We start from the raw sequence: 112,489 nt of genomic DNA on the forward strand, positions 1-112,489 counted from the left end.
GCGGTGCCGCTCCGGCGTCCGACGACCGTGACCGGCTCTTCGGTCTCGTCGACGCCGCTTTCTCACAACGCAGGAAGACGCTCCGCGCCGCGCTCGCGGGCTGGGCGGGGTCGGCCGAACGGGCCGGTGAGCTGCTGACGGCCGCCGGCGTCGACCCGAAGAGCCGCGGCGAGCAGCTTGACGTGCACGACTTCGCCCGGATCGCCGCCGCGCGTTAGCTCCACTGTGGAAGCGGTGAAAATACGCCTTCCGCGCGCCGCTTCCCGCGATCCGGACACCTCCAGTCGTGTGATCTGGGCCAACGGGCTTGCTTTCGCTCCTCGGGATCGGTTTTACTCAGTACGTCCATCCCGAGCGACTGAGAGACCTGGCTCGCCGAAGTCGCAGCAACCACCCTCCGCAGGGCAGGTGCTACCGCCAGGACCGATGGAGGCCGTTTCCGATGAAGAGGGTAGCTCGCCCCCTGCTCCTGACCAGGCGTCGCGTCGTCGACGAAGGCCGCCGCTCCGTGACCGCATGTCGGCGCTCCCGCTGAGCTTTCCCGAGCCGGTCCACCTCTTCTTCCTGCACCGTCCATAACGGACGGAATTCGCTTGCGGCCGGGTGCCGCGCGCTGCGCGCACCCCGTTTTCTGGAGCCTTCGTGATCACCGTCGAAAACCTGTCCAAATCCTTTGCTGCCAACGGAAATTCGGTCATCGCCCTGCGCGACGTGAGCGTCGACGTCCAGGCGGGCTCGCTGTTCGGCGTGGTCGGCCCCGCCGGGTCGGGCAAGTCCGTCCTCGCCCGGTGCATCGCGCTGCAGGAGCGCCCCGACCGCGGCGTCGTCCGCCTCGACGGTCTCAACACCGGCACCCTCGACGGCCGGCGGCTCCGCGAGATCCGCCGCCAGCTCGGCGTCGTCTCGACCAAGCCCGAGCTTCTCGCCGAGCGCACCATCGCCGGCAACATCGCCTCCCCACTGGAGCAGCTCGGCGTCGACGGCCCGCAGCGCCGCAGCCGGGTCGGCTCCCTGCTCGACCTCGTGGGCCTGACGCAGCGTGCGGCGCAGCGTCCCGGTGAACTGACCGCCGGCCAGCTCCGCCGCGTCGCGGTCGCGAAGGCGCTCGCCGCGGCTCCCGCCGTGCTGCTCGCCGACGACCCGACCGCCGGGGTCGACCCGGAGGAGGCCGGCGCGGTGCTCACCGTGCTCGACCGCGCCCGCTCCGAGCTGGGCACCACCGTCGTGATCACGACGCCGGACGCCGGCGTGGTCCGGCGGGTCTGCGACGACGTCGCGGTGCTCGAAGACGGCACGGTCGTCGAGCGCGGCACGGTCCTCGACCTCATCTCGAACCCGGCCAGCCGCACCGCGCAGGCGCTGCTGCCCGCGATCGAGACGACGCGTTCGCAGGCGGCGCGCTACGACCGCTCGGTCGACGTCGTGCTGGTCGGCTTCGCGTCGGTCGGCGCGCTGCTGCCGGAGGCCGCGGGCCGGTTCGACGTCGAGTTCGCCACCATCGGCGGCGGCCTGACCCGGATCGGCGACACCCCGGTCGGCCGGTTCCGCCTGGGCGTCCGCGGCGAGCGGGCCGACGCGGCGCTGGCATGGGTCGCCGAGCGCGGCGGCCACGTGACGCACACCGCGCGCGGCCCCCAGGGCGTCGCGGCCTGACCCGGACATCCGTGAATGCCACATTCAGGGACACGGCGTTCCTGAATGTGGCATTCACGGCAGCGGACGCGAGCCGGAACCCGAACAGTCCGATCAGGATCGCGGACAGCTGCGGACGCAAGGCAGCTCCTGCGCGAAATCGCCGAGCGCGAAGGTCGCTTCGGGCCGGTGATCGGCCTGGCCCGGCGCAACGCGACGGCGCTGAAGGCCATCGCGCCGGGCGCCGACCGGATGCTCGGGCTGCACGCGCGGCTGTGCGGTGGCTCGGACGACCCCGAGGCGAGCCTGCGGGCCCGGTCGCCCGGGTCGCCGTCCAGCTCAACGGCCTCGAAAGCACGCCGCGCACGCCGCCGGAGGTGGCGCTGGACGTCGGGCTCGGCATCCTTTCTCCTGGTCGGAACGCGGGCACGTAGGCTGGTCGGGTGCTCGCCGTAGTTCCGCCCCCAGTCACCGTGAGGGTCCCGGCCAAGGTCAACCTGCACCTTTCGGTCGGTGACCTGCGCGAAGACGGTTACCACGAGCTGGTCACCGTGTTCCAGGCCCTGTCGCTGACCGACGAGGTCACCGTCGCCGTCACCGAAGAGCCGGGGCTGGAGATCTACGGCGAGGGCGAGGGCTCGGTGCCCGCCGACGGCACCAACCTGGCCTGGCGCGCGGCCGAAGCGCTCGCCGCGCACGTCGGCCGCGGCGAGCCGAAGGTCCGGATCGTGCTGCGCAAGGGCATCCCGGCCGCGGGCGGCATGGCGGGCGGCAGCGCCGACGCCGCGGCGACCTTGGTCGGGCTGGCGAGCCTGTGGAACCTCGACATCACGCGCGACGAGCTGGCCGAGATCGCCGCCGGACTGGGCAGCGACGTCCCGTTCGCGCTCTACGGCGGCACGGCGCTGGGCACCGGGCGGGGCGAGCAGCTGGTCCCGGTGCTGTCGCGGCACACCTTCCACTGGGTGCTGGCCTTCGACGCCGAAGGACTGTCGACGCCCAAGGTCTTCAAGGAACTGGACCGGCTGCGGGTGGACGGCAACCCGCCGCGGATCGGCTCGCACACGCCCGTCGTGGAGGCGCTGGCCTCGGGTGACCCACGGCAGCTGGCGCTGCTGCTGGGCAACGACCTGCAGGCGGCGGCGGTTTCGCTGCGGCCGGGCCTGCGCCGGACGCTGCGGGCCGGCGTCAACGCGGGCGCGCTCGCGGGCACGGTCTCCGGCTCGGGCCCGACGTGCGCGTTCCTCTGCGAAGACGCGCAGACGGCGGTCGAGGTCGCCGCGGAGCTGTCGGGCGCCGGGGTGTGCCGCACGGTCCGCGTCGCGCACGGCCCGGTCCCCGGCGCGCGCGTGGTCGGCGGCGACGACGCACCGCGCCCGATGCCGCCGCGGGTGCACGCCTGAGGCATCCACCATGGATTCCCCCAATCTCGGAAAGGAACGGCTGAGCGGATGGCCAACCTGGTCAACCTGGAGGCGGTGAGCAAGTCCTACGGGGTGAAGCCGCTGCTGGACGGCGTCTCCCTCGGCGTCGCGGCCGGGCAGCGCATCGGCGTCGTCGGCCTCAACGGCGGCGGCAAGACCACCCTGCTGGAAGTCCTTTCCGGACTGACCGAGCCGGATTCCGGGCGGGTGAGCCACGTTCGCGACCTGCGGATGGCCGTCGTCACCCAGCGGACCGAGCTGCCCGGCGGCAGCACGGTCGGCGACGTCGTGCTCGAACGCTACGGCGCCGAGCACGAATGGGCCGCCGACGCGCGCGTCCGGTCCATTGTGGACGGCCTGGGCATCACCGCGATCGGGCTGGACACGCCGACCGCCAACCTCTCCGGCGGCGAGCGGCGCCGCGTGTCGCTGGCCGCCGCGCTGACCGGCGAGCTCGACCTCGTCGTGCTCGACGAGCCGACCAACCACCTGGACGTCGAAGGTGTCCGCTGGCTGGCCGACCACCTGCTCGCACGCCGGATCGCGGTCGTGGTCGTCACGCACGACCGGTGGTTCCTCGACACCGTCGCGAGCCTGACGTGGGAGGTCGCGAACGGCCGCGTCGAACAGTACGAAGGCGGGTACGCCGACTGGATCTTCGCGCGCGCCGAGCGGGCCCGGCTGGCCGCGTCGGTGGAGGAGAAGCGGCAGAACCTGGCCCGCAAGGAGCTGGCGTGGCTGCGCCGCGGCCCGCAGGCGCGCTCGTCGAAGCCGCGCTACCGCGTGGAGGCGGCCGAAGCGCTGATCGCCGACGTCCCGCCGTTGCGTGACTCCGTCGAGCTGATGGCGTTCGCGAAGCGGCGGCTGGGCAAGACCGTGCTGGAGCTGGAGGACGCGAGCTACGCGGTGGGCGAGCGGACGCTGCTCGACCACGTCACCTGGCGGATCGGGCCGGGCGACCGGATCGGCCTGGTCGGCGTCAACGGCTCGGGCAAGACGTCGCTGCTGAAGCTGCTGGGCGGAGACGTCGAGCCGTCGACCGGGCGCCGGATCGAAGGCAAGACCGTCGCGCTCGCGCACCTGCGCCAGGAGCTCGACGACCTGCCCGGCGAAATGCGCGTGCTGCAGGCGATCGAGCAGGTCGCCGGCCGCGTCGTGTTCGGCAAGCAGGAGATGACGGCGTCGCAGCTCGGCGAGAAGCTCGGCTTCCCGGCGGCCCGCCAGTGGACGCCGGTGGCGGACCTCTCCGGCGGCGAGCGGCGCCGGCTGCAGCTGTGCCGGCTGCTGATGGCCGAGCCGAACGTGCTGCTGCTCGACGAGCCGACGAACGACCTGGACATCGACACGCTGCAGCAGCTCGAGGACCTCCTCGACGGCTGGCCGGGCACGATGGTCGTCGTCTCGCACGACCGCTACCTAGTGGAACGGGTCTGCGACACGGTGGTCGCGCTCTTCGGCGACGGCCGCATCACGCACCTGCCGGGCGGCATCGAGGAGTACCTGAACCGCCGCGCGGCGGTCCGCCCGGTCGCGGGCCCGGCGCCGTCGGCGGAGAAGGTGGAGGCCAAGAAGTCGGCGGCGGACCTGCGCGCGGCCCAGAAGGAACTGGCGCGCCTGGAGCGCAAGCTCGACCAGCTGCACGCCAAGGAGCAGAAGCTGCACGCGGCCCTGCTGGAGGTGGCCACCGACCCGGCGCAGCTGATGGAGCTCAACGCCGAGCTGAAGGGCGTCCAGGGCGAGATCTCCGACGTCGAGGCCCGCTGGCTGGAGACGTCCGAGCTGCTGGAGTGACTCAGGAGCACGCGGGCGGCTGCCGGACCGGCCGTTCGTAGTCGTAGAGCTTGAGGTAGATGCTCGGCACGTACCCGAGGTCCTGGCCGTGCACGGCGATCTTCAGCCACGTTTTCGTGGTCTGCGGCCGGTTGTCGCCGATGAGGCCGTCGTCGGTGAACTCCTCGCCGGTGTCCAGCCGGCAGGTGACCTCCACCCACGTCTTCGTCTCGACCGTCGACGTCACCTTCGCGTCCGCGCGCGGCTGCTCGAACACCGACATGAGCCGGGCCGCCAACCCGACGTCGACCTCGGCCGTCTTGGGCCCCGGCGGCACCGGCGTGCCGACGGTGACGGTGGTGGTGGGCCCCGGCTCGGACAGCGACTCCGGAAGGTTCGTCGCGGACCAGAGGCCGAGCCCGCCGACGAGCAGCCCGGCCAGAGCCAGCACGCCGACGGCGGCGACGGCCAGCTGCCAGCGCCGCAGCTGGGCGCGCAGCGGGACCAGGGCCGTCTCGACGTAGACCTCGGGCCGGGCCAGCGCGCCCAGCCGCGCCTTTTCGGCGGCCCTGGCGAACCTCGTCGTCCAGTTGCCGACCTCCGCGTCGGTCATCTCCATGGCCTGGAGCACGTCCTGGAGCAGGGACATGTCCGGCACGCGCTGCCCGCGCAGCACCGTGGACAGCGTGCTCTTGCTCCACCCGGACGTCTTCGCCAGCTTGTCCAGCGGCAGGCCGCGGCGCTGCCGCTCGGCGTTGAGCGCGGTCGCGGTCATGCGCAGCAGTTCGCGTTCGTCCTCCTCGACGGGTGCCGTCTGCGCGGTCCGGCGCTCTTCGTCGGCCGCGGCCCAGAGCCGGCGGACGTGGTCCGGGTCGCCGCCTGCCGTCCGGGCGAGCGCCGTGACGACCGTCAGCGACGGGAACGCCTTGCCGCTCGCCGCCCGCGAAAGCGTCGACGGGGAGACCTTGAGGTCGTTGCCGAGTGTCCGCAACGACCGGCCGCTCCCCTCGATCAGCCGCTTCAGCTCCCGGGTCAGCGCTTCCTCGGCCTCGCCCGGCGAGCCGCTCTCGGCGGCCGTGGTTTCGTCGGTCGTCACGGCTGGACAACGTCCGGCGCGGGCCCGGTGTTACGGCGCCGGCCGGCGAGGGCCGCGGTGAGCTGGACGAGCGAACCCAGGACCGTGACGACGGCGTCCGGGGTGTGGCCGGCCAGCAGCAGCACCGCGGCGAAGGCGAACACCAGCAGGACGATCGGGTCCGCCGGGACGGCACACAGCCCCGACAAGCGGCGGCGGACGGACGGGAACACGGACATGAGGACCTCCCCGGATCTCGCGCCGGCTCCCCGGCCGGCGTCGTCCTGCGATCGTGCGGGCCGGGGAAGGCGCCGGGAAGGCGAAGGCCGTTGCGACTTCGTGCGTGCCGGCCGTTGCGGCCCGGCGAACGTGCGCGCAACGGCCGGGCAACGCGCAACGGCGGCGCAGGCCACCGCCGTGAACAGGGGCGATCGGCCGCGCAACACCGGGGGACACCGCTGTGTTCGCCAGTTGGCACGCGGACGTTGACACTCAGACAGTAATGTTCCCGCCATGAGCAGGTTCGTGGACACGCTCGTCGCCACCGCGACGGAGCGGGGTCAGCAGCGTGGCATGGTCACCGGGGAGCCGAAGGAGCCGGTCCGGCGGACCTGGGGCGAGGTGCACGCCGAAGCCCGGCGGATCGCCGGCGGGCTCGTCGCGGGCGGGTTCGAGCGCGGCGGGGCCGTCGCGGTGCTGGCGGCGGCGCCGGTCCTCATCGCGCCGACCGTGCAGGCCGTGTGGCTGGCCGGCGGCAGCGTCACCATGCTGCACCAGCCGACCCCGCGCACCGATCTCGCCGAGTGGGCCGAGGACACCGTGCGGGTGCTGGGAATGATCGGCTCGGACCTGGTGCTGCTGGGCGAGCCGTTCGACCAGCTGGCCCCGGTGCTGGAGCAGAAGGGCATCGGGTTCAAGCTGATCACCGAGCTGGCCGGGGCCGAGCCGCTCGCGGACGTCGTCACCACCGAAGAGGGCGACACCGCGCTGCTGCAGCTGACGAGCGGCTCGACCGCCGACCCCAAGGCCGTCCGGATCACGTACGGGAACCTCTACTCCAACGTCAAGGCCATGGTCGAGCGCGCCGAGTTCGACTTCGACACCGACGTCATGGTGTCGTGGCTGCCGACGTTCCACGACATGGGCATGGTCGGGTTCCTGACCGTGCCGATGACCTTCGGCGTCGAGCTCATCAAGATCACGCCCGTCGAGTTCCTGGCGGGGCCGTTGATCTGGCCCGAGCTGATCACCAAGTACGGCGGCACCACGACGGCGGCGCCGAACTTCGCCTACGCGATCGTCGGGCGCCGGATGGCCCGCGTCGACGACGACGACGCCTACGACCTGTCGAAGCTGCGCATCGCGCTGAACGGCGCCGAGCCCATCGACGAGACCGCGGTCCAGACCTTTGTGGACGCCGGCGCGCGGTTCAAGATGCCCGCGGAATGCGTTTTCCCGGCCTACGGCATGGCGGAGGCGACTCTTGCGGTGTCGTTCGCGCCGTTGTTCACCGGGCTCACGCTGGACGTCGTCGAGGCCGACGCGCTGGAGGCGGAGAACCGCGCGGTGCCGGTGCCCGAGGGCGACCCTCGGCGCGGCACCGACAGCGTCCGGTCGTTCGCGCTGCTGGGCCGTCCGCTGGACGGCTTGGAGGCGGAGATCGTCGACGATTCCGGCCGGCGGCTCGGCGAGCGCGAGGTCGGCGAGATCCGGCTGCGCGGCGAGGCTGTGACGCCCGGCTACCTGACGATGGAGGGCCCGGTCGCGACGCAGGACGCCGACGGCTGGCTGAACACGGGCGACCTCGGCTACCTGGTCGACGGCCAGATCGTCATCTGCGGCCGCCGCAAGGACGTCATCATCATGGGCGGCCGCAACCTGTACCCGACGGACATCGAGCGCGCGGCGACGTCGGTCGAGGGGGTGCGTGCGGGCAACGCGGTGGCGGTCCGGCTGGACGCGGGCAGCCGCCGCGAGCGGTTCGCGGTGGTCGTGGAGTCGAAGCTGGCGGGCGACGCCGAGGCGGAGAAGAACCTGATGAAGCAGGTCTCGGCCCGGGTCCGCGACGCGGTGGACATGCGCCCGTACGCGGTGGTGGTGCTCCCGGCGGGCAGCCTCCCGAAGACGCCGTCGGGCAAGGTCAAGCGAGCGGCGACGGCCGTCCAGTTCGCGGACCGGATCCACAAGAACGCGGACGCCTGACCAAAGCGCCCCAATGTGGCCTTGGGTGCGTGTGGCGCACCGAAGGCCGCCTTGGGTGCGTGTGGCGCACCGAAGGCCGCCTTGGGTGCGTGTGGCGCACCGAAGGCCGCCTTGGGTGCGTGTGACGCACCGAAGGCCGCCTTGGGGCGCTTCGGGTCAGCGTTGCTGGAGGCGTTCCGCTCGGAGGGTGGGCGGGGTGGCGCGCTCCGTTGTCGCTTCCGCTGCCGTGCGGGCGCCCGGGAGGTCCGGGGCCTGGCCCGTGCGGGCGGCGAGCTGCTCCTCCACCGCGTCGAGGAACTCGTCGACTTCGCGCTCGTCGTAGCCGCGCTTGCCGATCAGCGGCTTCGAGAACATCACGTGGTGCACTTCGGCGGCGGTCAGGTCGTCCTCCTCGGCGAGCGTCTTGGCGATGCGCCGGACGAACTCGTCGACCTCGTGCTTCGCGTAGCCACGGCGGCCGATCGGGGCGTTACCGAAGGTGACCTCGGCGAGGTCTTCGGCGGTGAACGACATGGAACTCTCCGTCTCCGGGGTCTGGCGGTGCGAACTCCCGTACACCGTCCTAACCCTTGAACGGGTTCCCCCGGAAGGGTCGGACCCGAAGCTCACCCCGACGGGCGGCGCTGAGCCGCGATCGAGTGAGCCGGGACTACCCAGCGCTGTGTGGCCGGTTTCACACCGTCGTTAGCCGCGGCCGAACCACTTCCGCGGGCCCTGCGGCCGCGGCTGCTCGGCCGGCGGGCGCGGGTTCCGCAGCTCCACCAGCGCCGCCTCGGCCTCGTCCAGGAACAGGTCGACCTGGGCCTGGTCGTAGCTGCGCATGCCGACCGGCATGATCGTGAACTCGACGTAGTGGATGTCGTCGGGGGTGAGGATGTTGCGGCCGGAAAGGGCCTCGGCGATCAGGTCGAGGAACGCGTCGACCTCGTCCTCGTTGTAGCCGCGCCGGCCGAACCGGGGTCTGCCGAACGCGATCGCCCGGACGTCGTCGGGGGTCATGGCCTCACCTTGCCACCGATCTCAGCCCGCATGGAAGGCGTTCTGCGCGGCCGCGAGACCGGTGCCGATCAGCGCCTCGGTCGCGTCCGCGCACCGATCCACCTCGAACGGGAGCTCCTTGCGCTCGACCGTCGAAAAGTCCTTCAGCACGAAGTCGGCCGGGTCCTGCCTGCCGGGCGGGCGGCCGATGCCGAACCGGACCCGGTAATAGTCGCGGGTGCCCAGCGACTTCGTGATCGACCGGAGTCCGTTGTGGCCGTTGTCGCCGCCGCCGAACTTCAGCTTCAGCGCCCCGAAGTCGACGTCCAGCTCGTCGTGCACCACGACCACGCCGGACGGCGGCACCTTGTAGAACTTCGCCGCGCCGGCCACCGGGCCGCCGGAGAGGTTCATGTACGACCGCGGCTTCACCAGCACGACGCGGCAGCCGGCCAGCCGGCCTTCGAGGACCTCGCCGCCGGTCTTGTGCGCCTTGAACTTGCCGCCCATCCGCGCGGCCAGCTCGTCCAAGACCATGAAACCGACGTTGTGCCGGTTTCCGGCGTACTGGGGTCCGGGATTGCCGAGGCCGGCGAGCAATACCAGCTCGCCGGCCCCGGGCACGTCTTCGGTCATGCGGAAAAGGTAACAGCGGAGCGAAACTCCTCCGCCGAGGGAGGAAGGCGGATTATTCGGCCGCTTCGGCGGACTCTTCGCTCTCGCCGGCCTCGGCCTCGTCGCCGCCCTCTTCACGCTGCGGCTCGTTGACCGCCACGACCAGCGACTCGGGGTCGGTGACCAGGGTGGCGCCCTTCGGCAGCTCGATCTGGCCGGCGAGGATCTGGGTGCCGACCTCGGCGCCCTCGATCGAGACCTCGACCTGCTCGGGGATGTGCAGCGCCTCGACCTCGATCTGCAGCGTGTCGACGTCCTGGTTGACCAGGCCGCCGGGGCCGGGGGTGCCGGACACGACGACGGGGATGTCGACGGTGACCTTCTCGCCGCGCTTGACGACCAGCAGGTCGACGTGCTCGATGTAGTTCTTCAGCGGGTGCACCACGATGGTCTTGGTCAGCGCCAGCTCGCTGGTGCCCTCCAGGTCCAGGGTGATGACGGCGTTGGAGCCGTTCTCGCGGACGACGCGGGCGAACTCGATGGCCGGCAGCGCGAAGTGCCGCGGGTCCGAGCCGTGGCCGTAGAGCACGGCGGGGATCTTGCCGGCGCGACGCGTGCGGCGCGCGGCGCCCTTGCCGAACTCGGTGCGCGGCTCGACGGACAGACGTACCTCGGACACGGTGTGGCACTCCTTCAGATCAAGAACAGCATGCAGCGGCGGGGGAGCCGGTCGCTTTGTGGCAACGGTGTACGGGCGGTTTCGGCGGCGAGTTTCCGGGCGTGCACGACGACGGGGGCTACTCGAGCCGCCGCGTCGATCACGCCGGGCACCCCAGAAGGGCCCCGCCTCGCCGAGACAACCTCAAAAGTGTAAACCAACCTCATCACGGTGGGTTGCGGCGGGTGCCCGGCCCAGGCTAGAACCCTCCTGAACCCCGGTGCGTGACGACACAAATCCGGTGGCGGGACTCCACCGGCCGAGGTGTGCTCGGACGCAGCGGAAGAGCAGGGGCGACAGATGCGGGCTCGACGGGGCATCGCGGCGGCGGTGCTGCTGCTGGGCGGGCTGCTGGCCGGGTGCCAGGTGGCGGTCCCCGGCACGGCCGGGGTCTCGGTCGCCGGCCGGCAGACGGCCGACCGGCGGGCCCAGCAGCGCGACGCGGTCGACGCGGCCCTCACCGCGCTGGGCCAGGCGCCCGCGCTCGCCCTGAAAGCGACGACCAACGGCGCCGAGCAGCAGTTCCGGGTCACCCGCGGCGGCACCGCCGTCGGGGCGCTGCCGCTGGACGGCCGCGTCATCCAGGTGACGGCGGCCGCCGGCCAGTTCTACCTGCAGGCCGACGCGGACTACTGGAAGGCGCACGCCATCGACGAGGGCACGCAGTTCGGCACGAGCTGGGTGCGCTCGCTCGGCACCGAGCTGCCCTTCGACCCGGCCGCCCGGTTCGCCCCGCAGGCCCTCGCCGACGGGCTGCGCAAGGCACTGGCCGGTCTCGACCGGCTGAGTGACCCGGTCACGGTGAAGCTGCCGGACGGTACCGAAGCCTACGAGCTCGGTACCGCGCCGAGCGTCCTGCGCGTCACCACGGCCAAGCCGAACCGGGTCGTCAGCTTCGCCCCGGCGCTGCTCGACCCGCAGGCCGGGCCCAAGTTCGGTGCCGAGTTCCAGGTCGCCCCGCTGACCGGCGACGCGCTGAAGGCGTTCCACGCCGATCTCGACACCGCCGTCGGCGGGCTGGGCCAGCCGTTCGAGGCGCTGGTGCAGGCCAGCGCCGTCGTCACGAACGACAACCTCGACTGCAAGGACTTCGTCGGCTCCTGTATGACGACGGTCGACGTCTCCAACAGCGTGGTCGGCTCGCCGGCCTCGGGCGGCAAGAGCGTCGTCCACATCACGCTGTCGGTCGAGGTGAGCGCGGAGTCGCTCGGCGCGCAGACGTGCACGGCGGCCGGTGACGCCGAGCCGTACGCGACGATCAAGCTCTCCTGCGCGGTCAAGTTCAAGCTGCCCAACCGCACGGCCAGCTACCAGGTGCTGTCCAAGCCGAACGCGACCGCGGAGGTCCGCGCGGCGCTCGACGCGAACGCCGTGAAGGAGAAGGTCGCGGCCGAGTTCGCGGGCCTGGGCGGCTGAGCTGGACACCTACCCCGGGGTGCGTTGCTTCCGTTGAAGTAGGTGATCTTCCGTTCCTAGCATCGGCTGCACACAGCCGACTCGAACGGGAGCAGGACATGGCCAAGCTGGTGATTTTCGGAGCCACCGGGTACGCCGGGGGCAAGATCGGCGCCGAGGCGCTGCGGCGCGGGCACGAGGTGGTCGGCGTCGCACGCAACGCCGGCGCGGTGCCTGAGGGCGTCGACGAGCGGCAGGGCTCGCTGCACGACGAAGCGTTCGTGGCGGACCTGGCGAAGGACGCCGACGTGTTCGTGGTCGCGACGCCGGCCCGCGCGATCGACGGCAAGAAGCTGGTCGACGCCGTGCCGTCGCTGGTGCGGATCGCGCGTGAGCACGGGGTCCGGCTGTCGTTCGTCGGCGGCGCGTCGAGCCTGCTCGTCGCCGAAGGCGGCCCGCGGCTGTTCGACACGCCGGAGTTCCCGGCGGAGTACAAGGAGGAGGCCGGCAGCCACGCCGAGGTCCTCGACCTGCTGCGCGAGCAGCCCGAGGACCTCGACTGGTTCTACGTCAGCCCGGCCGCCGAGTTCGGTGCCTGGGTGCCCGGCGAGCGCACCGGCCAGTTCCGCCTCGGCGGCGACATCCTGCTGACCGACGAGAACGGCAGGTCGTTCATCGGCGGCGACGACTACGCGATCGCCTACGTCGACGAGATCGAGCAGCCGAAGCACCGCCGCGCGCGCTTCACCGTGGCTTACTAAGCTTTTTCGGCGTCCGGGTGGCGGAGCCCCCGGCCCGAGGCGGGGCCTCGCTTACCGAAGCTCGCGGATCACCGGCGCGAACGTTTCGAGGACCGGCTCGAACACCGTGATGTAGCTGAAGCCGTACCGCTCGCGCCGCGCCACCAGCTGCCCGGCGATCTCCTCGACCGTGCCCAGCAACAGCTGCGGCGCGTCGAGGAGTTCCCGGGCGTCCGCGACCGCGCTGCGCTCGGTCAGCTCGTGCCAGTGCGCGGCGGCCTTCTCGCGGTCGTCGGTGATCTCGACGTGCTGGACCAGCATGTTGTACTCGGCTTCGCGGTCGCCCAGGTGCGCCCGGACGTACGCGACGCGCTGGTCCATCGCCTCGGCGTTGTCGAGCTTGAAGGTGCCCGGCGGCTTGCCGGGCTGCTGCCGGAGCCCGCCGAACCCGACGACGTCCGCGTGCTCGGCGGCCAGTTCCAGGACCCCGTCGCTGTTGCCCGCGATGAGCAGCCGCGGGTGGCCGATGCCTTCGTCCTCGAAGTGTTTCCGCAGGTAGCCGAGGCTTTCTTTGAGGTAGCCGATCCGGTCGGCCGCCTTCTGCCACGGCAGCCCGGCGTTGTCGAACTCGCTCTTCATGTGTCCCGCGCCGAGGCCCAGGTCCAGGCGGCCGTCGAGCAGCGCGGCGGTCGAGGACGCTTCCCGCGCGAAGAGCGCGAGGTTGTAGAAGGGCACGTTGGACACGAGCGTCCCGAGCCGCGGCCGTTCGGTGACGGCGGCGGCCATGGCCAGCACCGGGAACGGCGCGAAGCGGCCGGTGCCGAGGTGGTCGGGCACGGTGATGACGTCGTAGCCGAGTTCTTCGGCCCGGCGGCACTTGGCGATCCACGCCTCGCGGCTGCCGATTTCGCGGAGGCTGACGCCGAACTTGAAGTTCCCCATGATCGGACGTTAGCCCCGGACACCCCCGCCGGGCGCGGGGTTTCGCGCCCGGCGGAAGGGAATCTCAGGCGTTGCCGTCGAAGAGGGACGTGACCGAGCCGTCCTCGAAGACCTGCTGGATGGCTTCGGCCAGCATCGGCGCGATCGACAGCACCGTCAGGCCCGGGAAGCGCTTCTCCTCCGGGATCGGCAGCGAGTTCGTCACGATGACCTCGCGCGCCTTGCAGGCCGAGAGCCGCTGCGTGGCCGGGTCGGACAGGATGCCGTGGGTCGTCGCGATGACGACGTCGGCCGCTCCTTCGTCGATCAGGGCCTCGGTGGCCTTCACGATCGTGCCGCCGGTGTCGATCATGTCGTCGATCAGGACGCAGAGCTTGCCCTCGACCTTGCCGACCACGCGGTTGGCGACGGCCTGGTTGGGCTTGTCCGGGTCCCGCGTCTTGTGGATGAACGCGATCGGCCGGTCGCCCAGCTGCTGCGCCCACTTCTCGGCCAGCCGCACGCGGCCCGAGTCCGGGGAGACGACGGTGATGTCCGCGTCGCCGTAGGTGGCCTTGATGTGGTCGGCCAGCACGGTCTGGGCCATCAGGTGGTCGACCGGGCCGTCGAAGAAGCCCTGGATCTGCGCGGTGTGCAGGTCGACGGTCATGATCCGGTCGGCGCCCGCGGTCTTGAACAGGTCCGCGATCAGCCGCGCCGAGATCGGCTCGCGGCCCTTGTGCTTCTTGTCCTGGCGCGCGTACGGGTAGAACGGCATCACCACGGTGATCCGTTTGGCGCTCGCCCGCTTGAGGGCGTCCACCATGATCAGCTGCTCCATCACGTACTCGTTGATGGGCGTGGTGTGCGCCTGGATGACGAAGGCGTCGGTGCCGCGGACGGACTCCTCGAACCGGACGAACAGCTCGCCGTTGGCGAACGTGTGCGCCGTCTGCGGGGTGATCGTCACGTTGAGGTGCTCGGCGACCTCTTCGGCGAGCTCCCGGTGGGCCCGTCCGGAGAAGAGCATCAAGTTCTTCTTCGGCGTACCTGACTTCGGACTCATGCTGGCGACTCCCCGTCGGTTCCTGCTGCTGACTCGGCGTCGAGCGCGGCCTGGGCCGCCTCCGCCGCGGGCGTACCCGGCCGGCGCCGGATCGCCCAGCCTTCGATGTTGCGCTGCGGCGGCGCCGACACCGCGAGTGTGCCCGGCGGGACGTCCTCGCGGATCACGGCACCTGCCCCACTGTAAGCGCCGTCACCGATGTGCACCGGGGCGACGAAGGTGTTGTCGGCACCCAACCGGACATGGGAGCCGATAACGGTCCGGTGCTTGTTCACCCCGTCATAGTTCACGAAGACGCTGGAGCAGCCGATGTTGCTGTGCTCACCGATGGTGGCGTCGCCGACGTAGGTCAGGTGCGGCACCTTCGTGCCCGCGCCGATGTCGGCCGACTTCGTCTCGACGAACGCGCCCAGCTTGCCCTTTTCGCCCAGCTTGGTACCGGGCCGCAGGTAGGTGAACGGGCCGACGTTGACGCCGTCGCCCAGCTCGGAGTCCGAACCGTGCACGCGGACGACCGACGCGCCCGCGCCGATCTGCACGTTCGTCAGGGTGCTGTCCGGCCCGACCGTGCTGCCTTCGCCGACCGACGTCGTGCCCTTGAGCTGCACGCCGGGCTCGATGACGACGTCACGGGCCAGCGTCACGCCGGCGTCGATCCAGGTCGTGGCCGGGTCGACGACGGTGACGCCCGCGCGCTGCCAGCGCTGCACGATCCGGCGGTTCAGCTCGGCGCCGAGGGCTGACAGCTGGACGCGGTCGTTGACCCCTTCGGTCAGCCACGGGTCGTCGACGACCAGCGCGCCGACGTGCAGCCCGTCGGCGTTCGCGATGCCCAGGACGTCGGTGAGGTAGAGCTCGCCCTGCGCATTGTCCGTCGAAAGGCGCGAAAGGCCGTCGCGCAGCACTGCGGCGTCGAAGGCGTAGACGCCCGAGTTGATCTCGGTGATCTCCGCCTGCTCGGGGGTGGCGTCCTTGTGCTCGACGATGCCGGTGACCTTGCCCGCCGGGTCGCGCACGATGCGGCCGTAGCCGGTCGGGTCGGCGACCACGGAGGTGAGCACGGTGACGGCGTTCTTCGCGTCGGTGTGCTCCTCGAGCAGGGCGCGCAGCGTCGTCGTGTCGAGCAGCGGGACGTCGCCGTAGCTGACGATCACGGTGCCGGTGAGGTCCGGCGGCAGGGTGGCCAGCGCGCACGACACGGCGTGGCCGGTGCCCTTCTGCTCGGCCTGCACGGCGGTGCCGACCGGGCGGCCGAGGGCGTCCCCGATCCGCGCGAGGCGCTCGCCGACCAGCTCGCGGCCGTGGCCGATCACCACGACGAGGTGTTCCGGGCCCAGGCCGGCGGCGGCCCGGACGGCGTGCTCCACCAGGGGCCGCCCGGCGATGGGGTGCAGCACCTTGGGGGTGGAGGAACGCATGCGGGTGCCTTCACCCGCGGCGAGGATCAACGTGCTCAGCGGGCCGGTCAACGACGCTCCCAACGGTTGCCAAGGGTGGCTTCTGTCGGGCACCGATCCTAACCGGGCTCTTCGGTCTCCCACGCCGGGTCGGTCGGAGGGGACTCGCCCGCCCACGCGGCCGCCGGATCGGCGGCCATCGAGTTGGCCGACGCGACCTGGTTGCCGCCGCCGCGTTTCGCCTGGTACATGGCCGCGTCCGCGCGGGCGAGGACCTGCTCGCCACGCTCCTGCGGCCGCAGCGACACGAGCCCGATCGACAGCGTGACGCCGTGCGAGAGGTGGTGCGGCAGGTTCGCGACCGACTTGACGGCGCGGCCGAGCGCCATCTTCGCCGCCGACGCCGGAGTGCCCGGGAGCAGGACGATGAACTCGTCGCCGCCGTAGCGGGCCACGAGGTCGTCTCCGCGCAGGGCGTCGCGAAGCGTGCTCGCGACGACGCGCAGCACGTTGTCGCCCTCGGCGTGCGACTGCTTGTCGTTGACGCCCTTGAAGCCGTCGAGGTCCACCAGGGCGACCGCGAGAGGCTGCGCGTCGGCCGACGAAGCCAGCTGGCGCAGCTTCTCGTCGAGCGCGCGCCGGTTCGGCAGGCCGGTGAGCGGGTCCTGCAGCGCCTGCTGGGTGATCGCGCCGTGCTCGGCGGACAGCCGTTCGTGCTCGCGGCGGGCGTTCAGGGTGGCGATCTGCGACTCGCGCAGGCTCCACATCTCGATCTCGAGCCGCCGCGCGTAGTCGATCAGCGACTCGCTGGCGCCGGACGCGTAGTCCGGGCTCGTGTCGAGCCGGGCCAGCTCGCGCGCGATGTTCAGCCGCATGGACGGCTGCGAGGTGTCGTCGGTCAGCGACTCGCGGGCGCCGCGCAGCACGTCGAGCGCCTCACCGCGACGGCCGGCCTTGTCCAGGCAGCGGGCCAGCGCGATGGCGACGATCTCGCGTTCGCCGGGGTAGCCGGTGCCTTCGTGCAGCTGCCGGAGCCGGTCGATCTGGTCGGCGCTGGGGCTGTGCAGCGCCTGCGCCGCGGCCAGCACGCCGACCTGGTCGACGGCCGGGACGTTCGCCTTCCGCGGGAACAGCGACTCGGTGAACGGCCCTTCGGCGGCGACGGCCATGGACGCGGCCGTCCGGAACTTCTCGGCGCTCTCGTCGTACTCGTCGATGCGTTCCAGCCGCAGGCCCCAGCCGAGCAGCATCTTGACCCGGTTCATCAGCTGCAGCGTGATCTCGTGCGGGCTGGCGCTCTCCCGGATCGCGGCGGCGGCCCGGCCGATGACCTCCTCGGCGGCCTCGTACACGCCCAGCTGGTTCAGCACGATCCAGCAGTCGTTCAGCGTCGACCACAGCATCCGGTTCCAGGCGCGGATGCCGACCTGGCGGTTCGGGATGGCGGAGTCGTCGAGGATGGCCAGCGCGCGGGCGATCTCGGTGAGCGCCGGGTCCTCCTGCGCGGCGATCACCAGCCGGCGGCCGCGCAGCGCGTGCGCGTCGGCCCGCAGCAGCGCGAGGCCGTGGCGGCGGGTGTGCGCGAGCATCTCGTCGAGCCGCGGCTCGGCCTCCGCGGCCAGGCCGCGGGTGATCAGCCGGGCGATCGCGGACGCGCGCAGCAGCTGCGCGATCATCGTCGGCTCGCCGCGGCGCTGGGTCTCGTCGAGCAGCTCGTCCATCTGCCCGACGATCTGCAGCTGCTGGGTGTACTCCGCCCGCTGGACCAGGGCGATCAGCTCCCGCGCGCGCCCGACGAGCCAGGCGTCGGACATCTCGGCCAGCGCGGGCCGCCTGGCCGCCCCCGGGTCGGTCGCCTCGTCGGTCAGCGCCAACCTCCCGGTGTCGTGGGTTCGGGGTCCTTCTGCTGCTCCGCCGCCAGGATTCGAACCTGAACTGTCAGAACCAAAATCTGAAGTGCTGCCGATTACACTACGGCGGATCGAACCTGGTCAGGATAGCGACGATCGGGTGTCGTCCGCGCGGGGGATGCATTAGGGGCCGGTGCGCCGGGTACCCCAGGTGTGGAATCGGGCACTCCCCAGCCGCCCGAACCTCCTGTACCGTAACTTACGGCATCGTAGGTTAGGTCACCCTTCGTCAAGGGCGCCCGTGTAGGAAGAAGTGAAGCGTATGACGGCCACGCTCGACCGTTCGCAGCCAACCGGGGAGCCGCCGGCCCCCAAGGGGCCCAAACCTGTCATCGACGGCACGCGCGGCATCGGCGTGCAGCTGTCGGTCTACTTCGGCGTGATCGCGCCGCTGGTCGCCCTGCTGGTGGCCGTGCCGTTCGCCTGGGGCTGGGGACTGAGCTGGGTCGACGTCGGCATCTTCGTCGTGTTCTACGCGGTCAGCGGGCTCGGCATCACCGTGTCGTACCACCGCTACTTCACGCACGGCTCGTTCAAGGCCAAGCAGTGGCTGCGCGTGTTCATGGCCATCGCGGGCAGCATCGCCCTGCAGGGCCCGGTGATCACCTGGGTCGCCGATCACCGCCGCCACCACGCGTTCTCCGACCGCGACGGCGACCCGCACTCGCCGTGGGCGTTCGGCACCTCGCCGTGGGCCATCGCCAAGGGTTTCTGGCACGCGCACATGGGCTGGCTGTTCGAGCGTGACCAGACCAACGCCGAGCGCTTCGCGCCCGACCTGGTCAAGGACCCGGCGATCAAGAAGGTCGACGAGCTGTTCTGGCTGTGGGCGCTGGTCAGCCTGCTGCTGCCGGCCGTGCTCGGCGGCCTGATCTCGTGGTCGCTGTGGGGCGCGGTGACGGCGTTCTTCTGGGCCGGGCTGGTGCGCATCTGCGTGCTGCACCACGTGACCTGGTCGGTCAACTCGATCTGCCACATGATCGGCGAGCGCCCGTTCGCCGCGCGCGACAAGTCGGCGAACTTCTGGCCGCTGGCGATCTTCTCCTTCGGCGAGTCGTGGCACAACCTGCACCACGCCGACCCGACGTCGGCCCGCCACGGCGTCAAGCGCGGCCAGATCGACATCTCGGCGCGGCTGATCTGGATCTTCGAGAAGTTCGGCTGGGTGCACGACGTCCGCTGGCCGACCCCCCAGCGGCTGGCCCGTATCGCCACCGAAAAGGCGTAGTCAACTACGCTGCTCGAATGTCGGGGAGACGACGTTCGAAGCGTGAGCAGGTCACCGGGGCGCGTCCGGCCGCCCCGGTGACGCGGGTCCGGATGACCGGCACCGAGCGGCGCCGGCAGCTGCTCAACGTGGCGCGGGCGTTGTTCGCCGAAAAGGGCTTCGACGGCACGTCGATCGAGGAGATCGCGCACCGGGCGAATGTGTCGAAACCCGTGGTGTACGAGCACTTCGGCGGCAAAGAGGGCATCTACGCGGTGGTCGTGGACCGCGAAACGCAGCTGCTGCTGGACCGCATGGTCTCGACGCTGCACGGCGGCCACCCGCGCGCGATGCTCGAACAGGCGGCGACGGCGTTGCTGTCGTACGTCGAGGATTCCCACGACGGCTTCCGGATCCTGGTCCGCGACTCCCCGGTGGCCAGCTCCACGGGCACGTTTTCGACGGTGCTCAACGACATCGCCAGCCAGGTGGAGCACATCCTCGCGCAGCAGTTCGCGGCCCGCGGCTACGACGAGAAGCTGGCGGCGCTGTACGCGCAGGCGCTGGTGGGCATGGTCGCGCTGACCGGCCAGTGGTGGCTGGACGCCCGCAAGCCGAAGCGCGACGAGGTCGCGGCGCACCTGGTCAACCTGGCCTGGAACGGGTTGTCCCACTTGGAGCACAAGCCGAAGCTGCGTCTCGCCTAGGGGAGCCGGCCGGCGTCGTGCAGGTGGTCGAAGATCAGCTGTGCCACCAGCGAGACCCGCGGCCGGTCCGCGTACCCGAGCCACGCGATCTCTTCGATCTCGCTGCTCGCCTCGAGCGTCCCCCGGTACTCCGCCGAATAGGCGGCCGTGCGGACGAGCGTGCCTTCGGCCTTCCCGTGTGCCTGGCCTTCGAACGTGCCCGCCGGCCGGATCGTCGACGGCGTGATCTCCACGGCGAGCTCCTCGCGGATCTCCCGGACGAGCGTCTCGGCGTCCGTCTCGCCCGGCTCGCGCTTGCCGCCCGGGAGGTAGAACTTGTCCTTGCCGCGGGACCGGGCGACCAGGACGCGGCCGTCGACGACGTGGATCCAGGCGACCTTGTCGATCACGCCAGTGCCGCCAGGACTTCTTCCGTGGTCACGACGGTGCCGAGCCGCGGGAAGATCTTCGTGATCGCGTTCTCGTGCGAGAGGTCGGAGAGTGCTGTCATCGCGTCCGACACCGCGACCGTGTCGTAGCCGTGGTCGGCGGCCGCGCGGAGCGTCGACTCGACGCCGAATTCGGTCGCGATGCCGCCGAAGTACACCGTGCGGACGCCCTGGCCGCGCAGGTACTCGTCCAGGCCGGTGCCGGCGAACCCGCCGATCGTGTACTTGGTGACGACCTTGTCGTCCTCCGGGTCGAACGCCAGCTCGCTGCCCGGCGGGTTGTCCGGCCGCGACACCTGCACGACCACCACGGGCGCGCCGGCCGCGCGGAACGCCTTCCGCAGCCGCAGCGCGTTCGCGAGGACTTCTTCGCCGCGGTACGGCGTGGTCGGCAGGGCCAAGATCCGCTGCTGCAGGTCGATCAGCACGAGCGCGGACGTGGCGGGGTCGATCTCGGTCATGTCCCCGATCTTAGGCATGGCGGCGGCCGCCGGGCAGGTGGCCGCCCGAGCGGTCCACTGTGGCCGGTCGGTGGAGGCCGGTCGGTGGAGGCCGGTCCCCGGCCGCCAGGTCGGCGATGGCGGCCGGGGACCGGCGCGGTGCTGCCGCGGGAAGACGCTCTTCGGACCGCGTTCAACACGCGTCGGTGTCTTGCCGTCCACCATGGTCCGCGATCGGGCGCCCCGGCGGGAAGTGCCCACGGCACGCCGCGGCCGTGCTTTTCCCATGATCAGCCGGGGGTGACCTTCAGCAGCTTGTCGTCGGTCCCGTCGGACGTCGTCACGTACAGCGCGCCGTCCGGTCCGCTGCGGACGGCCCGCAGCCGGCCGAACTTGTCGTCGAACTCCGGCGGCAGCGAGACGTCGAGGACCTTGCCCGCCGGGTCCAGGTGGTAGAGCAGCAGCTTCTGGCCCTTCAGCGCGACCACGACGAGCGCGCCGTCGTCCTTGCCCCACTGCGACCCGGTCAGGAAGGCGTCGCCGCTGATCGCCTCGGTGATCTTCCCGGACGTCCACAGTGGACTGACCGCGTCCGGGAACCGCTTGAGGTCCGTCATCGGCACGCTCTCGTCGTAGCTGGAGTCCGTGCCGCCCTTCGACGGGTCCCAGCCGTAGTTGCCGCCGGGCTTGAGGAGGTTGACCTCGTCGTCGAAGGCGGGCCCGTGCTCGGTGGTGATCACCTGGCCGCTGCCCGGCCGGATCGCCACGCCCTGGACGTTGCGGTGCCCGTACGTGTAGACCAGCCGCTCGTGCGGGTCCGAGGACGTGATGAACGGGTTGTCCGGCAACGGTTCGCCGGTCTTCGCGTCCAGCCGCAGCACCTTGCCGCCGAGGGAGTGCCGGTCCTGCGCGACGCTCGCGCGAGCGGTGTCGCCGGTGCCGACCAGCAGCGCGCCGTCCGGCGCGAACGTCGGGCGGCAGCCGGAGTGGCGGCCGCTCGGGTTCACCGGCAGGCCGGTGAGCAGGTTCTTGACCTTGGTGGCGCTGGTGCCGTCCGCGGCCAGCTTCCACGTCACCAGCCGGATGTCGACGGCCTTGCCGTCCTCCTGGTGGTCCTGGCAGGTGATGAACTCGCGGCTGGTCGTGAAGTCGGGGCTGACGACCATGCCGAGCAGCCCGCCTTCGCCTTGCACGAGGACGTCGGAGAAGTCGGCGCGCACGTCGGTCGCCTTGCCACCGCGGACCAGCGCGAGCTTGCCGGGCCGCTGCGGCACGAGGATGCCGCCGTCGGGCAGGAAGCCGACGTCCCAGCCGTGCTGCAGGCCGGCGGTCACCGTCTCGACCTTGAACTTCCCGCTCGGCGCGGCCGGGGTCGCCGCGGCCGGGACGCTCTGGACCGGCGCGCTCGACGCGCCCGTGCAGGCCGCGACCAGCAGGGACAGCGCACCGATGAGACCCAGCACACACCGCATACGGCTCATCTTCCCATCAAGTGGTGAAATCGCCGTTCGCCGTCACCTCCGTCAGGAACGCCAGTTCGGGTGAAGCCGTGAAGTAGTGGCCGGTGCCGGGAAGCACGTCGACCCGGGCGCCGGCGGCTTCGAGACGCCGTTTCGTCGGCGCGGAGCCGACCATGGCGTCTTCGGCCCCGGCGACGGCGTACACCGGCATGGTCAGCCGGGCCAGCGCGGCGTCGCCGAAGACCGGGGGCCCGCCGCGGTACCGGTAGTGCGCGGCCACGACGAGCTGGTGCGCCACGACCGGCGACGACAGCGGCTCGCCCAGCGCGCCGGCCATGGCCCGCCGTCGTCCCCGCTCGCCGAGCAGCGTGAGCAGGACGGCCTTGACGGCGAAGCCTTTCTTCATCGGGCCGAGACCGGCGGGGCACCGCAGGGCCAGCGCGGCGACGCGCCCGGGCCGCCGGGTCGCGTAGTCCAGCGCGAGCCAGCCGCCGAGCGACGAGCCCAGGAAGGCGGCCCGCGTCACGCCGACGTGGTCGAGCACGGCGTCGAGCCACAGGGCGTACCGATCGCTCTTGAGTGGTGGACGCGTCTCGGCGCTGAGTCCCGGTTCCCCGATGACGTCGACGGCGTACACCCGGAATCGCTCCGCCAGCGACGCGATGCGCGGCGCCCACTCGGCCGAGTTGCTGCCGGAGCCGTGCAGCAGCACCAGCGGTGGCGCGCTTTCCGGCCCGGAGGCCAGGGCGAACGTCTCGCCTTCGGCTGTTGGTATCCGCAGCCGTTCGTGGGCGACGGGCCAGGCGGCCAGTGCTTCGAGGTACCGCTCACGTAGGAGGCGTGCGCCGGCTTCGGACTTGTATATATTCATGTAAACGACTCTATAGTCACCTCGCAAATGGATAAATAGGGAGTTATCACGAACCTGGACGCACCAGCCCGGACTCGTAGGCGAACACGACCGCGTGCACCCGGTCGCGCAGCCGCAGCTTCCCGAGGATGCGTCCGACGTGCGTCTTCACCGTCGTCTCGCCGATGTACAGCTTCGCGGCGATCTCGCTGTTCGAGAGGCCGCGGGCGACGAGCCCCAGCACGTCCTTCTCCCGCTCGGTGAGGACGCCGAGCTTCGCGACGTCGACGGGGTCGCGGTCGTCGGCGAGGTAGCGGTCGAGCAGCCGCCGCGTGACCGAGGGCGAGACCATGGAGTCGCCGCGAAGCACCCCGCGGATCGCGACGAGCATCTCGTCCGACGGCGCATCCTTGACCAGGAACCCACTGGCACCGGCGCGCAGCGCGGCATAGGCGTACTCGTCGAGGTCGAAGGTGGTGATGATCAGGACGCGCACGTCGGGCAGCTGGGCGCAGATCCGCCCGGTGGCGGCGACGCCGTCGAGCACCGGCATCCGGACGTCCATCAGCACGAGGTCCGGCCGGAGTTCCCGGGCCTTGGCGACGGCTTCCTCGCCGTTGACGGCTTCGGCCGCGACGACGAGGTCGTCCTGGCTTTCGACGATCATCCGGAGCCCGACGCGGACCAGTTCCTGGTCGTCGCAGAGGAGGACGCGGGTGGTCATGGACGGACCACCAAGCTCGCGCTCGGTCGGTAGCCGCCCGGGGGCGGGGTCGCCAGTACCCAGGTGGTCATGAGCGCACCGCCACGTTCGCGGCCGCTTGGTTCCGCCGTCCGGCGGGGGCCCGGCTACCGGTGCTCGGGTGGTCGTGGCCACACCGCCGGGCTCGTGCCGCGCGGTGCCCGCTGGCCGAGGACGGGGCGGCCGCTGGCACTCGGGCAGTCATGGCTGCACCGCCAGGCTCGCGCTCGCTTGGTAGCCGCCCTTCGGCGGGGACCCGGCCGCCGGTACTCGGGTGGTCGTGGCTACGCCGCCGGGCTCGTGTTGCGCGGTAGCCGCCGTTCGGGGGCGGACCCGGCGCCGGTGTGCGGGTGGTCGCCGATGTATCGCCAGGCTGGTGGCTGCTTGGTTTCCGTTGTTCGGCAGGGGCTCGGCTGCTGGTGCTCGGGTGGTTGTGGTTGCATCGCGGGGCGCGTGCCGCGCGGTAGCCGTAGTCCGGGGGCGGGGCGGCCTTCGGTTCGTGGCCGCTTGGTAGCCGCCGTCCGGCAGGAGCCCCGCCGCCGGTGCTCGGGCGGTCGTGGCCACGCCGCCGGGCTCGTGCCGCGCGGTACCCGCCGTGCGGCAGCAGGGCCGCCAGTGCCCAGGTGGTCATGGCCGCACCACCAGGCTCGCGCCCACGCGATAGCCGCCGTCCGGCAGAGGGCCCGTCGCCAGCTGGCCGTGGTACATCTCCACTCGCTGGCGCATTCCCGGCAGCCCGCGTCCCGATGACGGCAGTGCCGCCGCGGGGGATGCTCGGCCGCCCGTGTTCGTCACCTCTATGCGGATCTTCTCCGGTGCGAAGGCGACTTCGACTCGGCCCGTCGCGTCGGCCGGGGCGTGCTTGATCATGTTGGTCAGTGCCTCCTGGACGATCCGGTACGCCTGCAGCGCCGCGCTCGCGGGCAGGCCCGTGGGGTCGCCGGTCACTTCGAGCGTGACAGGACGGCCGCACTGCTCGACCAGCCCGCGCAGTTCGGCCACCGTCGGCTGGGGACTGCGCGCCCCCTGGCCGGCGTGCAGTACTTCGAGGAGCCGCCGCAGCTCCGCCAGCGCGTCGCGGCCCGTGCGGCCGATCGTGTCCAGCGTGCGGTCCACCGCCTCCGGGTCGCGGTGCCGGGCCAGCTTCGCGCCCTCGGCGTTCAGCACGATCACGCTGATGCTGTGCGCCAGGACGTCGTGCAGTTCGCGGGCGATCCGGGCGCGCTCCTCCGCCACCGCCGCGCGGGCCTGTGCCTCGGTGCGCCTGTCCTCCTCCGCGGTCAGCTGCGCCTTGGCGCGGAAGAACTCGCCGAGCGTCCACGCCGCGAGGTGGATCGGCATGATGCCGACGACCGTGAGGGTCGGGTTGTCGGTGAACGGGCCCCAGCTGACCCCCCACATCAGGTCCAGCCCGAGGATCGCCGCCGCGGTCAGCGCGCCGAACCGGCGGTCGCCGCGCTGCACGAGGTTGAACAGGACGACCGCCATGCCCAGCTCCGCGCGGCCGCGGTCGTAGGCCCAGATTTCGTTGGTGTACGTGACGAGCGCGCCGGCGAGGATCAGCACCGCCACCGTGCGCGGGAACCGGCGGCGCACGAGCAACGGCAGCAGGAACAGCATCGGGATCGCCCGCACCGCCCACGAACCCTGCCCGGCCCAGTTCGGCGCGAGGAACACGAACACGGCGTACAGCGGCAGGTCCACCGTCCACCGGTGCCTGCGTACCCACACGACGAGTCGCTCCATGCCACCGAACGTAACGCCGGGACCCGGCCCCGGTCGTCATCCCTTCGGCCCGATCGGGTCCTCCCTTGGGAGGACGAGACCGGTCGATCCGACGGATTCGCGGTGACTCCCGCTGTTCCTAGCGTCGGCAGCATGTCGATCACCAGGGAGTTCTTCCGCCACCCCGTGCTGACGGGCGCGATCGCGCCGAGCTCGCCGCGGCTGGCCGAAACGATGACCGCGGGCCTCGGCCTGGAACGCGCGGCCCGCGTCGCCGAGCTGGGGCCGGGCACCGGCGTGTTCACCGAAGCGGTCCTCACGCTGCTTCGCCCCGAAGCGCGCCTGACCGCCGTCGAGATCAACCCGCGTTTCGCCGCCGCGCTGAGTGAGCGCTTTCCGCAGGTCGACGTCGTCACCGGCTCGGCGGAACACCTCGCGCTGAACGGCGTCGACGTCGTCGTCTCGGGTCTGCCGTGGACCGCCATGGCCGCGGACCGGCAGCGGCGCATCCTCGACGCGGTCACGGCGGCACTGGCCCCGAACGGCCGCTTCACGACGTTCGCGTACGCCCACGCGGCCTGGACCCCGCCCGCGCGTCGCTTCGCCGCTTCGCTGCGAAGCCGTTTCGCCGTCGTGGAGCGCACTCCGATCGTCTGGCGGAACCTGCCACCCGCGTTCGTCTACCGCGCGGCGCTGCCGGTGGCGGTGGGGAGGACGAGGCATGGACAGCCTGCTGCGGCCACTGCTTGACGCGCCCCCGCCGGCCGTCTACCTGTTCTGTGCCGCCGTCATCATGGCGGAGACGGCGTTGCTGCCGGGAATCGTGCTGCCGACGTTGTCCACGTTGCTGCTCATGGGTTTCCTCGCCGAGCGGGGAACGCTCCACCTGGGACTCGCGCTGGCGGTGGCGGTCCTGTCAGCGGTAGCCGGCGACCAGCTGGCGTACTGGGAAGGGCGCTGGTGGGGTCCGCGCCTGGCGCGCCGCGTCGGCCGGGATCGCTGGCAGCGCGCGGAGTCGGCGATCGCGCGGTACGGCGTCCCGGCGGTGGTCGCGGGCCGGTGCCTGGTCGGCTTGCGGACGCTGGTGCCGCGCGTGGCGGGCTCGGCGGCGATGCCGTACCCGCGCTTCGCTGTGGGCAGCGTGTGCGCCGCGGTGCTGTGGGCGAGCGCGGAGCTGCTGGCGGGTCACCTGGCCGCGGTGGTGCTCTGAAGGCGTTCCGCGGTTTCGGCGTCCGCGGGCAGGAACGTCTCCAGCTTCAGCTCCGACACCGTGACGTCGGCGGCGGTCGCGAACGTCGTGATCGCCGTGATCAGCCGCAGCTCACCGACCGAAGTGGACAGCCGGACCGGGACGGCGAACCCGAGGTGGCTCTCGTCCGGCGGCCGTTGCGGTGGCAGGTAGCCCTCCAGCTCGGCCAGCTGCGCGGCCAGCCGGTCGTCCGGTGTGCGGGCCAGGTCGTTGCGGAGGCGTTCGAGGATGTGCCGGGCCCAGTCGTCGAGGTTGCGCACGCGCGGCGCCATCCCGCGCGGGTGCAGCGCGAGCCGCAGCGTGTCGACGGGCTCCGGGAGCAGCTCGGGCGCGACCCCCTCGGTCAGCAGGCCGAAGGCGGCGTTCTTCGCGACGAGCATGCCGTAGCGGTCGACGACGATCGCGGGGTAGGGACGATGGCCGTCGAGCAGCCGCCGCAGGCCGTCGAGCACCGGGCGGATCGCCGGGTCGTCCAGCCGGGTTTCGGGGTACGTCGGTGCGTAGCCGGCGGCGTGGAGCAGGCCGTTGCGCTCGCGCAGGGGCAGTTCGAGCGACTCGGCGACGCGCAGCACCATGCCGCGGCCGGGCAGCGAGCGGCCGCTTTCCATGAAGCTGACGTGCCGCTGCGTCGTCCCCGCGCGCAGGGCGAGGTCGAGCTGGCTGAGCCGCCGCCGGGTGCGCCAGTCCTTGAGCGCCGTTCCGAAGTCCACGGCTCCATCTTGCTCCGCCGGGCCATTCCCTCCGGGGAATTGAGGGCATACCGCGCTCCGGTGAGGCTTCCGGCATGACGAACTACGGCCTGGTCGTACCGACCTACCAGCCCATCCTCGACGCCGGGCGGACCGCGCCCGAGCTGGTCGACGCCGCCGTCGAGGCCGAACGCCTCGGTCTCGACTCGGTGTGGGTGGGCGACACGCTGGCCCGCGCTCCGCTCGACGCGTTCACCGTTCTGGGCGCTTTCGCGGCGCGGACCTCACGGGTGACCTTGGGGACGTCCGCGCTGCTCCCGGCCCTGCGGAACCCGCTGCTGTCGGCGAACCAGCTGCTGTCGCTCGACCTGCTGAGCGCCGGACGGCTGACGGTGGCGGTCGGCGCCGGGTTCGCCGGCCGCAGTGAGCCGGAGTTCGCGTTCGCGGGCGTCCCGTGGGAGCGGCGGCGGGCGCGCCTGGACGACATCGTGGCGCTGTGGCGGGCGGCGTGGAGCGGCGCGTCGTCGTTCCACGGGTCGGTGCTGCACTACGACTCGCTGCCGTCCTTCCCGGCGCCGCACCGCCCGGGTGGCCCGCCGGTGTGGCTGGCGGCGTACACGCCCGGAGCGCTGGAGCGCGTCGGGAGGCTGTACGACGGCTGGCTGCCCTACCCGCCCGACCCCGCCGACTACGTGTCGGGCCTGGCCACGATCCGCGGCCTCGCGTCCCGGCCGGTCACGCCGGCCCTGTTCGCGACGGTTCTGGTCGAGGACGACGCCGAGCGCGGGCGCGTGCTGCTGGAGGAGTACTGCGTGACCAACTACGGCCGCCCGGCGAGCTTCGTGCAGGGCATCCAGATGCAGGTCACGGGCTCGGCGGCGGAGGTCGCGGCCCAGCTGCGTCGTTACGAAGGCGCCGAGCACGTCCTGCTGCGGATCGCGAGCACGGACCCGAAGGTCTTCGACGAGCAGCTGCCGCGGCTGGCGGAGGTGGCGGCCCTCCTGCGCGGCCGGCCGTGACCGGCCGTGACCGGAAACTTGTCGGGGGTGGCACGTAGGCTGGGACCGTGACCGACGCTCCACTGTCCGGACTCCTCACCGCCATCCTTCCCGACCCGGCCCTGCGCGGCGTGGTCGAGCGCGCCGGCGCGCCGCTGCTCGAGCTGCAGGGCCCGATCGCCGCCCGGCAGCTCGTCGCCGCCGCCCTCGCGTCGGACGACGGCGCCGGCAAGCCCGTGCTCGCCGTCACCGCCACCGGCCGCGAGGCCGACGAGCTGACCGCCGCGCTCACCGCGCTGCTCGGCGACGGCAAGGTCGCCGACTTCCCGTCCTGGGAGACCCTCCCGCACGAGCGGCTCTCCCCGCGCGCCGACACCGTCGGACGGCGGCTGGAGGTGCTGCACCGGCTGAAGACGGGCGACGACGACCTGCGCGTGGTCGTCGCGACCGTCCGCAGCCTGATCCAGCCCATGGCACCCGGCCTCGGCTCGCTGCGGCCGGTGGAGCTGGCCGTCGGCGTGGAGGAGCCGTTCGACGAGCTGCTCGAGCGGCTCGTCGAGCTGGCCTACACCCGCGTCGACATGGTCGAGAAACGCGGCGAGTTCGCCGTCCGTGGCGGCATCCTCGACCTGTTCGGCCCGACCGCGCAGCACCCGGTCCGGATCGAGTTCTGGGGCGACGAGGTCAGCGAGATCCGCGCGTTCGCCGTCTCCGACCAGCGGTCGCTGCCCGGCGAGATCCGGCGCGTCACCGCGCCGCCGTGCCGCGAGCTGCTGCTCACCCCGCCGGTCAAGGAGAAGGCCGCGCAGCTGGCGAAGACGTACGAAGCCGACGCCCACCTGGCCGAGATGCTCACCAAGCTCGCCGACGGCATCCCGGTCGAGGGCATGGAGGCCCTCATCCCGGTGCTCTGCGAAGGCGAGCTGGAGCTGCTGACCGACGCGATGCCGGTCGGCGCCCACGTCCTGCTCACCGACCCGGAGAAGATCCGCGCGCGGGCCGCCGACCTCGTGCGCACCGGCCAGGAGTTCCTCGAAGCCTCCTGGACGACGGCCGCGGCGGGCGGCCAGGCGCCGATCGACCTCGGCGCGTCCGCCTACCGCGCGCTCGACGAGATCGCTTCGCACGCGCAGGACACCAAGCGCCCGTGGTGGACGCTCACCCAGCTGACCAGCGAAGACCCCGACGTCTACCGCGTCTCGGTCGAGGCCGCGCCGTCGTACCGCGGCGAGCTGGACCGCGCGATGACGGACCTGCGCGCCCACACCGCGGCGGGCGGCACGGCGGTGCTCGTCGTCGCCGGTCAGGGCACCGCGTCGCGCGCGGTCGAGCAGCTGACGGGCGCCGACGTCCCGGCGACCCAGGCGGGTGACGGCCTCACCGGCATCCCGGCGCCCGGCATGGTCACGGTCACCTGCGGTGGCCTCACCGACGGCTTCGTCTCGCCGGAACGCGCACTGGTCGTGCTCAGCGAAGCCGACCTGACCGGCCGCGGCGCGGGCGCCGGAACGTCCACAAAGGACCTCAACACCAAGATGCCGTCCCGGCGGCGCAACGCCGTCGACCCGCTGGCGCTCAAGGCCGGCGACTACGTCGTGCACGACCAGCACGGCATCGGCCGGTTCGTCGAGATGGTCCAGCGGACGGTCGCCGGCGCGACGCGCGAGTACCTCGTGCTCGAGTACGCGTCGTCGAAGCGCGGCCACCCGGGTGACCGGCTGTTCGTCCCCACCGACCAGCTCGACGAGGTCTCCCGCTACGTCGGCGGCGAGCTGCCCACGCTCAACAAGCTCGGCGGCTCCGACTGGAAGAACACCAAGGCCAAGGCCAAGAAGGCGGTCAAGGAGATCGCCGCCCAGCTCGTGCAGCTCTACGCCGCGCGCCAGGCCGCGCCCGGGCACGCGTTCGGCCCGGACACGCCGTGGCAGCACGAGCTGGAAGACGCCTTCCCGTTCACCGAGACCAACGACCAGCTCGCCGCCATCGACGAGGTCAAGGCCGACATGGAACGCGGCGTCCCGATGGACCGCGTCATCTGCGGTGACGTCGGCTACGGCAAGACGGAGATCGCCGTGCGCGCCGCGTTCAAGGCGGTGCAGGACGGCAAGCAGGTCGCCGTCCTCGTCCCGACGACGCTGCTGGCCCAGCAGCACCTGAACACGTTCACCGAGCGCATGCGGTCGTTCCCGGTGACGATCAAGGGCCTGTCCCGGTTCACGAACAAGACGGAGTCGGACGTCATCCTGGAGCAGCTCGCCGGCGGCGAGGTCGACATCGTGATCGGCACGCACCGGCTGCTGCAGACCGGCATCCGCTACAAGGACCTGGGCCTGGTGATCGTCGACGAGGAGCAGCGGTTCGGCGTCGAGCACAAGGAGCACATCAAGGCGCTGCGCACGCACGTCGACGTGCTGACCATGTCGGCGACGCCGATCCCGCGCACGCTGGAGATGTCGCTGGCCGGCATCCGCGAGATGTCGACGATCCTGACCCCGCCCGAGGACCGGCACCCGATCCTGACCTACGTCGGCGCGTACGACGACAAGCAGGTCGCCGCGGCCATCCGCCGTGAGCTGCTGCGTGACGGCCAGGTCTTCTACGTCCACAACCGCGTCTCGTCGATCGAGAAGGCGGCGCGGCGGATCCGGGAGCTGGTGCCGGAGGCGCGGGTCGTCACCGCGCACGGGCAGATGAACGAGGAGAAGCTCGAAAAGATCATCCAGGGCTTCTGGGAGAACGAGTACGACGTGCTCGTGTGCACCACGATCGTCGAAACCGGCCTGGACATCTCGAACGCGAACACGTTGCTGGTCGAGCGCGGTGACCTGCTCGGCCTGGCGCAGCTGCACCAGCTGCGTGGCCGCGTCGGGCGTGGGCGCGAGCGCGGGTACGCGTACTTCCTGTACCCGCCGGAGGTGCCGCTGACGGAGACGGCCCACGACCGGCTCGCGACGATCGCCCAGAACACCGAGCTGGGCGCGGGCATGGCGGTCGCGATGAAGGACCTGGAGATCCGCGGGGCGGGGAACATCCTCGGCGCCGAGCAGTCCGGGCACATCGCGGGCGTCGGGTTCGACCTGTACGTGCGGCTGGTCGGCGAGGCGGTCGACGCGTTCAGGCGGCACGCGGGCGCGGAGCCGACGGAGGAAGAGGAGCTGGCGGAGGTCCGCGTCGACCTCCCGATCGACGCCCACATCCCGCACGACTACGTGCCGGGCGAGCGGCTGCGGCTGGAGGCGTACCGCAAGATCGCGGCGGCCCCGGACACGGACGGCCTGGACGCGGTCCGCGAGGAGCTGATCGACCGCTACGGCCAGCCGCCGGCGCCGGTCAACCGCCTGCTGGCGGTGGCGCGGTTCCGGCACACGTGCCGCGAGGCGGGCGTGACGGAGGTGGCGGTCCAGGGCAACACGATCCGCTTCGCGCCGCTGCCGTTGCAGGACTCGCAGCTGGTCCGGTTGAAGCGGCTGTACCCGAAGGCGACGTTCAAGGCGGTGACGAACACGGTCTCGGTACCGAAGCCCACGGAAGGCCCGGCGGGCGGCCGGATCGGCGCCCCGACGCTGCGGGACGAGGCGCTGCTCGACTGGTGCACGAAGCTGTTGGTCCAGCTCACGAAGAAGCCGGCGACGGTGTGACGGGAGCGGCCTGCGCCGAGGCCGCTCCCGGCCGCCCGGCGGCAACCTGGCGGGAACTCCTCAGCCGACTTCGCTGAACATCGGCGGCAACGCCTCCGCCAGCCCCATCCGCACCGACTCGGCCGGCACCGGGACCGCTCCGGCGCCCGCCATCGGCAGCGGCCGTGGCGTGCGCGGCATGCGGCAACCCGCGCCGCCGCCCCGGCCCGGGTACACGAGCAGGCCCCGCACCGGGTCCGGTACCGCGTCGAGCGCCGCCGTCACGACCGGGAGCCGCCGGAACGCGTCGCGCCGGTCCTCCGACCCGAACTCGATCTCCAGCACCACGCCCCAGCGGTGTTCGTGCCAAACCCACTGCTCGGCGCCGTTCGTCAGCGCCGCTTCGGTCAGTGCGTCACCGCGGGCGAGGCGCCACTGCGACGCGGAATGCTCGCCGTCGAACACCTCTATCGTCAGCCAGTGGTCCATAAGTCGACATTAGCGCCGCCGGCACCCGATGGGTGTTGCGTTTCGGGTGCGATGGTGTGAGAGGGTATGCGCTGTGATGCGGATCATGGGGCGCCCTCGCGCGCTGGTCGCGGTCGTTGCCGGTGCACTTCTGCTCGCCGGGTGCGGTTCGGGTCCGAGCCAGGTCGGCAGCGCGGTCATCGTCGGTGACCGGTCGGTGAGCCTCGACCAGGTCCAGTCGATGATCGACCAGGCCGTCCGCGAGCAGCCGTACGCGCAGAAGCTCGCCCGTGAGCACAAGCTCGACCTGCTGGGCCGCGAGATCGTCCGGCAGACGGTGCTGCACGAGCTGACGCTGCGCGCCGCGCAGCAGGAAGGCCTCGTCGCCGACCAGGCGAAGATCGCCGGTCTCGCCGCGCGCGAAGACACCACCCCGGTCACCGACGCCGGGCAGGGCGACCAGGTCGCCGTCACGCAGATCGTCTCGAAGCTGCGCGACCGGAACGAGACGGCGAGCGACGTCGTCCTCGAAATGCAGCTCGCGCGGAAGTACCTGCCGAAGCTGTCCGTCGGCGCGGACTACGTCGGCATCAGCGCCACCAGCGCGACCGACCCCGCGGCCCGCGCCCGCGCGTTCGACCTCGCGAAGCAGTTCGCGGCCGACCCGGCCAAGATCCAGGCCACGATCCAGCAGGCGGGCCAGGAGGCGCAGCAGGCACAGCAAACCGGCATGCCCGGCCCCGGCGGGTTCTCCGACGCGGGCATGACCGAGCTGTTCGGCGCCGCGCAGTACCTCTCCCTGGCGCAGACCCCGCTCTTCGGGTCGGCGGCGAACAGCGTCGTCGCGTTCCAGGCGCGGATGCCGGCGAAGCCGGACTGGTACGTCTTCGTCGTCCACAGCCGCGGGACCGACAAGGCCGTCCCGGCCGACCAGGAGGCGCAGCAGCCGACCGACCAGCAGCTGACCTCGATCGGCACCCGCCTCCTGCAGCCCTACCTGGCCGGTGCCGGGCTGCGCGTCAACCCCCGGTACGGCGTGTGGGATGTTGTGGGCATGAACCTCGCGCCGAACCAGGACGCCACGAAGGGCACCGTGCTGCCCTTGCGCGGTGCCGCACCCGCGCAGCAGTGAGCACGGGTGTCGTCGTAATCGTCCGAGGGGCGACGCTGCCCGCCGCGGCGCTGAAGATCCTCCGTGACTCGCCGGCGGTCTACGCGGCGACGGACATCGACGCGAGTGTGTTCGGGGTCCCCGCGGTGACGGAGGCGCCTTCGCTCAAGGACATCGTGCTGCTCGCCGGGTCGCGGGACGAGCCGGCGGCGTCGCTGCTCATCGCGACCGGTTCGGAGATCGTCGAGACGCCGGCGCCGCCGCTGGTGGAGGCCGCCGAGGTGATGGACCGCCTGCGCTCGCCGGGCGGCTGCCCGTGGGACGCGGCCCAGACCCACGACTCCCTGCGGCAGTACCTGGTCGAGGAGACCTACGAGCTGCTGGACGCGATCGAGTCGGGCGACCGCGAGGCGCTGCGCGAAGAGCTCGGCGACGTCCTGCTCCAGGTGCTGTTCCACGCGCGCGTCGCGGCCGAGGACCCCGGCGACCCGTTCGACATCGACGACGTCGCGGCCGCGCTGGTCGCGAAGCTGGTCGGACGGCACCCGCACGTGTTCGCCGACGGCGACCGGGTGCACACCGTCGAGCACCAGAACGTCAGGTGGGAAGAGCTGAAGCAGCAGGAAAAGCGTCGCCAGTCCATTGTGGACGGCGTAGCGCTGGGTCAGCCCGCGGTGGCGCTGGCGGGCAAGCTGGGCCAGCGCTCCGGCCGCGCGGGCATCCCGCTGGACCTGTTCCCGGCGGAATCCGGCGCGGCAGCCCAGTTGTTCCGCATAGCGGCGACGGCACGGCGCGCGGGGATAGACCCGGAAGGCGAGCTGCGGGCCGTGGCGAAGCAGTTCGCGGAGGACGTGCGGGCGGCCGAGCAGGCGGCACGGGAGGCGGGACTGGAGCCGACGACTCTGGAAGCCGACGGCTGGCGGAAGTTCTGGCCTGCCCGCTGAGCGTGCCGCGGCCCGTCAGACGTCGCGGATGTTCTTCTCCAGCTCCAGGGGTTCGCGGTCCCAGTCCTCGACTCCGAAAGCCAGGATCCGCTTCGGGTGGATCCGGATCACGGCGTCGTCGAAGTGGTTGTCCGGGAGGTTCACGCCGGTCAGGGCTTCGGCTTGGCCGCGGATCTCCAGGCAGCGGACGCGCCACGGGTCGGTCGACGGGAGGTCGTCCACGACGAACGCCACCCGGCCGTTCGCCTCGACGTTGCGGAACTTCTTGCTCCGGCTCAGGTTGTGGCCGGTGACGTCGATCGTCTTCTCCGCCGGGTTGTACCGGAAGCCGACCGGGTTGACCTGCAGGGTTCCGTTCGGCTGCTGCGTCGCCAGCCGGCCGAGGGGCTGGCCGGCGAGGTACTCGAGCTCTGCTTCGGTGAACATGCCCGAAGCTTGCAACTTCAAGGGAACTTGAAGTCAAGCGAACGGGCCGCCGAACGCCAGCTCCGTGAACCGCGAAGCGATGCGGCGGTGGCTCGCGGCGTCCGGGTGCAGTTCGTCCGGCAGGGGCAGCTCCGCGTAGTCGGCCGGACCGTACAGCGCCCGGCCGTCCAGGTAGTGCAGCCCGGAGTCCGCCCGCTCCGCCACGAGCCGGGCCAGCGACTCCCGGATCACCTCCAGCGTCAGCTTGCCCGCCGCGACCTCGGCCGGGTCGCCGGTGGCCCGGAACCGGACCTCGCCGCGGGCCGGTGCCTCGTGGTCGAAGTCGCCCGGCCCGGGCGTCCGCTCGTGGATCGGGCAGTACAGCGGCGAGACGACCAGCAGCGGCGCCGCCGGATGACCCTCGCGGATCGTGTCCAGGAACCCGTGCACGGCCGGGCCGAACGCGCGCAGCCGCATCAGGTCGGCATTGACGATGTTGATCCCGAGCTCGACGCTGATCAGGTCCGCCGGGGTGTCGCGCATCGCGCGCGCGGTGAACGGGTCGAGCAGCGCGTTGCCGCTGAAGCCCAGGTTGACCAGCTCGGCTCCGGCGGAAGCGGCCGTCAGCGCGGGCCACGTCGTCGCCGGGCTGAGTGCGTTCGAGCCCTGGCTGATCGAGCTGCCGTGGTGCAGCCACACCCGGCCCCGGTCGGGGATCGGTAACACCGGCGCGTCCGTCCGCAGCGCCACCAGCGTCGTCAGCTCGTTGTGCGGCAACCAGATCTCGACGTCCTTGCGGTGGCCGGGCAGGTGTGTGAACCGCACGCCGGCGGGTGCGGTCGCCTGCGCGGTGAGCTTGCCGTCCACCACCAGGTCGTAGACGCCGTCCGGGCGTGGCGGCGCGCCCGGGTACTCGACCTTCGACGCCAGTGTCTCCAGTTCGATGACGCTCGCCGTCGTGCGGAACCGCAGGCGGACGCCCGCGGGCTGCGCTTCGGCCACCGCGAGCCGGGGGTCGGTGTTCTGCGCCCGCGCGCGGGCGGGCAGCCGGTGCGGGACCAGCCCGCGTCCGGTCGGTTCGAGTTCCGATGCGCCGCGAACCAGGTCGGCGGTCAACGGGGTGGTGATCACGTTCGGGGCCAATCTCGGAGCAGGGAGTCGAGGACGTCGAGGAGGCGGGTCCAGCTTTCGCCCGGCGCGGGGGTGCTGTGGTCGAAGCCGCCGTCGGATTCGAGGGCGACGAACCCGCGGAAGAAGCTGCCGAGCAGCCGCACGGCGTGCGTCTGGTCCGGCCCGGTCACGTCGTAGCCCCGCAGGATCGCGCGCGACAGCTGGGCGAGCCGCACGCCGGCGCTCGCCGCCGCGGTTTCGGGATCGAGCCGCAGCTGGGCCGCGGCGTAGCGGCCGGGATGCTCGCGGGCGTAGTCGCGATGGACGTCCGCGAAGGCGACCAGCGCGGCCCGCCCCGCCCGCCCGGCCAGCGCGGCCGCGGCCCGGTCGGCGAGTTCGTCCAGTGCCAGCAGCGCGATCCTCGTCCGCAGGTCGTGCGCGTTCTTGACGTGGGAATACAGGCTGGCGACCTTGACGTCGAACCGCCGCGCCAGCTCCGACGGGGTCACGCTCGCGAAGCCGATCTCGTCGGCCAGCTCGGCGCCCGCGCGGACCAGCCGCTCGGTCGTCAGCCCGGCTCGTGCCATGACCACCCTCCTTCCTAAAGACATTATAGAGGTTCCTAAACCTATTAGGTAAGGAGGGTGGTATCGACGGGTCCTGGCCCGCCCGCCGCGCGAAGATCATCCTGGGGATGTGGAACGGAACGACCTCGCAGAATTCCTCCGGCGCCGACGTGCGCTGCTGCAACCGGAGAACGTCGGTGTCCCGGCCGGCGAACGGCGCCGGACACCGGGACTCCGCCGCTTCGAGGTCGCCGAGCTGGCCGGCATGTCGCCGGACTACTACGCGCGGCTCGAGCAGGGACGCGGCCCCCGCCCGTCGGTCACGATGCTCACCGCGGTGGCCCGCGCGCTGCGGCTGACGAGCGACGAACGCGACCACCTCTTCCGCCTCGCCGGTCACCACGCCCCGCCGCGCCTCGGTGGCGACGCGCACGTCAGCCGCGGCCTCCTCCGGCTGCTGGGCGGGTTGGCGGGCCTGCCCGCCCTGATCGCCTCCGGCCTGAACGTCGTGCTCGCCCAGAACCCGGTGGCGGATGCGCTGCTGGGGCCGCAGACGCGGTTCCGCGGTCTGGCCCGCAGCTGCACTTACCGGTGGTTCACCGACCCCGGGATGCGCGCGCGTTATCCCGCCGAAGACCACGAGCACGAAAGCCGCGCGCAGGTGGACGACCTGCGGGCGGCCCTCGCGATCCGCCCGGCTGATCCGGTGGCGGGCGAGCTGGTCGGGGCGTTGCGCGCGGAAAGCGCGGAGTTCGCCGGCTTGTGGGACCGGCACGACGTCGCGGTCCGCCGCAGCGACCGCAAGCGCATCCGGCACCCCGCGGTCGGGCTCATCGAGCTGGACTTCGACATCGTGGCGACCGACCGCGCCGACCAGCGCCTCATCGTGTACTCACCTGCGCCGGGCAGCGCGGCAGTCTCGCAGCTGGAGCTGCTGGCCGTGCTCGGCGAGGAACGGTTCACCTCGTCCGCGCGGACGGACCGGCACCTCCCCGGCTAGCCCGGCACCGGGCAACCGACAGCCCCGCGCGGGCCCCTGCCCGGAAACTCGCTCCCGAACCGCCGAAAGGAAGATCATGTCCCGTCACCGACCCTCCAGGCCGCGACGGCGCGCCGCCACGCTCGGGCTGGTTTTGGCGCTCGCCCTCCCGGCACCGACCGTGGCCCTGGCCGAGACTCCGGCGCCCCCGGGCCACCGGGCCGGCACCCTGGGACCCGCGCTCCCGGCGTCCACCGCTGCCGCCAGCAGCCTCGCTGACGTGCGCGTCCTCGCCCGCTTCGACCGAGCCGCCGGTCAAGCCGCCGAGAGCATCGCGCCGGAGCCCGGCGGCGGCGCGGTCGTCGGCATGATCCCCGCTCGGCAGGTGGTGCGGGTCGCGCCCGCCGGGGATGTCCACGTCCTCGTCACCATGCCGCTGCCGCCGGGTGGCGGCGGCACCACTCCGGTCGTCGGGATCCCCGTCGTCACCGGAGTCGCCCGAACGGACAGCGGCGCGCTGTACTTCCTCTACTCCTCCGGGCGGGGCGGGCTGACCGGGATCTGGCAGATCCGCCACTCCGGCGGGCCACGGCTCGTCGTGCCGCTGCCCGCCAGCACCATGCCGAACGCGCTGGTCGTCGACGGCGAACGGGACCGCTTCCTGGTCAGCGACTCCGCCGGCGGGCGCATCTGGCAGGCCCCGCTGCGCGGCGGTGCCGCGTCCGTGTGGTCGGCGGACCCGGCGCTGGCGCCGAGCACCTTCTTCGGCGCCAACGGCCTCAAGCTCCACGGCGGCGCCGTGTGGGCGAGCAACTCCGACCGCGGCACCATCGTCCGCATCCCCCTGACCGAAGGCGGCGGCTCGGGCCGCGCCGAAGTCCGGGCCACCGGGCTGGCGGGCATCGACGACTTCGACTTCACCGGCCGGGGCGCCGAGATCCTCGCCGCGATCAACCAGGCCGGCAAGCTCGTGCGGGTCGACGCGGACGGCGGCCACGAGACCCTGCTCGACGGTCTGCAAGGAACCACGGCCGTCGCCGTCCGGGGCAGCCGGGTCTACGTCACCAACGGCGCCAACCTCACCGGGAACGACTCGAACCTCCTGCTCGCGCACCTGCGGCGGCGTTGACGTGCCCGCGCAGCCGGGAACAATGGCGGCATGCGCCGGCAAGCCGTCAGCTCCTCGACGATCGCGTCGGTCGGCTACGACCATGCCGAGCACGTGCTGGAGATCGAGTTCCGGAACGGCCGCGTCTACCGGTACCGGCTGGTGCCCGAGTCCGTGCACCGCGAGCTGCTCGCGTCACCCAGCCACGGCCGGTTCTTCAACACCCGGATCCGCGACCGGTACCCCGCCGAACAGGTCGGCTAGGCGAAGAGGCCCTCGCCCCAGTAGCCGGTCCGCGAGACGCCCGGCGGGATCGCGAAGTGCGCCGAGCCCGTGTGCTGGACGTACTCCATCATCGCGTCCTTCGACGACAGCACCTGCTGCATCGGGACGTACTGCTTGCGCGTGTCCCGGTTGAACGCCAGGAAGAACAGCCCGGCCTCCAGGTGGCCGACGCCGTCGGAGCCGTCGACGAAGTTGTAGCCGCGACGCAGGATCCGGACGCCGTTCAGCGCCTGGTGCGAGGCGAGCCGGACGTGCGCGTCCGCCGGGATCACCTTCTCGCCGCCCGCGCCGCCGACGTCGAGGTCCAGCTCGTCGAACTCCGCGGTCTGGCCCAGCGGGGCGCCGGTGCCCTTCGTGCGGCCGATGATCTTCTCCTGGCCGTCGAGGGTTTCGCGGTCCCACGTCTCGATGTGCATCCGGATCCGGCGCGCCACCAGGTACGAGCCGCCCGCCATCCAGGCCTGGCCGTCGCCGGCCTCGGCCCACACCTGGTCGCGCAGGATGTCGGTGTCCTCGGACTTGATGTTGTTCGTGCCGTCCTTGAAGCCGAACAGGTTCCGCGGCGTCTGCTGCGCCCGCGACGTCGACGAGCTGCGGCCGAAACCGAGCTGCGACCAGCGGACCTCGGTGACGCCGAAGCCGAGCCGCACCAGGTTGCGGACCGCGTGCACCGCCACCTGCGGGTCGTCCGCGCAGGCCTGGATGCACAGGTCGCCGCCGCTGCGGGCCGGGTCGAGCTTGTCCTTCGGGAACAGCGGCAGGTCGATCAGCTGCGGCGGCCGCTTGGCCGCAAAGCCGAACCGGCCGTCGAACAGCGACGGCCCGAAGCCGATGGTGAGCGTCAGGTTCGACGGCGGCAGGTCGAGCGCCTCGCCGGTGTCGGGCGGCGGGGCGTACTGGCCGCTGCCGACGGCGCCGTTCGCCACGACCTCCTGGCCCGTCGTCATCCGGCGGGCCGCGTCGGTCCACGTCTTCAGCAGCTGCCGCAGCTTCTCGCGGTCCTTCGTCGTGACGTCGAGGGCCGCGAAGTGCAGGTTCGCCTGCGTCGGCGTGACGATCCCGGCCTGGTGCTCGCCGTGGAAGTCGACGGTGTTCGTCGATGCCTCGGCGCTGCCGCTCGTGGCCTTGTCGATCCCGATGCCGGCGGCGGCCCCGGCCCCGGCCAGCGCGACGCCCGCGCCGGCCAGGCCGAAGAGCTTCCGCCGCGAGACGCGCGTGCCCTCTGTCGACGTCACTTCGAGACGACCTCCGCAACCTTGCTCAGCGGTTCGCCCAGCGCGTCCACGGCCGAGGCGAACTCCTTGACCTGGTCCTGGGAAAGATCGGTGTAGAGCTTGAACCCGTCCCCGGCGCGCTGCTTGTCGAGCAGGCTCTGCACGTTCGCGAACTGCGTGTCCAGAGTGGACACCAGTGCCGGGTCCTTCGCCTGCAGGATCGGCCGCAGCGCGGTGATCGCACCCTTCGAGCCGTCCACATTGGCCTGGAAGTCCCACAGGTCGGTGTGCGAGAAGGTCTCCTCCTCGCCGGTGATCTTGCCGGTCGCGACCTCGTCGAGCAGGCCCTTCGCGCCGTTGGCGAGGTCGAGCGCGGTCAGCTGCAGCGTCTTCGTCTTCGCGACCAGCTCCTTGACGTCGCTCAGCAGCTTGTCGGCGATCTGCGGGCTGTCGGCCTGCAGGCCGGTCTTGAACAGGTCCTTCTCCAGCCGGTGGAAGCCGGTGAACTGCTGCCCCGGCTCGAGGTCGGCCTCGCGGACGTCGATGGCCGGGTCCAGCTCGCCGAACTTCTCGGCGACCGGCTCGATCCGTTCGTAGTACGTGCGGGTGCGCGCGTACGCGGCCTTCGCGTCGTCGACCTTGCCCGCCTTCACGAGGTCGACGAACTTGCCCGTCTCCTCCTCCAGCGCGGTCGTGTTGTTCGCGATGTAGTCGGCGTAGCTCTTGGTCGCCTGCGCCTTCTGCGCGTTCGCGTCACCCTGCTTCGGCGCGCCGCCGGTGACGGTGAAGTCGCCGCGGATGCCGTTGCCGGACATGCCGGGCTTGCACGCGGTCTGGTACTTGCCGGCGTCGGCGACCTCGACGATGAGCCGCCGGTTCAGCCCGGGCGCGATGTTCTCGACCTCGCCCATGATCCGGTCGCCCTCGGCGTAGAGGTAGAACTCGGTGACCTTGGTGCCCTTGTTGGTGATCTCGAAGGTGAGGTTGCCGGCGTTGGCCGTGGTGGCGGAGACCGTGCACGCGGTGTCGGACGCCTCGACCTTGATCGGGCCGCCGTCCGCCGCGGCGCCCGCGGGGTCGCTCTTGCTGTCGCACGCGGCCAGCGTCACCAGCATGGCGGCGCCGGCCAGCACGGCCAGCGAGGGGGTCTTGCGCACGGTCACTCCTTCGAGGCGGCCGCGGCGGCGGGCGCCGGCGCGGTCTTCTTGCTGGGCTTGAGGAACAGGGGCAGCACGATGACGACGTAGGCGACCCACGCGACGGCCTGCAGCACGGTCGTCTGCTGCGAGTAGTTGAAGATGCCCTTGAGCAGGGCGCCGTACCAGGACGTCTCGGGCAGCGTCGCCGAGGCGTCGAACGCCAGCGTGCCGATGCCGGGCAGGAAGGCGGCCTCCTGCAGGTCGTGCAGGCCGTAGCCGAGCACGCCGGCGGCGACGAACACGAGCAGCACGCCGGTGATCGTGAAGAACTTCCCCAGGTTGAACCGGACTGCGCCCTTGTACAGCAGCCAGGCGAGCACGACGGCGGCGGCGATGCCGATGGCGAAGCCGATCAGCGGCTGCACGGTGTCCGACTGCGCGGCCTGGACGGTGGAGTAGAAGAACACCGCGGTCTCCAGGCCCTCGCGCCCGACGGCCAGGAACGACAGCAGCAGCACGGCCAGCGGGCCGACGTCCAGCGCGTCGTCCATCTTCCCGCGCAGCTCGGCGGCGATGCTCTTCGACGCCTTGCGCATCCAGAAGATCATCGCGGTGACGAAGACGACGGCGACGATCGACAGGCTCCCGCCGAGCAGCTCCTGGTGCTCGAACGACAGCTGCGCGGTCGTGTAGGTCAGGATCGCGCCCACGGCGATCGAGAGCAGGACCGCGGCGCCCACGCCGGGCCACACCCAGCGCAGCGCGTGCCGCCGCTCGGTCTTGACGAGGAACGCGACCAGGATGCTGACGACCAGCGCGGCTTCCAGGCCTTCGCGCAGCCCGATCAGCGCGCTCGAGAACAACACCGGTCCGCCTCCTAGGTTCAGCTGCTTCCGTGATGGTTTTAGGTAAGGCTCACCTGTAAGTCCAGTGGGAGTACGTCCGGGAGTTACGCCGGAACCGGGCAAATCCGGCATGGCCGTGAAGTTAGGTTAGGGTAACCGCAGGTCAGGGGCCCGCGCGTCGACTCGATAACGAAATCTGTGACTTCGCTGGCAGTCGGCCTGGATTTACCGTCCGCTTGCCTGATCGGGGTCCCTCTTGAGTGCGGCCGTAACCTGATCGGGTGGCCGATACCGCTGAGCCGACCGTCACGCCGCCGCGCTCGCCCTCGGGTCCGCCGAGGCGGTACCTCGGCCGGGTGGCCCTCGCCCTGGGGCTAGTGCTCACGGCGGTGATCCTCGTCGTCACGATCGGTATCCGGAACCCGGAGACGCCCACCGCGTCGCCGCCGGTCCAGCCGGCGCTGGCCATCCCGCAGCAGCGGCCGCAGCCGGGCGCCGAAGCGCCCCGCGCGGGGCTCGCCGCGCCGGTCGACCGGCCGGCCGTCTCGGACCGGGCGGAGCTGGACGCGTGGGCGGCTCGCGTCGCGGGCAAGACGCACATCCCGCCGCGCGCGCTGGCCGCGTACGGCCGGGCGGAGATGTGGATGCAGCGCCAGAAGCCGACGTGCCACCTGTCGTGGGCGACGCTCGCGGGCATCGGCCGCGTCGAGACCGAACGCGGCGAGTTCGACCTGTCGGCGATCGGCGCGAACGGCCGCCTGGCGAAGCCGGTGGTCGGCCCGCCGCTGGACGGCTCGCCGGGAGTACCGGCGGTGCACGACACCGACGGCGGCAAGCTCGACGGCGACAAGTCGTGGGACCACGCGATCGGCCCGATGCAGTTCCTGCCGTCGACGTGGAAGAAGTACCAGGAGCGCGCGAACGGCGACGGCGGCGCCCCGGACCCGCAGAACATCGACGACGCGGCCTTCACGGCAGCGCGCTACCTGTGCTCGGGCGGCGACGACCTGGGCACCCCGGCGGGATGGTGGCGCGCGATGCTGTTCTACAACGCGGCAGTGACGTACGGGCAGGACGTGTTCAGCGCGGCGGACGCCTACGCGGAGGCCAGCGTCGCGCCGTGAGTCAGAGTTCCCGGTCGGCGAACAGCGGTGTGACGGCCATCAGCACCAGCAGCAGCAACCCGGCGTACGCGCCCAGCGTGGCGAAGATCGACATTTCCGGTTCCTCCCTGATTTCGGTCCGGAACCAGCTTCGCTCGCGACCCGGGGCCGGCGGATCGGCCGAGGGGCCTGCTTTCCTCGGCCGAAAGACCGAGACGGGCAGGGCCGTCCGGCCCGGCGGGTCAGGGTTCGCGGAGCGCGATGTGGGCCTTGACCTCGCTGATCGCCTCGAGGTACTCCGGCACCGGGTTCATCGCCGACGCCATCCGCATCTGGGCCAGCGCCTCGACGAACCGCCCCAGCCGCTGCAGCGTCCGGCCCAGGATGAACCGTGCGTAGTGGTCGGTCGGGTCCAGTTCCAGCACCCGGGTGAAGGCCGCCTCCGCGCGGCGCAACTGTGCGGAGTGGAAATACGCGCGGCCCGCCAGCAGGTGCACCGATGGCTTGTCCGTTTCGGACTCCAGCAACGGCTGCAACGCCTTCAGCGCGTCCAGCGGGCGGCGGCGGCCGACCAGATCCTCGGCCTGACGGAAGGCATGGAACCGCGACTCCTCGGGAGGCTGCGAAGCAGCTGCGGCATCCGTCATGGTCACTCCCACGTTACCCCGGGGGAGGGGCTTGCACACGCCGCCGAACGGGACGTGATGGACTGTGCCGCCATGAGCAGCCCGTACCGGGGCCTGGCGCCCTACCTGTACTACTCCGACGCCACGGCCGCGCTCGCCTGGCTGACCAGGGTCTTCGGCTTCACCGAGGAGGTCCGGTTCTGCGACGGCGCCGGCGAGGTCTTCCAGGCGACGCTGCGCGCGGGCGACGCGCGGATCCAGATCGCCGGTGTCGGGGCGGACTACTGGCAGGCGAAGGGCGTCGACGGGCCGGTCGGCCAGCTCAACATCCTCTACGTCGACGACGTCGACGAGGTCTACGCGCGGATCGAAGCCGCCCTCGGCGACGAGTGCGAGCTGGAGCCGCCGCAGGACCAGCCCTACGGTGCCCGCGTCTTCACCGTCGCCGACCTCGGTGGCAACAGCTGGACGTTCTGGCAGCAGACGTCCGAGACCGTCGAGCTGCCGCCGGGCTGGCAGGCCGTCCGCGCGGGCGGTGAGTCCTCCAACGGGTGAACTGCCGCGACGGCTAGGCTGGGCGCGTCACCGCAGGCACGACGCACTGAGGAGCATGGCGTGGCTCTCATCGAGCAGGTAGGCGCGCGCGAGATTCTGGACTCGCGTGGCAACCCGACGGTCGAGGTGGAGGTGGCTCTCGACGACGGCACCCTGGCGCGGGCCGCGGTCCCGTCGGGCGCGTCGACCGGTGAGCACGAGGCGGTCGAGCTGCGGGACGGCGACACCGGCCGCTACAACGGCAAGGGCGTCGAGCGCGCGGTCGCCGCGGTGCTCGACGAGATCGGCCCGGAGATGGTCGGCATCGAGGCCGTCGACCAGCGGATCGTCGACCAGAAGCTGGTCGACCTCGACGGCACGCCGGCGAAGTCCCGCCTCGGCGCGAACGCCATCCTCGGCGTCTCGCTGGCCGTCGCGAAGGCCGCCGCCGAGTCGGCCGAGCTGGAGCTGTTCCGCTACCTGGGCGGCCCGAACGCGCACGTCCTGCCGGTGCCCATGCTGAACATCCTCAACGGCGGCGCGCACGCGGACACCGACGTCGACATCCAGGAGTTCATGATCGCGCCGATCGGCGCGGAGACCTTCCGCGAGGCCCTGCGCTGGGGCACCGAGGTCTACCACTCGCTGAAGTCGGTGCTGAAGGGCCGCGGCCTGGCCACCGGCCTCGGCGACGAGGGCGGCTTCGCGCCCAGCCTCGGCAACAACCGCGAGGCCCTCGACCTGATCGTCCAGGCCATCGAGAAGGCCGGGTACACGCCGGGCCGCGACGTCGCGCTGGCCCTCGACGTCGCCGCGACCGAGTTCTTCGGCGACGGCGCGTACACCTTCGAAGGCACCAAGCGCAGCGCCGAGCAGATGTCCGGCTACTACGGCGAGCTGCTGGCGAACTACCCGCTCGTGTCCATCGAGGACCCGCTGAGCGAGGACGACTGGGACGGCTGGGTCACCCTGACCGCCGAGATCGGCGACAAGGTCCAGATCGTCGGCGACGACCTGTTCGTCACCAACCCGGACCGGCTCGAGGAGGGCATCACCCGCCGCGCCGCCAACGCGCTGCTGGTGAAGGTCAACCAGATCGGCACGCTGTCGGAGACGCTCGACGCGATCTCGCTGGCCACGTCGTTCGGCTACAAGTCGATGATGAGCCACCGCTCCGGCGAGACCGAGGACACGTTCATCGCGGACCTGGCGGTCGCCACCGGCGTCGGCCAGATCAAGACCGGCGCCCCGGCCCGCGGCGAGCGGATCGCCAAGTACAACCAGCTGCTGCGCATCGAGGAGACCCTCGGCGACGCGGCCCGGTACGCCGGCGAGCTGGCCTTCCCGCGGTTCAGCGCCGAGGGCTGAGACCCGTGGCGGACCGGGGGAGGACGCGCAACCGCCGAGGCGGCGGCGGGGCTTCGCGGGCCAACCGGCCCGCGCCGGCCCGCCGCCCCGAGGCGGCGCGGCGCCGCACCGGCGACGTGGAGACGACCAGGGCCCGGCTGCGCCGGAGCCTGGCGGCGAAGCGCGCGTCCGGCGCGGCGAAGGTGCTGGGCATGTCCACCACCCGCCGCGCGGCGGTGGTGGCGATCGTGGTGTGCGCGCTGGCGTTCACCATCGCCGTGCCCCTGCGCACCTACCTCGCCCAGCGCACCGAGATCCGCGAACAGCAGGCGCAGCAGGCCCAGCTGCAGCAGACGGTCGCCCAGCTTCAGGGCCGCAAGGCGGAGCTGAGCGACCCGGCGCAGATCGAGGCGGAGGCCCGGCGCCGGCTGCGCTACGTCAAGCCGGGCGAGACGCCGTACATCGTCCAGCTGCCCGAGGACAAGGCCCCGGACGCGGTCCCGCAGCAGGGACAGCAGCCGGCCCAGCCGGGCTCCTGGTACGAGAACCTCTGGAACCAGGTCTCCGGCGGCTGAGCCCGAGCGCCCCAAGGGGCCCTTCGGTGCGTGACACGCACCGAAGGGCCCCTTGGTTGCGTCTCACGCACCGAAGGCCACATTGGGGCGCTTGGGGCGCGGGCCGTGTCGTGAGCCGCACGCATTAGCCTTGACCGCGTGAACAGCACGCAGCAGCACCGGTTCGAGCCCGTCACCGACGCCGACCGCGCGATCATCGCGGAGCAGCTCGGGCGGCCGCCGCGGGCGCTGCGGGCCGTCGCCGCGCGGTGCCCGAGCGGGCACCCCTCCGTGGTGCAGACCAGCCCGCGGCTGGAGAACGGCACGCCGTTCCCCACCCTCTACTACCTCACCTGCCCGAAGCTCGCTTCCATGGTCGGCACGCTCGAAGCGTCCGGGATCATGAAGGAGATGACCGACCGGCTGAGCACCGATCCGGAGCTGGCCGCGCAGTACCAGCGCTGCCACGAGACCTACCTCGCCGAGCGCGACGCCATCGAGCCGCTCGGGCACCAGGTCACCGCCGGCGGCATGCCCGGGCGGGTCAAGTGCCTGCACGTCCACCTCGCGCACACCCTGGCCGTCGGTCCCGGCGTGAACCCGTTCGGTGACGAGACCCTGGCACTCATTAAGGCCAACGGGTGGCCCACGGGAGACTGTGCCGCGTAACGCTCGCAGCGCGTCAAGAGATAACTGGTCTGGGTGAGCGAAAACCCCGTTCGAGCGCCTCGACGGGGTGAAACCTCGGCTCGGGTACGGCAGGCTAGGCACCCGAGAGCGGACGACCGATCCGGCCAGGAGGGCTTCGAGCGATGCGTGTGCGGCGGCTGCCTGACGCAGTCGGGAGCCACACCCGGAGGTTCCGGATCCGCCACCGCACGGCGTTCCCCCTGCTCACCGGCATCTTCGCGGTGATCCCGGCGCTGCTCGCGGGCGGCGCGACCCTCGGCTGGCTCGGCGGCGGCGACCACACCCGGGACGCCGCGCTCGGCCAGGGCTACGACCCGCGCCACGCCGCCATCCAGCAGGTCGCCGTCGACGGCACCCTCCCCGGCACGCCCACGCCACTGCCGCTGCCGGCCTACGAGCTCCCCGACGGCCCGCTCGGCATCCCGGCCACCGCGCTGGCCGCGTACAAGAACGCCGCGGACATCCTCGGCCGCGAGCAGCCCGCGTGCCACATCGACTGGGCGCTGATCGCCAGCATCGGGCGGATCGAGTCGAACCACGCGCGCGGCGGGTACGTCGACGCGAACGGGACCACCCGCGAGCCGATCCTCGGCCCGCAGCTCAACGGCCAGGGCGGGTTCGCCGCCATCCCGGACACCGACCACGGCGAGCTCGACACGGACCCGGTCTGGGACCGCGCGGTCGGCCCGACCCAGTTCATCCCGGCGACCTGGCGCGCGTACGCCTCCGACGGCAACGGCGACGGCAGATCCGACCCCAACAACATCTTCGACGCGGCGCTGGCCACCGGCCGGTACCTCTGCTCCGGCGGCTTCGACCTGGCGAACCCGGACCAGCTGCGCGGCGCGATCTACCGCTACAACAACTCCGACACGTACGTGAACACCGTGATCCTGTGGGCGGAGGCCTACCGCGACGGGATCATGCAGGTGCCGGACAGCACGGTCCCGATCGGCGCCCCGAACGCGGCCGCGGCCCCGCCGGCACCGGCGATCCCGCCGCCGCCGGTGCCGTCGACCACGCTGTCCGCGCCGCCGCCGACCACACCGGAGACCTCGGCCCCGCCGACGCCGACGTCGACCGCCTCGACGTGCGCGTCGCCGACCACGAAGGTCATCCAGACGACGGAGATCAGCACGGTGACCACTCCGACGACGACGACCTCGCCGACCACCACGACCACGCCGCCGAAGCCGGCCCCGCCCGAGCCGACCTGCGGGGAGACGGTCACCTCGGTGTCGGCGACCACCACGACCACGACCGTCGGGGCGGCCACACCGGCCAGCTAGGGTGATCGCATGCCTCGTGTTGCCGCGATCGACTGTGGGACCAACTCCATCCGCCTGCTCGTCGCCGAGCTGACGCCGCGCCACGACGGCACGGTCGACCTGCGCGACCTGCACCGCGAGATGCGGATCGTCCGGCTCGGCCAGGGCGTCGACGCGACCGGCAGGCTGGCGCCCGAGGCGATCGAACGCACCCGCGCCGCGCTCGCCGACTACACGGTCGCCGCGCGGCGCAAGGGCGTCGAGAAGGTGCGGATGGTCGCCACCTCCGCCACGCGCGACGCGAAGAACCGCGACGAGTTCTTCCGCATGACACGCGAGACGCTCGGCGTCGAGGCCGAGGTGATCAGCGGCGACGAGGAAGCCCGCCTGTCCTTCACCGGCGCGGTCGGGGAGCAGGACCCGGACGACGGCCCGTTCGTGGTGGCCGACGTCGGCGGCGGCTCGACCGAGCTGGTCCTCGGCACCTGGGACGGGCGGCAGGCCGAGGTGCTGGCCGCGAAGTCCGTCGACATCGGCTGCGTCCGGATCACCGAACGCGCGCTGAAGAGCGACCCGCCGGCCGCCGAGGAGATCGCCGCCGCCCGCGACCTGGCCGGCAAGGTGCTCACCGAGGCGTTCGACGTGGTCGACGTGGCCCGCGCACGCACGTGGGTGGGCGTCGCCGGAACGGTGACGACGCTGTCGGCGATCGCGCTGGGGCTGCCGGAGTACGACAGCGACCGGGTGCACCTGTCGAAGCTGAGCCCGGCGGACATCGACCGGCTGGCGACGGAGCTCCTGCAGAGCGACCACGCGACCCGCGCGGCGAACCCGGTGATCCACCCGGGCCGGGTGGACGTGATCGGCGGCGGCGCGGTGGTGGTCCAGACCCTCGCCGAGCAGCTGGCCGCCCGCGGCGGCCCGACGGAGCTGGTCGTGTCCGAGCACGACATCCTCGACGGCATCGCCCTGTCACTGGCCTGACCGACCGTTCGGCCACCCCAAAAAGCTTGTGCGGCAAGGGAAACCCACGGTGAGCACGTGATGACCAACGGTCGGCGCTAGGCCGTCCGGAGTATCCGGATTCCTACGTTGGTTGTGCTCCAACCAGGTGGTCCCGACGGTCGTCACACATTTGCAACGCGCAGTCCTGTGATCAGCTTCACCGCCCCCGATAGCGTGCGTCTCACCTTTCGGACACACCGGATTTGGAGGGGATCATGCGTCGTTCGCGCAGGCTCTGGGGACCCACGGTGGTGATGACCTCGCTGGCGCTCGTGCTCGCCGCGTGCGGTGGCGGGTCGGGCAGCTCCCCGGGCGCCGGCGAGACGGACCCGGACGGCACGGTCAGCGTCTACGGCACCGAACCGCAGAACGCGCTGGTCCCGACCAACATCAACGACCTCGGCGGCACCAAGGCGATCCAGCCGATGTTCGCCACGCTCGTCGGGTTCAAGGGCGCGGACGCCAAGCCGTTCAACCTGATGGCCGAGTCGATCACCACCACCGACTCCAAGGTCTACGACATCAAGATCAAGCAGGGCTGGAAGTTCCACGACGGCACCGAGGTGAAGGCGCACAACTTCATCGACGCCTGGAACTACGGCGCCTACGCGCCGAACGGCCAGCTCAACACCGACTTCTTCTCCAACATCCAGGGCTACGCCGACGTCCACCCCGAAGACAAGAACGCGAAGCCGGCGACCGACAAGATGTCCGGTCTCGTCCAGAAGAACGACTACGAGTTCCAGGTGACGCTGAACGCGCCGTTCTCGGTGTTCGACATCAAGGTCGGCTACCAGGCCTTCGCGCCGCTGCCCGACTCCTTCTTCAAGGACCCCAAGGGCTTCGAGCAGCACCCGATCGGCAACGGCCCGCTGAAGTTCGTCTCGCGGACGCCGAACCAGGACATCAAGCTCACCCGCTTCGACGACTACAAGGGCGACGACAAGGTCCACTTCAAGAACCTCGACATCAAGATCTACGCCAGCCAGGAAACCGCCTACCAGGACCTGCTGAGCGGGCGGCTCGACTTCATGGAGGCGCTGCCGCCGTCGGCGGTCGCGGGCGGCAAGTACAAGAACGACCTCGGCGACCGGCTCGTCACCGGGCACCTGCTCGAGATCAGCACCATCGCCGTGCCGTACTACGTGCCCGGCTACGGCAACAACCTCGAGCTGCGCAAGGCGATCTCGATGGCGATCGACCGGGCGCAGATCACCAAGACCGTCATGAACGACACCTACGTGCCCGCGGACGGCTACATCGCGCCCGGCATCCCGGGCGCGCGTCCCGGCGTCTGCCAGTTCTGCAAGTTCGACCCGGCGGCGGCCAAGGAAGCCTTCGCCAAGTCCGGTTTCACGGGCAAGCTGACCATCGCGTCCAATGCGGACGGTGGCCGCAAGGAACCGCTGGTCGCGGCGTGCAACAGCATCAAGAACACCCTCGGCGTCGAGTGCGACTTCGTGCCGGCGACCGACTTCGGCCAGTGGCGCAGCATCGTCACCGGCAAGAAGCTGACCGGCATGGGCCGCTCGGACTGGTCCGCCGACTACCCGTCCATCGAGGACTTCCTCAACCCGATCTACAAGACGGGCGGGTCGTCGAACGACTCCAGCTACTCGAACCCGCAGGTCGACGCGATCCTCGCGCGGGCGGACGCCACCGCCGACAAGGACGCGGCGGTCAAGCTGTACCAGCAGGCCGAGGACCTGGTCGCCAAGGACCTGCCCTCGATCCCGGTGTGGAGCGAGAAGGGCGTCGCGGCGAAGTCGAAGAACCTCAAGTCCGCGGCGCTGGACTTCCGGCGCATGCCGGACTACCCGGCCATCGAGGTCCTGAAGAAGTAACGCTGCCGTCCCGACCACCACGCCGTCGTGAGTGAGAAACACTGTTCTCACTCACGACGGCCGGCGCGCACTAGGAACTCGCGATGACCCGGTATGTCCTGCGACGGCTGCTCCAGCTGATCCCCGTCTTCTTCGGCACCACGTTCCTCATCTACGTCCTGGTCTGGGCCGTGCCCGGCGACCCCTTTTCCGGCAAGTGCGGGCAGACCGCCTGCCCGCCGGCCTACATCGCCCAGATGACCGAGAAGTTCCACCTGAACGACAACATCTTCGTGCAGTACGTCAAGTACCTCGGGAGCCTGTTCACCGGCGACTGGGGCGAGACCTTCAACGGCACGTCCGTCGGCGAGCTGATCGCGACGTCGTACCCGATCACCCTGCGCCTGGCCGTGATCGCGGTGGTCATCGAGGCCCTCATCGGGCTCACCGCCGGCGTGCTGACCGGCCTGCGCGGCAGGGGTTTCCTCGACAACCTCGTGCTGGTGTCGACCACGTTCCTGATCTCGCTGCCGGTGTTCGTCACCGCGATCGTGCTGCAGCTCGCGCTGGGCGGCAACGGCCTCGGCCTGATCGAGGCGAGCGTGTCGGACAACCCGAGCGTCGGCGAGCTGATCGTGCCCGGCATCGCGCTCGGCAGCCTGTCCATGGCCTACGTGGCCCGGCTGGCACGGACGAGCATCGCCGAAAACCGCCGCGCCGACTACGTCCGGACGGCGATCGCGAAGGGCCAGCCGCAGAGCCGGGTGGTGCTGGTGCACCTGCTGCGCAATTCGGTGATCCCGGTGCTCACGTTCCTGGGCACCGACCTCGGCGCGCTGATGGGCGGCGCGATCGTCACCGAAGGCGTGTTCAACATCAACGGCCTGGGCGGCCTCATCTTCCGCGGCATCCAGAACCGGGAGAGCGCGACCGTCGTCGGCGTGGTCGTCCTGCTGGTGCTGGTGTACCTGCTGATGAGCCTGATCGTCGACCTGCTCTACGCCGTTCTCGACCCGAGGATCCGCTATGACTGACCCGAACCTGGTGGGCGGCGGCGGAGCCGACGCGGCCGAGCTGAGCCGCGTCGACGACTCCGCCACCGGCCCGCACAAGCCCCGAAGCCTGTGGAACGACGCCTGGCGCCAGCTGCGGCGCAAGCCGGCGTTCGTCGCCTCCGCCGTGATCATCCTGCTGATCGTGCTGATCGCGATCGCACCCGGGCTGTTCAGCTCGCGCGACGCGGGGTTCAGCGACCTCGCGCACGCCAACGAAGGCCCGTCCGCGGACGCCTGGTTCGGCTACGACAACCAGGGCCAGGACGTCTACGCCCGCACCATCTACGGCACCCGCGCGTCGGTGCTGGTCGGCGTGTTCTCGACGGTGCTGACCGTGCTGATCGGGTCGGTGGTCGGCATCCTCGCCGGCTACTACGGCCGGTTCGTCGACAGCGTGCTGTCGCGCTTCGGTGACATCTTCGCCGGGCTGCCGTTCGTGCTCGGCGCGATCGTCATCCTGACGACGTTCAACGCGCCCGGCTCGAACCCCGGCGCGGTCACCATCATCGTCCAGGTCGTGTGCTCGATCGCGGTGCTGAGCTGGCCGGTCGCCATGCGCATCATGCGGTCGGCGACGCTGGTGGCCAAGCAGCTCGACTACGTCAAGGCCGCGCGTGGCCTCGGCGCGAGCACGCCGCGGATCATCTTCCGCCACCTGCTGCCGAACACGATCGCGCCGGTGCTCGTGTACGCCACCATCGCGCTCGGCGCGTTCATCGGCGCCGAAGCGACGCTGGCCTACCTGGGCATCGGCGTGCGGCCGCCGGTGATCTCGTGGGGCGTGATGATCAGCGACTCGCGGGACTACTTCCGCAACGACCCGCACATGCTGCTGTTCCCCGGCGCCTTCGTCACCCTGACCGTGCTGGCCTTCGTGATGCTGGGCGACGGCATCCGCGACGCGCTCGATCCGAAGTCGAGGTAGATCCTCTTGTCCGACAACGAACTCCTGCTCGAAGTAGCGGACCTGCACGTCGAGTTCCGGACGTCCGACGGCGTGGCCAACGTGCTCAACGGTGTCGGCTACTCGGTGCACGCGGGCGAAACCCTGGCCGTGCTCGGCGAGTCCGGTTCCGGGAAGAGCGTCACCGCGCAGACGGTGATGGGCATCCTCGACACGCCACCGGGCGTGATCACCGCCGGCGCTGTCCGCTGGCGTGGCGAGGACCTGCTGACCGCGTCCGACGAACGCCGTCGCGAAGTCCGCGGCAGCGAGATCGCGATGATCTTCCAGGACGCGCTGTCCGCGCTGAATCCGGTGTTCACCGTGGGCTTCCAGATCGAGGAACAGCTGCGGGTGCGGCTCGGCATGTCCAAAAAGGACGCGCGCAGGCGGGCGATCGAGCTGCTCGACATCGTGCGCATCCCGGCGGCCGAGCGGCGGATCAAGGACTACCCGCACCAGTTCTCCGGCGGGATGCGCCAGCGCGCGATGATCGCGATGTCGCTGGCGCTCGACCCGGACCTGCTCATCGCCGACGAGCCGACCACCGCGCTCGACGTCACCGTCCAGGCGCAGATCATGGACCTCCTGGCCGAGATCCAGGCCGAACGCAAGATGGGGCTCGTGCTCATCACGCACGACCTGGGCGTCGTCGCCGAAGTCGCCGACCGGATCGCGGTGATGTACGCGGGCCGGATCGTCGAACAGGCCGACGTCGTCGAGCTGTTCCGCGCGCCCGCCCACCCCTACACCGCCGCGCTGATGGACTCGCTGCCGCGGCTGGACCTCAAAGGACAGACACTGGAGACGATCAAGGGCCTGCCACCGAGCCTGCTGGACATCCCGCCGGGCTGTCCGTTCCACCCGCGGTGCAAGCGGGCCGAAGCGCGCTGTTCCGAAGAGGTTCCGCCGCAGCACGCGATCGGCTTCGGCCGGACCAGCGCGTGCCACTTCGCCGAAGAGGTGGTGAGCTCGCGTGCCTGATCCCATTCTCTCGGTCACCGGCCTCAAGAAGTACTTCCCGGTCCGCACCGGCATTCTCTTCAAGCGCACCATCGGCCAGGTCAAGGCGGTCGACGGCGTCTCGTTCGACCTGCTGCCGGGCGAGACGCTCGGCATCGTCGGCGAGTCCGGCTGCGGCAAGTCCACTTTGGCCCAGGTCCTGATGCGCCTCGAAGAGCCGACGAGCGGGACGGCGAAGTTCGAAGGCCGCGACATCTTCTCTTTGCGCGGCAACGAGCTGCGGAAGCTGCGGCGCGAAATCCAGATCGTGCTGCAGGACCCGTACACCTCGCTCAACCCGCGGATGACCGTCGGCGACATCGTCGGCGAGCCGTTCGAAATCCACCCGGACGTGGCGCCGAAGGGCTCGCGGGCGGCGAAGGTGCGCGAGCTGCTCGACGTCGTCGGGCTCAACCCCGAGCACATCAACCGCTACCCGCACCAGTTCTCCGGCGGGCAGCGCCAGCGCATCGGCATCGCCCGCGCCCTCGCGCTGCGGCCCAAGGTGATCATCTGCGACGAGCCGGTGTCCGCGTTGGACGTCTCGATCCAGGCGCAGGTGATGAACCTGCTCGGCGAGCTCCAGGCCGAGTTCGGGCTGTCGTACGTGTTCATCGCGCACGACCTGTCCGTGGTGCGGCACCTGTCGAACCGCGTCGCGGTGATGTACCTGGGCAAGATCGTCGAGATCGGGACGGACGAGGAGATCTACGAACGGCCGTCGCACCCGTACACCCAGGCGCTGCTGTCCGCGGTGCCGGTGGCGGACCCGTCGGTGCGCGGGCAGCGCCAGGTGATCCGGCTGACCGGCGACGTCCCGAGCCCGCTGGACCCGCCGTCCGGGTGCCGGTTCCGCACGCGGTGCTGGAAGGCACAGGACAAGTGCGCGGCGGAGGTCCCGGAGCTGGTGCCGAGGACGGACGGCCATCCGTCAGCTTGTCACTTCGCCGAGCAGAAGTCGGTTGTTCCATAACGTACTTTTAGCCGTTGTACGCGCATTGTCCGGTCTATACGGTGCAGGAACCGCTTTCCCGAGGAGGAGAATCGTGAAGAGACCCAGGCTTCTGGCCGCGGCCATGGCCGTCCCGCTGTTCGGGGCGCTCTCGGCCGTCGCGGTCCCGGTCGCGTCGGCGCAGCCCGCGCTGTCCGGTCCGGCGACCGAGTTCACCGTGCTCGCCAAGGACACCCAGAGCATCGCCGCCGCCCAGCAGGCCGTCAAGGCCGCGGGCGGCACGGTGCTGGAGACCAACACCGCCGTCGGCCTGATCAAGGCCAGCGCCCCGGCCGGCGGGTTCACCGAGCGCGTCACGGCGGACCGGGCCGTGTTCGGCGCGGCCAAGGCCCAGGTCATCGGCTCGCTGCCGAAGAACGGCAAGAAGGCCAAGGGCGACGCGGGCGTCGAGAAGGAAGGCCGTGGCGCCGCGTCTCCGGCGCAGAAGGCCGCCGCCGGGATGGACCCGCTGGACGACCAGCTCTGGGGCCTGAAGTCCGTGCGCTCGGACCTCTCGCGCACCAAGCAGGCGGGCAGCAAGCAGGTCAAGGTCGGCGTCATCGACACCGGCATCGACGGCACCCACCCGGACATCGCGCCGAACTTCGACGAGGCCGACTCGCGCAACTTCGTCAAGGACATCCCGTACGACGTCAACGGCGTCGAGGTCGACGGGCCGTGCGAGTTCCGCGGCTGCGTCGACCCGGTCAACCACGACGACGGCGGCCACGGCACGCACGTCGCCGGCACCATCGCGGCGGCGGCCAACGGCTTCGGCGTCTCCGGTGTCGCGCCGAACGTGACGCTGGTGAACATCCGCGCCGGCCAGGATTCGGGCTACTTCTTCCTGCAGCCGACGGTCGACGCGCTGACCTACGCCGGCGACGCGGGCATCGACGTGGTCAACATGAGCTTCTACACGGACCCGTGGTTGTACAACTGCACGGCCAACCCGGCGGACTCGCCCGCCGAGCAGGCCGAGCAGCGCACGATCATCGAGGCGACGCAGCGGGCGCTGAACTACGCGCACCGCAAGGGCGTCACGATGGTGGTCGCGCTGGGCAACCAGCACACCGACCTGGGCGCGCCGCAGCCGGACACGACGAGCCCGGACTACCCGGCCAACACGACGCACCCGCGCACGATCGACAACACGTCGTGCCTCAACCTGCCGGTCGAGGGCAACCACACGATCGGCGTCAGCTCGTTCGGGCCGTCGCAGAAGAAGGCGGACTACTCGAACTACGGCACGGAACAGATCTCGGTCTCGGCGCCGGGCGGCTTCTTCCGCGACGGCTTCGGCACGCCGTGGTACCGCACGGTGCAGAACGAGATCCTGTCGACGTACCCGAAGAACGTGGGCATCGCGGACGGCAACATCGACGAGGCGGGCAACCTGACACCGGCGGGCATCGCGGCGGGTGTCCAGAAGGCCACGGCTCCGGACGGCCGAGTCGGCTACTACCAGTGGCTGCAGGGAACGTCGATGGCCACCCCGCACGCGACGGGCGTGGTGGCGCTGATCATCTCCCAGTACGGCAAGAAGTCCCACGGCGAGTTCGGCATGGACCCGGACAAGGTCCAGCGAGTCCTCGAGGGCACGGCGGCGAAGATCGCCTGCCCGGTACCGCGAACGGTGGACTACCTGAAGGAGGGCCGCGACGCGACGTTCACGGCGACTTGTGAAGGTGACCCGTCGTTCAACGGCTTCTACGGCCACGGCGCGGTCGACGCGTTTGCGGCGGTGACCCGCGGGGCGCAGTACCTGAAGTAGGTTTCGCCGGAACGGCCCACCTCCGACGTCGGAGGTGGGCCATTTTTCGCTGTCAAGCCGGCCGCTCGCGGCGAGGACGCGGAAGCAGACCTTCCCGTTGTGCGCGGGCCGACGTGCTCCGACGTCGTGATCTGGATGAGACCGATGGTGTCCTGTCCCGCCGGGCAGGTCGCGTAGACGATGTGCCCGTCGCCGCTGATGAGCTGGACGTCGTCGGTGGCGCTCGCTCCGCGCGGCGGCGAGACCGAGCGACGGCTGATCACCGGCGGCTTGCGTTGCTCCGTGCGCGACCACGACACCGGTCACGACGCCGATCACGGCGAGGCCAGTGGCGCCCGCAATGAGCAATGATCTGCCCGATAAGCGTGGCTTGAGGTCGCTGGCCTGGCCGGGACGCTCGTCTCCGGCGTCGACCTCACCCCTAATGGCGGACGGACCTACAACCTCACCGTCGACCGGGTGCACACGTACTTCGTGTTCGCGGGCGAGACCCCGGTGCTCGTTCACAACGACCGCTGCAGCGCCAAGTCGGGACGGTGCCGCTGACGCGGAAGCCGATCTTCGGCGACTACCCCGGCATCGGCCAGACGTCGCTCTACATCATCGTCGGCTGCCGAGGGCAGGATCTTGACGGTCGGTATCACCGGGAACCCGGTGGGGCGGTACAAGACCAGCGAGTTCGCGGACTGGCATCGGAACTACGACGGCCCGTACGAGCTGCACATCCTCCGGAACTTCGACACGTCAGACGATGCGAGGGCCGTCGAGTACTACATGGCGCAGCGCGTGGGCGGCCCGGAGAACAGGGAGAGGTGGGCCGCGACGGTGCCGACCTCGCGAACCTGGGACCAGGTGTACCAGGACGCCATCCAGGCGTGGCACGCTGGGACGATCGGCCCGATCCCCGAGTAGCGGCCTCGAAGTCAGGAACCGGACATGAGCCCCGGTGACGTGCGGGAAGCGGTGCTGCGCGCCCTGCACAGCATCCACCAGCCCACCGCGATCGACGACCTCGTCATGGTCCTGGCGTTGCAGACGGGCCTGGTGCAGACCGAAGAGGCGGTGGCCGGGCTCGCGGCCGGGGACCGGGCGGACTTCGCCGCCGGTGTCGAGCGGCCGAGCTGGATCTGCCCCTCGCTCGAGTACGAGAACGGCGAAGCCGCCGATGAGTTCCTCACCCGGTCCGACTGGCCGGTGGGGGCCAGGGTCGTGCGCGACGTGCTGTCGGAGACCCAGGAGCTCTGGCTCCTGAGGCAGCTTTCCGCACTGGCCGTGTCCCTCGCCGAACGCCGGGAGGTGCACCCGCCCGCGCAGATGCTCCGGCTGCGGGAACGGATCGGCGACCTGGCGATCCACCTGCCGCCGGACCGGCTCGCGGAGAAGCCGGCGGACCGGTCCGACGTCATGTGGGTGTACTACGAGCTCGCCGAGGACTGCTACGGCGAGCTCGAGCGCCAGGAGCGCGTTGCGCAGGAACACGTCATCGCCGGGCTCGAGCAGCTCAAGCTCCCCGGACGGTTCTTCGGCGTGGGCTGACCGCCCTGCGCGAAGTCCTCAGCGGTTCGACGCCTTCTTGACGAACTTCGCCAGGTCCTTCGACTGCTGCACCCGCGTCGGCTCGTGGACGTACATCATGTGGCCCGCCGGGTAGTACGCCGTGTCGATGTTGTCGCGCAGTTCCTCCGGGATCTGCAGGTGGGCCAGCACGTGCTCGGCCGCGAAGTACGCCGTCGCGCCGTCGTAGTGGCCGAATGCCACGTGGACCTTCAGGTGGGGGTTCGCGCGCATCGCCGCGCTCAGCGAGTCCACCACCGACACCGAACGGCCCTCGAATTCCGCGTACGACCACGCCTTGAACGTGTCCTCGTTGATGATCTCGTACGGCAGGTCGTTCTCGTACCCCAGCTCCGCCCGCACGTAGTGGTTGAACGCCGCCGCGTACGCGCCCACCACGCGGGAGATCGACGGGTCGTCGCTCATGTGCTCGCGGCCGCCGTCCGGCTCCCACGTCGTGAAGCGGCCGTCCATCCGGCCCACCACCAGGCCGCGGTCGCGCAGCAGCTCCGTGAAGAACCGGACGTGCTCGATCCGCAGATTGACCCGGTCCACATAGGACTCGGTGAGCCCGGTGAGCGACGCGAGCGTGGCCACCGCCTCGGCCCGGTCCTGAGTGGACAGCCGCGCGCCGCGCGAAAGCACGTACGGCAGCTCCTTCGCCGCGAAGTCCTCCGCGTCGGCGAGGACGTCGTCGAGCGGACGGTCGCCGTGCAGGCCGTGGTAGTGCGCGATCGCCGCGTACGTCGGTACGAACAGCGAGTACGGCAGGTCGTTGCCCTCGGTGAACCGCAGCGTGCCGAGGTCGAGCACCGACGAGATCAGCAGCAGGCCGTTGAAGTACAGCCCGTGCCGCTCCTGCAGGTGCGCGGCCAGCCCGGCGGCGCGCAGCGTGCCGTACGACTCGCCGGCCAGGAACTTCGGCGACAGCCAGCGCTGGTGCCGCGACACCCACAGCCGGATGATCTCGCCGACCGACTCGATGTCGCCCTTGAAGCCGTGGAAGTCCTTGGTCTCCTCGCCGCCCGCGACCCGCGAGTAGCCGGTCGACACCGGGTCGATGAACACCAGGTCGCTGTGCGCGAGCAGCGTCTCGGGGTTGTCGGCCAGCCCGTACGGCGGCGGCACCGGGTCGTCGACGTCGCCCGACAGCGCCCGGCGCGGCCCCAGCAGGCCCATGTGCAGCCAGATGCTCGACGAGCCGGGGCCGCCGTTGAAGGCGAACGTCACCGGCCGCTCGCCGGGGTCGGCGTCGTCGAGGGTGTAGGAGGTGATGAACACCTCCGCCTTCGCCTTGAGGCCCTCCGACTTGCCGTCCTTGAAGACCTCCTTGCGGAGCACGATCCGGCCCGCCTTCGCCGTGTAGGCGAGCTTCTTCCGCTTCACGGTGAGCGTGTGCTGGGTCGTGACGATGTCGTCGGTCGGCTCGGCCGGGATCTCCGTCGTGTCCGCGGCCTGCTGCTCGGGGGCCTCTTCGGGGGTCGTGTCCGCCATGGCCCCAACTTAGTTGTGGCAGGGTGACCCGGTGCACACCGGGGACTGGCCGGCGACGGCCGAGGACGCGCGCGCCGGGCAGGAGCGGCTGCGCGGCCGCGTCGACCTGTCCGGCGACGTCCCGGAGCTGCCGCCGGCGGTGACCCGCCTCGACGCCGAGCACGAGGATGACGTGCGGGCCCTCGCACCGGAGACGCGGAGCCGGGTGGGGTGCGCGCGAGCCGGGTTCACGAACGCGGCGGGCCGCTCGGGAGCGCCGTCGGTCGATCCGGCCGGGCACGTCGAGGCAGGCAGCAGGCCAGGACACCGGGCGACGGCCCACGCCGGCTGCCGGGCTCAGCGCCACCACCTTCCCGAGACCACCCGCCTGTCCGCGGCGGCGCTGCGATGAGGTCCCTCGCCGAGCTGGACGCCGCCGTGGCCGGGTGCCGTGCCTGTCCCCGGCTGGTGGCCTGGCGGGAAGGCGTCGCGGGCACCAAGGCCGCCTTCCGCGGTGAGGAGTACTGGGCGCGGCCGGTGCCCGGCTTCGGTCCGCCCGACGCGTCGCTCGCCGTGGTCGGGCTGGCGCCCTCCGCGCACGGCGCGAACCGCACCGGCCGGATGTTCACCGGCGACCCGTCGGGTGACTTCCTCTTCCGCGTGCTGCACGAGGTCGGCCTCGCGTCGCAGCCGACGTCGACCGCCATCGGCGACGGCCTCGAGCTGTACGGCACGCGGCTCGTCTCGCCGGTCCGCTGCGCCCCGCCGGAGAACAAGCCGACGCCGGCCGAGCGCGACACCTGCCGTCCGTGGCTCGCGGAGGAGCTCTCGCTGTTACGTCCGACACTGCGCGCCATCGTCGTGCTCGGCGCGTTCGGCTGGCAGGCGTTACTGCCCGTGCTCGACGCGGCGGGCTGGCCGGTGCCGCAGCCGCGTCCGGCCTTCGCCCACGGAGCCGTCGTCGAGCTGGGCGACCTGCGGCTTTTCGGCTGTTATCACGTCTCGCCGCGCAATGTCCAGACGCACCGCGTGACCCACGCCATGGTGGCGGCCGTCTTCCGTGCCGCGACCTCGGTGACCAAGCCGGACTGAATCGTTACGGAAACCGCCGCGACGCTGGTCACAGCCGGATGGGGCCCCCGAGCGGGGTCACGCGGAAGGTGCGACCATGAGGACATGGCTGCTGCGAAGTCGAAGTCGGAACCGACTCGGATCCTCGTCCTCGGTGGTGGGTACGTCGGGCTGTACACCGCGTACGGCCTCCAGAAGATGCTCCGGGCCAACGAGGCCTCCGTGACCGTCGTTGACCCGCAGCCCCACATGACCTACGCGCCGTTCCTCCCGGAGGCCGCGGCCGGCGCGATCGAGCCGCGGCACGTGGTCGTGCCGCTGCGGCGGGTGCTCAAGCGCTGCCACGTGCTGACCGCGCGCGTCACCAAGATCGAGAACGAGAAGAAGTCCGTCACGGTCGAGGCGGCCGACGGGCACATCGAGCAGCTGGGCTACGACATCCTGGTCGTCGCGCTCGGCGCCGTCGCGCGCATCCTGCCGATCCCCGGCCTGGTCGAGGAGGGCATCGCCTTCAAGACCATCGGCGAGGCGATCTACCTGCGCAACCACATCATGACCAAGCTCGACGAGGCAGCCAGCACCCTCGACCCGGAGCTGCGCAAGCGCCTGCTGACGTTCACCGTCGTCGGCGGCGGGTTCGCCGGCATCGAGGCGCTCGCCGAGCTCGAGGACATGACCCGGTTCGCGGTGGAGAACTACTACCCGAACATCAAGGTCTCCGACATCCGCTGGGTGCTCGTCGAGGCCGCCGGCCGGATCCTGCCCGAGGTCCGCGAGACGCTGGGCGTGTACACCGTCGAGCAGCTGGAGAAGCGCGGCATCGAGGTGTACCTCTCGACGGCGGCGAAGTCGTTCGAAAACGGGCACGTGGTGCTCTCGGACGGCACCGAGTTCGACACCGACACGATCATCTGGACGGCCGGCGTCAAGGCCAACCCGGTGCTGGCCAACTCGGACCTGCCGCTCGACAAGCGCGGCCGGCTGGAGGCGACGGCCGCGATGCAGGTCGTGGGTCACCCGGACGTGTGGACCGCGGGCGACAACGCGGCGATCCCGGACCTCTCGCGCACGGAAGAGGACCCGACGGCGACCTGCCCGCCGAACGCGCAGCACGCGGTCCGCCAGGCGCGGCTGCTGGCGAAGAACATCATCAAGGTCATGCGCGGCGGCAAGCCGAAGGACTACTACCACAAGAACCTCGGCGCGGTCGCCAGCCTCGGCCTGCACAAGGGCGTCGCCGACGCGCTGAACCTGAAGATCAAGGGCTTCCCGGCCTGGCTGTTCCACCGCGCGTACCACCTCAAGGCGATGCCGACGTGGAACCGCCGCATCCGGATCCTGTTCGACTGGATCCTCGGCGGCCTGTTCCGGCGCGAGGTGATCTCGCTGGGGCAGATCAACAACCCCAAGGACGAGTTCACGCGCGTCTCGAAGTCCTGACGCTTTCGCTCCGACGCCCCCGGCCCTCGCGGCCGGGGGCGTTCGTCGTTTTCGGGGCTATTGCGCGGAAATGCCCGGCTGTGTGCCGGTGAGCGGCATGGTCTGGACAACTGGGCGGGCGAGCGGGTAAACCCTTTCTTCACAACGCGGAATAAGTCCGCTCCCGCTCCTCCCACGGTCCCTGGAGCTCCCATGCGCTTTTCCCGAACCAAAGCCGCGCTCGTCGCGGCGTTGCCCGCCGCGGTCTTCCTCGCCACGCCGTCCGCCGCCGACGCCGCCGGCCCCGCCTTCCCCGCCCACTACGCGGCGCCCTACCTGCAGGTCACCGACGCCGACGCCGGGCAGATGGCCGCCGACATGAACGCCACCGGCACGAAGTTCTTCACGCTCGCGTTCCTGACCCCGCAGTCCGGCTGCACGCCGGTGTGGGAGGCGAACGGCACCGGCGTCGGCTCGTTCAACTCGCAGATCAGCGCCCTGCAGGCGGCGGGCGGCAACGTCATCCCGTCGTTCGGCGGCGCGGCGGGCGGTGAGCTGGCTCAGACCTGCACGAACACGTCGAGCCTCACCGCGGCGTACGCGAACGTCGTGAACACCTACGGCACGACCCGCCTGGACTTCGACATCGAAGGCGGCGTCCTCGACGACACGACGTCGAACCAGCGCCGCAATTCGGCGCTGGCCGCGCTGCAGCAGCAGAACCCGGCGGTCCAGGTCGACTACACGCTGGCGGTCGACCCGACGGGCCTGCCGTCGAAGGAGCTGGACCTCCTGCGCGACGCGAAGAGCAAGGGCGTCAAGGTCAGCGTGGTCAACCTGATGGTGATGGACTTCTACGACGGCCAGCCGGTCCTGACGGACGCCCTCGCTGCGGCGCGGGCCTCGGCGTCGCAACTGGCGAGCCTGTACGGAATCTCGACGTCGGCGGCGTACGCGATGATGGGTCTGACGCCGATCGCGGGCCGCAACGACGACGGCGCCCAGTTCAGCCAGTCCGACGCCCAGCAGCTGGAGAGCTTCGCGGCCTCGAACGGCGTCGCGGAGCTGTCGTTCTGGGAACTCCAGGACTACGACCGCGCGACGGGCTACGCGTACTCGCGGATTTTCAACGCGATCACGGGCGGCACGACGCCCCCGCCGGCAACCGGCGGCACGATCACGGGCTACGGCGGCAAGTGCGTCGACGTGGCGGGCGCGTCGACCGCGAACGGCACGACGGTGGATCTGTACACCTGCAACGGAACCGCGGCCCAGCAGTGGACGTCGGTGTCGGGAACGTTCCGCGCACTGGGCAAGTGCCTGGACGTGGCGGCCGCGGGCACGGCGAACGGCACGAAGGTGCAGCTCTACGACTGCAACGGAACGGGCGCCCAGCAGTGGAGCCGGTCGGGCAGCCAGCTGATCAACCCGGCATCGGGCAAGTGCCTGGACGCGACGGGCCCGAGTTCGGCGGACGGCACGCCGTTGCAGATCTGGACCTGCACGGGAGCGGCCAACCAGTCGTGGACGGTGCACTGACGTCCATGGTTCATCGCTAGAGTGTGCGGTGCCCCCGTAGCCCAATCGGCAGAGGCAGTCGACTTAAAATCGATTCAGTGCGGGTTCGAGTCCCGTCGGGGGCACCAAACGCAGTGCGGGTTCGAGTCCCGTCAGGCGCGCCTCCCTCCGTTGCCATCTGGACACTGGCAAGTCACTGCTATAGATTTTAGTCGTGACTGAAACAACTAGCGACAACTCGGCTCCGCAGGGGTGGTCGCACCCGGAACCCGTGACGTTCACCAGCCTGGGCACCCGCTGCGCGGGCGACCTCTACATGCCGGACAACGTGTCCGCGGCCTCGCCGGCACCCGCGCTGGTACTCGGACACAGCGGCGTGATGGTGAAGGAGGCGCTGGCCTACTTCGCGCCGTACTTCGTGGCGGCGGGCTTCGTCGTTCTGGCGATCGACTACCGCACCGTCGGATCGAGCGAAGGCGAGCCGCGGGGGCTGGACTACCCCGAGCGGCAGGTCGAGGACTTCCGCAGCGCCATCTCGTACCTCCAGACGCGACCGGAGGTCCAACCGGAGCGCATCGGTCTCTGGGGCGTCAGCGTCGGTGGCTCAGTCGCCGTCCAGGCCGCCGTGCTTGATCGGCGCGCCAAGTGCGTTGTCGTGCAGAGCCCGAGCGTCTGGAACGGGTGGCGCTACCTGGAACGGCTGCTCGGCCGGAACGGGCTGCACGCCCTGCGCGAGCGGCTGGCCGAGGACTGGCGACGTCGCTACGAGACCGGCGAGAGCGCACGGGTGCCCCATCTGAACCTCGACCACGAGAACGCCAAGGGCGCCCAAGACCTGTCGCTCGAGCTGTATCCCACCTACTGCAACGAAAAGACCCTCGACTCCGCCGAGCACCTCCTCACCTTCGCCCCGGAGAACCTCATCCACCGGCTCGCGCCGACTCCGCTGCTGATGATCGCCAACGGCGGTTACGACCCCTACCACATGCTCGACGAAGCGCAGTCCGCGTTCGCCAAGGCCGGTGAGCCCAAGCGGCTGGAAGTCCTGCCCTACGACGTCCTCGGCCTCTACACCGGCCCCGGGCTGGAGGAGGCCATGGACCTGGCCGTCGAGTGGTTCGACCGCTACCTGCGCCGGACGCGGACCGCGACCACCACCCCGGCGCCCACCCGCGAGTCCGTCGCCGCTATGAAACGGTGACCAGCGGACACGGGAGCGAGGCGCCATGGGTGACGGACAGCAGGACCAGGTCATGCGGTGGGTGGAACGAGTGGCCACCTTCTGCGTCGAGGAATGGGGGCTGCCGCCGATCACCGGGCGCGTCCTCGGCTGGCTCATGATCTGCGACCCGCCCGAGCAGTCCGCAGGCGAAATCGCCGACACGATCCAGGCCAGCCGGGCGTCCCTGACGTCCAACATGCGCCTGCTCACCACCATCGGGCTGGTGCGCAAGGTCCGCCGGCCCGGCGATCGCACCGCCTACTACCGCATCGAGGACGACGCCTGGCACAAGGTCGTCCAACGGAAGCTCGACAGCCTCGGCGCGTTCGGCGACATCGCCGAGGAAGGCTTCGCCATCACCGGCCACGAAGGACCCCGCACCGAACGCATCAAGGCCGCCCAGGAATCCCTGACCTGGCTGCGGGACATCGCCGCCCGCAACCCCAAACGCTAGGAACGTCATGCCATGCCATCCCAGCTCCGCCTCGGCCCGGTCCAGGAGACACTGCTGCTCACCCTGTACGCCCGAGCACTGGACAGCAAGGCACCGACGCCGATCCTCGGTGACACCATGGCCGCGACGGTCGCCGACCGCATCGCCGAGGACACCGGTTACGACTTCGCCAAGCTGAAACTCAAGCCGAGCCTCATCGCCGGCACCGCGCTGCGTGCCCGGAAGCTCGACGACGTCATCCGCCAGTTCCTTGCCACGCACCCCGGCGCGGTCGTCGTCGACCTCGGCTGCGGCCTCGACACCCGATCGGCCCGCTGCGCTCCACCCGACCACGTCGACTGGTACGACGTCGACTTTCCCGAGGTCACGGACCTGCGCCGGCGGTACCTCCCGGACCGGTCACACCTGGTGCCCGCGGACGTCACCGACCCCGGCTGGGTACAGGCCCTGCCCGCCGCCCGGCCCGCCATGATCGTGGCCGACGGTCTGCTGCCCTTCCTGCCCGGCGACTCGTTCCAGGCCATGATCCGCCGGCTGACCACGCCCCGGAAGCGGCCGCGTTCCCGCAACCCCTGCGCGCGCTCACCAGGCTCATGGCCCGCAGCACCGCGCTGTCCCGCCAAGGCACGCGCATCCTGCACTACCGATTCTGAGCCGGGCCGGCCCGGGCATCGAGCTGGGCGCCTGCGCATCGTGCCTGGCCCAGCTGGTCAACGCGATCGGGGCGATCCGCACCGAACCGGGCGGCTCGGCCTGGCGGCAGACGATCTTCCACCGGTTCGCGCTGATGCGCCGTCACGGCCGCGGCGTCGTGCTGCGGCCGGTGATCACGGCGCCGAGCTACGAGAGCCGCGTTCGGCGCGGGTCTCCGTCCTGGACGCCGTGGCGGTGCGCGACGACGACGGGGTCGCGATCTTCGCGGTCAACCGCGACCAGCAGGAGCCGAACACCGGGGCGAACCCGGCCCGGGTGGTGCCACGCACGGGCGAAAGCCGGCCGGTCGGCGGCGGTGAACTGGTGATCACGCTGCCGCGGCTGTCGGGGAGCCTGAGCCGGGGACCTCACGTCGTGCAGGTCAGCCCGGTCAGCGGCTGGGCGTCGCCGGTCACGACGGCGCCCCACGTGGTCGTCGCGCCCGGGGCCAGCGTTCCGTTGTAGCTCTGGTTGGCCGCCCGCACCTGCTGGCCGCTCTGGGTCACCACGGCGTTCCACGAGCTGGACACCCGCTGGCTGCCCGCGAAGGAGAACGACGTCGCCCAGCCCGTCAGCGGCACCGAACCGGTGTTGCGCACCGTGACGTCCAGCTGGTGACCGCCGTTCCACGAGCCGGTGACCGCCGTGGTGGCGGCGCACGACGCGCCGGCGGGTGGCGCCGAGGTCGTCGTGGTGGCGGGCGGAGTGGTGGTGGCCGTGCCGCCGTCGGTGGTGTACGTGACCGGGGTGTAGGCCGCCGCGCAGCCCGAAAGGCATTGGTCCGGCAGGGAGAACCGGTACACGCGCCCGTTGTTGACCAGCGTGTCGGCGGCGTCCCGGACGCGGACCGCGTACGACGTTCCCGCCGTCGTGGTCGGGCCGATCAGGAACGACTGTCCCATGTCGCTGTTCGGCTGGGCCTGCTGCCAGGTCCCGCTCGCGTCGAGGTATTCGACCCCGTGGACGCCGTTGGGCAGGTGCGAGACGGCGATCGCGGTCCAGTACCGCTGGGCGCCCTGCAGGAACCCGAACTTCAGGTCGCCGGTGTAGGCCGGGGCGGCGACGAACGACCAGGAGATGCGCCGGTTGTTCCAGTGCGCCGGGTTCATGTCCCCGACCGGGACACCGTTCTTGACGAACCGGTTGAGCGAGTCGGTCGCGAGGTCGAGGTGGCCGGGATCGTCGCGGCACCAGGCGTTCGCGTCGCCGCAGCTGTCGGCCACGACCATGGTCAGCTCCGCGCCGTCGTAGCCGTCCGCGACCCAGGAGCCGTTGCGGCAGAACGGTTGCCCTGGTGCGCCGTCGTTCGTCCCGGTGCAGTAGTCGCCGATCGTGACCCGCACGAACCGGCCGCAGTTGCGGCCGTTGTCCCACAGGCCGATCTTGCCGGCCTGCGACGGCGGCAGCGGCCGCGGGTAGAAGCTGTAGTCGCCCGGGGTGTTGTAGACGTTGAGGGCCACGAAGTCCGGCGAGTCGAGCACGGCCTGCGGCAGGCCGCAGCCGCCGTAGGGTGCGCCGAGCGCGTCGAAGTGGGTGGCGTTGCCGGTCATGGTCTCCGCGGGGGTGGCCGCCGACGGCCAGGCCCAGCCGACGCACAGGCCCAGCACCAGCGTGGCCACGGCGGCGAGAACGGCGGGGCGCGCGGCAGCCCGGCGGGAGGCGGAGCCCATGGGGCCCTCCTTCGCGACGACGACGTCTGGAAGCGCTCCCAGAGTGGCGTGCACCCAGCGGGTTGTCAACGGCCGTCACGTCCGGCGGTCCCCGGCTTCGCGGGCCGGCAACGGGTGCGCGCTCGGCGTCCAGGTGCAGGCCCGGTCGCGCAGACCCGCTCCGGTGAGCGCGCCGAAGTTCTCCGCGAACCCGGACTTCTCGCGCGCCGCCCGGAAGCGCGCGCCGATGTCGTCGGCCAGCTCGGCGGAGGCGTCTTCGGCCAGGACTGTCGCCGGGGCCACGACCTGGAACTGGTCCGGGCCGGCCTGGGCGCGCCTTCGGCCAGTGCCAGCGCGTTGAAGCAGTGGTCCCGGGCTCCACGCGAAGCCCGCCAGCTCGGCCGTGGGCGTGGCTGACCGCCGCTGGTGGGTGACACCCGATTGAGTGAATGTTTGTTTCCCGATACCGCGCGGCTTCCATTGATCAAAATGTGCCGGGGTAGTTTGCGGCGCGCACGGTCGCAAAAAACGGATCTATCCTCCGGCGACGCTGAAATCGATTCACGAACGCCGGAACCTCCCGTCCGGAACCGTGTCACCGGTTGCCCCGCAAGAGCCGAACGGGCTAACTTGTTTCTGCTACCGCGCCGGAACCATGATCAGGGAGGGCCGATGCGACAGTGGCCGGTGGGCTGCCGTGGCGCCACCGAAATCGCGATCACGGTCCGCCAGATCGACGATTCGGCCGTCGTCGTGGCGGTTCGCGGCGAAATCGACAGCACGAACGCCGAAGCGCTGTCCGGGGCCCTGTCCGCGGCGCTGCCGGGAACCGCGCGGATGATCGTCGACTTCGGCGAAGTCACGTTCTGCGGGAGCAGCGGCCTGCGGGTCCTCGTCCTCGCGCGGGAAGCCTGCGCCGCCCGCGGGACCGGATTCCTCGTGCTGCCGTCCCCGGTCGTCCGGCGCGCCGTCACGATGTGCGAACTCGACCGGGTCCTGCCACTGGCCTCCGAAGACGAAACGGTCACGACCCGGCTGACCGGCCACTCCTGACCGCCTCGCCGAACACGCCGCTTAACGGCTGCGCGCCCGGGTATGCCGATCATCCAGCGCCGCCCACCCGGGCGAACCAGCCGCGGTCCGCCGACGGCGCGTGCGGAAGGAAAAACCCATGTCCACCACCGCGAACACCCGGACCAGAACGCCCGTGCAGATCGCCGCCGTCGTCGTCTCGGCCGTCTTCCTGCTGGTCGGCGTGCTCGGGTTCATCCCGGGCGTCACCACCCACTACGACCAGCTCAGCTTCGCCGGGCACGACTCGATGGCCATGCTGCTGGGCCTGTTCATGGTCTCCGTCCTGCACAACATCGTGCACCTGCTGTTCGGGATCGTCGGCCTCGCCGCGGCCCGCACCGCCCGCGGCGCCCGGTTGTTCCTGATCATCGGCGGCGCCGTCTACCTGGTGCTCTGGCTGTACGGCCTGCTCATCGACCACGGCAGCGACGCGAACTTCGTGCCCGTCAACACCGCGGACAACTGGCTGCACCTCGTCCTCGGCGTCGGCATGATCGCCCTCGGCCTGCTGGCCGCTCGCGCGGGACGCCACGTCAGCGGTCCGCAGGCGGCCCGCGGCCCGGGACTCGGCTAGCCACGCGTGGTCATCCGGACGCCGGCGGCCGCCCACGACGGCCCGCCGGCGTTCCCTCGCCTGTCCACAGTGGAGTGAACAATGGTGCGGGAACGGCTGCGCGCGGTGGTACGGGCGGCCGCCGCGCGGTTCCGGCGCGCGCGGTGGGCGGTGGTCCAGACGGCGATCGCGGTGAGCGTGTCGTGGTTCCTCGCGCACGACGTGCTCGGGCACCCGCAACCGTTCTTCGCGCCGATCGCGGCGGCTGTCTCGCTGTCGGCCAGTGACGTGCTGCGCGGCCAGCGGGCGCTTCAGCTGATGAGCGGGGTGGCGCTCGGTATCGCGCTGGGCACGGCTGTCGAGGCGGTCGCGGGGACGAGCGCGCCGGCGTTCGCGCTCGCCGCGCTCCTGGCGGTGTACGGCGCGCTGGCGTTGGGCGGCGGCCCGTTCGGCCAGGGACTGATGTTCGTCAACCAGACCGCGGCGTCAGCGATCCTGATCCTGGCGCTGCACCGGCCCGGGTCCGGCACCGAACGGCTGGTCGACGCCCTGATCGGCGGCGGGGTCGTGGTGGTGATCGGCGTCCTGCTGGTGCCGGCGGACCCGCACCGCCTGCTCGCCGAAGCCGAGCGGAGCCTGTTCGCGGAACTGAGCGACGCGCTGGGCGGCCTGCGGCTCGACGATCCACCGTCGGCCGGCGACGCCGATCGCGAGCTGGCGGCCGGGCAACGCATTCACGCGCGGCTGGCGGCGCTGGCCCAGGCCCGGGAGACGGCACGGCAGGTCGTGCTGGTCGCCCCGCGCCGCCGGCGGTCGCGGGAGAGCGTCCACCGCGAGATCGCCCGGAGCAAGCACCTGACGTTGCAGGCCAACGCGGTGCTGAGCCTGGTGCGCGTGGCCCGCGCCGCGGTCGACGCCGGCGAGGCACTGCCGGAGGCGCTGGAGGAGTCGGTCGCGGAGCTGGCGGAGGCGTGCGGAGTGCTGGCGGAAGCCGGAAACGTGGACCGGGCGGTGGCGGCGGCGAGCCGAGCCGAGCGACGGCTGGACCCGGCCGAGCACGCGGGGCCGGGCTATCGCGGCCCGGCGGTGTACGCGGCACGCGCGTGCGCCCGCGACCTGCTGGCGGCGATCGGGCCGCCTCGCGGGTGATCAGCGGCCCACTCGGCCGGCACGAGGTCATGGTGGCCGGCTGGCCGACGTGGTTGGCGTTACGCCTTGTAGTGGGTCAGCTCACCTGCGGGACGCTGGGCCGCCCGGAGGCGTGAAGTCACCCGATCGGCGGATACGTCGAGGGCTTCCGGCTCTGGCGGCTCGGCGTCGGCGGTCGGAGACTGGAGGCAAGTCACGGGACTTTGGGCTGCGGCCCGACGCTGGTGGCCCAGGTTCGCGACCGGTTCAAACCGGAGCCCGTCGCGAACCGCTCCTTTCCGCCGCCTCGCCGGGCGCGACTCCGGCGCACTCCCTCGTCGTCCAGGCCGGACTCGATTCGCCGTGCCCGGGTTGCACACCCATACCCCCTAGGGGTACGTTGACGGCATGACGACCAGCACCTTCACCGTGACCGGCATGACCTGCTCGCACTGCGTGGCTTCCGTCAGCGAAGAAGTCGGCGCCATCGAGGGCATCACCGATGTCGCCGTCGACCTGCCCACCGGGGCTCTGACTGTCACCAGCGCCGAGCCGATCGACGAAGCGCGCGTCCGCGCCGCCGTCGAGGAAGCCGGCTACCAGCTCGCCGGCTAGGCCGGCGACCCGAAACCGAGGAAGTTGCCATGAACACCACAGCACGGCTGGCCGTGTTCGGGGGAGCGCTCGCCCTGCTGGCGGCGGGCGGGTTCGTCGCCGGGAAGACGGCGGGTCCGGTCGCGGCCGCGACCGAGGACCACGACACGGCCATGCCCGGCCACACGGAGATGGCGGCCACCCTGCCGGGCGGCCTCGCCTCGAGCCAGGACGGCTACACCTTCACCGTCACCGATCCGGGCCGGTTCTCGTTCACGATCACCGGCCCGGACGGCAAGCCCGTCACCGCGTTCGACGTCGAGCACGAGAAGAAGCTGCACCTGATCGTGGTCCGCCGGGACACGGCGGGTTTCCAGCACGTTCACCCGGCGATGGCGCCGGACGGGACGTGGAGTGTTCCGCTGACGCTGCCCGCCGCGGGTTCGTACCGGGCGTTCGCCGACTTCGCGCCCACCGGTGGGAAGCCGATGACCCTCGGCGCCGACTTCTCGGTCGCCGGGGACTACCAGCCCGCCAGCTACCCGCTCAGCCGCACCGCCCACGTCGACGGCTACACCGTTCAGCTCGACGGCGACTTGACCGCGGGGAAGACGTCGCCGCTGACCTTGAGCGTGAGCCGCGACGGCGTTCCCGTCACCGACCTGCAGCCGTACCTGGGCGCGTATGGGCACCTGGTCGCGCTGCGCGGCGGCGACCTCGCCTACCTGCACGTCCACCCGGACGGTGAACCCGGCGACGGGAAGACGCCGGCCGGTCCGCAGGTGAAGTTCGCCGCCGAAGTCCCGAGTGCCGGAACGTACCGGCTGTTCCTCGACTTCAAGCACGGCGACGTGGTGCGGACCGCCGAGTTCACCGTCGCGACGGCGGGGCGGCCGTCATGACCGAGATCGAGCTGGCGATCGGGGGCATGACGTGCGCGTCGTGCGCCAACCGGATCGAGCGCAAGCTCAACAAGCTCGACGGCGTGACCGCTTCGGTGAACTACGCGACGGAAAAGGCGCGCGTGCATGCGCCGGAGGGCGTCGATCCGGCCACGCTGGTGGCCACGGTCGAGGCCGCCGGGTACAGCGCGACGCTGCCTCAGCCGGAGAAAGCTGCTGAGTCCGATGTGGACGAGGCGGACCCGACGCGTCCGTTGCGGCAGCGGCTGATCACCAGCGCGGTGCTCGCCGTGCCGGTGATCCTCCTGGCCATGGTCCCGGCGCTGCAGTTCACCTACTGGCAGTGGATTTCGCTGACGCTGGCCGCGCCGGTGGTCACCTGGGGTGCGTGGCCGTTCCACCGCGCGGCGTGGACGAACCTGCGTCACGGCGCGGCGACCATGGACACGCTGGTGTCGATGGGCGTGCTCGCGGCGTTCGCGTGGTCGTTGTGGGCGTTGCTGTTCGGCACCGCGGGCACACCGGGGATGGTGCACCCGTTCGAGCTGACGATCGCGCCGTCCGATGGTGCGGGCAACATCTACCTTGAGGTCGCCGCCGGCGTCACGACGTTCATCCTGGCCGGGCGGTACTTCGAGGCGCGCTCGAAGCGCCGGGCGGGCGCCGCGTTGCGGGCACTGCTGGAGCTGGGTGCGAAGGAAGTCGCGGTGCTGCGGGACGGCGCCGAGGTCCGGATCCCGACTGCGGAGCTGGCGGTCGGCGACCGGTTCGTCGTCCGGCCCGGCGAGAAGATCGCCACCGACGGCGTGGTCGAGGCGGGCAAGTCCGCTGTGGACGCGTCGATGCTGACCGGGGAGTCGGTACCGGTCGAGGTCGGCGAAGGCGACACGGTGACGGGCGCGACGGTCAACGCCGGGGGCCGGCTGGTCGTGCGGGCCACCCGCGTCGGGGCGGACACGCAGCTGGCGCAGATGGCCAAGCTGGTCGAGGACGCGCAAAGCGGCAAGGCCGACGTGCAGCGGCTGGCCGACCGGGTGTCCGGGGTGTTCGTGCCCATCGTTATCGGCTTGGCCGTGGCCACCCTCGGGTTCTGGCTGGGCAGCGGCGTCGGGACGGCGGCGGCGTTCACCGCGGCGGTGGCGGTGCTGATCATCGCCTGCCCGTGCGCGCTCGGGCTGGCCACGCCGACGGCGTTGCTGGTCGGGACCGGTCGCGGAGCGCAGCTCGGCGTGCTGATCAAGGGCCCGGAGATCCTGGAGTCCACGCGCCGGGTGGACACGGTGGTGCTGGACAAGACCGGCACGGTCACTGCGGGCCGGATGACCCTGGTCGGCGTGCACCCGGCTGAGGGCGTCGAGGAGACCGAGCTGCTGCGGCTGGCTGGTGCGCTGGAGGACGCGTCCGAGCACCCGATCGCCGCGGCCATCGCCCGCGGTGCGCGGGAGCGTGTCGAGCTGCCCGCGGTCGAGGACTTCACGAACGTCGAAGGCCTCGGTGTGCACGGGATCGTCGAGGACCACGCGGTCTTGGTGGGCCGGACGGCGCTGTTGGAGGACTGGAGCCAGCCGCTGCCCGCGGACCTCGTCTCCGCGAAGGCGGCGGCGGAGGAGCGCGGGCAGACGGCGGTGGCGGTGGCGTGGGACGGCGCGGCCCGCGGAGTCCTGGTCGTCGCCGACACGGTCAAGCCGACGTCGGCCGAAGCCGTGGCGCAGCTGCGCGAACTTGGCCTGACGCCGGTGCTGCTGACCGGCGACAACACCGCCGTCGCCCGTGCGGTGGCGGCGGAGGTGGGCATCGACGAGGTGATCGCGGAGGTGCTGCCCGCGGACAAGCTGGACGTGGTGAAGCGGCTGCAGGACGAGGGCAAGGTCGTGGCGATGGTCGGTGACGGCGTGAACGACGCGCCGGCGCTGGCCCAGGCGGACCTGGGTCTGGCCATGGGCACGGGAACGGACGTCGCCATGGAAGCCGGCGACATCACCCTGGTCCGTGGCGACTTGCGTGCGGTGGCCGACGCGATCCGGCTGTCACGGCGGACGTTGCGCACGATCAAAGGCAATTTGTTCTGGGCGTTCGCCTACAACCTGGCGGCGCTGCCACTGGCCGCGGCGGGGCTGCTGAACCCGATGATCGCGGGAGCGGCCATGGCATTCAGCTCGGTCTTCGTGGTCGGAAACAGCCTTCGGCTGCGCGGCTTCACCTCACGGGCGGCTTGAGTCGTGGATGGGCCGGGCTGCTGCGAGCGGCCCGGCCCGCCCACCCGGTCGACTTGGTCGGGCGCGGGTTGTTCAGCCGCGGGCCGGGCGACTTCGGGCCGCCCGGCCCGCCCGCGCGGGGGTTGGCTTGGCGGACGGCTTGATCGGCGGCAGGCCGGGTGCCCCGCCCGCACTCGCCGCGGGTCGGCGTCGCAAGCGGCCTGACCGGCAGCCGGCCCGCCGCGGGCCGCGCTCAGGCACGTACCGTCACCGGGAACTTCGCCGGGCCGCGCAGGTTGATCCGGCCGTTCCACTCCAGGTCGCCGGCGAAGCCCAGCTCCGGGAACCGCTGCACCAGACGGCTCACCGCCACCTGGCCCTCCAGCCGGGCCAACGCCGCGCCCAGGCAGTGGTGCGGGCCCGCGCCGAACGACACCTGGTGGCGGGCCTCCGCGCGGTCCAGGCGCAGCCGGTCGGCGTCCGGCCCGAAGAAACGCTCGTCGCGGTTTGCCGACCCCAGGCACGCCAGCACGAACGTGCCCGCCGGGATCTCCTTGCCCGCCACCGGGTACGCCTCCGTCGTGACGCGGCGGGTCTGCTGCACCGGCGAGTCGTAGCGCAGGAACTCCTCCACCGCGTTCGCCGCCAGGTCGGGCCGCTCGCGCAGCAAGGCCAGCTGGTCCGGGTTGCGCAGCAGCGCGTTGACCCCGTTGGCGATCAGGTTGACCGTCGTCTCGTGGCCGGCCACGTACAGCAGGACCACCTGGGCCACCAGCTCGTCGCCGTCCAGGACCTGGCCGTCGTGCTCCGCCGCGATCAACGCCGTCAGCAGGTCGTCCGCCGGGTGCTCGCGCTTCCAGGCGATCACTTCGCGCGTGATCCCGGTGAGCTCGGCGTCGGCCGCCGTGATCGCGCGCGCCGTGTCCTCGTCGGCGACGATCTCCAGTGACCGCACCAGCGTTCCGCTCAGCTCGCGGATCCGCGAGTGGTCGGTCGGCGGCATGCCGAGCATCTCCGAGATCACCGCGAACGGCAGCGGGAACGCCAGCTCCTCGACGAGGTCCGACGCGCCTTTCTCGGCCATCCGGTCCAGCGCGGCGTCCACCAGCCCGGCGATCTTCGGTTCCAGCGCCGCGACCGCGCGGCGGGTGAACACCTTCGTCACGAGCGAACGCAGCCGCGTGTGGTCGGGCGGGTCGCGGTCGAGCATCGACCGGTTCAGCGCGCCGGCGTCCTCCTCGGCGGCGAAGTAGCCGAGCTGCTCGGCGAACGGGCCCTCGGCCAGGTTGGCGACGTCCACCGAGAGGCCGGCCTTCAGCAACGCCGAGACGTCCTCGTAGCGCGAGACGAACCAGAACCCCAGCGGGTGCTCCTGCACCGGGTCTTCGTCGCGCAGCATCTTGTACTGCTCGTACGGGTTTTCGAAGAAGCCGGGCGCGAACGGGTTGAACAGCAGCTCGCCGGGCTCGATCAGGTCGGTCATGGGAAACCCCCAGCTGTGGTGACCTACACCGTGTCGGTGACATACACAGTGTATGTCCTATGCTGTGCGCATGTCGACGGTCAAGAGCCGGCGGGAGCAGTACTCCGCGGCCACGCGGGCCGCCCTGCTGGCGGCGGCCACCCGCCGGTTCGCCGAGAACGGCTTCGCGGGCACCGCCCTGGAGGACATCGCCGCCGACATCCAGGCCACGCGCGGCGCCATCTACCACCACTTCGCGAACAAGACGGCGTTGTTCGAGGCCGTCTTCGAGCAGCTCGAGACCGAGGCGTTCGAACGGTCCGCCACCGCGGCGGCCCGGGCGCCGGACCCCTGGTCGGCGGCGTTCGCGGCACTCGACGCGTTCCTCGACCGCTGCTGCGACCCGGTGTACGGCAAACTCGTCTGGCGGGAGGCGCCGATCGCCCTCGGCTGGTTGCGCTGGCAGGCGGCCGAGGAGCAGTACGCGTACGGCCTGGTGGAGCAGCTGGTCAAGGCGCTGATGGACGGCGGCGACATCGAGCCCCAGCCCCTGGAGGCGACCACCCGGCTGGTGTTCGGCATGGTCGGCACGGCGGGGATGGCGCTGGCGGAGGCGTCCGACGCGGACAAGCCACGCGTCAAGGCGGAGTACGCCGCGGTCATCGGCCGGATGGCCGCCGGGCTGCGGGGCGCCTGAGCTACGAAGTCGGTGAGAAGATCACCGGCGAGGCGGGCGAAAAGCGGGTCGAGGGGTCCGTCGGGCGCCGATTTCGGAGCGTGACGCCGCGGCGATGGAAACGGGGCCGGTGGCCGTTTCTCGACATTTCCTGACCCCATTCGAGTTAATGGGGACACCGCCTGTAGCACTTGTGTGGTCCGTGTATGCTCCGACCACGCTTGACCGGGTGATCACTCACTCGAATCAGTGGCCGTCGTGGTCGGGGATCTTGGTCCCACGCGGTCCTGCCGTCACGGTTCGGGCTCGGATAGGAGATTTATGCAGGTCAGGTCCACTCTCGTGCGTGGCGGGATCGCGGCTCTCGCCGCGGCCGCCGCGGTGATGATCGGGTCGCCCGCGGCCCTCGCTGACGACGGTGCCGCACGCGGCCGGGTCGTCACGGACAAAGCCGGCGAGGCGAAGGCCACCGATGGGTACGCCCTCAACCTCGGCCTGGGCGACGTGCACTACATCGCGAAGCTCTTCGACATGAAGCTGTCGAAGGGTGGCACGCTGAAGCTCTACTGCGTGCAGCTCACGGTCGGCCTGCGCACCGACGTCGACATGGTCGAGCGGCCGTGGAACAAGTACCCCGCTCCCGGCCCGTTCAACACCAACAGCGCGAAGATCAACTGGGTGCTGCACCACGGCTACCCGGCCACCGGCCTCGACGCCCTCGGCAATGTGCTGACGAAGGCCGGCGTCGAGACGCACGACGGCATCTCCGAGCGCGAGGCCATCGCCGCGACGCAGGCGGCCGTGTGGCACTTCAGCGACGGCGTGAACCTCGACCTGGACAAGCCGCTGTCCGACCAGGACGACGCCGGCAACAACGCCGACGTGGCCGCGCTGTACAAGTACCTGACCGGTGACCAGAACAAGGGCATCGGCGAGCAGCCGAAGCCGACGCTGAACATCGCCGCGGACAAGACCGACGGCACGGCCGGCGGCAAGATCGGCCCGTACAGCGTCGCCACCACCGGTGACATCACGTCGCTGACCAGCCAGCTGCCCGACGGTGTGAAGATCACCGACAAGGACGGCAAGGAGCTGAAGGCCGCGGACGTCAAGGACGGCAGCAAGCTCTACGTCGACGTCCCGGCGGGCACCCAGCCGGGCAAGGGCGGCTTCACGCTCAAGGCCACCGGCGAGCTGGACACCGGCCGCCTGTTCGTCGCCGAGAACTACGCCAGGCAAGAAGCGCAGTCGCTGATCGTCGCCAGCTCGGAGAAGACCGAGGTGACCGCGAACGCGGCTGCCAGCTGGTCCGAGGCGGCGGCCCCGACGGCGACCACCGCGCCCAGCACCCCGGCCGGTTCGACCGGCGGTGGCGGCGAGCTCGCCAACACCGGTGTCGACGCGGCGGTTCCGTTCACCGTCGGCGGCTTGCTGCTCGGCGGCGGCGCGCTGATGCTGCTGCTGAACCGGCGCCGCAGCCGCGCGTGACACGCTGAACCACCGAACACCGGGGCCGGTCCACAGGGGACCGGCCCCGGTTTCGTCTCCGACGTTCGGATTGCGATCTTCGGGGCAAACCCGGCGAAACACCGCACATATTGGTCTAGACTTTTCGGCCGGACGCCGAAGGGACGAGACCATGCGCGGTACGACCGTTCCGCCAGGGACGCCCTGCCCGCCGCCGCGGGCGGGCGAGCTGCCGATGCACCGGCTGGAGGTGCCCGCGCCGCACGCGCCGCCGTTCGCCGTCGGCACGTTCGACGAGATCGGGCCGCTGTCGCGTGCGGAGTTCCCGCACCGGCACACCTTCCACGAGCTCGTCCACGTCACCGGCGGCACCGGCACGCACGTGGTGGACCTGGCGCGCTGGCCGCTGCGGCCGCCGCACCTGGGTGTCATCGCGCCGGGCCAGGTCCACCAGTGGGCGGAGGTGCGCGGCCTGACCGGGCACGTCGTCGTGTTCACCGACGACTTCCTCCTCGACCACCCGGGCGACCGGGAGCTGCTGCGGCGGCTGAGCGAACGGCCGTGGCTCGAACTGGACGCGCGCGCCGACGCCGCCGTCACGCGGCTGATCACCGATCTCGCCGACGAGTACCGCCGCGGCGGCGACCGCGCCGAGTCGGTCCTGCGGGCACTGGTGCACGTCCTGATCGTGCGTGCCGGACGGCTGCTGGGCACGCCGCCGCCCGCGCCCGCCCGGGCCGTGGCGGCCGAGTTCACCCGGCTCGCCGCGCGTCCCGATCTGGGGCTGTGGTCGGTGGCCGCGCACGCCGGACGGCTCGGCGTCACCCCGGGCCACCTGACCGAGGCGGTGAAGGCCGCGACCGGCCGGACCGCCGCCCAGCTGCTGCGCGAGGCGCGCGTCCGGGAGGCACAGCGGTTCCTGCTCCGCACGGACCTCACCGTGCGGCAGGTGGCCAGCCGCGTCGGATTCGCCGATCCGGCGTACTTCTGCCGGTTCTTCCGCCGGGAAACCGGGCTGAGCCCGGGCGATTTCCGCCGCGGCGGGGAGATTCACCACGACTGACCGAGTCCGTCCATCGTCGCGCACCCGGCGCGCTGCCTACGTTCGAGGGGATCCCCGACGCCCCCACGAGGAGCAGGCATGGACGAAGAGAACACGCTCAGCCGCAAGACGGTGCTGCGCGCCGCGCTGGCGGCCGGCGTCGCCGCACCGGTCGCGCTGATCGGCGGCCCGGCACTCGCCCGCACGACCGCCGCCGGCGGCCAGGCCCCCGAACTGACGCCGTCGTGCCACGACGGCGACGAGCCGACGATCGAGCAGACCGAAGGCCCGTACTTCAAGCCGAACTCGCCGGAACGGACCGACCTCGTCACACCCGGCACCCAGGGCACCCGGCTCACCGTGTCCGGGTACGTCTTCGGGCTGGCCTGCCGGCCGGTGAACCGCGCGCTGCTGGACTTCTGGCAGGCCGACGTCAACGGCGCGTACGACAGCGTCGGCTACACGTTCCGCGGGCACCAGTACACGGACGCGCAGGGCGCGTTCCGGCTGTCGACGATCGTGCCCGGCCTCTATCCCGGCCGCACCCGGCACATCCACGTCAAGGTCCAGGCACCCGGCAGGCCGGTCCTGACCACGCAGCTGTACTTCCCGAACGAGCCCCGCAACAACACCGACACGATCTTCGACGCGCGGCTGCTGATGACGGTGCGGGACAACGGTTCCGCGAAGGAAGGCGCGTTCGACTTCGTGCTGGACGTGCCCCAGGGCCCGACCACGTCCGCCCCGCCGTCGTCGGCCCCGCCGTCGTCGACCCCGCCGGGCGGCACGACGTGGGCGGCGGGCACGACGTACGCGGCCGGCGCCCGCGTCACCTACGGCGGTCAGGGCTACGTGTGCTTGCAGGGGCACACCGCCCAGCCGGGCTGGGAACCGCCGTCCGTCCCCGCACTGTGGCGGGCGGAGTGAGCGCCCGGCGTCCGTGAGGAGGGCGGGGTCCCGGTTCTGCACCCCGGGACCCCGCCTGCTCAGCAGTACAGGTTGGCGCCGGGATCGACGCCGAGGACCGAGCTGATCTCGCGGTACTTCGAGACGCGGCTCTCGACTTGGGCGGGGTTGCCGCCGTTGCATTCGATGGAGCCGTTGATGCTGCGGATGGTTTCGCCGAAGCCGCGTTGGCCGATCATGGCGTCGTGGGGCGTCATGGTGCCGGGACCGGTCTGGGTGTTCCAGTACCAGAGGCCGGTTTTCCAGGCGATGGCGGCGTTTTGCTCGACCTGCCAGGGGTTGCCGAGCAGGTCGATGCCGAGGGCGTCGCCGGCGGCTTTGTAGTTGAAGTTCCAGCTGAGCTGGATGGGGCCGCGGCCGTAGTAGGCGGCTTGGCCGGCGGGGCAGCCGTAGGGCTGGGTGGCGTCGCAGTAGTGGGGGTAGTTGGCGGTGTTCTGTTCGACGATGTAGACGAGGCCGCCGGTTTCGTGGCTGACGTTGGCGAGGAACGCGGCGGCTTCTTGCTTTTTGACGGTGTCGTCGCCGGTGTTGGCGAAGCCGGGGTAGGCGGAGAGGGCGGCGGTGAGGCCGCTGTAGGTGTAGAAGCTGTTGCGGTTCGGGAAGATCTGGTTGAACTGGGCCTCGCTGACGACGAACGCGCCCGGGTTGCCGGGGTTCGTGCCGCCGCCGCAGTCGTAGGGTTCCCAGTACCAGGTGCTGATGACGGGGTCGTAGCCCGGGTTGGCGTTTTTGGCGCGGTAGTAGCCGCCGTTGGTGTAGCGGACGATGGCGCCGACGTCGTACCACTGGCCCGCGACCCAGTCGGGCGCGGTGCAGGCGGCGGCCGCGGCTTTCGGGGCTTGGCCGGTCGCGGCGGGCACGCCGAGCACGAGCCCGGCGACGGCGGCGAATGCGGACAGGATCGCGACGAGACGTCTTCTCAAGACTGGCTCACTCCTTCGGCCACGACTGATCGCCGGACGCGGCGGGCGTCCGGTGTCGAAGAGGGGCTCATCCGGCCGGACGAGGGTGACACCGGTCACTAGAGCAGATTGGTCTAGTCCAGTCAAGGAATGGGGGCGGGCCCGGGCAAGGGGTGTGCGCGAACGTCTCCCGGAGTGAACCGTCCCGGGGTCGGCGGCGGGGGCCGGTTCCGCCGCGGGTGAGCCTGGCGTCGGGGAACGGGCAGTCCGCTTGTCCGGGCCGCGGGCGCGTCCGCCGCGAAAACCCTGGGGACGGACGGTTTCCGCCGACGTATGTCCAGCGGGTGCCGGGGCAGGTGATCACCGCCCCGGCTGTTCAGCGTGCCTGCGGGATCCGGATCGGTGCCGTCTGCGCCAGCCGCTGCAACCGGGCCCGGCCCAGCCGGTGGAGCATCTCCCCGAGCTCCTCCGGCGCGATACTGCCTTCGAGGTCCAGCCGCGTCAGCTTGACGACGCGGTCGATCTCCGCCGCCGGGAGCCGTCCCGCGAACTCCCCGGCCAGCCACACCCCGACCTCTTGCACGACGTCAGTCCGGTGGCTTCGTACGGTCATCGCTCGCTCTCCTCGTTTCGGATCGCCTTCACCCAGGTCGAGGCGGGAAAATCCCGACCTGACGCAGGTCCGACGAACCGGCGCGCGACCCATGACGCCGAATCGCCGAAATTCCCGGCACCGGTGCTTTCCGTGTCCGTACCGGTGGAATCCGTGACGATCCCGCGTCACTCACATGGGCTGTTCGCCGCCGCAAGTTGTCGGCCGATCGGGTGGAAAACGCGGGAACCGCGCCGGTGCCGCGTGCGCGCCAGGACCCTGGAGACGTCCGGTAGTGCGGGCGTTCCCTTGCGGGACGCGGAAACGGAGACGCGATCCATGGCCCGGTACGACCGGACCGACCTCGGGGCGTACAGCCTGGGGTTGCTCGACGCCGCCGAGACGGCACAGGTGGAGCGGCACCTCGCGGCGTGCCCGGACTGTCGCCAGGAGGTCCGGGACTTCGAAGCCGTCCGCTCGATGCTCGACCACCTCGGCCGCGCCGAGCCCGCCGCCGAACCCGCCGCCGAATCCACATAGGACCGAGCGCGGAGGCTCAGCGGGACGCCGCCGCCTTGATCGTCCGGAGCACCGGCGCCGTCTCCAGCGACCGGATCGCCTCCAACGCCCCCAGCCGCTCGGTCAGGTACCGGTGCAACGCCGCCGCGTCGGCGCAGAGTGCGTGGGCCACCAAGTTCGCCGGACCCGTCGTGGCCGCCACCAACGCCAGCTCCGCGTGCGTCGCCAGCTCTCGCGCGACTTCGTCCGAATGAGCCGGCGCCACCGACATCCACAGCAGCGCGTGCGTCGTCGCGCCCAGCGTCGCCGGGTCGATCTCCAGGTCGAAGAACATCGTGCCGCCCGCTTGCAGGTCCGCCAGGCGGCGCGCCACCGTCGCGGGGGACCAGCCCGTCGCCGCGGCCAGCTCCGCCAAGCTCGCCCGGCCGTCACGCTGCAACGCCGCCATCAACGGCTCGTCTTCGCCGGTCAGCGGCTTGCCGGCGCCGTCGTGCGCCGGTGTCAAGGCCGCCACCTGCGCGGGGTCGAGGGCGCACGCCCGGCCCAGCCACGCCGCCGGGCCGCCGAAGTAGCGGTGCAGCACCTGGTGCGCCGACACCGCCGTGATGCTCGCCGTGCGCGGGATGTCGCGCAGCAGCAGCGAATGGTCGCTCGCCGCCGCCGTCGACACGTTCACGCAGATCTCCGTGCCGCCCGACATCAGCTTGATCCACGCCGTGTCGGCGCGGCGCGCCAGCGCGTGCGCCACGTCCTGCGCCGTGTGCGGTGTCGCCGTCAGCCGCACCATCCACTCGGCCTGGCCGGCGCGCTGCGGGTCCGGCAGCCCGACCACGCGAAGCGACGCTTCGGCGCGCAGCCGGCGATAGCGCCGCGCCACCGTCTGCGTCGAGACGCCGAGGACGTCGCCGATCTTCGTGAACGGCGCCCGGCCGTCGACGTGCAGCGCGTGGATCAGCGCTCGGTCCACTTCGTCGAGAGCGATGGTCATATCTCTCACGGAACCATACTCGACGGAAGAAATCCGCAAGTTATTCGCGAGAAGTGGAACCAGAAGCCCCGACGCGGCGAAGGTCGGCAACGACGAAAGGGGGCACCTCTTGCCGACCGAGACCATGACCGGGACCAAGACCCGGGCCCGCTGGGCCGCACTGGCCGTGCTGCTGACCGCCGAGGCGATGAACCTGCTCGACGCCACGATCGTCCAGGTCGCCGGCCCGGTGATCCACGCCGAGCTGCCCGGCCCGGCCGCCGACATCCCGTGGTTCAGCGCGGCCTACACGCTGCCGTTCGCCGTCTTCCTGATCACCGGCGGCCAGCTCGGCGACGTCTTCGGCCGCGCCCGGATCTTCAAGATCGGCGTGACGGGCTTCGCGCTCGCGTCGCTCGCCTGCGCCGCCGCGCCCGCCGCCGGTCCGCTGATCGGCGCCCGCGCGGTGCAGGGCGCGGCGGCCGCGCTGATCATCCCGCAGACCATCGGCCTGATCCGCGCGTTGTTCGACGGCGACGAACTCGCCAAGGCCCTCGGCACCATCGGCCCGGTGATGGGCCTGTCCGCGGTCACCGGACCGCTGCTCGGCGGGCTGCTGACGCACGCGGTGTCGTGGCGGGCGGCGTTCCTGGTGAACGTTCCGCTCGGCCTCGCCGTCCTGGCCGCCGCGCGGTTCCTGCGGGAAGACCGGGCCCGGGAACGGCCGCGGCTCGACGTCACCGGGACCGCGCTCGTCGTCGCCGGGACCGGGCTGCTCGTCTACCCGCTGATCGACCCCGCCGGGACGAACCGGTGGCTGCTCGCCGCCGGCGTCACGCTCCTGGTCGTGTTCGGGTTCCACCAGCGCCGCGCGGCCGCGCCGCTGGTCGAGCCGAGCCTGTTCGCCAGCCGCGGGTTCCCGGCCGCGCTCGCCGGGTCGCTGCTGTTCTTCGCGGTGATGACCGGGCTGATGCAGGTCATCCCGATGCGGCTGCAGCTCGGCGAAGGCGCCGACGTCCGCACCGCCGGCCTCACGCTGCTGCCGCTCTCGGCCGGCCTCGCCGTGGCGTCGTGGTTCGCCGGGGCCAAGCTGGTGCCGAAGTTCGGCGCGCGGGTGATGTTCGCCGGGCTGGCCTTGCTGCTCGCCGGGATCCTCGCGACGGCGGGCGGTGTCCCGGGCGCGCTCGCGCTGTGCGGGCTCGGCATGGGCACGTTCACCGTGCCGTTCTTCACCGCCGCTCTGCGGCGGGTCCGGCCGCACGAGACGGGCTCGGCCGCCGGCCTGCTCAACGCCGTGCAGCAGCTCGGCGGCACTCTCGGCGTCGCCCTGCTCGGCGGGCTCTACCTGAGCAGCGGGACGGCGGCCACCGCGTTCGGCGTCGCCGCCGGACTCACCGCGGCCGCCGCCGTGGCTGTCGCGCCCCTCGGCTTCGGGGGATCCGGCCGGCGGAGCCCCCGGCGACGACTCAGTAGTCATCGCGGCCGGTGAACTGCTGTTCCAGCAGCTCGGCCGCGCCGGCGACCAGTTCCAGGGGGTCGATGAACTCGTTGATGTCGAGGTTGATCAGCGGCAGCGAATGCCGGAGCACGAGGTGGTCGCCCATCACCGCCAGCCCGCCCACGACGGTCGACTCGCCGACCTCGGTCAGCACGTCGAGGAGGTCGACCTCGTCGTGGCGGGCGAACGGCGTCGCGATCTGCACCCAGTCTTCGCGCTGGTCGAGGATCTCGCGGGCGATCACCATGATCTGCGCCCGCTGCTCGGTGTCGGGGTCGTCGCCGAAGACCAGCCGGATGCGGATTTCGTCGGGTTCGTCGCGCACCACCCGGTACTCCTGCCTGATGTACGCGACCAGATCGCCCCAGTCCGCCACGCTTCCTCCGCTCTCGTGCCTGCCCGGGTGCTCAGCGTAGCGATCAAGCGGCGCCGATGCGGTCGAGATCGGCCAGCACGTCCGCGGGAAGTTCGAGCGAGGCCGCGGCGAGGTTCTCGCGCAGGTGCCCCGGCGACGACGTGCCCGGGATCAGCAGCATCGACGGTGACCGGTGCAGCAGCCAGGCCAGCGCGACCTGCATCGGCGTCGCGCCGAGCCGGGCGGCGCAGTCGTCGAGCCGCCCGGACTGCAGCGGGCTGAACCCGCCGAGCGGGAAGTACGGCACGAAGGCGATGCCCTCGGCGGCGCACTGGTCGACGAGGGCGTCGTTTTCGCGGTGCGCCAGGTTGTACTGGTTCTGCACGCAGACGACCGGCGCGATCGCCTTCGCCTCCTCGAGCTGCTCCGCGCTGACGTGGCTGACGCCGAGGTGCCGGATCAGCCCCTGCTCCCGCAGCTCGGCGAGCACCCCGAACGGCTCGGCGAGCGACATCGGCACGGGGTAGTCACCGGCGGCGTTGCTGAGCCGCAGGTTGACGACGTCGAGCACGTCGGCACCGAGGTTGCGCAGGTTGTCGTGCACCGCCTGGGTGAGGTCTTCGCGCGACAGCGCGGGCGGCCAGCCCTTGTCGGGCGAACGCCGTGCGCCGACCTTCGTGACGATCGTCAGCGACTCCGGGTACGGGTGGAGTGCCTCCTTGATCAGGGCGTTCACGGTGTGCGGGCCGTAGTAGTCACTGGTGTCGATGTGGGTGACGCCCGCGTCGACGGCCTCGCGCAGCACGGCGACGGCGGTGTCGTGGTCGCGCGGCGGCCCCCAGACGCCGGGGCCGGCCAGCTGCATGGCGCCGTACCCCATGCGCGTCACCGGTCGTTCGCCGCCGAGGGTGAAGGTGCCGCCCAGGTTCGCCATGCCGCTCCTCGCGTCGAGGTGGGTGCCGTGCCACGGGACAGCTTAGGCAAGCTCAGCCGCAGGCGCCCTTGCTGCGGAGTACCCGCGTGACGGACTCCTGCACCCGCGCCCTCGGCAGCTCACCGGTCTCGACGGCCTTGACCAGCCGGTCCAGCACCTCGGTCACCCGGCCGCCGGACGACCACAACGCCTCGTCCGCTCCGGCCTGCAGGGCCCTCAGAACCGCGTCGGGCAGCGGATACTGCGCCGTGATCGCCTTCATCGCCCCGAGGTCGTCGGTCACGGCGACGCCGGTGAACGCGAACTCCTCCCGCAGCAGCCGGTACGCGGCCGGCGACACCGAAGCGGGAACACCGTTCGTCAGATCGGGTACGTCGAGGTGGCCGACCATGATCGCGACCGGCCCGTAGTCCGCGAGCCCGCGGTAAGGCACCAGGTCGACTTCCCGCAGCTTCGCCAGCGGCGGTGTCACGACCGTGCCCTTGTGGGAGTCGCCGGAGCCGTGGCCGTGGCCGGGGAAGTGCTTCAGCACCGGCTGGATCCCCGCGTCGCGCAGGCCCTCGGCGAACGCCGTCGCGTACGTCTTCACGCGGTCCGGGTCGGGGCTGAAGGAGCGGTCGCCGATGACGTCGTCGTCCGGCGCGTCCGTGACGTCGGTGTCCGGCGCGAAGTCGACGGTGACGCCGCGCGCACGCAGCCGGCGTCCCCGCTCGGCGGCGAGCGCGCGGACCTCGGCGGGCGACTTCGTCGCGGCCATTTCGCGGGCTGACGGGATGTCGCCGTCGAGGTCGTCGATGCGCTGGACGCGGCCGCCTTCTTCGTCGACCGAAACCGCCACCGGCAGCCGCGCCGCGGCCTGGACCGCGTCCAGGGAACGATCTTTCAACAACGCTGTTGCGTTACCGCCGACGAAGATCCCGCCGACCTGGTGGTCACGCACCAGCGACACCGCGGCACCCGGGTCGTCGCCGGAAACCCCGACGACGACCAGCTGCGCGACCTGCCGCCGCACGTCCAAGCCGGTGACCAGCGCCGCGCAGTCGCCGGGCCGGGTGAGGCTCGACGTCGGGGCGGACGGCCGCGGTGAAGAAGGCGGTGAGGACGACGACGAAGACGGTGGCGCAACCGGGGACCGGGGGATCGCCAGCCCGGACACGGTCCCGGCCCGGCACCCCGTGACCAGGGAACTCACGACCAAGATGCACAACGCCACCCCCATGGCGGCCCCACGTCGGCGGTTCATCGGTCCCTTCGGCTCGTCGGCGTGCCTTCGACGGTAGCCGACGGCCTGGCTTCACGACGTGAAGAAGGCCGTGAGGACGGTTAGAGAATTCGTGAAGCCCGCCTCAGCAGACTGGCGGCACCAGGAAAACCGGACGGGGCAGGAGGCTCGATGGACCAGGTGCGAGTGGCGGCGTGGGCGTCGGACCCGATCGCGCTCACGGGGCTGACCAACCACCTGAAGTCCCGGCCGGAGCTGCTGGTCCTGCCGCGTGCCCGCCGGGCCGAGGCCGCCGTGCTCGTGTTCGCCGCCGGCCAGGTCGACCGCGAGGTGATCGCCGCGCTGCGGGCCGCGTCCGCCGAGTCGCCGGCCGCGATCGTGCTGGTCGCCGGGCATGTCGACCCCGGGCACGTCGCCCTGCTCGCCGAGTGCCACGTCTCGGCGGTACTGCCGCGGACCGCGCTCGACCGGCTCACCGGCAGCGTCCTCGCCGCCGCGCGGGGCCGCACCACGCCGTTGCGCGACCAGGTCGAAGCCTTGGCGAACGAAGGCGCGTCGGCGGCGCTGACGCCGCGCGAGGTGGATGTGCTTCGCTTGATGGCCGAAGGCTGGGACACTGCCGAGATCGCGGGCAAGCTCTGCTACTCCGAGCGGACCGTGAAGAACGTCATCTACGCCATGACCAACCGGCTCAACCTGCGCAACCGGCCGCACGCGGTCGCCTACGCCGTGCGGGCCGGTGTGATCTGAGGAAGCCCGTTGCGCCCGATCGTCCGCCGGACCGCCGCCGCGGCCGCCGCGCTGGTCCTGCTCGCCGCCTGCGGCCCGGGTGACGCCGGCGGCGGGACGAAGCTCACCATCGCCACCTTCGGCGAGTTCGGCTACGCGCCCTTGCTCGCCGAGTACCACAAGCTGCATCCCGAGATCACGGTGCAGAACCGCGTCACCGACTTCGACACCCACCACAAGGGCCTCGCGACGCAGCTGGCCACCGGCCGCGGCGCCGCCGACGTCGTCGCGATCGAAGAGCAGTACATACCGCGCTACCGCAAGGCGAAGGACAAGTTCGCCGACCTCGCCGCCTACGGCGCCCGCGACCTCGAACACCAGTGGGCGCCGTGGAAGTGGGCGCAAGGTACCGACGGCGCGTTCGTCCTCGGGCTCGGCACCGACATGGGCAGCCTGGCGCTGTGCTACCGGCGTGACCTGTTCCAGGCCGCGGGCCTGCCGGCCGACCGGGACGAGGTCGCGAAGCTGATGCCGGACTGGGACGCCTACGCGGCCACCGCCGAGCGGTTCACGAGCCGGACGCCGGAGGTGAAGTTCGCCGACTCCGCGGGCACGGTCTACACCGCGATGCTCAACCAGTCGCCGGAGAACTACTTCTCCGCGGCCGACGACTCCTTCATCGGCGACCGCAATCCCAGCGTGCGCAACGCGTTCTTCCTTTCCGGCGGCATCGCCGCGAAGGGCCAGACGGCGGCCGCCACGACGTTCACGCAGGCCTGGAACGTCGCGATCAAGCAAGGCACCTTCGCGACCGTCGCCTGCCCGGCCTGGATGCTCAGCCAGATCAAGGAAGCCGGCGGCGACGCCAACCGCGGCAAGTGGGACGTCACGACCGTGCCCGGCAAGAGCGGCAACCAGGGCGGCTCGTTCCTGGCCGTGCCGAAGCAGAGCGAGCACCCGAAGGAGGCGTACGAGCTCGCGCGCTGGCTTACCGCGCCGGAACAGCAGAAGAAGCTGTTCCTCTCCGACGGCATCCTGCCCAGCGAACCCTCGGTCTACACGGACCCGCAGGTCGTCGCGCACACCGACCCGTACTTCGGGGACGCGCCGATCGGCCGGATCTTCGCCGCTTCCGCCGACCGGCTGCGGCCCAACTACCGCGGCCTGCGCGACGCCGACGTCCGGCCCGAGTTCGGCCGCGCACTCGGGCGGATCGAAGACCGGACCGAGGGGGTCGACCAGGCCTGGGCGGACGCCGTCCGGCAGGCGCAAGCCGTGCTGAAGTAGCCGCGCGTGCTCGCTCGCTTCGACCGCAGGGTCACCCCGTTCCTGCTCGTCGCGCCCTTCTTCGCGCTCTTCGTCGTCTTCGGCGCCTTCCCGCTGCTGTACACGGCGTGGGTGTCGCTGCACGACTGGAACCTGCTCGAGGGCGACCAGGGCTACCTCGGTCTCGCGAACTACGGCGACCTGCTCACCGACCCGCACTTCTACAACGCGCTCGCCAACACCGTCGGGATCTTCCTGCTCGCCGCGGTCCCGGAGTTCCTGCTGGCGCTGGGCGTCGCGGCGCTGCTCGACCGGCCGCTGCGCGGCGCGACCTGGTGGCGCACCGGCGTCCTGCTGCCGAACGTCGTGTCCGTCGTCGCGGTCGGGCTCGTGTTCGGGCAGCTGTTCGGCCGCGACTACGGCGTCGTCAACGAAGTCCTGGGCTGGTTCGGCGTCGGGCCCGTGAACTGGCAGGCGACCACGTGGTCGTCGCACTTGGCGGTGGCGTCGATGGTGCTCTGGCGCTGGACCGGCTACAACGCGCTGATCTACCTGGCCGCGATGCAGGCGGTTCCCGGCGAGCTGTACGAGGCCGCCGCGCTCGACGGCGCCTCGCGGTGGCGGACGTTCTGGTCGATCACCGTGCCCGGCATCCGGCCCGCGCTGGCGTTCACCGCGATCGCCGGCACGGTCAACGGACTGCAGCTGTTCGCCGAGCCGCAGCTGTTCGGCGGCGGATCGGACGCCGCCGGCGGCAACGACCGCCAGTTCCAGACGCTCGTGATGTACTTGTACGAGAAGGGCTTCACGCACTTCGACGCCGGTTACGCGGCCGCGCTGACGTGGGTGCTGTTCGTGCTCTGCGCGGGCTTCGCGCTGGTCAACTACCGGCTGGTGCGCCGGTTCGTGAGGTCGGCGTGAGACGCCCCGGCGGCTGGGTCTACGCGCTGCTGGCCGGCGTGCTCGGCGCGTCGATCTTCCCGCTGTACTGGTCGTACGTGGTGTCCACCAGGGACAACTCGGCGATCGGTGAGACGTCGCCGCTGCTCCTGCCGGGCGGCCACCTCGCCGAGAACGTGCGCCGGGTCTTCGCCGCCGTCGACTTCTGGGCGGCGCTGGGCAACTCGCTGATCGTCGCGGGCACGGTCACGGTGTCCAACGTGGTGCTGGCGAGCCTCGCCGGGTTCGCCTTCGCCCGGCTGCGGTTCCCGGGCCGCAACACGCTGTTCCTGCTGGTGGTGGGCTCGGCGATGGTGCCGGCGCAGCTCGGGGTCATCCCGCTGTACCTGGTGGTCGGCGACCTCGGCTGGTACGGGCGGCTGGAGGCGGTGATCGTGCCGGGCCTGCTCAGCGCGTTCAGCGTGTTCTGGATGCGCCAGGCGTGCGAGAACGCGATCGGCGCCGACCTCGTCGACGCCGCGACCGTCGACGGCTGCTCGATCCTGCGCACCTACTGGCACGTGGCGGTGCCCGCGCTGCGCCCGGCGGCCGCGGTGCTCGCGATGCTCACGTTCCTGGCCGCCTGGAACGACTACTTCTGGCCGCTGGTGGTGCTCGACCCGAACGAGACGCCGACCGTGCAGGTCGCGCTTTCGCAGCTGGCCAGCGGGTACTACACCGACTACGCGCTCATGCTCACCGGCGCGACGCTGGGTGTCGTGCCCGTCATCGCGCTGTTCCTGCTGCTGGGCCGCCACATCGTGCGGGGGATCCTGAAAGGAGCGCCGGGATGACCTTTCCGACGGGCTTCCTGTGGGGCGCGGCGACCGCGTCCTACCAGGTCGAAGGCGGGGTGCGGGAAGGCGGCCGCGGACCGTCGGTCTGGGACACGTTCGCGGCGGTGCCCGGCAAGGTGGCCGGCGGCGCCTCCGGCGAGATCGCCTGCGACCACTACCACCGGTACGCGGCCGACATCGGCCTGCTGGCGGACCTGGGGCTGGGCGCCTACCGGTTTTCGGTGGCGTGGCCGCGGGTCATGCCGGACGGCCGGACACCGTCGGCCGCGGGGCTCGCGTTCTACGACCGGCTCGTGGACGAGCTGCTGCGCCGCGACGTCGTGCCGGTGCTCACGCTGTACCACTGGGACCTGCCGCAGGCGCTGGAGGACGCGGGCGGCTGGCCGCTGCGTGACACGGCTTCCCGGTTCGCCGAGTACGCGGTCGTGGTCCACGACGCGCTGGGCGACCGCGTGGACCAGTGGACGACGATCAACGAGCCGTTCTGCGCGGCGTTCCTGGGCTACGGCAGCGGGGTGCACGCGCCGGGCGTCCAGGACTACGACACGGCACTGGTCGCGGCGCACCACCTGCTGCTCGCGCACGGGCTGGCGACGCGGGCGCTGACGTCGCGGGCGCGGCCCGGGCACGAGTTCTCGCTGGCCCTGAACTTCGCCCCGGCCCTGCCGGACGGCACGTCCCCGGCGCACCTGGAGGCGGCACGGAAGTTCGACGGCATCCACAACCGATTCTTCCTCGACCCCGTGCTCGGCCGCGGCTACCCGCCGGACGTGCTGGCGGACGTGGCCGGGCACGGCGGCCGGTTCGCGGCGTCGGTGCGCGACGGCGACACGGACACCATCGCGGCGGCGATCGACTGGCTGGGGGTGAACTACTACGCGCCGGCCCGCGTCACGCCGCTGGCCGACCCGCTGGCACCGAGCAACTGCCCGTTGCCGGGGCTGCGGGGACTGGACGTGCTCCCCGGGGCCGGCCCGCTCACGGCGTTCGGCTGGGAGCAGTCCCCGTCGACGCTCACTTCGCTGCTGGAGCGGCTTTCCGCGGAGTCCGGCCTGCCCCTGGTGGTCGCCGAGAACGGTGCGTCCTTCGTGGACAAGGTGGTGTCCGGCCGGGTGCACGACGCGGCCCGGGTGAACTACTTCCTGGAACACCTCCACGCGGTCCACGCCGCGATCCGCGCCGGAGCCGACGTCCGCGGGTACTTCGCGTGGTCGCTGCTGGACAACTTCGAGTGGGCGATGGGCTACACGCAACGGTTCGGCCTGATCCACGTGGACTTCGAGACGCAGGTCCGGACGGTCAAGGACTCGGGCCGGTTCCTGGGCCGGGTCGCCAGGGCCAACGCGCTGCCGGAGTAGTCAGGGCCGCTGCCGGAAGGCGTCGGCGACGCCGGAGCGGGACGGCGTCTCCAGCTTGCCCAGCAACCTCGTCACGTGCGCCTGCACGGTCCGGCGCGGCAGCGACAGCTCCGCCGCGATCTCCGGGTTCGACCGGCCCTCCGCCACCAGGCTCGCGATCCGGACCTCGATCGGCGTCAGCGACTCCCAGCCGTGGCCCGGCCGGACCGGCGCGAAGAGCGCGCCCCGGCGGACCCCGAGGCGGCGCAAGCGCGTCTCCGCCCGGCGCAGGTCCCAGCGTGCCCCCAGCGCCGTGTACAGCTCGGCCGCCTCCTCGAACGCCGCGTGCGCCGCGTCCAGCCGGCCCGCGCGGGCCAGCAGCACCGCCGCGTCCTCCAGCGCCGACGCCAGTTCCGGGCGCCGGCCGACCGCGCGGAAGTGCTCCGCCGTCGCCAGTACCGCCGCCGGGTCCGCCTCGATCAGCCCGCGGCACCACGACGCCGCCGCGTGTGCCCGCGCCGGACGTCGCTCCTTCGCCGCCTCCTCCTCGCACACCGCGAGCGCGCGCCGGGCGCGGGCGACGTCGTCCTGCTCCATCGCCAGCCGGACGAACGCCGGGAGCCACTGGTGCCGCAGCATCATCTGCGCGTACGTCGGGTTCAGGATCGGCTCGAGGACGGTCAGCGCGCGGGCCCGGTCGCCGCGCTGCTCGGCCGCGAGCGCGTCCGCGACCAGCAGGAAGTCGAAGCTTTCGCGCTCGGCGCCGGTCGCCGGGGCGTACGCCTCCGCCGCGTCGAGGTGGGCCGCGGCCTGCGCGCGGTCGTCTCGGCGGCCCGCGATCAGCGCCGCGACGCCGTGCAGCAGCAGCGCCGCCGGGCCCGGCTCGCGCAGGCCGTAGAACGTGATCGCCGGGCCGTCCTCGGTGACCGTGTCCAGCTCGACCAGCGCCTCGTCCCAGCGGCCCTCCCAGTACCGGTGCACCGCGGCCGACACCTGCAGCCCGACCGGCATCGCGTGCCGCGTCGCGACGTCGCCTGCCGCGCGCAGCGCCGCGTCCGCTTCGGCCAGGCGGTCGAGGTTCTGCAGGGTGAACACGCGGTTGTCGAGCAGGTCGAGGTGCAGGTCGGCCAGCTCGGGTTCGTCGCCGACGGCCTCGATCGCCGCGTCGACGTGCGCCAGCGCGCTGTCGTGCTCGCGCCGGACCGAATCCACCAGCCACAACGTCTGCAGCGCGTGCGCGGTCAGGTACCGGTCCCCGCCGGCGAGCGCCTTCGTCTCGTGCGCCGCCTTTTCCGCCGCGTCCAGATCGGACAGATCGCCACGGCGGAAGTTCGCCAGCAGCTGCCGGTGCTTGACCCGCCACAGCTCGGGCACGGCCGGGTCGTCGACCGACGCGGCCAGCGTCGCGACCGCGCCTCCGGTGTCGCCACGGCGGTGCCGCAGCGCCGCGAGGATGTGCCGCATCTCCTCGGCCGCGTCGGGCTCGGTGGCCACGTCAAGGGCTTGCCGCGCCAGGCTTTCCGGGTCGCGCTCCAGCCGGAACAGCACCTTGACCAGCGCCACCAGCAGGACCTCGCGCCGCGGTCCCGCTCCCGCCGCCAGTGCCCGCTCCAGCAGCTCGACGGCGATCAGCGGCGCCCGGTTCGACACGGCCGCGTGGTGCGCGGCGAGCCAGTCCAGCACCCATTCGTCCACTGTGGCCGGGGCGGCGACCAGCTGCTCGGCGACCCGCTTGACCGGCGCGCCGATCCCGGCGAGCGCTTCGGCCGCCTGCCGGTGCAGCGCCGCCCGCGTCCCGGACGGCAGCCGGTCGTAGAGCGCCTGGCGCAGCAGGGGGTGCCGGAACGCCAGCTGCGTCCCGGTGTCGATCAGGACGTTCGCCGCGACGGCTTCTTCGAGCGGCTCCAGCAGGTCCGACGGCCGCGTGCCCAGCACCGCGGCGATGTCCCCGACGGCGAACTCCATGCCCAGCAGCGCTCCCCAGCGCAGCACTTCCTGCGTCCGGTCCGGGAGGAAGCCGAGCCGCCGGTCGACGGCGGCGACCAGCGACGGCGGCGCCTCGAACTCCGCCGGGTCGTCGACGTCGGCTTCGCCGCCGCGCACCTCGACCGCGCCCGCGCGCAGCAGGACGTCGACCATTTCCTTGACGTACAGCGGGTTCCCGGCACCGCGGGCGGCCAGCTCGCGCAGGCCGGGCCCGGGTGCCGCGCCGATCTGGTCCTCGATCAGCCGTCCGACATCTTCGCCGGTCAGCGGCGCGAGGTCGAGCACGACGCCGTCACGCGCCTGGACCCCGCGCCGCAGCTGGGCGAGCTCGGCGCGGCCGGGCGCCGGCCGGGTCGCGGCCACCAGCAGCAGCGGCAGCTGGCGGGTCGCCGCGCACAGGCGGTGCCAGACCAGCACGGACGCCTCGTCCGCCCACTGCAGGTCGTCGACCACCAGCACCAGCGGCGAGTCCGCGCACAGCTCGTCGACCAGGGCCAGCAGCCGGTCGACCGCGCCGGGCACGGGGTCGGCGGGCCACCGGCTGCGCCGCGCCGGGCCTTCGCCCGCGAGTTCGTGCGCCACCCGCGCGCGCCGCGGGTCCGGTGAACCGGCGTCGATCGCCAGGCACTCCAGCATCACCTGCAGCGGGAACCGGGTGCTCAGCTCGTCGGCCGCCGCCCAGAGCCGCTGGAAGCCGGGGCCGTCCGGCAGCGAGCTGGTGAGCAGCTCGGACTTGCCGATGCCGGCCTCGCCTTCGATCCAGACGGCCCGGCCGCGCCCGGCCCGCACGCCGGCGACGAGCTCGGCGAGCTTCGCCGTTTCGGCTTCCCGGCCGTAGAGCCGGTGCGCGGTGACCTCGACCGGGACCGCGGGCGCGTCGAGCGCCGGGTCCTGGGCGAGGATCTGCTGGTGCAGCCGCTGCAGCGCCGGGCTTGGTTCGACGCCGAGCTCGGCGACCAGGGTGGCGCGGGCGTCGCGGAAGACGTCGAGGGCGTCGGCGGGCCGTCCGCTGCGGTAGAGGGCGAGCATGAGCGACTCGCGCAGCGACTCCCGCAGCGGGTGTGCACCGGCCAGCACCGCCAGCTCGGGCGCGAGGTCGAGGTGCGCGCCGAGCGCCAGCAGCGCGCGGGCCCGCCGTTCGAGCGTGTCCAGCCGCAGCTCGGCGAGGTACTCGCGGTGCCGCTCGGCGAACCCGCCGGGCACCCCCGAAAGCGCTTCACCCTGCCAGAGCGCGAGGGCCGCGTCGAACTCGGTGACCGCCGCCCGCGGATCACCCCGGTCGAGCAGCTCCTGCGCGCGTTCGCGGTGCTGTTCGAAAACGGCCGCGTCGAGCGCGCCTTCGTCCAGCCGCAGCGAATACCCCGCAGGATCCGAGACCAGGACGCTGGCGGCGGACCAGCGTGACCGGCCCGGTTCGAGCGCCCGCCGCAGGCCCGAGACGTAGGTGTGGACGCTGCCCTCGACGCTCGCGGGCGCGGAGTCACCCCAGACGCCGTCGATCAGCTCGGCGCGGGGGACCGGACGACCGGCGTTGACGGCGAGGACGGCGAAGATCGCGCGCTGACGAGCGGGACCGAGGCCGATCTCGGCCGTCCCGCGCCACGCCCGCAGGGGGCCGAGCAAGCCCACCCGCAGACCCGCGCCTTCTGGCATCGCGCCGTCCCCTCTGGGGTTCGGACCCCAGACCCCTGCCCCAGGGACATCCCTTGCTGACCTTACCGACGCGGCAACCCCGCCCCGGGTTGCGCGCCGGCCTCACGACCCTTGGCCGGCCGGGAAGCCGGGCCTACTCGCCGGCGACGAGCCGCGGCCGGGCCGAACCCGCGCGCCGGATGCCGAACGGCTGCATCCGGCTCTCCGCGCGGCGCACGTCCCACACCGCGCCCATCCCGGTGTACGCCGTCAGCGCGGCCCGGAACGCCGTGCGGGCCTCGGTGAGCGAACCCGACTCCGCCAGCAGGATCGCCGCGTCCTCGGTCGCCTTGGCCTGGTTCAGCAGCCGGCCCGCCGCCCGGTAGTGGGAAACCGCCGTCAGCACCGGTTGCGGGTCGCCGGTGACCAGGCCACGGCAGTGCGCGGCGGCCGCCGCCCGCGCGAGCGGGACCTCGCCACCGGGCTCCAGCACGCGCAGCGCTTCCCGCGCCCGCTCGCTGTCGCCGAGTTGCCGAGCGAGCCGCGCCAGGTCCGGCAGCAACTGGTGGCGCGCGGCGGCCGGGTGGTCGTCCTCCAGCAGCGGCAGCAACGCGGCCAGCGCCGCCTCCGGACGCCCGTCCTGCTCGGCCAGCAGCGCCCGCGCCGCGAGCACGAAACCGCCGCCGGGCCCGAGGTCCGGCGGCCACTGCTCACGGCCTGCCGCGTCGAGGTGCGTCCTCGCCAGGACGACTTCGCCGCGGTGCCCGGCGATCAGCGCGCCGACGCCGTGGACCAGCAACGCCGGACCGGGACCGCGCACCACGTACGACGCCGTCTCCGCGCCGTCGCGAGTCACCGCGTCCAGCTCGTCCAGCGCCTCCGGCCAGCGGCCCAGCCAGTAGTAGTGCACCGCGCCGGCGAGGTGCGTCTCGCCCGGGACCGCGCGGGTCGCGGCGATCCGCCGGGCGGCTTCGAGGGGTTCGGCGGCTTCGCCGAGGCTGTCGATGGGCGGCACGACCAGCGCCGCGTCCTCCAGCGGGTGCAGCCCGGCCGGCGCCAGGACGGTGTCTTCGCCGAGCTTCTCCAGCGTGGCCAGCAGGGACTCGTGCCGTCCCCGCCACATCTCCGGGACGCCGGTGTCGTCGAGGGTCCGTTTCAGCTTGGCGGTCGCCTCGGCGAAGTCACCGCGCCGGTAGTGGACGTAGGCGAGGATCCAGCGCATCTCGGCCGCGCGCGTGCGATCGGACGTCCGCGCGACGACCGAGCGCGCTTCGGCCTCGGGTTCCCGGCCGAGCCAGAACAGCAGCCGGGCGAGCGTCGCGGTCAGCGTCTCCCGCGCGTCCGGCGGCAGCGTGCCCTGGGTGACGGCGTGCCGCAGCAGGTCGACGGCCGTCCGCGGGGTTTCGGCGGCGACCGTGCCGATGTTCTCCAGCAGCCACGCCGTCACCCACGGGTCGACCTGCGCGGGCGCGGCGGCGAGCTGTTCGGCGACGCGGGCGGCGGGCGCGCCGGCAGCGGCGAACGCCTCGGCCAGCTGCCGGTGCAGCGCCACCCGCATCGCCGCGGGCGTCTTCTCGTAGAGCACGCGGCGCACCAGCGGGTGCCGGAACGCCAGCCGGTCACCCGACTCGACGAGCACCCCGGACGTGATCGCTTCGTCGACCGCGCCGACCAGCGCCGTCGGCGGCCGCTCGGTGGCGACGGCGATGTCCGACAACGAGAACTCGCGGCCCAGCAGCGCGGCCCACCGCAGCGTGTCCCGGGTGCCGCTGGACAGGAAGCTCAGGTACAGCGTGACGCGCGAGCCCAGCGGCGCCGGGATGCTGTGGCACGAGTCGCCGTCGGGGTGCGCGTGCACGCCGTCGAGCACGATCATCGACTGCGCCAGCAGCGTCTCGACGATTTCCCGGGTGTAGCGCGGGTTTCCCGAGCCGTAGGAGATCAGCGTCCGCAGGCCCGGGCCGGGTGGCGCGCCCACCAGCTCGGTGGCGAGCTCGTGCGTGTCGGCTTCGGTCAGCGGCGGCAGCACGAGGACGGTGGTGACATCGTTGTCGAGTTTGGCTCGCAGCTGTTCGAGCGCCGCCGGGCGCGGCACCGGCCGGCACGCGCCGGCGAGCAGCAGCGGCAGCTCCCGCGTCTCGCGGCTCAGGTACCGCCAGACGCGCAACGTCGTGTCGTCGGCCCACTGCAGGTCGTCGACCGCGAGCACCAGCGGGCCTTCCGCGCACAGCTCGCGGACCAGCCCGAGCAGGCCGTCGACGGGGTCCTCGCCGGGCTCGGCCAGCCGGACGGCCAGGTTCGCGCGGCGCTCGTCGTCCGCCCGCGGGTGCACGCCGAGCGCGTCGAGCAGCGGCCGCAGGGCGAACCGCTGGTCGAGCGCGTCCGCCGCGGCGAACGCGGGCCGGAAGTCCGCGGCCATGGCGAGCAGTTCCGCCAGCAGCGCGGTGCGGCCGCTGCCCGGCTCGCCTTCGAGCCACAGGGAGTGCCCGGTGCCTTCGCCGAGCGCGGCGACGGCTTCGCGCAGCCGCGCCAGCTCGCTCTCCCGGCCGACGAAGACGTCGGCGCGGTCCGGCGGTGACGGGACCGGCATCCGCGTCACGCGCACGGACGGGATCGGTTTCGGGGCCGGCGCGGGCTTTTCCAGCAGCTGCTCGTGCAGCCGCCGCAGCGCCGGACCGGGCTCGGTGCCGGCGGACTCGACGAGCCGGTCGCGCAGGTCGGTGTAGACGGCGATCGCCTCGGTCCGCCGGTCGGCGCGGGCCAGTGCCCGCATGAGCAGGCCACGCAAGGTTTCGCGCAACGGGTGTTCGCGGGTCAGCGCGGTCAGCTCGGCGACGAGCTCGGCGTGCCCGCCGGACTCCAGCACCAGTTCGGCGCGCCGCTCGATCGTGGCCAGCCGCACCTCGGCCAGCCGGGCGCGCTGCGCGGCGGCGAACGGCCCCGGCAGGCCGGACAGCGGGACGCCGTGCCAGAGATCCAGGGCGTCGTCGAGGATTTCCCGGGCCCCGCGCGGATCTCCGGCCGACTGCTTGCGCTGCGCGAGCTCCCGCAGCGCTTCGAACCGGTGGACGTCGATCGCCTCGGGGTCGAGCCGGAGCGAATAGCCGGACCCGATCGACGCGAGCAGCTGCGGGCCTTCGCCCTTGGCGCGCCCGGGTTCCAGCGCGCGCCGCAGCCCGGAGACGTAGGTGTAGATCGAGCCCTGCGCGCTCTGCGGCGGCGCCTCACCCCAGACGGCGTCGATCAGCTCCTCGCGCGATACCGTGCGGTGCGGGTTCATCGCCAACGCGGCGAGAACCGTCCGACGGTGCGCGGAGCCGAGGTCGAGCTCCGTTTCGCCCTGCCAGGCCTTCACCGGGCCGAGCAGCTGGAGTCTCGGTGCGGAGCCGTCCGCAGCCGACATCGATCTCCCTTTCTGCGCTGACGAACCGTCACGCGCCGGATGCCTGACGTGAGCATACGCGGACCTCGTGAACCGGCAGGCAAGGATGGCGGACATTCGGGCAACGGCGCACCGCCGGGGTTCCGCGGCGCGGCCGGCGTGCGCGACGCTGCGGGGCGACGAGCCTTCACGGGCGTGAAGACGGAATAGGGAAGGCGTGAAGACGCGCCGTCCACACTGCGTCCATGAAGCCCGTCGAAGTGGCCGTCCTCGCCTCGGACCCGATCACCCACGCCGGCGCGGTGAGCCTCCTGGACGCCCATCCCGACGTCCGGGTCACCGACCTCGTGCCCGACGTGCTGCTGGTGATGGAGGACCACGTCACCGAGGCCGTGCTCGGCGAGATCCGTGCGGCCAAGGCGTCGCACGTCGTGCTGGTCGTCGAGCACTTCCGCGAGAGCGATCTGATGTCGGTGCTGGAGTGCGGCGTCGTGGCGATCCTGCCGCGCCGGGAGACGGGCGGCGCCGAGCTGGTGACGGCGGTGCTCGCCGCGGGCGACGGCACGGCGAACCTGCCGCCGCGGCTGCAGGGCGCGCTGCTCGCCCAGGTGCAGCGGATGCGCAAGGACGTCCTGGAGCCGAACGGCCTGACCCTCTCCGGGCTCGCCGCGCGCGAATGCGACGTGCTGCGCCTGGTCGCCGAGGGCTTCGGGACCGAGGAGATCGCGGCGAAGCTGTGCTACTCGGAGCGGACCGTGAAGAACGTCCTCTACGGCCTGATGACGCGCTGCGGGCTCAACAACCGCGCGCACGCCGTCGCCTACGCGCTACGGGCGGGCGCAATCTGAGACGTTTTCCTTGCCACTGTCACCTTTCGGTGGGCTAGGGTCTCGATCATGGTGTCGACCGCAGCAGAGATCGCGGCCTCCGTGCGGGCCGGCGACCTCGATCCGGTGCAGGTGACCAGGGAAACCCTCGAGCGGATCGCCGCGGCGGACGGCGTGGTCGGCGCGTTCCGCAAAGTGCGGGCCGAGGAGGCGCCGGCGGAGGCCGCGGAAGTGGCCGCGCGCCCGGATCTCGCTTCGCTGCCGCTGGCCGGGGTGCCCGTCGCGGTCAAGGACGTCACGGAGATCGCGGGCGAGTTCGCTTCGCACGGTTCGCAGGCGGGGCCGTCGGTGCCGGCGGCCGAGGACGGCGTGATCGCGGCGCGGCTGCGGGCGGCCGGCGCGGTCCTCGTCGGCCTGACGCGGGTGCCGGAGCTGTGCGTCTGGCCGATGAGCGACACCCCGGACGGCATCGCCCGCAACCCGTGGGACCCGACGTACGCCGCGGGTGGCTCGTCCGGCGGCAGCGCGGCGGCGGTGGCGGCCGGGCTGGTGCCGCTGGCGCACGGCTCGGACGGCCTCGGCTCGATCCGCCTGCCGGCGGCGATGTGCGGGCTGGTCGGGCTGAAGCCGGGTTCGGACCTGCTGCCGGAGGGCGGCTGGTTCGGCATGTCGGTGCACGGCCCGCTGGCCACGACGGTCGCCGACGCGGCCCTGCTGCTCTCGGTGCTGGCGGACCGGCCCTCGCTGGCGGAGGTGCCTGTGCCGTCTCCGGTGCGTATCGGCATGTCGACAACGGTGCCGCTGCTGCACACGCCGGTCCCGAAGGAGCTGGTGGCGGCGGTTTCGCGCGCGGCGGGCCTGCTGGCGGCGGCCGGGCACACGGTCGCCCCGGAGGCGCCGCGCTACCCGGCGACGATGGTGCTGGGCATGACGGCCCGCTGGTGCGCGGGCCCGGCGCAGCAGGCCCGCGACTTCGACGTCCGCCACTTCCAGCGGCGGACCCGCGCCCACGTCCGCGCGGGACGGCTGCTGTTGCGGGCGGGCCTGATCCGCGAGCAGACGCGGCAACGCTGGCTTTCCCGGGCGGAGGAGTACTTCGCGGCCCACGACGTGCTGATGACGCCGACGCTGTCGCACTGGCCGGTGAAGGCGGGCCGCTGGCACGAGCGCCGGTGGTTGTCGAACGTCCTGCCGTCGACGCGCTTGGCGGGGTTCACCGGCCAGTGGAACCTGGCGGGCTACCCGGCGATCACGGTCCCGATCGGCCGGTCGGCGGTCTCCGGCCTGCCGACGTCGGTGCAGCTGGTGACCCGCCCGGGCGGCGAGTCGCTGCTGCTGGGCCTGGCGGCCCAGCTGGAGTCGGCGAACCCGTGGCCCCGCACAGCCGGAAAGCCGTGAATGCCACCTTGACGGACCCTTCGTCCCTCGAGGTGGCATTCACGGCTTCGGCGTGCGTCAGGAGCCCGGCTTGCCCGCCGCCGGGGACAGCGGCTTGGCGCCGTTGCCGTTGGCCGGCTTGGTCGCCGGGCCGTTCGGCTTGGCGGGCGTGTTACCCGGCTTGGGCGCGGGCTTCACGGCGGCCTTCACCGCCGCCGGGATCGCCGGCTGCACCACCGGGACCACCGGCGCGGCCTCCGCCGAGTCGCCGCCCACCAGCTGGGACGCCTGCGGGATCACCGCCTCCTCCGGCAGCGCCGCCAGGTGCGTCTCGCTGCGGTTGAGGATGTCCTCGGCCATCGCCAGGCTCTTGCGGGCCTGCTCGCGGATCTCCGCCAGCCGCTCGACCTTGCGGTTCGCCGCCGTCGTGCGCTGGGCCGCCTGGGTGGTCGCCTCGTCGAGCCGGCGCTTGGCCTCCGCCGTGGCTTCGTCGAGCCGGCGCTTGGCTTCCGCCGTCGCCTCCGCGATCCGGCGCTCGGCCTGGTTCTTGCTCGCCGTGCGCTGGTCGGCGATGTGCTTCTCCAGTGCCGCCTTCTGCGCGGCCATCGACGCCTCGAACTCGCGCTCGAGCTTCCGCCGCTTCCGCTCCGCCTCGTTGTCCAGCAGCTCCCGGCGCTGGGCCGCCTCGACGGTCAGCCGCTGCACCTCGGCGCGCGTCTCCGCCAGCGCGGCCTCGTGCTCGGAGTGCAGCAGGTCGGCCTGCTTGTCCAGCTCCGCGACCAGCTTCGTGTACCGCTCACGCAGCTTCTTCGACGCCTCGGTGGACGACGCCCACGTCTTCTCCGCGGCCACCTCGGCGCGCTTGATGATCTCGTCCGCGCGGGCCTGCGCGAGCGTCACCGTCCGCTGCATCCGCTCGTCGAGGTCCTCGAGCCGCTCCGGCGGCTTCTTCAGCTCCTCGACGCGGGCCTCGAGCGACGCGACCTGCTGCCGGACCGACTCCAGCTCACGGGCCGCGGCGGCGGCCTGCGCGGCGGCGGCGTCGCGCTCGCTGAGCACACGGCGCAGCTGGGCCTCGACGTGGTCGAGGTACTGCCGGACCTCGTTGCGGTCGAAGCCGTGCCAGGCCTGCGTGTATTCACGACGGAGGGGGAGGAGGCCGTTGAGGGCGGGTGCGGCGGGGTCGCGCTCAGGAACCATGCGCCCGACCGTACCCGGGGACCGTCCGCCTCCGCCGTCCGGCTTAACGAATCACCAACACGTGTCGCCGTGTCGCCGGAATGGCCTCACCCCGGAAACGCAGCGTGAGGCTCGCCCGGCCGCCGCGGGACATCCGCGCTGACCAGCGGCCGGGCCCCGGTCACCAGTGGAAGCCGCGCGAAAGCCGGGCCAGCGCCATCGCCGCGCGCGAGAGGTGTTTCTCGCCACGTCCGATCTTGAGCTCGCCCGAGCCGCCCGCCGCGGTGGAGTCCGGGAAGATCCGGAAGCCCTGGTACGCGATGGCGTCGGTGAGGCCCGGCGTCAGCGTGTAGGCCAGCCCGATCGCCTGCCCGGCAGGCGTGCCGATGTGCTTCGGCCGCTCGATCAGCGCCTTCATCACCATGTCCGCGGCCTGTTCCGGCGACTTCGTCGGGAACGCGTCGTAGATCTTCGTCGGCCGGATCATCGGCGTGCGCACCAGCGGCATGTGGATGGTGGTGAACGTGATCCCGTCGCCGTGCGTCTCGGTCGCCGCGATCCGCGAGAAGTAGTCCAGCGCCGCCTTCGACGCCGCGTACGCCGAGAAGCGCGGCGCGATGCCCTGCACGCCGATCGACGACACGTTCACGATGTGCCCGAACTTCCGCCCCGACATGTGCGGCAGGACGGCCAGGATCAGCCGGACCGCGCCGAAGTAGTTGATCGCCATCGCGCGCTCGTAGTCGTGCATCCGGTCGTAGGACAGCTTGATCGACCGGCGGATCGACCGGCCGGCGTTGTTGACCAGCATGTCGATCCGGCCGTGCTCGGCCAGCATCGCGTCGACGGCCTTGCGCACCGAGTCCTCGTCGGTGAGGTCGGCCGGGTACACCGACGCCGTGCCACCCGCCGCGACGATCTCGTCGCGGACCTCTTCCAGCTCGTGCTGCCGCCGCGCGACCAGCAGCGGCACGCCGCCCGCCGCGGCGACCTTGAGCGCGGTCGCGCGGCCGATGCCCGACGACGCGCCGGTGATGATGATCCGCCGTCCGTCCAGCTCGCCGCGCGGGCCGTGCTTGCGCGCGCGGAAGGGGTCGAGGTGCTCACGCCAGTAGCGCCACAGCGCCGGCGCGTACTCCTCCAGCCGCGGCACCTCGACCGTGCCGGCGAGTGCCTTGCGCGTCTCGGCCGAGGAGAACACCGACGGGAACGCCATGGTCTCCAGCAGCACCGGCGGGATGCCGAACCGCTCGAGCACGGCGTCGCGGGCGATGGTGACGCCGGGGATGTGCTCGGTCAGCTTGACCAGCCCGACGATCCGCTTCGAGATGCCCTCGCCGAGCTGCACGGTGATGGTCGGCGCGCCCGCGGCCCGCGCGAAGGCGTTGTACACCGAGACGACCGGCTGCGGCTCGGGGTTGACCAGGTGGAAGGCGTGGCCGTCGAGCCCGGGCCTGACCACCAGCTCCAGCAGCGCCTTGGCGACGTAGTCGACCGGCACGATGTTGGTGTCGCCGAGATCGGGGCCGACGAGCGGCAGCACGTCCGGCAGGCCGGCGAGCCTGCTGATGGCGGGGAACAGGTAGTACGGGCCGTCGACCTTGTCCATCTCGCCGGTCTCGGAGTGCCCGACGACGACGGCGGGCCGGTACACCCGCCACGGCACCCGGTCCTGCTCGCGGACGATCTTCTCGGCCTCGAACTTGGTCCGGTGGTACGGCGTGATCAGCCGCTGGCCGGCGTCGAACATCTCCTCGGTGAAGACGCCCTCGTGGTCACCGGCGACGGCCACCGAGGACACGTGGTGCAGGCAGCCGGCGCGCAGGTCGGCGGCGAGGTCGACGACGCTGCGGGTGCCGTCCACATTGGCCTTGACGCTGGCTTCGTCGTCGGCGGTGAGGTCGTAGAGGGCGGCCAGGTGCACGATGTGGTCGACGTCGCCGCGCAGCTCGTCGCGGTCGGCATCGGACACGCCGAGCAGCGGCTCGCCGAGGTCACCGGTGACGAGCGTGACGCGGTCGGAGTGCGGCCACTGGTCGACGAGCGCGGCCAGCTTGGCCTTGCTCGACGCGCGGACGAGCAGCGCGACGCGGTCGTCGTCGGCCCGGGAGAGCAGCAGCCGGGTGAAGTGGCGCCCGATCAGTCCGGTCGCCCCGGTCACCAAGAACGTCGCCATCGTCGTCACACCTCTCGCCGCCTCGCCCTGACCCTGGGCATTGTGCTGCATCCCGGCGGCCGTGACCACCGCGTACGGGAGTGAAGTTACTCACGGGTAACTTAGGCGGGGTCGGCGATGACGACGCGGTTCTCCTCGTAGCCGTCGGAGCCGCCGACCCAGCGCCCACCGCAGGTCACCAGCACGACGCGGTGCGGGCCGGACTGGCCGAACAGGTCGTCGGCGCGGGCGGCCAGGTCGTTCTTGTGCACGGTGAGCAGCTGGGAGACGCGGTACCGCCAGGTCTTGCCCCCACTGTCCACAATGGTCACCAGACCGCCGATTTTCGTGGTCCACAGCTCGGCGAACGGCCCGGTGGCGCCCCGCCAGTTGACGTGCCCGGCGAAGACGGAGGCCCCACCGGCGGCCCCGAGGTCGGCGCCCCACCAGGTCGCCTGCCCGAGGTCCGCCGGGACGGGCAGCTCACCACCGGGCCCGAGGTCCTTGCGCACGAGCGCGGCGGTCCCGCCGCCGGGAAGCCGCACGGTGCCGGGTCGCTGCGGAGGCGGCGACGCGGGGGGCGGTGCCTGCGCGACCGGAGCGGCGGCGGTGGAGGGCGCGGAGGTGGCAACGGGCGCGGGGGCATCGGCGCTTGCGGCTGCCGGAGACGGCGAGGCGGCGGGAGCGGCGGCCCCGGCGACGGGCACCGCGGTCCCGCCCACGACGGCAACGGGCACCGAGCCGACGACACCGGACCCGAACTGAACGGCGAGCACGGTAGCGGCCCCGAGCGCGAAGCCGACGAGGAGCCGCCCCCGCTTCGGCGCGGGTCGCTTCCGCCACGGGTCGGGCTGAACGGTGCCGGGAGTACGCGGGTCGTTCGGAGGGGTCGGCCAGTCGTCGCTCAGCCAGCTGGGCCGGGTGTCGTCCTGCCATCGGCCGAGTCGCCCTGGCTGGTTTTCGTCCGGGCGGCCGGCCGCCGCGGGCCCGGCGCCGCCGGGACGGCTTGGCCGGGTTTCGCCCGGCCGGCCGGCCGCCGCGGGCCCGGCACCGCCGGGACCGCCCGACCGGCTCCCGTCCTGCCACTGGTCGCTGAACCAGCCCGACTGGCCGTCTTCCCGCCACTGGTCGCCGCGCCGGCCGCCTGTGCCTGCCATGCCCGTTACCCGCGCGAGGCCCGCCGCGCGGCGAAGCCCGCCAGACCCGCGCCCAGCAGCACCAGCAAGCCGAGCCCGGCCAGCCCCGGCACCGAGTAACTCGTCTCCACCGCACCCCGGGCCTGCGCCACCGGCTGGTCGCCCGCCGGGATCGCGCGAGGCACCTCGTTCGGCTTGTTCGTCACCGTCAGCGCCAGGGTCTCGCCCGGCTTCACCGTCCCGCACGCCGACGGCGGGTTCTGCGCGTCGTACGCGTTCGTGTACCCCGGCGGCGGGCTCGCCTCCACCACGCAGATCTCCTGCGGCGCACGCAGGTTCTCGACCGTCACGCCGCCCGTCGCGCCGTCCGTCGTGACCACCGCCGGCTTGCCGTCGGCGCCGGTGAGCGGCTTGCCGTCCTGGCCGAGCGCCGGCGATGCCTTGTCCTTGCCCGTGATCCGCAGGACCGCGCCACCGACGCCCTTGCCCGTGTTCGCGTCGGTCTTCGTCACCTGGACCTTGCCCGGCTTCGCGACGTTGACCACGCCCTGCGCGGTCAGCTCCTTCTCACCACCGGTGGAGACAACGCGCTGCTTCGCGGTGTCGACCGGCACCCGCACGTAGGGCCGATCCGCCGGCGCGGACAGTGACGCCACGAGCTTCGGCTGATCACCCGTCGGCGTCAGCTTCACCCGCACGGTGCCGTCCGCGTCCGTCGTGAGCGTGACGTCCTTCGCCGCACCCTGCGGGCTCGAGTTGCCCGAAGTACCCGCGCTGTCGTCGCCGACGGTCGCGGCCGTCGCCGTCAGCTTCACCGGGACGTCCGGGACGCCCTTGCCCTTCGCGTTCTTCACCGTGACTGTCCACTCGGCGGCCTCGCCGGCGTGCTGGTCGCCCTCCGGCGGCGTCACCGACGCCGTCCACGGCCCGTGGTTGGCCTCCGCCTCGCCCGTGAGCCGGTCGACCGCCGCCTTGGCGTCCGCCGGCAGCAGGTCGAGGTGGTACTTCGCGTCGTAGCCGATCTTGTCGTAGGTGAGCGACGGATCCAGGTCGGCCGCGCTGCGCGGGGCCGCCGTCCACGAGTGCAGCAGGTGCGCCAGCGCCGCGGCTTCGGCCGGCTTCTTCGTGTCGCCGTAGCGCAGCAGCAGGTACGAGATGTTCGCCGCCTGGTCGGCGGGCAGCTTCGTGCCCCACTTGGTGAGCAGCTCGTCGCCCGGCTTGTACTGCTCGTCGGTGTCCGGCGCCTTGAGCTGGAAGCTCACGCAGAAGACCTGCTGCCCGCCGACGATGTACGACCCGAGCCAGTTCCGGCTCGGCCGCGGCGTCATGTCCTGGCCCGGCTTGACCTCGTAGCCGATGCCTTCCTGGGCGGCGGCCGACGCGGCCGGGGCGCCGACCGTGACCGAGAGCGTCCCGAACAGGACGGCCGCGACCAGGCCGGTGAGCGCGCGGCGCGCCGCGCGAGGGCGTGTTGACCACGTCATGGCGTGTAGGCTCCTTCGTCGGACGCGCTCGGCGGCACCGCCGCGTCTCCGCAGGTCACGTGATTGATCAACTCCCCGACGCGCGCACGGTGAGCGACCGCGCACGCCAGGTGAGAGTCACTCGGAAGGGGTGGGGGTGTCTACCGCCCTTCGGGTGGCTGTCGCCGAACGGTCGTGATCTCCGTCGCATACCGTGTCCGCCGAGGCCACGGGCTCGTGGTCGAGTAAAGTCTTCTTTACTCGACGGGAACCGCGCGCCCCCGGCGGTCGTTGAACCCGATGCAGCGTCGATCCACGAAGCAGCAGATCCAGGAGGATCAGGTGCGTTCCAGTAGCAACCCGGCGTTCCGCAACCTGCCGCACGGCGGAACGCAGACATACGGCCAGTACGGGCCCCCGGTGGGCTTCCAGCAGCCCCAGGGCGGCGTGCCCGGGTACGGCCCCGGCCAGGTCGCCGCCGGTGCGGGCGACCGCCCGATGACCGTCGACGACGTCGTCGTCAAGACGGGCCTGTCCCTCGGTACCGCGCTGCTCTTCGGTGTCGTCACGGCGATCTGGGCGCAGACCCAGCTGGCGGAGACCGGCCGGCTGTCCGGCGCGCTCCTCGGCGCGATGTTCGCCGGCCTGATCGTCGGGCTCGTCGTGTCGCTGGTGATGATCTTCCGCCAGAAGCCCAGCGGCGCGCTGACGCTCACGTACTCGGCCGCGGAAGGCCTCTTCCTCGGCGCGCTGAGCGGCGTGTTCGAGGTCGTCTACCCGGGCATCGCGCTGCAGGCGATCATCGGCACCGCCGGCGTGTTCATCGGCATGCTGGTGGTCTACAAGACCGGCGCGGTCAAGGTCACGCCGAAGCTGACCAAGTGGATCGTCGGCGCCATCTTCGGCGTGGTCATCCTGATGCTGGTCAACCTGGTGAGCGCGCTGATCTTCGGCTTCAACCCGCTGCGCGACGGCGGCCCGCTCGCGATCGTGTTCAGCCTCGTGTGCATCGGCATCGCGGCGTTCAGCTTCCTGCTCGACTTCGACCAGGCCGACCGGATGATCCGCGAGGGCATGCCGTCGAAGTGGGCGTGGTACGCGGCATTCGGCCTGATGACCACGCTGGTCTGGCTGTACCTGGAGATCCTGCGGCTGCTGTCGTACCTCCGCGAGTAACCCTCGCCGGGGGCTTCGCCACCCGGCCCCGAGCCACCGCCGGGGCCGGGTGGTTCCGCCGCTCGGCCGCCTCGAAGCGGGGTCGTCGCTGGGCCCCGAGGTGGCGAGTCATCGCTGGGCTGCGGCAGGGGCCGGAGTTCCGCCGCTCGGCGGGCGCCGAAGCGTCGGGCCGTCGCCGCGCCGCGGCGCGGCTTCCCCTCCAGATCGGCGAAGTCTCGCCGGGGTCGCGCTCCGGTCCCGGCGCTTCCGGCACCGGCCCTCAAAGCTCACCGTCCCGCAGTGAAGGCGCTCCGTAACCAACGGGGCGCCTTTTCTGTGGGTGATTCGTGCCTTTGTGGACCCCGCTGCGGACCGCGCTCACCCTGCGTGTTGGATGTGCCGGTCGGTTCTCTTTCACATGTGTGAGGTTCACAGTGAGCGTTCCCCCTCCGGCCCCCGGGGGCCAGCAGCCGGTGGGTCAGCCCGATCCCTACGGACCGCCGCCGGGCGGCCAGCCGCAGCCGCAGTTCGGCCAGCCCGGCCAGCCGGCCCAGCCAGGCCAGTTCGGCCAGCCCGGCCCCTACGGCCAGCCGCCGCAGGGTCAGCCGCCGCAGGGGCAGCCCGGCCCGTACGGCCCGCCCCCCGGGCAGTTCCCGCCCGGCCAGCCGGGCTTCCCGCCGCCCGTGCCGCCGGCCCCGAAGAAGTCGAAGGCCACGTGGATCCGCATCGCGATCGTCGCGCTGGTCGTGGTCGTGGGTGGCACGATCGGGATCGTCTCCTACATCAACTCGCCGGAGAGCTCCAACGCCGGTGACTGCCTCACGATCACCGAGTTCACCCGCAACGGCGACGACCCCGCGAAGGCCGACTGCTCGGACCCGAAGGCGAACGTCAAGATCGCCGTCCGGCTGTCCAACGCCTCCGACGACTGCCCCGGCGGTTCGGAAGCGGGCTACGACACGTACTCGGTCAGCGGCCGCAGTTCCTACAAGCTGTGCCTGATGATCAACGCGAAGCAGGGCGACTGCCTGGCGAACTTCACGTCGCAGACCAAGGGCTACCAGAAGGTCCCGTGCAGCGACCCGACCAAGGACGGCGAGCTCGTCAAGGTCGTCGAGGGCCAGGCCAGCAAGAGCGTGTGCGAAGGAACCGACGCCACCCGCGTGGCCGTCTACCCGCAGCCGGCGACGACGATGTGCGTCAAGACGAACGAATAGCGGCACCTTCGAAGGCCTCTTCGCCACTCCGGCGAGGAGGCCTTCGTGGCGTTCAGGGGTACCCGGATTGCTCCGTTCGTCCCACACTGTGCGACGAGCTGCGCCGGAGCGATCACCGGACCTAACTTGGGTCGTCCTGCCCGCCCGAGCCTGGAGTACTGGTGGCGACGACCGAATCCCTTGCCGGTGAACAGAAGTTCCTCGACTTCCCGACCTCCTGCGCCGCGCCCGTCCCGCAGCCGGAGGACCCCGTCCGCGTGGTCCCGCTGGCCGTCGCCGGCGTCCTCGCGGTGGGCCTGACCTGGTACGTCTGGGCGTCCTACGGCGCCAAGCCCGGCGTCCTGCTGCTGCTCGGCCTCGGCCTCGGCCTCGCGTTGTTCCATTCCCGCTTCGGTTTCACGTCGGCGTGGCGGCAGCTGATCGCCGTCGGCAACGGACAGGGCCTGCGCGCCCACACCGTCCTGCTCGGCACCGCCGCGACGCTGATCGCGCTCATCGCCGGCACCGGAAGCGGGTTGTTCGGCAGCAAGCCGGCGCCGGCGGCGAGCCCGCTCGGCCTCGCGCTGTTCGTCGGCGCGACGCTGTTCGCGATCGGCATGCAGCTCGGCGGCGCCTGCGCGTCCGGGACGCTGTTCGCGGTCGGGTCCGGCCAGTCCACGATCGTCCTCACGCTGGGCGGGTTCATCGCCGGGTCGGTGCTCTACACCTGGGCGTACCCGGTGCTGAACGGCTGGCCTGCCTTCCCGGGCGTGCTGCTGGCCGACCACGTCGGCTGGTTCGGCTCGTGGGCGATCACGATCGCCGTGCTGGCCGGGATCGTGCTGGTGACGCGCGCGGTGCAGCGCCGCCGGACGCCGCCGCCGGTGGACGTCGTGCCGACCGCGCGCGGCTTCGCACGGATCTTCCGCGGCTCGTGGCCGATGCTCGTGGGCGCGGTCGTCCTCGGTGTCCTGGCCGGCGCGGTCTTCCTGGTGTCCGGCGGGATCTGGGGCGTCACGAGCGCGTTTTCCCTGTGGGGCGCGAAAATCCTGCAGGTGTTCGGGCTGCACCCGGAGGCGTGGGAGTTCTGGCGGCAGAAGGCGAACGCGGCGTCGCTGGCCGGTCCGGTCTGGACGGACAAGAACAGCCTCACCGACATCGGGATCATGATCGGCGCGGCGGTGGCCGCCGCGGCCGCGGGCGCGTGGAAGATCCACAGCTCGATCCCGTGGCGCACCGCGGTCGCCGCGATCCTCGGCGGTGTCCTGATGGGGATCGGCGCGCGCATGGCGGGTGGCTGCAACATCGGCGCGTACCTCGGCGGCATCTCCACCGGCAGCCTGCACGGCTGGCTGTGGGGCGTGTTCGCGCTCGGCGGCACGTGGATCGGGCTGAAACTGCGGCCGCTGTTCGGGCTGGCGAACCCGGTGCCGACCGACAGCGTCTGCTGACCCCCGCGGTTTTGTCGGTGCCCCCCGGTAGTCTCGCGGCGAAACCACGAAACTGGGGGAATTCTCCTGATGACTACGCAAAGAACCGGCTCGGCGCCGAACGGTGACGCGCTCGACGCCGGGGTGTTGAAGGTGGCCTCCGTGGTCGTCCTCGGCGCCATCATGGCGATCCTGGACACCACGGTCGTCAACGTCGCGCTGCAGAAGCTGACGATCGAGTTCACGACGTCGTTCGACGTCATCCAGTGGGTCGCCACGGGCTACCTGCTGGCGCTGGCCACCGTCATCCCGGTCACCGGCTGGGCGTCGGACCGGTTCGGCACCAAGCGGCTCTACATGGTCGCGATCGTGTTGTTCCTGGCCGGTTCGATGCTCGCGGGCTCGGCGTGGAACATCGAGACGCTGATCCTGTTTCGCGTCCTGCAGGGCTTCGGCGGCGGCATGCTGATGCCGTGCGGCATGACGATCCTGACCCGCACGGCGGGCCCGCAGCGGCTCGGCCGGGTGATGGCGGTGCTGGGCGTGCCGATGCTGCTCGGCCCGATCGGCGGCCCGATCCTCGGCGGCTGGCTCGTCGACGCGGTGAGCTGGCGCTGGATCTTCTTCATCAACGTGCCGATCGGCGTGCTGACGCTGCTGCTGGCGTGGCGGCTGCTGCCGAAGGACGACCCGGAACCGGCCGAGCGCTTCGACTTCGCGGGCATGCTGATGGTGTCGCCCGGACTGGCGGCCCTGATCTTCGGCGTCTCGAAGATCCCGTCGGCGGGCGGGATCGGCGCCGTCGAGGTGTGGCTGCCGGCACTGGCCGGGCTCGCGCTGCTGGTCGCGTTCGTGCTGCGCGCGCTGCGCGTACCGAACCCGCTGGTGGACCTGCGGCTGTTCCGCAACCGGTCGTTCAGCGTGGCGATGGTGACGATGTCGCTGTTCTTCGTCGCGTTCCTCGGCGGGATGATGCTGCTGCCCACCTACTTCCTGCTGGTGCGCGGCGAAACGACGTTGCACGCCGGTCTCCTGCTGGCCCCGCAGGGCTTCGGCGCGATGCTCACGATGCCGATCACCGGCCGGCTGGCCGACAAGGTGGGCGCGCGCAAGATCGTGCTGCCGGGCATGGTGCTGATCGTCGGGGCGATGGCGGTGCTGACGCAGGTCACGGCGACCACGCCGTACTGGACGTTGCTGTCGGCGCTGTTCGTGATGGGCCTGGGCATGGGCTGCACGATGATGCCGATCACGACGTCGGCGCTGCAGACGTTGCAGCCGAAGGACATGGCCCGGGCATCGACGGCGACGAACATCGTCCAGCAGACGGCGGGCGCGATCGGCTCGGCGGTGATGGCGACGATCCTGGCGGCCCTGCTGGCGGGCAAGTTCGGCGTCCCGACGGCCCAGGGCCAGCTGGCGGCAACGGCGGCGATCCTGAACCCGGCCACCCACACGGCGGCGACGGGCCTGGCGGCGGAGGCGTTCTCGACGACGTTCGTGTGGTCCCTGGTCCTGGTGGTGCTGTGCGTGATCCCGGCGCTGTTCCTCCCGAAAA

Annotated in this window: 107 protein-coding genes, 2 tRNA genes, 1 pseudogene and 1 riboswitch (2 of these 111 only partly in view); of the genes and pseudogenes, 68 read left to right on the top strand and 42 right to left on the bottom strand. The window is 71.8% G+C overall.

Going from position 1 to position 112,489, the window contains the following annotated elements:
- From rsmA to BT341_RS11560, 5 genes are all read left to right on the top strand, one after another.
- Positions 1-218 carry the final stretch of a 16S rRNA (adenine(1518)-N(6)/adenine(1519)-N(6))-dimethyltransferase RsmA gene (rsmA, locus tag BT341_RS11545; RefSeq protein ID WP_072476283.1) on the top strand. The gene continues 622 nt to the left of window position 1, outside the view, so 218 of the gene's 840 nt are visible here — the last part of the coding sequence; its start codon lies beyond the left edge, outside the window; it ends in the stop codon at positions 216-218.
- A 124-nt stretch (positions 219-342) separates the two neighbouring features.
- Positions 343-433: riboswitch (SAM riboswitch) on the top strand.
- 209 nt (positions 434-642) lie between these two features.
- Positions 643-1,653, top strand: coding sequence for a methionine ABC transporter ATP-binding protein (locus BT341_RS11550; protein ID WP_072476284.1), 1,011 nt, complete (start codon positions 643-645; stop codon positions 1,651-1,653).
- 168 nt (positions 1,654-1,821) lie between these two features.
- Entirely contained in the window at positions 1,822-2,088 is a 267-nt protein-coding gene (locus BT341_RS44210; RefSeq protein WP_143168529.1) for a hypothetical protein, read from the top strand.
- Positions 2,076-3,035 carry a 4-(cytidine 5'-diphospho)-2-C-methyl-D-erythritol kinase gene (locus tag BT341_RS11555; RefSeq protein ID WP_072476285.1) on the top strand — a complete coding sequence of 320 codons (960 nt, stop codon included), beginning with the start codon at positions 2,076-2,078 and terminating at the stop codon, positions 3,033-3,035. Before BT341_RS44210 ends, BT341_RS11555 begins: the two co-directional genes overlap by 13 nt.
- Positions 3,036-3,083: 48 nt before the next feature.
- Positions 3,084-4,847: an ABC-F family ATP-binding cassette domain-containing protein gene (locus BT341_RS11560; protein ID WP_072476286.1), complete on the top strand. Its 1,764-nt coding sequence runs from the start codon at positions 3,084-3,086 to the stop codon at positions 4,845-4,847.
- 1 nt (position 4,848) lies between these two features.
- Here BT341_RS11560 and BT341_RS11565 read toward each other — a convergent pair whose 3' ends face one another.
- Positions 4,849-5,922 carry a helix-turn-helix transcriptional regulator gene (locus tag BT341_RS11565; protein WP_072476287.1) on the bottom strand — a complete coding sequence of 358 codons (1,074 nt, stop codon included), beginning with the start codon at positions 5,920-5,922 and terminating at the stop codon, positions 4,849-4,851.
- Positions 5,919-6,140 (bottom strand): hypothetical protein, encoded by a 222-nt coding sequence (locus BT341_RS11570; RefSeq protein WP_072476288.1) that lies wholly within the window; start codon positions 6,138-6,140, stop codon positions 5,919-5,921. The genes BT341_RS11565 and BT341_RS11570 overlap by 4 nt, the downstream gene beginning before the upstream one ends.
- Positions 6,141-6,414: 274 nt before the next feature.
- Here BT341_RS11570 and BT341_RS11575 point away from each other — a divergent pair, with 274 nt between their 5' ends.
- A complete protein-coding gene (locus BT341_RS11575; RefSeq protein WP_072476289.1) occupies positions 6,415-8,103 on the top strand; it encodes a fatty acyl-AMP ligase in 1,689 nt (562 codons plus the stop codon).
- A 156-nt stretch (positions 8,104-8,259) separates the two neighbouring features.
- On the opposite strand, the gene BT341_RS11580 is transcribed toward BT341_RS11575, so the two are convergent.
- The 4 genes from BT341_RS11580 to BT341_RS11595 form a co-directional block, all read right to left on the bottom strand.
- On the bottom strand, positions 8,260-8,616 hold the full coding sequence (locus BT341_RS11580) for a DivIVA domain-containing protein (RefSeq protein ID WP_072476290.1): 357 nt from the start codon (positions 8,614-8,616) through the stop codon (positions 8,260-8,262).
- A gap of 171 nt (positions 8,617-8,787) precedes the next feature.
- Positions 8,788-9,102 carry a DivIVA domain-containing protein gene (locus BT341_RS47265; RefSeq protein ID WP_072476291.1) on the bottom strand — a complete coding sequence of 105 codons (315 nt, stop codon included), beginning with the start codon at positions 9,100-9,102 and terminating at the stop codon, positions 8,788-8,790.
- A gap of 21 nt (positions 9,103-9,123) precedes the next feature.
- Positions 9,124-9,717 (bottom strand): aminoacyl-tRNA hydrolase, encoded by a 594-nt coding sequence (gene pth, locus BT341_RS11590; RefSeq protein ID WP_072476292.1) that lies wholly within the window; start codon positions 9,715-9,717, stop codon positions 9,124-9,126.
- 52 nt (positions 9,718-9,769) lie between these two features.
- Entirely contained in the window at positions 9,770-10,375 is a 606-nt protein-coding gene (locus BT341_RS11595) for a 50S ribosomal protein L25/general stress protein Ctc (protein WP_072476293.1), read from the bottom strand.
- 339 nt (positions 10,376-10,714) lie between these two features.
- Between BT341_RS11595 and BT341_RS11600 the strand changes: the two genes are divergently transcribed.
- Positions 10,715-11,830, top strand: a complete 1,116-nt coding sequence (locus BT341_RS11600; protein ID WP_072476294.1) for a hypothetical protein — start codon at positions 10,715-10,717, stop codon at positions 11,828-11,830.
- 98 nt (positions 11,831-11,928) lie between these two features.
- Complete coding sequence (locus tag BT341_RS11605) at positions 11,929-12,570, top strand: NAD(P)-dependent oxidoreductase (RefSeq protein ID WP_072476295.1); 642 nt, start codon at positions 11,929-11,931, stop codon at positions 12,568-12,570.
- Between the two features lie 51 nt (positions 12,571-12,621).
- On the opposite strand, the gene BT341_RS11610 is transcribed toward BT341_RS11605, so the two are convergent.
- The 5 genes from BT341_RS11610 to BT341_RS11630 form a co-directional block, all read right to left on the bottom strand.
- Positions 12,622-13,491 carry a TIGR03621 family F420-dependent LLM class oxidoreductase gene (locus BT341_RS11610; protein WP_072476296.1) on the bottom strand — a complete coding sequence of 290 codons (870 nt, stop codon included), beginning with the start codon at positions 13,489-13,491 and terminating at the stop codon, positions 12,622-12,624.
- A 64-nt stretch (positions 13,492-13,555) separates the two neighbouring features.
- On the bottom strand, positions 13,556-14,536 hold the full coding sequence (locus tag BT341_RS11615; RefSeq protein ID WP_072476297.1) for a ribose-phosphate diphosphokinase: 981 nt from the start codon (positions 14,534-14,536) through the stop codon (positions 13,556-13,558).
- Positions 14,533-16,005 (bottom strand): bifunctional UDP-N-acetylglucosamine diphosphorylase/glucosamine-1-phosphate N-acetyltransferase GlmU, encoded by a 1,473-nt coding sequence (gene glmU / locus BT341_RS11620; RefSeq protein WP_072476298.1) that lies wholly within the window; start codon positions 16,003-16,005, stop codon positions 14,533-14,535. Before glmU ends, BT341_RS11615 begins: the two co-directional genes overlap by 4 nt.
- Positions 16,006-16,052: 47 nt before the next feature.
- A complete protein-coding gene (locus tag BT341_RS11625; protein ID WP_072476299.1) occupies positions 16,053-17,807 on the bottom strand; it encodes a GGDEF domain-containing protein in 1,755 nt (584 codons plus the stop codon).
- Positions 17,808-17,842: 35 nt separating this feature from the next.
- A tRNA-Gln gene (locus tag BT341_RS11630) sits at positions 17,843-17,914 on the bottom strand.
- Positions 17,915-18,105: 191 nt separating this feature from the next.
- On the opposite strand from BT341_RS11630, the gene BT341_RS11635 reads away from it, so the two are divergent.
- On the top strand, positions 18,106-19,071 hold the full coding sequence (locus tag BT341_RS11635; RefSeq protein ID WP_072476300.1) for an acyl-CoA desaturase: 966 nt from the start codon (positions 18,106-18,108) through the stop codon (positions 19,069-19,071).
- A gap of 92 nt (positions 19,072-19,163) precedes the next feature.
- Positions 19,164-19,757, top strand: a complete 594-nt coding sequence (locus BT341_RS11640; RefSeq protein ID WP_072476301.1) for a TetR/AcrR family transcriptional regulator — start codon at positions 19,164-19,166, stop codon at positions 19,755-19,757.
- On the opposite strand, the gene BT341_RS11645 is transcribed toward BT341_RS11640, so the two are convergent.
- From BT341_RS11645 to BT341_RS11670, 6 genes are all read right to left on the bottom strand, one after another.
- A complete protein-coding gene (locus BT341_RS11645) occupies positions 19,754-20,146 on the bottom strand; it encodes an NUDIX hydrolase (protein WP_072476302.1) in 393 nt (130 codons plus the stop codon). The genes BT341_RS11640 and BT341_RS11645 overlap by 4 nt on opposite strands.
- The gene (locus BT341_RS11650) at positions 20,143-20,646 is read right to left on the bottom strand and encodes an isochorismatase family protein (RefSeq protein WP_072476303.1); all 504 of its coding nucleotides are present in this window, start codon (positions 20,644-20,646) and stop codon (positions 20,143-20,145) included. Before BT341_RS11650 ends, BT341_RS11645 begins: the two co-directional genes overlap by 4 nt.
- A gap of 269 nt (positions 20,647-20,915) precedes the next feature.
- A complete protein-coding gene (locus BT341_RS11655) occupies positions 20,916-22,097 on the bottom strand; it encodes a PQQ-dependent sugar dehydrogenase (protein WP_072476304.1) in 1,182 nt (393 codons plus the stop codon).
- 16 nt (positions 22,098-22,113) lie between these two features.
- Positions 22,114-22,956, bottom strand: coding sequence for an alpha/beta fold hydrolase (locus BT341_RS11660; protein WP_072476305.1), 843 nt, complete (start codon positions 22,954-22,956; stop codon positions 22,114-22,116).
- Between the two features lie 46 nt (positions 22,957-23,002).
- Positions 23,003-23,659: a response regulator gene (locus BT341_RS11665; protein WP_072476306.1), complete on the bottom strand. Its 657-nt coding sequence runs from the start codon at positions 23,657-23,659 to the stop codon at positions 23,003-23,005.
- A gap of 645 nt (positions 23,660-24,304) precedes the next feature.
- Complete coding sequence (locus BT341_RS11670; RefSeq protein ID WP_072476307.1) at positions 24,305-25,423, bottom strand: sensor histidine kinase; 1,119 nt, start codon at positions 25,421-25,423, stop codon at positions 24,305-24,307.
- A 132-nt stretch (positions 25,424-25,555) separates the two neighbouring features.
- Here BT341_RS11670 and BT341_RS11675 point away from each other — a divergent pair, with 132 nt between their 5' ends.
- Positions 25,556-26,152 carry a class I SAM-dependent methyltransferase gene (locus tag BT341_RS11675; RefSeq protein WP_072476308.1) on the top strand — a complete coding sequence of 199 codons (597 nt, stop codon included), beginning with the start codon at positions 25,556-25,558 and terminating at the stop codon, positions 26,150-26,152.
- Positions 26,124-26,612: a DedA family protein gene (locus BT341_RS11680; RefSeq protein ID WP_072476309.1), complete on the top strand. Its 489-nt coding sequence runs from the start codon at positions 26,124-26,126 to the stop codon at positions 26,610-26,612. Before BT341_RS11675 ends, BT341_RS11680 begins: the two co-directional genes overlap by 29 nt.
- Here BT341_RS11680 and BT341_RS11685 read toward each other — a convergent pair.
- A complete protein-coding gene (locus tag BT341_RS11685) occupies positions 26,588-27,361 on the bottom strand; it encodes a helix-turn-helix transcriptional regulator (RefSeq protein WP_072476310.1) in 774 nt (257 codons plus the stop codon). The genes BT341_RS11680 and BT341_RS11685 overlap by 25 nt on opposite strands.
- A gap of 74 nt (positions 27,362-27,435) precedes the next feature.
- On the opposite strand from BT341_RS11685, the gene BT341_RS11690 reads away from it, so the two are divergent.
- On the top strand, positions 27,436-28,359 hold the full coding sequence (locus tag BT341_RS11690) for an LLM class flavin-dependent oxidoreductase (RefSeq protein WP_072476311.1): 924 nt from the start codon (positions 27,436-27,438) through the stop codon (positions 28,357-28,359).
- Between the two features lie 62 nt (positions 28,360-28,421).
- Positions 28,422-31,976 carry a transcription-repair coupling factor gene (gene mfd, locus BT341_RS11695; protein WP_143168876.1) on the top strand — a complete coding sequence of 1,185 codons (3,555 nt, stop codon included), beginning with the start codon at positions 28,422-28,424 and terminating at the stop codon, positions 31,974-31,976.
- 60 nt (positions 31,977-32,036) lie between these two features.
- On the opposite strand, the gene BT341_RS11700 is transcribed toward mfd, so the two are convergent.
- Positions 32,037-32,444, bottom strand: a complete 408-nt coding sequence (locus tag BT341_RS11700) for a hypothetical protein (RefSeq protein ID WP_072476313.1) — start codon at positions 32,442-32,444, stop codon at positions 32,037-32,039.
- Between the two features lie 85 nt (positions 32,445-32,529).
- Between BT341_RS11700 and BT341_RS11705 the strand changes: the two genes are divergently transcribed.
- Both BT341_RS11705 and BT341_RS11710 read left to right on the top strand, forming a co-directional pair.
- Complete coding sequence (locus BT341_RS11705; RefSeq protein ID WP_342750205.1) at positions 32,530-33,555, top strand: hypothetical protein; 1,026 nt, start codon at positions 32,530-32,532, stop codon at positions 33,553-33,555.
- Positions 33,552-34,478, top strand: a complete 927-nt coding sequence (locus tag BT341_RS11710) for a nucleoside triphosphate pyrophosphohydrolase (protein WP_072476315.1) — start codon at positions 33,552-33,554, stop codon at positions 34,476-34,478. Before BT341_RS11705 ends, BT341_RS11710 begins: the two co-directional genes overlap by 4 nt.
- 15 nt (positions 34,479-34,493) lie before the next feature.
- On the opposite strand, the gene BT341_RS11715 is transcribed toward BT341_RS11710, so the two are convergent.
- The 3 genes from BT341_RS11715 to BT341_RS11725 are packed head-to-tail and all read right to left on the bottom strand — an operon-like array spanning position 34,494 to position 36,580.
- Positions 34,494-34,904, bottom strand: coding sequence for a PPOX class F420-dependent oxidoreductase (locus BT341_RS11715; protein WP_072476316.1), 411 nt, complete (start codon positions 34,902-34,904; stop codon positions 34,494-34,496).
- Between the two features lie 33 nt (positions 34,905-34,937).
- On the bottom strand, positions 34,938-36,014 hold the full coding sequence (locus tag BT341_RS11720) for an SGNH/GDSL hydrolase family protein (RefSeq protein WP_072476317.1): 1,077 nt from the start codon (positions 36,012-36,014) through the stop codon (positions 34,938-34,940).
- Entirely contained in the window at positions 36,011-36,580 is a 570-nt protein-coding gene (locus BT341_RS11725) for a TetR/AcrR family transcriptional regulator (protein ID WP_072476318.1), read from the bottom strand. Before BT341_RS11725 ends, BT341_RS11720 begins: the two co-directional genes overlap by 4 nt.
- A 109-nt stretch (positions 36,581-36,689) precedes the next feature.
- Between BT341_RS11725 and BT341_RS11730 the strand changes: the two genes are divergently transcribed.
- The 3 genes from BT341_RS11730 (at position 36,690) to BT341_RS11740 (ending at position 38,910) form a co-directional block, all read left to right on the top strand.
- A complete protein-coding gene (locus BT341_RS11730; protein ID WP_072476319.1) occupies positions 36,690-37,559 on the top strand; it encodes a helix-turn-helix transcriptional regulator in 870 nt (289 codons plus the stop codon).
- 259 nt (positions 37,560-37,818) lie between these two features.
- The gene (locus BT341_RS11735; protein ID WP_143168530.1) at positions 37,819-38,667 is read left to right on the top strand and encodes a hypothetical protein; all 849 of its coding nucleotides are present in this window, start codon (positions 37,819-37,821) and stop codon (positions 38,665-38,667) included.
- A 30-nt stretch (positions 38,668-38,697) separates the two neighbouring features.
- Complete coding sequence (locus BT341_RS11740) at positions 38,698-38,910, top strand: KTSC domain-containing protein (RefSeq protein WP_072476321.1); 213 nt, start codon at positions 38,698-38,700, stop codon at positions 38,908-38,910.
- Here the strand turns inward: BT341_RS11740 and efeB are convergent.
- The 3 genes from efeB to efeU are packed head-to-tail and all read right to left on the bottom strand — an operon-like array spanning position 38,907 to position 42,150.
- Positions 38,907-40,166 (bottom strand): iron uptake transporter deferrochelatase/peroxidase subunit, encoded by a 1,260-nt coding sequence (gene efeB, locus BT341_RS11745; RefSeq protein WP_072476322.1) that lies wholly within the window; start codon positions 40,164-40,166, stop codon positions 38,907-38,909. The two genes, BT341_RS11740 and efeB, sit on opposite strands and share 4 nt — an antisense overlap.
- Positions 40,163-41,308, bottom strand: a complete 1,146-nt coding sequence (gene efeO, locus BT341_RS11750) for an iron uptake system protein EfeO (protein ID WP_143168531.1) — start codon at positions 41,306-41,308, stop codon at positions 40,163-40,165. The genes efeB and efeO overlap by 4 nt, the downstream gene beginning before the upstream one ends.
- Positions 41,305-42,150, bottom strand: a complete 846-nt coding sequence (gene efeU / locus BT341_RS11755) for an iron uptake transporter permease EfeU (protein ID WP_072476323.1) — start codon at positions 42,148-42,150, stop codon at positions 41,305-41,307. The genes efeO and efeU overlap by 4 nt, the downstream gene beginning before the upstream one ends.
- 356 nt (positions 42,151-42,506) lie before the next feature.
- Here efeU and BT341_RS11760 point away from each other — a divergent pair, with 356 nt between their 5' ends.
- Positions 42,507-43,253, top strand: coding sequence for a lysozyme family protein (locus tag BT341_RS11760; RefSeq protein ID WP_072476324.1), 747 nt, complete (start codon positions 42,507-42,509; stop codon positions 43,251-43,253).
- Between the two features lie 221 nt (positions 43,254-43,474).
- Here the strand turns inward: BT341_RS11760 and BT341_RS11765 are convergent, their stop codons facing one another.
- Positions 43,475-43,879 (bottom strand): tetratricopeptide repeat protein, encoded by a 405-nt coding sequence (locus BT341_RS11765; RefSeq protein WP_072476325.1) that lies wholly within the window; start codon positions 43,877-43,879, stop codon positions 43,475-43,477.
- Between the two features lie 72 nt (positions 43,880-43,951).
- Between BT341_RS11765 and BT341_RS11770 the strand changes: the two genes are divergently transcribed.
- The 16 genes from BT341_RS11770 to BT341_RS11835 all read left to right on the top strand — a co-directional run bounded on the left by BT341_RS11770 (position 43,952) and on the right by BT341_RS11835 (position 58,380).
- Positions 43,952-44,413, top strand: a complete 462-nt coding sequence (locus tag BT341_RS11770; RefSeq protein ID WP_072476326.1) for a VOC family protein — start codon at positions 43,952-43,954, stop codon at positions 44,411-44,413.
- A gap of 60 nt (positions 44,414-44,473) precedes the next feature.
- On the top strand, positions 44,474-45,760 hold the full coding sequence (gene eno, locus BT341_RS11775) for a phosphopyruvate hydratase (RefSeq protein ID WP_072476327.1): 1,287 nt from the start codon (positions 44,474-44,476) through the stop codon (positions 45,758-45,760).
- A gap of 191 nt (positions 45,761-45,951) precedes the next feature.
- Positions 45,952-46,314: an FtsB family cell division protein gene (locus BT341_RS11780; RefSeq protein WP_084743199.1), complete on the top strand. Its 363-nt coding sequence runs from the start codon at positions 45,952-45,954 to the stop codon at positions 46,312-46,314.
- A gap of 138 nt (positions 46,315-46,452) precedes the next feature.
- Entirely contained in the window at positions 46,453-46,962 is a 510-nt protein-coding gene (locus BT341_RS11785) for a DUF501 domain-containing protein (RefSeq protein WP_072476329.1), read from the top strand.
- A gap of 143 nt (positions 46,963-47,105) precedes the next feature.
- Positions 47,106-48,272, top strand: a complete 1,167-nt coding sequence (locus tag BT341_RS11790) for a lytic transglycosylase domain-containing protein (RefSeq protein ID WP_072476330.1) — start codon at positions 47,106-47,108, stop codon at positions 48,270-48,272.
- Positions 48,273-48,281: 9 nt separating this feature from the next.
- A complete protein-coding gene (locus tag BT341_RS11795) occupies positions 48,282-49,235 on the top strand; it encodes a Ppx/GppA phosphatase family protein (RefSeq protein WP_072476331.1) in 954 nt (317 codons plus the stop codon).
- 236 nt (positions 49,236-49,471) lie between these two features.
- Entirely contained in the window at positions 49,472-51,100 is a 1,629-nt protein-coding gene (locus BT341_RS11800; RefSeq protein ID WP_177328787.1) for a peptide ABC transporter substrate-binding protein, read from the top strand.
- Between the two features lie 83 nt (positions 51,101-51,183).
- Positions 51,184-52,113, top strand: a complete 930-nt coding sequence (locus tag BT341_RS11805; protein ID WP_072476333.1) for an ABC transporter permease — start codon at positions 51,184-51,186, stop codon at positions 52,111-52,113.
- Complete coding sequence (locus tag BT341_RS11810) at positions 52,106-53,059, top strand: ABC transporter permease (protein WP_072476334.1); 954 nt, start codon at positions 52,106-52,108, stop codon at positions 53,057-53,059. The genes BT341_RS11805 and BT341_RS11810 overlap by 8 nt, the downstream gene beginning before the upstream one ends.
- 6 nt (positions 53,060-53,065) lie before the next feature.
- Complete coding sequence (locus BT341_RS11815) at positions 53,066-54,061, top strand: ABC transporter ATP-binding protein (RefSeq protein WP_072476335.1); 996 nt, start codon at positions 53,066-53,068, stop codon at positions 54,059-54,061.
- Entirely contained in the window at positions 54,054-55,052 is a 999-nt protein-coding gene (locus tag BT341_RS11820; protein WP_072476336.1) for an ABC transporter ATP-binding protein, read from the top strand. Before BT341_RS11815 ends, BT341_RS11820 begins: the two co-directional genes overlap by 8 nt.
- A 103-nt stretch (positions 55,053-55,155) precedes the next feature.
- Entirely contained in the window at positions 55,156-56,844 is a 1,689-nt protein-coding gene (locus BT341_RS11825) for a S8 family serine peptidase (RefSeq protein ID WP_072476337.1), read from the top strand.
- 198 nt (positions 56,845-57,042) lie between these two features.
- A complete protein-coding gene (locus BT341_RS45230) occupies positions 57,043-57,195 on the top strand; it encodes a hypothetical protein (RefSeq protein WP_177328788.1) in 153 nt (50 codons plus the stop codon).
- Between the two features lie 33 nt (positions 57,196-57,228).
- Entirely contained in the window at positions 57,229-57,390 is a 162-nt protein-coding gene (locus tag BT341_RS47815) for a hypothetical protein (RefSeq protein ID WP_084742834.1), read from the top strand.
- 81 nt (positions 57,391-57,471) lie between these two features.
- Positions 57,472-57,756 (top strand): hypothetical protein, encoded by a 285-nt coding sequence (locus tag BT341_RS11830; RefSeq protein WP_143168533.1) that lies wholly within the window; start codon positions 57,472-57,474, stop codon positions 57,754-57,756.
- A gap of 24 nt (positions 57,757-57,780) precedes the next feature.
- Complete coding sequence (locus BT341_RS11835) at positions 57,781-58,380, top strand: hypothetical protein (protein ID WP_072476339.1); 600 nt, start codon at positions 57,781-57,783, stop codon at positions 58,378-58,380.
- 18 nt (positions 58,381-58,398) lie between these two features.
- Here BT341_RS11835 and BT341_RS11840 read toward each other — a convergent pair whose 3' ends face one another.
- Positions 58,399-59,892, bottom strand: a complete 1,494-nt coding sequence (locus BT341_RS11840; protein ID WP_072476340.1) for a S10 family peptidase — start codon at positions 59,890-59,892, stop codon at positions 58,399-58,401.
- A 31-nt stretch (positions 59,893-59,923) separates the two neighbouring features.
- Here BT341_RS11840 and BT341_RS11845 point away from each other — a divergent pair, with 31 nt between their 5' ends.
- From BT341_RS11845 to BT341_RS47825, 9 genes and pseudogenes are all read left to right on the top strand, one after another.
- The gene (locus BT341_RS11845; RefSeq protein WP_072476341.1) at positions 59,924-60,283 is read left to right on the top strand and encodes a hypothetical protein; all 360 of its coding nucleotides are present in this window, start codon (positions 59,924-59,926) and stop codon (positions 60,281-60,283) included.
- The gene (locus BT341_RS11850) at positions 60,280-60,963 is read left to right on the top strand and encodes a uracil-DNA glycosylase (protein ID WP_072476342.1); all 684 of its coding nucleotides are present in this window, start codon (positions 60,280-60,282) and stop codon (positions 60,961-60,963) included. The genes BT341_RS11845 and BT341_RS11850 overlap by 4 nt, the downstream gene beginning before the upstream one ends.
- Before the next feature lie 84 nt (positions 60,964-61,047).
- On the top strand, positions 61,048-62,382 hold the full coding sequence (locus BT341_RS11855) for an NAD(P)/FAD-dependent oxidoreductase (protein WP_072476343.1): 1,335 nt from the start codon (positions 61,048-61,050) through the stop codon (positions 62,380-62,382).
- A 192-nt stretch (positions 62,383-62,574) separates the two neighbouring features.
- Positions 62,575-63,900 (top strand): RICIN domain-containing protein, encoded by a 1,326-nt coding sequence (locus BT341_RS11860; RefSeq protein ID WP_072476344.1) that lies wholly within the window; start codon positions 62,575-62,577, stop codon positions 63,898-63,900.
- A 30-nt stretch (positions 63,901-63,930) separates the two neighbouring features.
- Positions 63,931-64,007 (top strand) — tRNA-Leu (locus BT341_RS11865).
- Between the two features lie 86 nt (positions 64,008-64,093).
- A complete protein-coding gene (locus BT341_RS11870; protein ID WP_245804940.1) occupies positions 64,094-65,080 on the top strand; it encodes an alpha/beta hydrolase in 987 nt (328 codons plus the stop codon).
- A gap of 25 nt (positions 65,081-65,105) precedes the next feature.
- Entirely contained in the window at positions 65,106-65,555 is a 450-nt protein-coding gene (locus BT341_RS11875) for a GbsR/MarR family transcriptional regulator (RefSeq protein ID WP_072476346.1), read from the top strand.
- 117 nt (positions 65,556-65,672) lie between these two features.
- Positions 65,673-66,032, top strand: a pseudogene (locus BT341_RS47820) (class I SAM-dependent methyltransferase); the annotation flags it as partial.
- Positions 66,033-66,282: 250 nt separating this feature from the next.
- Complete coding sequence (locus BT341_RS47825; RefSeq protein ID WP_425426472.1) at positions 66,283-66,576, top strand: alpha-L-arabinofuranosidase C-terminal domain-containing protein; 294 nt, start codon at positions 66,283-66,285, stop codon at positions 66,574-66,576.
- A 40-nt stretch (positions 66,577-66,616) separates the two neighbouring features.
- On the opposite strand, the gene BT341_RS11890 is transcribed toward BT341_RS47825, so the two are convergent.
- Both BT341_RS11890 and BT341_RS11895 read right to left on the bottom strand, forming a co-directional pair.
- Complete coding sequence (locus BT341_RS11890) at positions 66,617-67,918, bottom strand: cellulose binding domain-containing protein (protein WP_072476348.1); 1,302 nt, start codon at positions 67,916-67,918, stop codon at positions 66,617-66,619.
- Between the two features lie 75 nt (positions 67,919-67,993).
- The gene (locus BT341_RS11895) at positions 67,994-68,200 is read right to left on the bottom strand and encodes a hypothetical protein (protein WP_072476349.1); all 207 of its coding nucleotides are present in this window, start codon (positions 68,198-68,200) and stop codon (positions 67,994-67,996) included.
- A gap of 369 nt (positions 68,201-68,569) precedes the next feature.
- On the opposite strand from BT341_RS11895, the gene BT341_RS45235 reads away from it, so the two are divergent.
- The 6 genes from BT341_RS45235 to BT341_RS11925 all read left to right on the top strand — a co-directional run bounded on the left by BT341_RS45235 (position 68,570) and on the right by BT341_RS11925 (position 74,364).
- Entirely contained in the window at positions 68,570-68,950 is a 381-nt protein-coding gene (locus tag BT341_RS45235) for an STAS domain-containing protein (protein ID WP_072476350.1), read from the top strand.
- A gap of 118 nt (positions 68,951-69,068) precedes the next feature.
- The gene (locus tag BT341_RS11905; protein ID WP_072476351.1) at positions 69,069-69,545 is read left to right on the top strand and encodes a DUF4383 domain-containing protein; all 477 of its coding nucleotides are present in this window, start codon (positions 69,069-69,071) and stop codon (positions 69,543-69,545) included.
- A gap of 81 nt (positions 69,546-69,626) precedes the next feature.
- On the top strand, positions 69,627-70,673 hold the full coding sequence (locus tag BT341_RS11910; protein WP_245804942.1) for an FUSC family protein: 1,047 nt from the start codon (positions 69,627-69,629) through the stop codon (positions 70,671-70,673).
- 387 nt (positions 70,674-71,060) lie between these two features.
- Complete coding sequence (locus BT341_RS11915; protein ID WP_072476352.1) at positions 71,061-71,267, top strand: heavy-metal-associated domain-containing protein; 207 nt, start codon at positions 71,061-71,063, stop codon at positions 71,265-71,267.
- A gap of 29 nt (positions 71,268-71,296) precedes the next feature.
- The gene (locus BT341_RS11920; protein WP_072476353.1) at positions 71,297-72,148 is read left to right on the top strand and encodes a hypothetical protein; all 852 of its coding nucleotides are present in this window, start codon (positions 71,297-71,299) and stop codon (positions 72,146-72,148) included.
- A complete protein-coding gene (locus BT341_RS11925; protein WP_072476354.1) occupies positions 72,145-74,364 on the top strand; it encodes a heavy metal translocating P-type ATPase in 2,220 nt (739 codons plus the stop codon). The genes BT341_RS11920 and BT341_RS11925 overlap by 4 nt, the downstream gene beginning before the upstream one ends.
- A 232-nt stretch (positions 74,365-74,596) precedes the next feature.
- Here BT341_RS11925 and BT341_RS11930 read toward each other — a convergent pair whose 3' ends face one another.
- The gene (locus tag BT341_RS11930; RefSeq protein WP_072476355.1) at positions 74,597-75,826 is read right to left on the bottom strand and encodes a cytochrome P450; all 1,230 of its coding nucleotides are present in this window, start codon (positions 75,824-75,826) and stop codon (positions 74,597-74,599) included.
- Between the two features lie 70 nt (positions 75,827-75,896).
- Here BT341_RS11930 and BT341_RS11935 point away from each other — a divergent pair, with 70 nt between their 5' ends.
- From BT341_RS11935 to BT341_RS11950, 4 genes are all read left to right on the top strand, one after another.
- Positions 75,897-76,502, top strand: a complete 606-nt coding sequence (locus tag BT341_RS11935; protein ID WP_072476356.1) for a TetR/AcrR family transcriptional regulator — start codon at positions 75,897-75,899, stop codon at positions 76,500-76,502.
- 300 nt (positions 76,503-76,802) lie between these two features.
- Positions 76,803-77,969 (top strand): thioester domain-containing protein, encoded by a 1,167-nt coding sequence (locus BT341_RS11940; protein ID WP_072476357.1) that lies wholly within the window; start codon positions 76,803-76,805, stop codon positions 77,967-77,969.
- A 151-nt stretch (positions 77,970-78,120) separates the two neighbouring features.
- On the top strand, positions 78,121-79,011 hold the full coding sequence (locus BT341_RS11945; RefSeq protein ID WP_072476358.1) for a helix-turn-helix transcriptional regulator: 891 nt from the start codon (positions 78,121-78,123) through the stop codon (positions 79,009-79,011).
- Positions 79,012-79,089: 78 nt separating this feature from the next.
- On the top strand, positions 79,090-79,917 hold the full coding sequence (locus tag BT341_RS11950) for a dioxygenase family protein (RefSeq protein WP_072476359.1): 828 nt from the start codon (positions 79,090-79,092) through the stop codon (positions 79,915-79,917).
- Between the two features lie 59 nt (positions 79,918-79,976).
- On the opposite strand, the gene BT341_RS11955 is transcribed toward BT341_RS11950, so the two are convergent.
- Positions 79,977-80,879 (bottom strand): glycoside hydrolase family 19 protein, encoded by a 903-nt coding sequence (locus tag BT341_RS11955; protein WP_425426343.1) that lies wholly within the window; start codon positions 80,877-80,879, stop codon positions 79,977-79,979.
- A gap of 355 nt (positions 80,880-81,234) precedes the next feature.
- Entirely contained in the window at positions 81,235-81,471 is a 237-nt protein-coding gene (locus tag BT341_RS11960) for a hypothetical protein (protein ID WP_072476360.1), read from the bottom strand.
- Between the two features lie 318 nt (positions 81,472-81,789).
- Here BT341_RS11960 and BT341_RS11965 point away from each other — a divergent pair, with 318 nt between their 5' ends.
- Positions 81,790-81,990 carry a zf-HC2 domain-containing protein gene (locus BT341_RS11965; protein ID WP_072476361.1) on the top strand — a complete coding sequence of 67 codons (201 nt, stop codon included), beginning with the start codon at positions 81,790-81,792 and terminating at the stop codon, positions 81,988-81,990.
- Between the two features lie 16 nt (positions 81,991-82,006).
- On the opposite strand, the gene BT341_RS11970 is transcribed toward BT341_RS11965, so the two are convergent.
- A complete protein-coding gene (locus BT341_RS11970) occupies positions 82,007-82,957 on the bottom strand; it encodes an Lrp/AsnC family transcriptional regulator (protein ID WP_072476362.1) in 951 nt (316 codons plus the stop codon).
- Between the two features lie 109 nt (positions 82,958-83,066).
- Between BT341_RS11970 and BT341_RS11975 the strand changes: the two genes are divergently transcribed.
- On the top strand, positions 83,067-84,425 hold the full coding sequence (locus tag BT341_RS11975) for an MFS transporter (protein ID WP_425426344.1): 1,359 nt from the start codon (positions 83,067-83,069) through the stop codon (positions 84,423-84,425).
- Here BT341_RS11975 and BT341_RS11980 read toward each other — a convergent pair.
- Genes BT341_RS11980 through BT341_RS11990 form a run of 3 tightly spaced genes read right to left on the bottom strand, consistent with a single transcriptional unit; the run spans position 84,403 to position 86,942 of the window.
- Positions 84,403-84,810, bottom strand: coding sequence for a hypothetical protein (locus BT341_RS11980; RefSeq protein ID WP_072476363.1), 408 nt, complete (start codon positions 84,808-84,810; stop codon positions 84,403-84,405). The two genes, BT341_RS11975 and BT341_RS11980, sit on opposite strands and share 23 nt — an antisense overlap.
- Positions 84,811-84,853: 43 nt before the next feature.
- Positions 84,854-85,723, bottom strand: coding sequence for an oxidoreductase (locus BT341_RS11985; RefSeq protein ID WP_072476364.1), 870 nt, complete (start codon positions 85,721-85,723; stop codon positions 84,854-84,856).
- Positions 85,724-85,775: 52 nt separating this feature from the next.
- Positions 85,776-86,942 (bottom strand): glycoside hydrolase family 3 N-terminal domain-containing protein, encoded by a 1,167-nt coding sequence (locus BT341_RS11990; protein ID WP_143168880.1) that lies wholly within the window; start codon positions 86,940-86,942, stop codon positions 85,776-85,778.
- A 174-nt stretch (positions 86,943-87,116) separates the two neighbouring features.
- On the opposite strand from BT341_RS11990, the gene BT341_RS11995 reads away from it, so the two are divergent.
- The 5 genes from BT341_RS11995 to BT341_RS12015 are packed head-to-tail and all read left to right on the top strand — an operon-like array spanning position 87,117 to position 92,034.
- Positions 87,117-87,695 (top strand): helix-turn-helix transcriptional regulator, encoded by a 579-nt coding sequence (locus tag BT341_RS11995; protein WP_072476365.1) that lies wholly within the window; start codon positions 87,117-87,119, stop codon positions 87,693-87,695.
- A gap of 9 nt (positions 87,696-87,704) precedes the next feature.
- A complete protein-coding gene (locus BT341_RS12000; RefSeq protein ID WP_072476366.1) occupies positions 87,705-88,961 on the top strand; it encodes an extracellular solute-binding protein in 1,257 nt (418 codons plus the stop codon).
- Positions 88,962-88,967: 6 nt separating this feature from the next.
- Complete coding sequence (locus tag BT341_RS12005) at positions 88,968-89,861, top strand: carbohydrate ABC transporter permease (RefSeq protein WP_072476367.1); 894 nt, start codon at positions 88,968-88,970, stop codon at positions 89,859-89,861.
- Positions 89,858-90,673, top strand: a complete 816-nt coding sequence (locus BT341_RS12010) for a carbohydrate ABC transporter permease (RefSeq protein ID WP_072476368.1) — start codon at positions 89,858-89,860, stop codon at positions 90,671-90,673. Before BT341_RS12005 ends, BT341_RS12010 begins: the two co-directional genes overlap by 4 nt.
- Positions 90,670-92,034, top strand: a complete 1,365-nt coding sequence (locus BT341_RS12015; protein WP_072476369.1) for a GH1 family beta-glucosidase — start codon at positions 90,670-90,672, stop codon at positions 92,032-92,034. Before BT341_RS12010 ends, BT341_RS12015 begins: the two co-directional genes overlap by 4 nt.
- Here the strand turns inward: BT341_RS12015 and BT341_RS12020 are convergent, their stop codons facing one another.
- Both BT341_RS12020 and BT341_RS12025 read right to left on the bottom strand, forming a co-directional pair.
- Positions 92,035-95,652: an ATP-binding protein gene (locus BT341_RS12020; protein WP_245804943.1), complete on the bottom strand. Its 3,618-nt coding sequence runs from the start codon at positions 95,650-95,652 to the stop codon at positions 92,035-92,037.
- A gap of 133 nt (positions 95,653-95,785) precedes the next feature.
- On the bottom strand, positions 95,786-99,034 hold the full coding sequence (locus BT341_RS12025) for an ATP-binding protein (protein ID WP_072476371.1): 3,249 nt from the start codon (positions 99,032-99,034) through the stop codon (positions 95,786-95,788).
- Positions 99,035-99,258: 224 nt separating this feature from the next.
- On the opposite strand from BT341_RS12025, the gene BT341_RS12030 reads away from it, so the two are divergent.
- Both BT341_RS12030 and BT341_RS12035 read left to right on the top strand, forming a co-directional pair.
- Positions 99,259-99,861, top strand: coding sequence for a helix-turn-helix transcriptional regulator (locus BT341_RS12030; protein WP_072476372.1), 603 nt, complete (start codon positions 99,259-99,261; stop codon positions 99,859-99,861).
- 48 nt (positions 99,862-99,909) lie between these two features.
- Positions 99,910-101,238 (top strand): amidase, encoded by a 1,329-nt coding sequence (locus BT341_RS12035; protein WP_072476373.1) that lies wholly within the window; start codon positions 99,910-99,912, stop codon positions 101,236-101,238.
- A gap of 57 nt (positions 101,239-101,295) precedes the next feature.
- On the opposite strand, the gene BT341_RS12040 is transcribed toward BT341_RS12035, so the two are convergent.
- The 4 genes from BT341_RS12040 to BT341_RS12055 form a co-directional block, all read right to left on the bottom strand.
- Positions 101,296-102,417, bottom strand: a complete 1,122-nt coding sequence (locus BT341_RS12040; RefSeq protein WP_072476374.1) for a coiled-coil domain-containing protein — start codon at positions 102,415-102,417, stop codon at positions 101,296-101,298.
- Positions 102,418-102,577: 160 nt separating this feature from the next.
- On the bottom strand, positions 102,578-104,572 hold the full coding sequence (locus BT341_RS12045) for an SDR family oxidoreductase (RefSeq protein WP_072476375.1): 1,995 nt from the start codon (positions 104,570-104,572) through the stop codon (positions 102,578-102,580).
- A 101-nt stretch (positions 104,573-104,673) separates the two neighbouring features.
- Positions 104,674-105,327 carry a class F sortase gene (locus BT341_RS12050; RefSeq protein WP_072481908.1) on the bottom strand — a complete coding sequence of 218 codons (654 nt, stop codon included), beginning with the start codon at positions 105,325-105,327 and terminating at the stop codon, positions 104,674-104,676.
- Positions 105,328-105,713: 386 nt separating this feature from the next.
- Positions 105,714-107,171, bottom strand: coding sequence for an MSCRAMM family protein (locus BT341_RS12055; protein WP_072476376.1), 1,458 nt, complete (start codon positions 107,169-107,171; stop codon positions 105,714-105,716).
- Between the two features lie 321 nt (positions 107,172-107,492).
- On the opposite strand from BT341_RS12055, the gene BT341_RS12060 reads away from it, so the two are divergent.
- The 4 genes from BT341_RS12060 to BT341_RS12075 all read left to right on the top strand — a co-directional run.
- On the top strand, positions 107,493-108,326 hold the full coding sequence (locus tag BT341_RS12060; RefSeq protein WP_072481909.1) for a Bax inhibitor-1/YccA family protein: 834 nt from the start codon (positions 107,493-107,495) through the stop codon (positions 108,324-108,326).
- Positions 108,327-108,778: 452 nt separating this feature from the next.
- Positions 108,779-109,522, top strand: coding sequence for an LppU/SCO3897 family protein (locus tag BT341_RS12065; RefSeq protein WP_072476377.1), 744 nt, complete (start codon positions 108,779-108,781; stop codon positions 109,520-109,522).
- A 161-nt stretch (positions 109,523-109,683) separates the two neighbouring features.
- On the top strand, positions 109,684-110,952 hold the full coding sequence (locus tag BT341_RS12070; RefSeq protein WP_072476378.1) for a YeeE/YedE family protein: 1,269 nt from the start codon (positions 109,684-109,686) through the stop codon (positions 110,950-110,952).
- A 69-nt stretch (positions 110,953-111,021) separates the two neighbouring features.
- Positions 111,022-112,489: the 5' portion of a DHA2 family efflux MFS transporter permease subunit gene (locus BT341_RS12075; protein WP_072476379.1), read on the top strand. The gene runs 65 nt beyond the window's last position; the window shows 1,468 of its 1,533 coding nt (coding positions 1-1,468); its start codon is at positions 111,022-111,024; its stop codon lies off the right edge, out of view.

The sequence above is a fragment of the Amycolatopsis australiensis genome (assembly GCF_900119165.1).
Taxonomy (GTDB): domain Bacteria; phylum Actinomycetota; class Actinomycetes; order Mycobacteriales; family Pseudonocardiaceae; genus Amycolatopsis; species Amycolatopsis australiensis.

Bases quoted from the DNA above. Each gene is read 5' to 3' on its own strand.
- BT341_RS11560 (WP_072476286.1), top strand. From the start codon at position 3,084: ATGGCCAACCTGGTCAACCTGGAGGCGGTGAGCAAGTCCTACGGGGTG.
- BT341_RS11570 (WP_072476288.1), bottom strand. From the start codon at position 6,140: ATGTCCGTGTTCCCGTCCGTCCGCCGCCGCTTGTCGGGGCTGTGTGCC.
- BT341_RS11575 (WP_072476289.1), top strand. From the start codon at position 6,415: ATGAGCAGGTTCGTGGACACGCTCGTCGCCACCGCGACGGAGCGGGGT.
- BT341_RS11580 (WP_072476290.1), bottom strand. From the start codon at position 8,616: ATGTCGTTCACCGCCGAAGACCTCGCCGAGGTCACCTTCGGTAACGCC.
- BT341_RS47265 (WP_072476291.1), bottom strand. From the start codon at position 9,102: ATGACCCCCGACGACGTCCGGGCGATCGCGTTCGGCAGACCCCGGTTC.
- pth (WP_072476292.1), bottom strand. From the start codon at position 9,717: ATGACCGAAGACGTGCCCGGGGCCGGCGAGCTGGTATTGCTCGCCGGC.
- BT341_RS11600 (WP_072476294.1), top strand. From the start codon at position 10,715: ATGCGGGCTCGACGGGGCATCGCGGCGGCGGTGCTGCTGCTGGGCGGG.
- BT341_RS11605 (WP_072476295.1), top strand. From the start codon at position 11,929: ATGGCCAAGCTGGTGATTTTCGGAGCCACCGGGTACGCCGGGGGCAAG.
- BT341_RS11610 (WP_072476296.1), bottom strand. From the start codon at position 13,491: ATGGGGAACTTCAAGTTCGGCGTCAGCCTCCGCGAAATCGGCAGCCGC.
- BT341_RS11615 (WP_072476297.1), bottom strand. From the start codon at position 14,536: ATGAGTCCGAAGTCAGGTACGCCGAAGAAGAACTTGATGCTCTTCTCC.
- BT341_RS11635 (WP_072476300.1), top strand. From the start codon at position 18,106: ATGACGGCCACGCTCGACCGTTCGCAGCCAACCGGGGAGCCGCCGGCC.
- BT341_RS11640 (WP_072476301.1), top strand. From the start codon at position 19,164: ATGACCGGCACCGAGCGGCGCCGGCAGCTGCTCAACGTGGCGCGGGCG.
- BT341_RS11650 (WP_072476303.1), bottom strand. From the start codon at position 20,646: ATGACCGAGATCGACCCCGCCACGTCCGCGCTCGTGCTGATCGACCTG.
- BT341_RS11655 (WP_072476304.1), bottom strand. From the start codon at position 22,097: ATGCGGTGTGTGCTGGGTCTCATCGGTGCGCTGTCCCTGCTGGTCGCG.
- BT341_RS11660 (WP_072476305.1), bottom strand. From the start codon at position 22,956: ATGAATATATACAAGTCCGAAGCCGGCGCACGCCTCCTACGTGAGCGG.
- BT341_RS11665 (WP_072476306.1), bottom strand. From the start codon at position 23,659: ATGACCACCCGCGTCCTCCTCTGCGACGACCAGGAACTGGTCCGCGTC.
- BT341_RS11670 (WP_072476307.1), bottom strand. From the start codon at position 25,423: ATGGAGCGACTCGTCGTGTGGGTACGCAGGCACCGGTGGACGGTGGAC.
- BT341_RS11675 (WP_072476308.1), top strand. From the start codon at position 25,556: ATGTCGATCACCAGGGAGTTCTTCCGCCACCCCGTGCTGACGGGCGCG.
- BT341_RS11680 (WP_072476309.1), top strand. From the start codon at position 26,124: ATGGACAGCCTGCTGCGGCCACTGCTTGACGCGCCCCCGCCGGCCGTC.
- BT341_RS11690 (WP_072476311.1), top strand. From the start codon at position 27,436: ATGACGAACTACGGCCTGGTCGTACCGACCTACCAGCCCATCCTCGAC.
- BT341_RS11700 (WP_072476313.1), bottom strand. From the start codon at position 32,444: ATGGACCACTGGCTGACGATAGAGGTGTTCGACGGCGAGCATTCCGCG.
- BT341_RS11705 (WP_342750205.1), top strand. From the start codon at position 32,530: ATGGGGCGCCCTCGCGCGCTGGTCGCGGTCGTTGCCGGTGCACTTCTG.
- BT341_RS11715 (WP_072476316.1), bottom strand. From the start codon at position 34,904: ATGTTCACCGAAGCAGAGCTCGAGTACCTCGCCGGCCAGCCCCTCGGC.
- BT341_RS11725 (WP_072476318.1), bottom strand. From the start codon at position 36,580: ATGGCACGAGCCGGGCTGACGACCGAGCGGCTGGTCCGCGCGGGCGCC.
- BT341_RS11740 (WP_072476321.1), top strand. From the start codon at position 38,698: ATGCGCCGGCAAGCCGTCAGCTCCTCGACGATCGCGTCGGTCGGCTAC.
- BT341_RS11765 (WP_072476325.1), bottom strand. From the start codon at position 43,879: ATGACGGATGCCGCAGCTGCTTCGCAGCCTCCCGAGGAGTCGCGGTTC.
- BT341_RS11770 (WP_072476326.1), top strand. From the start codon at position 43,952: ATGAGCAGCCCGTACCGGGGCCTGGCGCCCTACCTGTACTACTCCGAC.
- BT341_RS11780 (WP_084743199.1), top strand. From the start codon at position 45,952: ATGTCCACCACCCGCCGCGCGGCGGTGGTGGCGATCGTGGTGTGCGCG.
- BT341_RS11790 (WP_072476330.1), top strand. From the start codon at position 47,106: ATGCGTGTGCGGCGGCTGCCTGACGCAGTCGGGAGCCACACCCGGAGG.
- BT341_RS11795 (WP_072476331.1), top strand. From the start codon at position 48,282: ATGCCTCGTGTTGCCGCGATCGACTGTGGGACCAACTCCATCCGCCTG.
- BT341_RS11800 (WP_177328787.1), top strand. From the start codon at position 49,472: ATGCGTCGTTCGCGCAGGCTCTGGGGACCCACGGTGGTGATGACCTCG.
- BT341_RS11805 (WP_072476333.1), top strand. From the start codon at position 51,184: ATGACCCGGTATGTCCTGCGACGGCTGCTCCAGCTGATCCCCGTCTTC.
- BT341_RS11810 (WP_072476334.1), top strand. From the start codon at position 52,106: ATGACTGACCCGAACCTGGTGGGCGGCGGCGGAGCCGACGCGGCCGAG.
- BT341_RS11825 (WP_072476337.1), top strand. From the start codon at position 55,156: ATGGCCGTCCCGCTGTTCGGGGCGCTCTCGGCCGTCGCGGTCCCGGTC.
- BT341_RS45230 (WP_177328788.1), top strand. From the start codon at position 57,043: ATGAGCTGGACGTCGTCGGTGGCGCTCGCTCCGCGCGGCGGCGAGACC.
- BT341_RS11835 (WP_072476339.1), top strand. From the start codon at position 57,781: ATGAGCCCCGGTGACGTGCGGGAAGCGGTGCTGCGCGCCCTGCACAGC.
- BT341_RS11840 (WP_072476340.1), bottom strand. From the start codon at position 59,892: ATGGCGGACACGACCCCCGAAGAGGCCCCCGAGCAGCAGGCCGCGGAC.
- BT341_RS11850 (WP_072476342.1), top strand. From the start codon at position 60,280: ATGAGGTCCCTCGCCGAGCTGGACGCCGCCGTGGCCGGGTGCCGTGCC.
- BT341_RS11855 (WP_072476343.1), top strand. From the start codon at position 61,048: ATGGCTGCTGCGAAGTCGAAGTCGGAACCGACTCGGATCCTCGTCCTC.
- BT341_RS11860 (WP_072476344.1), top strand. From the start codon at position 62,575: ATGCGCTTTTCCCGAACCAAAGCCGCGCTCGTCGCGGCGTTGCCCGCC.
- BT341_RS11875 (WP_072476346.1), top strand. From the start codon at position 65,106: ATGGGTGACGGACAGCAGGACCAGGTCATGCGGTGGGTGGAACGAGTG.
- BT341_RS11890 (WP_072476348.1), bottom strand. From the start codon at position 67,918: ATGGGCTCCGCCTCCCGCCGGGCTGCCGCGCGCCCCGCCGTTCTCGCC.
- BT341_RS45235 (WP_072476350.1), top strand. From the start codon at position 68,570: ATGCGACAGTGGCCGGTGGGCTGCCGTGGCGCCACCGAAATCGCGATC.
- BT341_RS11905 (WP_072476351.1), top strand. From the start codon at position 69,069: ATGTCCACCACCGCGAACACCCGGACCAGAACGCCCGTGCAGATCGCC.
- BT341_RS11910 (WP_245804942.1), top strand. From the start codon at position 69,627: ATGGTGCGGGAACGGCTGCGCGCGGTGGTACGGGCGGCCGCCGCGCGG.
- BT341_RS11915 (WP_072476352.1), top strand. From the start codon at position 71,061: ATGACGACCAGCACCTTCACCGTGACCGGCATGACCTGCTCGCACTGC.
- BT341_RS11920 (WP_072476353.1), top strand. From the start codon at position 71,297: ATGAACACCACAGCACGGCTGGCCGTGTTCGGGGGAGCGCTCGCCCTG.
- BT341_RS11925 (WP_072476354.1), top strand. From the start codon at position 72,145: ATGACCGAGATCGAGCTGGCGATCGGGGGCATGACGTGCGCGTCGTGC.
- BT341_RS11930 (WP_072476355.1), bottom strand. From the start codon at position 75,826: ATGACCGACCTGATCGAGCCCGGCGAGCTGCTGTTCAACCCGTTCGCG.
- BT341_RS11935 (WP_072476356.1), top strand. From the start codon at position 75,897: ATGTCGACGGTCAAGAGCCGGCGGGAGCAGTACTCCGCGGCCACGCGG.
- BT341_RS11940 (WP_072476357.1), top strand. From the start codon at position 76,803: ATGCAGGTCAGGTCCACTCTCGTGCGTGGCGGGATCGCGGCTCTCGCC.
- BT341_RS11945 (WP_072476358.1), top strand. From the start codon at position 78,121: ATGCGCGGTACGACCGTTCCGCCAGGGACGCCCTGCCCGCCGCCGCGG.
- BT341_RS11950 (WP_072476359.1), top strand. From the start codon at position 79,090: ATGGACGAAGAGAACACGCTCAGCCGCAAGACGGTGCTGCGCGCCGCG.
- BT341_RS11960 (WP_072476360.1), bottom strand. From the start codon at position 81,471: ATGACCGTACGAAGCCACCGGACTGACGTCGTGCAAGAGGTCGGGGTG.
- BT341_RS11965 (WP_072476361.1), top strand. From the start codon at position 81,790: ATGGCCCGGTACGACCGGACCGACCTCGGGGCGTACAGCCTGGGGTTG.
- BT341_RS11970 (WP_072476362.1), bottom strand. From the start codon at position 82,957: ATGACCATCGCTCTCGACGAAGTGGACCGAGCGCTGATCCACGCGCTG.
- BT341_RS11985 (WP_072476364.1), bottom strand. From the start codon at position 85,723: ATGGCGAACCTGGGCGGCACCTTCACCCTCGGCGGCGAACGACCGGTG.
- BT341_RS11990 (WP_143168880.1), bottom strand. From the start codon at position 86,942: ATGGGGGTGGCGTTGTGCATCTTGGTCGTGAGTTCCCTGGTCACGGGG.
- BT341_RS11995 (WP_072476365.1), top strand. From the start codon at position 87,117: ATGGACCAGGTGCGAGTGGCGGCGTGGGCGTCGGACCCGATCGCGCTC.
- BT341_RS12015 (WP_072476369.1), top strand. From the start codon at position 90,670: ATGACCTTTCCGACGGGCTTCCTGTGGGGCGCGGCGACCGCGTCCTAC.
- BT341_RS12020 (WP_245804943.1), bottom strand. From the start codon at position 95,652: ATGCCAGAAGGCGCGGGTCTGCGGGTGGGCTTGCTCGGCCCCCTGCGG.
- BT341_RS12025 (WP_072476371.1), bottom strand. From the start codon at position 99,034: ATGTCGGCTGCGGACGGCTCCGCACCGAGACTCCAGCTGCTCGGCCCG.
- BT341_RS12030 (WP_072476372.1), top strand. From the start codon at position 99,259: ATGAAGCCCGTCGAAGTGGCCGTCCTCGCCTCGGACCCGATCACCCAC.
- BT341_RS12035 (WP_072476373.1), top strand. From the start codon at position 99,910: ATGGTGTCGACCGCAGCAGAGATCGCGGCCTCCGTGCGGGCCGGCGAC.
- BT341_RS12040 (WP_072476374.1), bottom strand. From the start codon at position 102,417: ATGGTTCCTGAGCGCGACCCCGCCGCACCCGCCCTCAACGGCCTCCTC.
- BT341_RS12045 (WP_072476375.1), bottom strand. From the start codon at position 104,572: ATGGCGACGTTCTTGGTGACCGGGGCGACCGGACTGATCGGGCGCCAC.
- BT341_RS12055 (WP_072476376.1), bottom strand. From the start codon at position 107,171: ATGACGTGGTCAACACGCCCTCGCGCGGCGCGCCGCGCGCTCACCGGC.